74 protein-coding genes and 2 pseudogenes are annotated in these 86,577 nt (G+C 40.5%); 33 read left to right on the forward strand and 43 right to left on the reverse strand.

Annotated features, from left to right (window positions below):
- Positions 1–703: 703 nt before the first annotated feature.
- Together F7734_RS17400 and F7734_RS17405 are read left to right on the forward strand one after the other, a co-directional pair.
- Entirely contained in the window at positions 704–3,712 is a 3,009-nt protein-coding gene (locus tag F7734_RS17400) for a peptidase domain-containing ABC transporter (RefSeq protein WP_155745868.1), read from the forward strand.
- A 119-nt stretch (positions 3,713–3,831) separates the two neighbouring features.
- On the forward strand, positions 3,832–5,424 hold the full coding sequence (locus tag F7734_RS17405; RefSeq protein WP_155745869.1) for an HlyD family efflux transporter periplasmic adaptor subunit: 1,593 nt from the start codon (positions 3,832–3,834) through the stop codon (positions 5,422–5,424).
- Between the two features lie 220 nt (positions 5,425–5,644).
- Here F7734_RS17405 and F7734_RS17410 read toward each other — a convergent pair whose 3' ends face one another.
- Positions 5,645–6,082 carry a PIN domain-containing protein gene (locus tag F7734_RS17410; RefSeq protein ID WP_243146936.1) on the reverse strand — a complete coding sequence of 146 codons (438 nt, stop codon included), beginning with the start codon at positions 6,080–6,082 and terminating at the stop codon, positions 5,645–5,647.
- Positions 6,083–6,090: 8 nt separating this feature from the next.
- Positions 6,091–6,417, reverse strand: coding sequence for a hypothetical protein (locus F7734_RS17415; RefSeq protein WP_155745871.1), 327 nt, complete (start codon positions 6,415–6,417; stop codon positions 6,091–6,093).
- Between the two features lie 522 nt (positions 6,418–6,939).
- On the opposite strand from F7734_RS17415, the gene F7734_RS17420 reads away from it, so the two are divergent.
- The 3 genes from F7734_RS17420 to F7734_RS63560 all read left to right on the forward strand — a co-directional run bounded on the left by F7734_RS17420 (position 6,940) and on the right by F7734_RS63560 (position 8,228).
- A complete protein-coding gene (locus tag F7734_RS17420; protein ID WP_155745872.1) occupies positions 6,940–7,182 on the forward strand; it encodes a hypothetical protein in 243 nt (80 codons plus the stop codon).
- A gap of 151 nt (positions 7,183–7,333) precedes the next feature.
- Entirely contained in the window at positions 7,334–7,903 is a 570-nt protein-coding gene (locus F7734_RS17425; RefSeq protein WP_155745873.1) for a Uma2 family endonuclease, read from the forward strand.
- Positions 7,904–7,991: 88 nt separating this feature from the next.
- The gene (locus tag F7734_RS63560) at positions 7,992–8,228 is read left to right on the forward strand and encodes a hypothetical protein (RefSeq protein ID WP_155745874.1); all 237 of its coding nucleotides are present in this window, start codon (positions 7,992–7,994) and stop codon (positions 8,226–8,228) included.
- Between the two features lie 15 nt (positions 8,229–8,243).
- Here F7734_RS63560 and F7734_RS17435 read toward each other — a convergent pair whose 3' ends face one another.
- Positions 8,244–8,963: a class I SAM-dependent methyltransferase gene (locus tag F7734_RS17435; protein ID WP_155745933.1), complete on the reverse strand. Its 720-nt coding sequence runs from the start codon at positions 8,961–8,963 to the stop codon at positions 8,244–8,246.
- A gap of 238 nt (positions 8,964–9,201) precedes the next feature.
- Positions 9,202–9,909 carry a pentapeptide repeat-containing protein gene (locus F7734_RS17440; RefSeq protein ID WP_155745875.1) on the reverse strand — a complete coding sequence of 236 codons (708 nt, stop codon included), beginning with the start codon at positions 9,907–9,909 and terminating at the stop codon, positions 9,202–9,204.
- A 207-nt stretch (positions 9,910–10,116) separates the two neighbouring features.
- Between F7734_RS17440 and F7734_RS17445 the strand changes: the two genes are divergently transcribed.
- Positions 10,117–10,614 (forward strand): DUF427 domain-containing protein, encoded by a 498-nt coding sequence (locus F7734_RS17445; RefSeq protein WP_155745876.1) that lies wholly within the window; start codon positions 10,117–10,119, stop codon positions 10,612–10,614.
- 46 nt (positions 10,615–10,660) lie between these two features.
- Here the strand turns inward: F7734_RS17445 and F7734_RS17450 are convergent, their stop codons facing one another.
- Positions 10,661–10,843, reverse strand: a complete 183-nt coding sequence (locus F7734_RS17450; RefSeq protein ID WP_155745877.1) for a hypothetical protein — start codon at positions 10,841–10,843, stop codon at positions 10,661–10,663.
- Positions 10,844–10,882: 39 nt separating this feature from the next.
- Positions 10,883–13,252, reverse strand: coding sequence for a GAF domain-containing protein (locus tag F7734_RS17455; RefSeq protein ID WP_155745878.1), 2,370 nt, complete (start codon positions 13,250–13,252; stop codon positions 10,883–10,885).
- Positions 13,253–13,575: 323 nt separating this feature from the next.
- On the opposite strand from F7734_RS17455, the gene F7734_RS17460 reads away from it, so the two are divergent.
- Positions 13,576–13,920 carry a hypothetical protein gene (locus tag F7734_RS17460; RefSeq protein ID WP_155745879.1) on the forward strand — a complete coding sequence of 115 codons (345 nt, stop codon included), beginning with the start codon at positions 13,576–13,578 and terminating at the stop codon, positions 13,918–13,920.
- 83 nt (positions 13,921–14,003) lie between these two features.
- On the opposite strand, the gene F7734_RS17465 is transcribed toward F7734_RS17460, so the two are convergent.
- From F7734_RS17465 to F7734_RS17495, 7 genes and pseudogenes are all read right to left on the reverse strand, one after another.
- Positions 14,004–14,546, reverse strand: coding sequence for a hypothetical protein (locus tag F7734_RS17465; protein WP_155745880.1), 543 nt, complete (start codon positions 14,544–14,546; stop codon positions 14,004–14,006).
- Positions 14,543–15,004, reverse strand: a complete 462-nt coding sequence (locus F7734_RS17470) for a DUF4365 domain-containing protein (protein WP_347566224.1) — start codon at positions 15,002–15,004, stop codon at positions 14,543–14,545. The genes F7734_RS17465 and F7734_RS17470 overlap by 4 nt, the downstream gene beginning before the upstream one ends.
- Before the next feature lie 371 nt (positions 15,005–15,375).
- Complete coding sequence (gene phnE / locus F7734_RS17475) at positions 15,376–16,170, reverse strand: phosphonate ABC transporter, permease protein PhnE (RefSeq protein ID WP_155745881.1); 795 nt, start codon at positions 16,168–16,170, stop codon at positions 15,376–15,378.
- A gap of 81 nt (positions 16,171–16,251) precedes the next feature.
- Complete coding sequence (locus F7734_RS17480) at positions 16,252–16,995, reverse strand: phosphonate ABC transporter ATP-binding protein (RefSeq protein ID WP_155745882.1); 744 nt, start codon at positions 16,993–16,995, stop codon at positions 16,252–16,254.
- Positions 16,996–17,100: 105 nt separating this feature from the next.
- A complete protein-coding gene (locus tag F7734_RS17485; RefSeq protein WP_155745883.1) occupies positions 17,101–18,075 on the reverse strand; it encodes a phosphate/phosphite/phosphonate ABC transporter substrate-binding protein in 975 nt (324 codons plus the stop codon).
- A 266-nt stretch (positions 18,076–18,341) separates the two neighbouring features.
- Positions 18,342–18,737: pseudogene (locus F7734_RS17490) on the reverse strand (Rid family detoxifying hydrolase); the annotation flags it as partial.
- A gap of 79 nt (positions 18,738–18,816) precedes the next feature.
- A complete protein-coding gene (locus tag F7734_RS17495; RefSeq protein ID WP_155745885.1) occupies positions 18,817–18,960 on the reverse strand; it encodes a hypothetical protein in 144 nt (47 codons plus the stop codon).
- Between the two features lie 386 nt (positions 18,961–19,346).
- On the opposite strand from F7734_RS17495, the gene F7734_RS17500 reads away from it, so the two are divergent.
- Both F7734_RS17500 and F7734_RS17505 read left to right on the forward strand, forming a co-directional pair.
- Positions 19,347–19,559 (forward strand): hypothetical protein, encoded by a 213-nt coding sequence (locus F7734_RS17500; RefSeq protein ID WP_155745886.1) that lies wholly within the window; start codon positions 19,347–19,349, stop codon positions 19,557–19,559.
- Positions 19,556–19,822 carry a type II toxin-antitoxin system RelE/ParE family toxin gene (locus tag F7734_RS17505; protein WP_155745887.1) on the forward strand — a complete coding sequence of 89 codons (267 nt, stop codon included), beginning with the start codon at positions 19,556–19,558 and terminating at the stop codon, positions 19,820–19,822. The genes F7734_RS17500 and F7734_RS17505 overlap by 4 nt, the downstream gene beginning before the upstream one ends.
- A 282-nt stretch (positions 19,823–20,104) precedes the next feature.
- Here the strand turns inward: F7734_RS17505 and F7734_RS62060 are convergent, their stop codons facing one another.
- The gene (locus F7734_RS62060) at positions 20,105–20,257 is read right to left on the reverse strand and encodes a hypothetical protein (RefSeq protein WP_207714129.1); all 153 of its coding nucleotides are present in this window, start codon (positions 20,255–20,257) and stop codon (positions 20,105–20,107) included.
- Between the two features lie 71 nt (positions 20,258–20,328).
- Here F7734_RS62060 and F7734_RS17510 point away from each other — a divergent pair, with 71 nt between their 5' ends.
- On the forward strand, positions 20,329–21,855 hold the full coding sequence (locus F7734_RS17510) for a transposase (protein WP_155745888.1): 1,527 nt from the start codon (positions 20,329–20,331) through the stop codon (positions 21,853–21,855).
- A 56-nt stretch (positions 21,856–21,911) separates the two neighbouring features.
- Here the strand turns inward: F7734_RS17510 and F7734_RS17515 are convergent, their stop codons facing one another.
- Positions 21,912–22,343, reverse strand: a complete 432-nt coding sequence (locus tag F7734_RS17515; protein WP_155745889.1) for an NUDIX hydrolase — start codon at positions 22,341–22,343, stop codon at positions 21,912–21,914.
- A 122-nt stretch (positions 22,344–22,465) separates the two neighbouring features.
- On the opposite strand from F7734_RS17515, the gene malQ reads away from it, so the two are divergent.
- Positions 22,466–23,977, forward strand: coding sequence for a 4-alpha-glucanotransferase (gene malQ, locus F7734_RS17520; protein WP_155745890.1), 1,512 nt, complete (start codon positions 22,466–22,468; stop codon positions 23,975–23,977).
- A gap of 110 nt (positions 23,978–24,087) precedes the next feature.
- Here malQ and F7734_RS17525 read toward each other — a convergent pair whose 3' ends face one another.
- The gene (locus F7734_RS17525) at positions 24,088–24,885 is read right to left on the reverse strand and encodes a RodZ domain-containing protein (protein ID WP_155745891.1); all 798 of its coding nucleotides are present in this window, start codon (positions 24,883–24,885) and stop codon (positions 24,088–24,090) included.
- A 48-nt stretch (positions 24,886–24,933) separates the two neighbouring features.
- On the reverse strand, positions 24,934–25,722 hold the full coding sequence (locus F7734_RS17530) for a pseudouridine synthase (protein ID WP_155745892.1): 789 nt from the start codon (positions 25,720–25,722) through the stop codon (positions 24,934–24,936).
- A gap of 142 nt (positions 25,723–25,864) precedes the next feature.
- Here F7734_RS17530 and F7734_RS17535 point away from each other — a divergent pair, with 142 nt between their 5' ends.
- Positions 25,865–26,581, forward strand: a complete 717-nt coding sequence (locus F7734_RS17535; RefSeq protein WP_155745893.1) for a DUF2993 domain-containing protein — start codon at positions 25,865–25,867, stop codon at positions 26,579–26,581.
- 291 nt (positions 26,582–26,872) lie between these two features.
- Here F7734_RS17535 and F7734_RS17540 read toward each other — a convergent pair whose 3' ends face one another.
- The 5 genes from F7734_RS17540 to cbiT all read right to left on the reverse strand — a co-directional run bounded on the left by F7734_RS17540 (position 26,873) and on the right by cbiT (position 30,622).
- Positions 26,873–28,207 (reverse strand): GTPase, encoded by a 1,335-nt coding sequence (locus F7734_RS17540; protein WP_155745894.1) that lies wholly within the window; start codon positions 28,205–28,207, stop codon positions 26,873–26,875.
- Between the two features lie 61 nt (positions 28,208–28,268).
- Positions 28,269–28,565, reverse strand: coding sequence for a hypothetical protein (locus F7734_RS17545; protein ID WP_155745895.1), 297 nt, complete (start codon positions 28,563–28,565; stop codon positions 28,269–28,271).
- Positions 28,562–28,768 (reverse strand): ATP-binding cassette domain-containing protein, encoded by a 207-nt coding sequence (locus tag F7734_RS17550; protein WP_155745896.1) that lies wholly within the window; start codon positions 28,766–28,768, stop codon positions 28,562–28,564. The genes F7734_RS17545 and F7734_RS17550 overlap by 4 nt, the downstream gene beginning before the upstream one ends.
- Positions 28,769–29,051: 283 nt before the next feature.
- A complete protein-coding gene (locus F7734_RS17555; protein WP_155745897.1) occupies positions 29,052–29,939 on the reverse strand; it encodes a phosphatidate cytidylyltransferase in 888 nt (295 codons plus the stop codon).
- An 80-nt stretch (positions 29,940–30,019) separates the two neighbouring features.
- Positions 30,020–30,622, reverse strand: a complete 603-nt coding sequence (cbiT, locus tag F7734_RS17560) for a precorrin-6Y C5,15-methyltransferase subunit CbiT (RefSeq protein WP_155745898.1) — start codon at positions 30,620–30,622, stop codon at positions 30,020–30,022.
- Positions 30,623–30,722: 100 nt separating this feature from the next.
- Here cbiT and F7734_RS17565 point away from each other — a divergent pair, with 100 nt between their 5' ends.
- Entirely contained in the window at positions 30,723–32,267 is a 1,545-nt protein-coding gene (locus F7734_RS17565) for a serine/threonine-protein kinase (protein ID WP_155745899.1), read from the forward strand.
- Positions 32,264–34,477, forward strand: coding sequence for a GAF domain-containing protein (locus tag F7734_RS17570; RefSeq protein ID WP_155745900.1), 2,214 nt, complete (start codon positions 32,264–32,266; stop codon positions 34,475–34,477). The genes F7734_RS17565 and F7734_RS17570 overlap by 4 nt, the downstream gene beginning before the upstream one ends.
- 18 nt (positions 34,478–34,495) lie before the next feature.
- Here F7734_RS17570 and F7734_RS17575 read toward each other — a convergent pair whose 3' ends face one another.
- Positions 34,496–35,449 carry a DUF1822 family protein gene (locus F7734_RS17575; protein ID WP_155745901.1) on the reverse strand — a complete coding sequence of 318 codons (954 nt, stop codon included), beginning with the start codon at positions 35,447–35,449 and terminating at the stop codon, positions 34,496–34,498.
- Between the two features lie 25 nt (positions 35,450–35,474).
- Complete coding sequence (locus F7734_RS17580) at positions 35,475–36,356, reverse strand: sigma factor (protein WP_347566223.1); 882 nt, start codon at positions 36,354–36,356, stop codon at positions 35,475–35,477.
- Between the two features lie 270 nt (positions 36,357–36,626).
- On the opposite strand from F7734_RS17580, the gene F7734_RS17585 reads away from it, so the two are divergent.
- Positions 36,627–38,918, forward strand: a complete 2,292-nt coding sequence (locus tag F7734_RS17585; protein ID WP_243146937.1) for an NB-ARC domain-containing protein — start codon at positions 36,627–36,629, stop codon at positions 38,916–38,918.
- A 21-nt stretch (positions 38,919–38,939) separates the two neighbouring features.
- Here the strand turns inward: F7734_RS17585 and F7734_RS17590 are convergent, their stop codons facing one another.
- A complete protein-coding gene (locus F7734_RS17590) occupies positions 38,940–39,503 on the reverse strand; it encodes a hypothetical protein (RefSeq protein WP_155745903.1) in 564 nt (187 codons plus the stop codon).
- A 565-nt stretch (positions 39,504–40,068) separates the two neighbouring features.
- On the opposite strand from F7734_RS17590, the gene F7734_RS17595 reads away from it, so the two are divergent.
- Positions 40,069–40,968 (forward strand): M48 family metallopeptidase, encoded by a 900-nt coding sequence (locus tag F7734_RS17595; RefSeq protein WP_155745904.1) that lies wholly within the window; start codon positions 40,069–40,071, stop codon positions 40,966–40,968.
- Positions 40,969–40,984: 16 nt separating this feature from the next.
- Here the strand turns inward: F7734_RS17595 and F7734_RS17600 are convergent, their stop codons facing one another.
- The 3 genes from F7734_RS17600 to F7734_RS17610 form a co-directional block, all read right to left on the reverse strand.
- Positions 40,985–42,196 carry a hypothetical protein gene (locus F7734_RS17600; protein WP_207714130.1) on the reverse strand — a complete coding sequence of 404 codons (1,212 nt, stop codon included), beginning with the start codon at positions 42,194–42,196 and terminating at the stop codon, positions 40,985–40,987.
- 128 nt (positions 42,197–42,324) lie between these two features.
- Complete coding sequence (locus tag F7734_RS17605) at positions 42,325–42,648, reverse strand: addiction module antidote protein (protein WP_155745905.1); 324 nt, start codon at positions 42,646–42,648, stop codon at positions 42,325–42,327.
- Complete coding sequence (locus tag F7734_RS17610; RefSeq protein ID WP_155745906.1) at positions 42,623–42,985, reverse strand: type II toxin-antitoxin system RelE/ParE family toxin; 363 nt, start codon at positions 42,983–42,985, stop codon at positions 42,623–42,625. The genes F7734_RS17605 and F7734_RS17610 overlap by 26 nt, the downstream gene beginning before the upstream one ends.
- Positions 42,986–43,048: 63 nt before the next feature.
- Between F7734_RS17610 and F7734_RS17615 the strand changes: the two genes are divergently transcribed.
- The gene (locus F7734_RS17615) at positions 43,049–43,216 is read left to right on the forward strand and encodes a hypothetical protein (RefSeq protein WP_155745907.1); all 168 of its coding nucleotides are present in this window, start codon (positions 43,049–43,051) and stop codon (positions 43,214–43,216) included.
- Positions 43,217–44,551: 1,335 nt separating this feature from the next.
- Here F7734_RS17615 and F7734_RS17625 read toward each other — a convergent pair.
- Positions 44,552–44,797, reverse strand: coding sequence for a hypothetical protein (locus F7734_RS17625; RefSeq protein WP_155745908.1), 246 nt, complete (start codon positions 44,795–44,797; stop codon positions 44,552–44,554).
- Between the two features lie 134 nt (positions 44,798–44,931).
- Here F7734_RS17625 and F7734_RS17630 point away from each other — a divergent pair, with 134 nt between their 5' ends.
- Positions 44,932–45,765: a CHAT domain-containing protein gene (locus F7734_RS17630; RefSeq protein ID WP_155745909.1), complete on the forward strand. Its 834-nt coding sequence runs from the start codon at positions 44,932–44,934 to the stop codon at positions 45,763–45,765.
- A gap of 19 nt (positions 45,766–45,784) precedes the next feature.
- Positions 45,785–47,398 (forward strand): hypothetical protein, encoded by a 1,614-nt coding sequence (locus tag F7734_RS17635; protein ID WP_155745910.1) that lies wholly within the window; start codon positions 45,785–45,787, stop codon positions 47,396–47,398.
- A gap of 66 nt (positions 47,399–47,464) precedes the next feature.
- Here the strand turns inward: F7734_RS17635 and F7734_RS17640 are convergent, their stop codons facing one another.
- The 3 genes and pseudogenes from F7734_RS17640 to F7734_RS17650 all read right to left on the reverse strand — a co-directional run.
- Positions 47,465–48,925: an extracellular solute-binding protein gene (locus F7734_RS17640; RefSeq protein ID WP_155745911.1), complete on the reverse strand. Its 1,461-nt coding sequence runs from the start codon at positions 48,923–48,925 to the stop codon at positions 47,465–47,467.
- 343 nt (positions 48,926–49,268) lie between these two features.
- Positions 49,269–49,502 (reverse strand): hypothetical protein, encoded by a 234-nt coding sequence (locus tag F7734_RS17645; RefSeq protein ID WP_155745912.1) that lies wholly within the window; start codon positions 49,500–49,502, stop codon positions 49,269–49,271.
- Positions 49,499–49,675, reverse strand: a pseudogene (locus F7734_RS17650) (PriCT-2 domain-containing protein); the annotation flags it as partial. The pseudogene F7734_RS17650 and the gene F7734_RS17645, both read right to left, overlap by 4 nt.
- On the opposite strand from F7734_RS17650, the gene F7734_RS17655 reads away from it, so the two are divergent.
- Positions 49,672–50,136 (forward strand): hypothetical protein, encoded by a 465-nt coding sequence (locus F7734_RS17655; protein ID WP_166481967.1) that lies wholly within the window; start codon positions 49,672–49,674, stop codon positions 50,134–50,136. The pseudogene F7734_RS17650 and the gene F7734_RS17655 overlap by 4 nt on opposite strands.
- Positions 50,137–50,248: 112 nt before the next feature.
- Here the strand turns inward: F7734_RS17655 and F7734_RS17660 are convergent, their stop codons facing one another.
- Positions 50,249–50,731 carry a helix-turn-helix domain-containing protein gene (locus tag F7734_RS17660; RefSeq protein WP_155745914.1) on the reverse strand — a complete coding sequence of 161 codons (483 nt, stop codon included), beginning with the start codon at positions 50,729–50,731 and terminating at the stop codon, positions 50,249–50,251.
- Between the two features lie 497 nt (positions 50,732–51,228).
- Between F7734_RS17660 and F7734_RS17665 the strand changes: the two genes are divergently transcribed.
- Together F7734_RS17665 and F7734_RS17670 are read left to right on the forward strand one after the other, a co-directional pair.
- On the forward strand, positions 51,229–52,413 hold the full coding sequence (locus F7734_RS17665) for a hypothetical protein (protein WP_155745915.1): 1,185 nt from the start codon (positions 51,229–51,231) through the stop codon (positions 52,411–52,413).
- 75 nt (positions 52,414–52,488) lie between these two features.
- Positions 52,489–55,575 carry a hypothetical protein gene (locus F7734_RS17670; protein ID WP_207714131.1) on the forward strand — a complete coding sequence of 1,029 codons (3,087 nt, stop codon included), beginning with the start codon at positions 52,489–52,491 and terminating at the stop codon, positions 55,573–55,575.
- Between the two features lie 317 nt (positions 55,576–55,892).
- Here F7734_RS17670 and F7734_RS17675 read toward each other — a convergent pair whose 3' ends face one another.
- The 3 genes from F7734_RS17675 to F7734_RS17685 all read right to left on the reverse strand — a co-directional run bounded on the left by F7734_RS17675 (position 55,893) and on the right by F7734_RS17685 (position 58,692).
- The gene (locus F7734_RS17675) at positions 55,893–57,599 is read right to left on the reverse strand and encodes an IS1634 family transposase (RefSeq protein WP_166481969.1); all 1,707 of its coding nucleotides are present in this window, start codon (positions 57,597–57,599) and stop codon (positions 55,893–55,895) included.
- Positions 57,600–57,635: 36 nt separating this feature from the next.
- Positions 57,636–58,007, reverse strand: a complete 372-nt coding sequence (locus F7734_RS17680; protein WP_155745916.1) for a hypothetical protein — start codon at positions 58,005–58,007, stop codon at positions 57,636–57,638.
- Positions 58,008–58,551: 544 nt separating this feature from the next.
- Entirely contained in the window at positions 58,552–58,692 is a 141-nt protein-coding gene (locus tag F7734_RS17685) for a hypothetical protein (protein WP_155745917.1), read from the reverse strand.
- A 184-nt stretch (positions 58,693–58,876) separates the two neighbouring features.
- On the opposite strand from F7734_RS17685, the gene F7734_RS17690 reads away from it, so the two are divergent.
- The 7 genes from F7734_RS17690 to F7734_RS17725 all read left to right on the forward strand — a co-directional run bounded on the left by F7734_RS17690 (position 58,877) and on the right by F7734_RS17725 (position 69,372).
- Positions 58,877–59,146 carry a hypothetical protein gene (locus tag F7734_RS17690; RefSeq protein WP_243146938.1) on the forward strand — a complete coding sequence of 90 codons (270 nt, stop codon included), beginning with the start codon at positions 58,877–58,879 and terminating at the stop codon, positions 59,144–59,146.
- An 883-nt stretch (positions 59,147–60,029) separates the two neighbouring features.
- Positions 60,030–60,707: a CAP domain-containing protein gene (locus F7734_RS17700; protein ID WP_155745918.1), complete on the forward strand. Its 678-nt coding sequence runs from the start codon at positions 60,030–60,032 to the stop codon at positions 60,705–60,707.
- A 127-nt stretch (positions 60,708–60,834) separates the two neighbouring features.
- Positions 60,835–62,967, forward strand: a complete 2,133-nt coding sequence (locus F7734_RS17705) for a caspase family protein (protein WP_155745919.1) — start codon at positions 60,835–60,837, stop codon at positions 62,965–62,967.
- Positions 62,968–63,002: 35 nt separating this feature from the next.
- Positions 63,003–63,257 carry a hypothetical protein gene (locus F7734_RS63565; RefSeq protein WP_155745920.1) on the forward strand — a complete coding sequence of 85 codons (255 nt, stop codon included), beginning with the start codon at positions 63,003–63,005 and terminating at the stop codon, positions 63,255–63,257.
- A 36-nt stretch (positions 63,258–63,293) separates the two neighbouring features.
- Positions 63,294–64,313: a beta/gamma crystallin-related protein gene (locus tag F7734_RS17715; RefSeq protein ID WP_166481970.1), complete on the forward strand. Its 1,020-nt coding sequence runs from the start codon at positions 63,294–63,296 to the stop codon at positions 64,311–64,313.
- A 716-nt stretch (positions 64,314–65,029) separates the two neighbouring features.
- The gene (locus F7734_RS17720) at positions 65,030–65,512 is read left to right on the forward strand and encodes a hypothetical protein (RefSeq protein WP_155745921.1); all 483 of its coding nucleotides are present in this window, start codon (positions 65,030–65,032) and stop codon (positions 65,510–65,512) included.
- An 8-nt stretch (positions 65,513–65,520) separates the two neighbouring features.
- On the forward strand, positions 65,521–69,372 hold the full coding sequence (locus F7734_RS17725; RefSeq protein ID WP_155745922.1) for an NACHT domain-containing protein: 3,852 nt from the start codon (positions 65,521–65,523) through the stop codon (positions 69,370–69,372).
- 355 nt (positions 69,373–69,727) lie between these two features.
- Here the strand turns inward: F7734_RS17725 and F7734_RS17730 are convergent, their stop codons facing one another.
- From F7734_RS17730 to F7734_RS17760, 7 genes are all read right to left on the reverse strand, one after another.
- Complete coding sequence (locus F7734_RS17730) at positions 69,728–70,195, reverse strand: hypothetical protein (protein ID WP_155745923.1); 468 nt, start codon at positions 70,193–70,195, stop codon at positions 69,728–69,730.
- A 249-nt stretch (positions 70,196–70,444) separates the two neighbouring features.
- Positions 70,445–71,866: a CHAT domain-containing protein gene (locus F7734_RS17735; protein ID WP_155745924.1), complete on the reverse strand. Its 1,422-nt coding sequence runs from the start codon at positions 71,864–71,866 to the stop codon at positions 70,445–70,447.
- Between the two features lie 153 nt (positions 71,867–72,019).
- Positions 72,020–73,471, reverse strand: coding sequence for a WD40 repeat domain-containing protein (locus F7734_RS17740; RefSeq protein WP_155745925.1), 1,452 nt, complete (start codon positions 73,469–73,471; stop codon positions 72,020–72,022).
- 41 nt (positions 73,472–73,512) lie between these two features.
- Positions 73,513–74,688, reverse strand: a complete 1,176-nt coding sequence (locus F7734_RS17745) for a hypothetical protein (protein WP_155745926.1) — start codon at positions 74,686–74,688, stop codon at positions 73,513–73,515.
- On the reverse strand, positions 74,685–75,797 hold the full coding sequence (locus F7734_RS17750) for a hypothetical protein (protein ID WP_155745927.1): 1,113 nt from the start codon (positions 75,795–75,797) through the stop codon (positions 74,685–74,687). The genes F7734_RS17745 and F7734_RS17750 overlap by 4 nt, the downstream gene beginning before the upstream one ends.
- Before the next feature lie 81 nt (positions 75,798–75,878).
- Positions 75,879–77,129: a GTPase domain-containing protein gene (locus F7734_RS17755; protein WP_155745928.1), complete on the reverse strand. Its 1,251-nt coding sequence runs from the start codon at positions 77,127–77,129 to the stop codon at positions 75,879–75,881.
- Positions 77,130–77,253: 124 nt separating this feature from the next.
- Positions 77,254–77,460 carry a hypothetical protein gene (locus F7734_RS17760; protein WP_155745929.1) on the reverse strand — a complete coding sequence of 69 codons (207 nt, stop codon included), beginning with the start codon at positions 77,458–77,460 and terminating at the stop codon, positions 77,254–77,256.
- 474 nt (positions 77,461–77,934) lie between these two features.
- Here F7734_RS17760 and F7734_RS17765 point away from each other — a divergent pair, with 474 nt between their 5' ends.
- The 4 genes from F7734_RS17765 (at position 77,935) to F7734_RS63570 (ending at position 86,333) form a co-directional block, all read left to right on the forward strand.
- Positions 77,935–78,576: a sigma factor gene (locus tag F7734_RS17765; RefSeq protein ID WP_155745930.1), complete on the forward strand. Its 642-nt coding sequence runs from the start codon at positions 77,935–77,937 to the stop codon at positions 78,574–78,576.
- 20 nt (positions 78,577–78,596) lie between these two features.
- Complete coding sequence (locus tag F7734_RS17770) at positions 78,597–79,538, forward strand: DUF1822 family protein (RefSeq protein ID WP_155745931.1); 942 nt, start codon at positions 78,597–78,599, stop codon at positions 79,536–79,538.
- A 193-nt stretch (positions 79,539–79,731) separates the two neighbouring features.
- A complete protein-coding gene (locus F7734_RS17775; protein ID WP_155745932.1) occupies positions 79,732–84,315 on the forward strand; it encodes a CHAT domain-containing protein in 4,584 nt (1,527 codons plus the stop codon).
- A gap of 386 nt (positions 84,316–84,701) precedes the next feature.
- Positions 84,702–86,333 carry a M28 family peptidase gene (locus F7734_RS63570; RefSeq protein WP_243146939.1) on the forward strand — a complete coding sequence of 544 codons (1,632 nt, stop codon included), beginning with the start codon at positions 84,702–84,704 and terminating at the stop codon, positions 86,331–86,333.
- Positions 86,334–86,577 lie beyond the last annotated feature (244 nt).

Genomic DNA, 86,577 nt, shown 5'->3' on the forward strand with positions numbered 1-86,577 from the left:
GGGTTAGGGTGGGGTAAAACTAACACTCAAATCTCAGTCTATTAGTAATTTCAGACTTGTATGTACACCGTAGCTCCCAAAGGGAGAGGGTAAGGTTACGGAGATTTTCTATTCACCAATGTAAAAAATTCAGTGCTTTTACGTATTTAATTGTATGGGGTTCTGGATCTAAACTTGAATTATGAGCAAATCTTACTCAGGAATTATCAGTGAACTTACTGTTACTATTATTCTCTTATCAAAGTATTAAGAAAAGTTAAAACCTCTACTATTTTTTGGTTTCTTGAATAGTATAAAGTGTCGTTTTCCCATTTCTCCTACCAACACTCCTGTGATAATTTATTTGCAAAAAGCAGGGTTTTGTCACTAAATTCTTTGTGCAAGCTTTACAAATTTTGCAGGCTTCAGAGTTAAAAATGTGATTACTAATACATAGTAAGAAGAAATGACTTTTGTTAAATAAGTATTAAGGAACTCAGTGTTGTGTTTCAGATCCCGTAATTGACTACAATGTTTATGGAACAAAAAAATCAGTATAATGGGCTAATTTATATAATACCTGTTTCCTTTGCTACTACCACAACCTTCTATAATTATTCAATTGAAAAGCTTTTGTCAATAGGGGATGGCGATCTAACGAAAAAAAAGTCACAGTCAACAAAAAGAAAATCAAATACCTAACCTTAACTGCACTCTATTAAGTATGACTTATATAAAGAACACTGCATTTTTAGAATTTCTTACGAAGATAGAAGGGGTTGACCAATTACCACAAGAGGTCATAACTGCGATCGCACAAAAAATCCAAGCCTTACGCTATCGTATAGGTCAGAAAATAGTCGGGAAAGAGAAAATACCCGATCGCATCGCCATTCTTTACGAAGGGAAAGCACGATTGTTGGGATACGACCCCCGCACGCAAATGCCAAACACCTTAAAATTGCTAGAACCGGGAACAATTTTAGGGGAAATCAGTTTGTTTCGTAATCTCGCTTGCGAAACAGCGATCGCATCCAATGAGGTTATTTGCTTAACAATAGAAGTAGCAGAGTATCTAAAATTACTTGCCAATTATCCAGCTTTTGCCCAGATTCGCCAACAAAAATCTCATCTCATTGAGATATTTGATGTCATAGGTGCTCAACCAGAAGTCCAAGCCCAAGGAGGGCTGAGTCTCAAAGAACTAGCACTCAACGCGTACAGTCGTGCCACAGTGCATTATCTCTCACCAGGAAGAAATTCATTCAATCGATTAGAAAGCGAAAAAATTTGGTTTGTCAGTGGTGGTGGGCTACTTAAAGACTATACACCAACAAACCGATTGGACGAGAGCGATGGGGACAGACTAGAGGTGCAGGGAAACAACGCCGTGCGGTTGATTGGTTTGCAATCGGAAGATTTGTTCTTCTTAAGTGAAGAACCAACAATACAAGCGCAACCAATACCCAGCGAATCTGTAGATACCGAGCTAGATATTCCCTACGCAGCCAACGAAGATTTACCCCCAGCACAAACCCCAACTTCACAGACCTCATCTAAAAGTAACAAAAAATACCCGTTTTATGGTGGAAAAGGACAATTAAATTCTGCCATTGCCTGTTTCCAAATGGTCTCGAAACATTTGGAAATGCCATTTCGTAAAGAAGTGGTTCGCCGGATTCTTTCCGATCAAATGAAACGCGGGGGGGCAATTTCCTTTCAACTTTGTGCATACCTTTCAGAACTGATTGGACTGAGAGCGCAGCTAGTGGATATCCCTACCGCTTCGGCGACACGCATTCCAACACCAGCAATGATTCGCTATGAAGACAGTTATGCCATTTTGTATGAAATTAGCGATCGCATAGCAGTTTTAGGTGTCCCCACCAAAGGAATTGTACGCCTCAAACCAGCCGAACTCATAGAGCGATTAGAAACAGAGGAAAGCAGTTACCCGCCACAAGTGAGAGTCTTGTTACTCTCACGCACCACAGCTACACCCCAACAAAGGTTCGGCATCAGTTGGTTTACCCCCTACCTAACACGCTACCGCCGAGTCCTCATAGAAGTTTTCCTAGCGTCCTTTTTCGTGCAATTGGCAGCGCTAGCAAACCCATTGGTCATTCAATTAATTATCGATAAAGTCATCGCCCAAAATAGCATGAGTACCTTACACGTTTTAGGTGCTTTGCTGTTAGTCGTCGGTTTGTTTGAAGCCGTACTGGGGACACTGCGGACTTACCTGTTTGTCGATACAACCAACCGTATAGACATGGGGTTAGGCTCAGAAATTATCGACCATATGCTGCGTTTGCCCCTGCGGTATTTTGAACGCCGACCGGTTGGAGAACTTTCCACCCGCATCAACGAGTTAGAGAATATTCGACAATTCCTAACAGGAACAGCATTAACAGTAGGGTTAGATGCTTTGTTCTCAGTGGTTTATATCGTCGTGATGTTGTTCTACAGTTGGCAACTTACAATAGTTGGCTTGGGAACAATCCCCGTGTTTGTCGTAATTACATTAATAGCATCACCCACAGTCAGCAAACAACTCCGTACCAAAGCCGAACGAAATTCCGATACCCAATCTTACTTAGTAGAGGTCATGTCAGGAATTCAAACGGTGAAAGCGCAAAACATAGAGTTACGCGCTCGTTTTTCCTGGCAAGAACGGTATGCGCGATACGTAGCAGCCGGATTTAAAACTGTCGTAACCTCAACCCTGGCAAGTTCTACAAGTAACTTCCTCAACAAACTCAGCAGCTTGCTTGTGTTGTGGGTAGGATCTTATTTAGTCCTGGAAGGAGAATTAACCTTAGGGGAATTAATTGCCTTCCGAATTATTTCAGGTTACGTAACCAGCCCCATATTGCGTTTGGCACAACTGTGGCAAAACTTCCAAGAAACAGCTTTGTCACTCGAACGCTTGAGCGATATTGTAGATACACCACAAGAAGCAGAACAAGACCGCGATAACATTCCTTTACCACAAATAGTAGGCTCAGTCAAGTACGACAATGTGTCCTTCCGGTTTGCCAGCAGCGGTCCACTGCAACTCAGCAACGTCAATATCGATATTCCAGATGGGAAATTCGTTGGGATTGTGGGACAAAGCGGTTCGGGAAAAAGTACGATGATGAAGTTACTTCTGCGACTCTACGAACCCGAAGCAGGCAGAATCTTAGTTGATGGCTACGATATTTCCAAGGTAGAATTGTACTCCTTGCGGAGACAAGTAGGCGTTGTGCCGCAAGAAACACTGTTATTTGATGGTACGGTGCAAGAAAATATTGCCCTAACCAATCCTGAAGCCACAACCGAAGAAATTATTGAAGCAGCAAGAGTCGCAGTCGCCCACGACTTTATTATGAACTTACCCAACGGCTACAACACGCGAGTGGGTGAGAGAGGTGCAGGGCTATCCGGGGGACAAAGACAAAGGATTGCCATTGCGCGTTCTGTTTTACAAAGACCCAAATTACTCGTTCTTGACGAAGCCACAAGTGCGCTAGATTACCCTACAGAACGCCAAGTTTGTCTCAATTTGGCAGAAGAATTTTCAGGAAGTACTGTGTTCTTTATTACACACCGGTTGAACACAGTTAGGAATGCAGACATTATTATTGTGATGGATAGTGCTAAAGTCATCGAAATGGGTACCCATGACGAGCTAATGGCTGCACGGGGTCATTATTTCTACCTTTATAATCAGCAAGACGTGAAACTTTAATTGGTTGGTTGTTGGTTGTTAGTAGTTGGTTGTTAGTTGTTCTACCAACCACCAACCACCAACCACCAACTACTAACCACTAACCACTAACTACTAACCACTAACCATTAACAAATACTATGACTCAACTCAATGAAAATTATCTAAACGGCAATGGCCGTAACGATCGCTCAAAGAATGGAACTAACTCACGAAAGCGAGTAACAACAGCTGACCGCAACACACCAAAAACATCTGAGACGGATGCTAGAAGATACATTAATGAAGAATTTGACCAATCCGTCGTTTTGCGCCAATCGCCATTTTGGTCGCGTACCATTATGGTGACGTTGATGGCACTAGCTGGTTTTGGAATTGCTTGGGCTTGTGTTGCTAAAATTGAGCAAGTCGTACCTGCAACGGGTCAATTAAAACCAGAAGGGACTGTCAAAGAAATTCAAGCCCCTATCAGTGGTGTGGTCAAGGCAGTTTATGTGAAAAACGGACAAAAAGTCAATCCTGGGGATTTGTTACTGCTGTTTGATTCTGTGACTTCTAATGGTGAGTTAAATTCATTAAGGAAAATTAAAGCTTCGTTAACTCAAGAAAACCAGATTTACCGCCGCTTGATAGCAATAGGTTCTGGAGTGGCTGCGGAAATGGAATTTTTGAGAGGGAATTTGCCCAAAGAAGCTGCATTTCTACTGAAAAATCGGGCAAATTTAATGGCAGAAAATGAACTGCTACGACAAGAGTTGAAAAATACGGGTGGCGTTGCGGGGATGACAACGGAAGAACAGCAACGTTTAGATATTGCTAAAAGGGAATTAGAATCTCGTGCGGCTGCAGCGTTATTAAAGGTTGAGCAAAGCCGGAGAAAATTAGCTCAAAATCAAGTTCAATTGGCAGATGCTAAAGGGAATTTGGCGATTGAACAGCAGATTTATCAAAGAATCAAGATTTTGGCAGAAGAAGGTGCGATCGCACAGCTACAATATCTCCAACAAGAAAGAAAAGTCCAAAATACACAAGCACAAATAGCAGAAATTGTCCAGGAACAACAACGACTGCAATATGAAATTGCTCAAGGGCAACAAGAAACAAAAAATACAGTTGCTGTTTCTAACAAAACAGTTCTAGAAAAGATAGCAGAAAACAAAAAGCGGATTGCAGAAATTGATAGTCAATTATCAAGAGTGTTGCTAGAAAATGAGAAGCAATTGGCAGAGATTAATAGTAAAATTCTGCAAGCTCAGACCAATATAAAATATCAAGAGTTACGTGCGCCCGTGTCGGGAGTTATTTTTGACTTACAAGCAAAAAATCCCGGATTTGTAGCCAATACAACCCAAAAATTACTCACAATTGTACCAAACGATAGCTTTGTAGCAGAGGCGTTTATTACCAACAAAGATATTGGTTTTGTTAAAGAAGGGATGAAAGTTGATGTTAGACTTGATTCCTTCCCATACAACGAGTTTGGCGATATTAAGGGAGAATTAGTTTGGGTTGGTTCAGATGCATTACCGCCCGATCAAACACATCAATACTATCGTTTTCCCGTCAAAGTTCGTTTGGCAAAACAAAGTTTAGATGTCAAAGGTAGAAGCATTTCCTTACAATCCGGTATGTCTGTAACTGCCAATATCAAAGTACGAGAAGAACGAACTGTCATGAGTTTGTTGACAGATATGTTCACTAATGAGGTGGAAAGTTTAAAACAGGTTCGTTAAGGATATTTGGTCTGACCCCCCATCTCGTTCCCAGGCTCAGCCTGGGAATGCCTTTTTGGGAGGCTCCGCCTCCTGTGGCGAGCTGCAACGCTCCGCAGAGCCTCGCAGCCTGCATTCTGTGGTAGAACCACCGGAACAAGAGAGTACAGATGAGGGGTCTCACCCCCCATTGACCAGCTGTATCCTTGGAGAAGTCGGGGATTTGACCCAACAGCAAATTTCACAATACTATAGCACTGGGGTGATAAGCTGTAATTTCAGTGTAACGAGTAAAGTCATTGGTATTGAAAGTAATAATATCGGTGACGCCATGAATACACATAGCAGCTACAAGGCGTGCATCATGCACCTTAACCCCGGATACCTTGTAGTGTACAATTAACCGTCGCCATTCAGCATGAACGGCTGCACTATCTGGCTTAAACGTGAAGTAGCGTTCTATAACTTGCGCCCTGACATCAGTTTCCTCAATTGATAGACCAAAACCGCTTCGTGTCGTTAGGGGACGGGTACATACATTCCAAAATTCTGCCAAGTTTTGCGAGGTGTAACAGATTTCCTCTCCCCGATTCAGCAAAGAGTATATAAGATTGCGAACAAGAAGGTGATTGGGATCGGAAGGAGCAATGAAGCGTAACAGGATGTTAGTATCTGCCATGTACGACATCAGTCATGGTTCCCGTAGATGCTTTCACGCGTAAACGCGAATGGTGGTAAAACAGGTATTTCTGATGCACCGGTTGTTAAGAGTTTTAAATCGTCTTCCCATTGTTGAGGATCGAAAGGACGCTTTTTCTCTTGAGGAGTCAATAAATGTTTTTGTTCTTTTGATATACCAAGCGAGGAGTGGGGTACGGATGAACCATAAATATCCCGTTCAATCAAATCGCGGATATAGGCATCTCTGTCACCACCTTTCTGACGAACCCGCTCATCAATAAGGTGTAGTAGGGGTTCGCTTATTCCCGTCACCGAAATGATGTTATTGTCCATGCTGTTTTTCCTTTCATGATGCAATGACCAAATGACATTAGAGCATTCGGTTCACTTTACCATATTTTCTCCTTCTTTAATGTAATATATTTCTGTTAAGTAGCCAACGAGTAACACAACCTGGTTCTTTTGGCTGTTTCAGCCCACTTTCTTACGATTTCACCCAAAACAGTAGAAGAAAGTGAGGATGATGACGAAATTGAGGAAGAGGCTGAATAACTGCCAATGTTTAATTTATATTTATCACAACATTATTGATGTGATTGGGCGACCTAGCATCCAGCGAAAACCCCAATCCTCCCACCCGTGCTTTCCCAATAGTGAAAGATGCTGATGATGAAAGAACATGCGATCGCGTCAGGTAATAAGCAAGTAGCTACGAGAGATTTAGGGCAACTAGTTTGGTAATTTCCAACGACTTTGGGGATTTTTGAGCGCTAAACGAGATTTTAAGGACTACACTTAAATACTATTGCAGCAGGGTCTAATGCATCTGTACTTTTAAAGAAAAGCAATCAATTGATGACAACATCAAATTATACTTTAATACGGCTACAAGAAAGGAATTCCAGAGACTCAACTAACTTTGCTGCATTTCAACTGCCACAAATGATTTTAAAACTAAGTTGGCAGAAAAATAACGGCAGATTTCGCTCAGTCATTATTCAAGCCAATGATACGCAAGATTTGTTTGGCAGGGTTACGATCTACTCGTTACTGAGTTTCTATCACAAATTAACTGTAGTGGAACTGAGGAGCATTTAGAAAGGAGTATTACTCAATCTCTTGAACGGTTCATATATAATAAGTTTAGGTTGAACAAAAATAACGCAGATAGTGATTCCCTACAGCTAGTTAGTGTCAATATCTGGTACAAAAATGCTTATTTACATAAAACAAGTTAAGGTAAGAGCGTATGACGACAACCACAACAACCGAAAAAATTCGGTGGACAACTGCCGATCTAGAGTTATTTCCAGATGACGGCAAACGTTATGAAGTTATTGACGGAGAATTATTTGTGAGTAGAGCGCCTCACTGGAAACATCAAGAAGTTTGTGTAAAAATAGGTACACAATTAGAAATTTGGTCAACTCAGACAGGATTGGGAAAAGTTGCCTTTGCACCAGGTATCATTTTTACCGATGCTGACAACGTAATTCCTGATGTGGTTTGGGCAAGTCATCAACGCTTAACAGAATTATTGGATGAAGCAGGACATTTGACAGGTGCGCCAGAATTGGTAATTGAGGTATTATCTCCCGGAGAAAAGCAGGAAAAGCGAGACCGTGAGTTAAAGTTAAAACTGTACTCAATTCAAGGAGTGCATGAATACTGGATTTTTGACCGCGAAAGGCAAAAGGTGGAAATTTACCGTAGAGAAAATGCTATTTTGAAACTAGCTGCAACTTTGTATAAAGATGATAATTTAACTAGTCCTCTTTTGCCAGGATTTAGTTGTGCTGTTGAACGTTTGTTTGGATGATAATTACAAACGCTGAATAAATTGCTTAGATTTGCTAACATCAAATCAAGGTTTCATTATACAACATCAAAGATGTATTTAAGCTATTATGAACACACAACTGGTAAACTCTTTAGTGCAAATTATCCATTCTCTCTCTCAAGAAGAACGGACGCTTTTAAATGAGCAACATGATAGACTTACACCTCAAGTTATGTCACCACCTACCTCTGATGCAGAAAATAAACAAAATTTCTTAAAGTCATTGATTGAGCGGATGCAACAAAATTCAATTCCACTCAATGCTCCTCGCTTTACACGAGATATGTTGTATGAACGCAGTTGATACCAACATTTTGTGCTACAGAAAATGCACTTTATACAGGTCAAACAACTCACCCTCTAACTTTTTATCTACCTTAGCACCTACAGATGCGATCGCACCTTTCCAACCTTCCATTGATTCTAGAAAAACCTCTGCACCCAAATATGTTTCTAGAACAGCCCAATCCAAAGATAAAGGTTTGTCCGGATTGAGGACATCAAAAACAAAATATCCCCCCTGTTTTAGTACTCTCTTTACTTCTGTCATCACGGCTACCCAGTAATCAAGGGGATAGTAGCAACTCCAACCTGTCGCGATCGCAAGATCGAATTGAGCATTATCGTATTGTAATTGGAGAGCACTCCCCAACGCCACACCTTTAAACAGCTTAGAATTTAATTGAGGACCGCGACTGTTCAAAACATCTCGTGCTACCGTGCTAATTTCTTGACCCGAAAAAAGAGCTTCCCACTCCCGCCAAGGATAAATTAAAAAGCTAACGCCACAACCAATATCCAAACAGCGCTGATTCTTGCGAGGAAGCTGTATTTCCCAAAAAGGAGAAGCAATTTTTGCGTTCAAAAGTCCCGTTACCCATTCTTGATAAATCGGCATAGATTTTACTTCTTCTGGGAGTTCTGAATCTTCATTTTTATACTGTCGATTGAAGCGAGTAGCAACAATTGTTTCGATTTCAGTATAGTCTTGATGTTTTGTAAGGGAAAGCTCAGAAAATTTAGACGGTTTCTTTTCCATAGGTTCTAGATTACAAGTAGTGATGCTCGGTTTTACAGCAATTGTCCGATTCATAGATTACATCTTTTGTCTAGTACGGGTGTCCTCGCCCGTACCACAAGAGCATAATATGGCTCATTCACTTGACAACTGCTGTAATTCAAAAGCTGACAGAGCGATCGCTTTATGATATCATAACCTTTGCGACAAAAAGCTTACAATCACAACTTTTGCGCCTTCTGCCCTCTGACGAATTATATTACTCACTTTCATCTGTGTTTAATATTGTTTTATCCACATTAGCCCTCTCTAAATTAGCTCCACTGAGGTTAGCGTTATGAAGATCTGCCTCACTTAAAGAAGCGTTAGTAAGATTTGCTACAACAAGCTCCGCCCCAGACAAATCTGCCTCATTCAGATCCGCACCACTTAAGTTGGCTTCCTTCAGAGTTGCATCACTTAAAGAAGCTTGGTTTAACTCTGCTACAACTAAGTCAGCTTGGCTGAGATTTGCGTCATTCAAGATAGCCCCATCTAAAACTGCGCCATCCAAAATTGCTTCACTCAAATCGGCTCCACTTAAATCTACATCTGTTAAAGAAGCTCGATTTAAGTCCGCGTGACTGAGACTAGCTTGACTGAGTATTGCCCTGTCTAAGATTGCTCCCTCCAGAATTGCTCCATCAAGAACGGCTGCACTCAAATCTGCTTCAATAAGGTTAGCGTCACACAAGATAGCTCCATTCAAATAAACTCCTTGCATATTGGCACGATTTAAGTTGGCTTGGCTCAAATCGGCTCGACTGAAATCTGTATCGCTGAAGTTAACCCCACTCAAATTAGCTTTTCGCAATTGAATACCTTGTAAACTTTTTCCACTCAAGTCCACGCCACTTAAGTCAACTTCACGAAAATTGCGTTCTCCAGAAGCATAGCGTTCGAGAACTTCATCAGCATTTATTGGCATACTTTTTGTTAACCTCTATATGAAGCTTGTATAGTGATTACTATCCATCTTGCTTGTTAAAACTAATAACCGTGTGAGCTAGAAGGTGTATCTGTGAGAGAGAAAATTTTCTTTTGCTTTCTCTACCGTTAGAATGATACTTGTCTCCCAAATCTAAAATCCCAAATCTAAAATCCAAAATCTAAAATCCAAAATCTAAAATCCAAAATGCTTAGACCTCAACGTATTGAACCCAACCCCGGACAAGAATCCGTTTGGGATTATCCGCGTCCACCTCGCCTTGAGGACGTAGACAAACACATCCAGATCGTTTTCAACGATGTCACCATAGTAGATACTCACAGTGCCAAACGCGTTTTAGAAACCAGCCACCCTCCTGTCTACTACATCCCACCTGCGGATATTAAAATGGAATATTTAATTCCCTTACAGCAATCGAGCTTTTGTGAGTGGAAAGGAAATGCAAGTTATTATACAGTTCGTGTTGGTGATAAAGAAGCTCGGAGTGCTGCATGGTTCTATCCCAACCCCACACCCGCCTTTGCATCAATCAAAGACTATGTAGCTTTTTACGCACACCCTATGGATGGTTGTTACGTTAATGGAGAGAAAGTACAGCCTCAACCAGGCAATTTCTACGGCGGTTGGATTACAAGTGATATCGTTGGACCATTTAAAGGTAGCCCTGGTTCTTGGGGTTGGTAATAGGAGCCCCCACTTCTCACTGATGCTTTACCAGATTAAAGGAATGCTAGTAAGTGGGGAAACCGCCCCACATTTGCTGTCTTATTTCTGCAATATCCGCATCCGTAATATCAACTCCTCGCCACAACCCCCGTAAAGATTTACGCTGTTTAGCTTGAGATGCAGTTATCTCTCGCTTAATTTCAGGAGCCACTTTCTCTACCAAACGCTTAGCTCTAGCTAACTGCATTATGACACGTTTAAAAATTATAAAAAATTACTTCCCGTCTCAACTATTGCCATAAATATTTTTAAAATCATTAACGATACCTGCAATTTCTAGAATCATTTGCTCGGCGTCTCTAAAAGCTTGTATTTGCTCGTATGTAGCCTGAGTCATTTCCTCTAAAAGTAAGTTCATTTGAGTATCAATATTTGTAAGCCCATCAAATTTTTCTTGAATTGCCTCTACCAATTGAGTTCCTGCTGTTACTTGCTCTGCTCCCATCCCAATAGCCTCAAATGCCTCTTGGATCTCTACCTGAATTTTTGCCACAAAGCATTCAGTTTCTTCTATATTCCATTTCAACTGCCGCATCGAACATAAAACTTTATCTGCTAGTGCAATACGCTCTTGATCGGTGCTGTTTCGAGTTGCTTTCAGTGCAACATTCATGGCTTGAAGATTCAGTTCGGAAATTGTATTACTGACAAGCATCACGGTTGAAGAGAGGTTTTGCGATATCTCATCTATAAGTTCAATTTTTTCGGCAGCTTTCACGATCGCTTGTTGGATCGTAATGACACTACTTGTCACTCCATCGATAGTTTCTTGCCCAGTTTGTATAACACGCTCAACTTCCTGTCTTTCAAGTTTCAACTGTTGAACAGTTGCATCGACTGCAGGAACTAAATTAGCCACAACCTGAATGCGATCGCAAGCACCTTGGACAAAGCCCATTTGTTTTGATGCTTCCTCTGCTATGTTCTGGATCGCCATTTGTCGCTCTCTGAGCAGTTCTGATACCTGATACTGAAGCGCTTCATTTTGGTGATACTGCTGAATAGAGGTTGTTTCAGCTGCTTGGTAAGCCTGTTCTATCTGATGAATCAGTCGAGCATGGTCGAGAGCAAACCCGGCTTGTGCAGCTACTTGAGCAAATAAATCAATTTCTACCTGTTGCCAATTCCGGGGTTCAGAGCATTGATGGGCAATCAATAAACCTAATAACTTATCATCTTTAAGAATAGGAGCCACTAAATTTGCCTTCACCGCAAATGGTTCTAGTTGACCGATGTGACAAGGACTCAAACCTGCTTCATAAATGTTGTTGGTTGCTTGAACCCGTCCTGCTTGATACTGTTCTACGTAGCCCTCTGCAAAACAAGGGTCTTTGATATTAGCTCGCAATGCTTTTGGAAACCCTGGAAGCACTGATTCTGCAAGCACAGTTCCGTACCAGTTTTCATCAAAGCCAAATACAATGACTCGGTCAGTTCTTAGTTCCTTGCGCGTTTCTTCTACGGTAGCTTTAAGAATATCCTCTTCATGCAGGGATGCACGAATGCTTCGGGTAATGTCGATAAAAACCTGACGCCGATCTGCTTTTTCATCCACCTGCTCTAACAACTTAGCATGCTCGAGCGCAAATCCAACCTGGGACGCTAACTGAGAAAACAAATCAATCTCAGGCTGTTGCCACAAGCGAGGACCGGAACACTGATGGGCAATGAATAAACCGTATAGCTGGTTGTTTGTGATAATTGGAGCAATTAGATTTGCCTTCACAGCAAATCGTTCTAATAGACCAATGTGACAATCATTTAGACCAGCTTGGTAAATGTTGTCTATTGCACGAACGCGACCTTGAAGATATTTTTTTACATAACCTGTAGTGAAACAGTCGTCGTGTATTGTTGACCACAAAGCTTTTGGCAAACCAGATGCTACTGATTCTGCAACAAAGGTTCCATCCCAGTTTGCATCAAAGCGAAAGACACTGACACGATCGGTTTTAAAAACTTGACGAACTTCCTCAACAGCAGTTCTCAGAACATCTTCTTCAGAACGCGCTCCCCAAATCTGGTGGCTAATGCTAATTAACAGTTGTGAGAGTTCGGTGGCTGCTTCCTGTTTCCACAGTAATTCTGGAAGTTGGTCTTCTATTAATCTTAGATTTGCTTCTAATGCCACCAGTTCATCTTTTCCATCGGCGCGATCGCGAATACTCATCTCTTCTCGACACAGCCGATTCACAACAGTCGTAGAGCTTGCCGCAGCATTGAGAACTTGACGTAGGGCGCGATTCATGAAAAGAGTAGCGATCGCACCTGCCCATAATGCTGTTACAAGAGTGCTAATCAGCAAGACTTGTCTTTGGCGATCCAGTTCGGATTTTACGGCATTTTGAGCTTGTGCTACTTGAGAGCCTTGCTGCTGAGCCACCAAACCGCCCAAATAGGTAGCTGTACCAACTGCCAGTACGGGAAACACACTCACACTGAGTGCTAAAGCCATTGCTTTGTGCTTCAAACTCCATTGTTGCCCTTTTTTTCCCGAAAGAAACCCTGATGGCTTGCCATTATCAGTAGCATTGCCACGAGAATTTTTGGAAATAGTTTCACTGGTACGAGGTTGAGGAGATGGGGTTTGAGTCATGAATGATATTCCATTATCTCATAGGCTAGGTAGATAGTAGATGCTGACGGTGGAGAGTTTTGAGAATTAAAGAATTATATACCGAAGTAAAATAATTGATGCTCCGTTAAGATATACACGGTATTTACCGAGGCATCAGGATAAAAATAATTGGTCAATAATTGCCGGAAGATAATTAATATCGTTATTGAGTTCTATAAAATTGTGTCTGCTCGATCGTGCTGCGAGACTTGCTGGAGATACAGTCTCATGTAGACTTAGGGTTATAGCTGCGATTTCCGAGAGCGCTTGTTTTGCCCCATCTCACTTCTGTTTTTTAAAATTTGATTTTTAATATCAAATTAAGTATTATTACTGGTAATATTATATTAAAAAGCCTAAGGAATAACAAAAATGCCGAACAGTTTTATGATGAAGGTATTACAGAAGAGCAGAAAAGCGCTGCTCAGGAAGTAAGGAAACTAATTAAGGAGAAAATAGGTTCGTATAAGGATTATCAATCATTAGCACAGCATAGAGAACGAGTAGATCCAAAACTTATTGAGAGAGCAAGAAACTTAGGTGCTCTAGCTATCCAACTTCAGTGGGTTGAAGGTAATGCAACCAAAGCAGAAGCTTCTTTTTTTAAGATTAAACATTCAAAAATTAATCCGCGATCGTTGAGGTGAAGGAATTTCCCAAATGTATGTGGGAGCTACTCTAACAAGTCTAGGCAAATACTCTTGTTCTAACAAACGTTCTAAACTGAGAGTTAGACATTGCCAATTTGAAAATTTCGAGGATTTTTGAGAACAAAATGATTGTCAACTTTTACTAAATCACCTATACAGTGAATTGGTAAACGTTCCTGATACGCTTTAATAGCTAATATATAATCATGGTCTGCTAGTTCGGTTTTTATTTCCTGTAATTTCTCAAAAACTGCACATAAGAAAGTAATTTCTCCACTCAGTTTATCAATTATTGGAGTGGTAATTTGCACGATCGCACCCTGTACGGTGAAGTTGGGATAATTGGTAATAAATTCGCCTAAGATCTCAACTTGAGAACGATTTTCTACTATCTCTAAGGTTTTCAAAATATCGCTAATTCTTTCGGCATAATCTCCTAAATTATGTTGAAGAGGTAGCAAAATTTCATATTCATCAGCAGTCTCTTTTTTCAATCGCCAAATTGCCCCAGCATCATTGTAGATACGTCCAGTTTCATGCCAACCTGTTGCTTGTAAGTGTGCTTGTACCAGGTCAGGGTTAACAGTTTTAAGTATTTGACTATCTTTAATAGTAACTTTCATGGCAAACTTCCAAAACTAATGCGTTGAATGATAGCTTGGAGCGCATCTGATATCAACTGATTACTGCGGGGTATTTCAATAGTAACATTGGTTGTATTTTCCGTGTCTGGCATTTCGCGTAAAGATATCCAGTAAGCACAATGTTTAAGACACAGTTCGTCTTCTGTCTGTTTGAGCCAGTCTGTTATTTTTTCTGGAACTAAAACGACAACTAAAATCCGAGGAACAAGGGCATTTATTTTTAAATCGTTATAATTTTTAAGATTGAGGGTATATTTAATAGAGTTGTCATCAAGAATATCTCTAGCTGTACACTTTAGTTGTAGTTCTAGTCTAGGCGAAAGGATTTTACCTGTACCGCCTCTGCTGACTATGCCTAAATCTATGCTGTCATTATCCACTTCTGGTCTATATAAAGAATAACCTGCAACGGCGGTGATTGCTCTGATATAAGCGATGCTAAATTGTTCTTTTTGTTAGTTAATATCCATTCAATTATTATTAATTTTTAATTCTTTACAGTATACAACAACTAATAGGGGTTGGGGGGAGTATAGATAGATTTGCAACTACTTTACAAATTTTCCTAACAAATGCACCCATACTTGTGAAGTTACATTCGCTCTGACTCTTAATTTATAAAAATTTACTAATATAATGTGTAATGACTTAATATTAAGAAGCAAATTTATGGCAATTACTGTTACTCTTAGTCCAGAAGTAGAGGCAAAGCTTTTTGAACAAGCTGCCTTACAAGGGAAAGATGTTGTAGTCTTAGTTACTGAACTCTGATATTAACGTACTACGCGAACGAGAACTACAGCAATGGCTACATCGAATCTAATCGCTGACGTAATTTGCTACTAAGAGCATCAATTATAGTAACGACCACTGACAATATTAATATCATGGTGGTCGCCTTGGTATACTCAAAACCGTCGATATAACTCTTTAATTCAAAACCAAAACCACCTGCACCAACTGCACCCAGAACTGATGCTGCTCGGATATTATACTCAAACATCCATAAGGTATAACCTAACATTAAAGGCAGCACTTGAGGTAATAAACCATATTGAGCAACTTGTAACCGAGACGCACCTACAACTTGCAAAGATTCTATAGAACGGGGATCGACAGCTTCTATTGCTTGTTGATAAAATTTGGCTAGATAACCAATAGTATAAATTCCCAAAGCTAGAGTTCCTGCGAGTGGTCCTAGCCCGGTTGCGGCTACAAATAACAAACCAAGAATAATAGAGGGAACAGAACGAACAGCATTTTGCAGAAAATTAGCCAACCATCGCAGCCATACTGGAGCTACATTACGAGCACTTGCAACAGCGATGGGCAAAGAAAGTAATGCTCCAATAGTGGTTCCCAAAACAGACATTTGTACGGTTTCTACGAGTGCTTTGGCTGTTTTGTACAAAATATCCCAACTGGTATTTGGGGGAAATAACCGCGAAATAAAGTCAATGATGTGGAACCAGCTATCTTTTAGTAGTTGAAAATCTACTTTCAGACCTTTCAATGCCCAACCATAAATTATAATAACAATACATATAATAACTAACCGACTTAGCCAAGAAAAGCGTTTCCAAAGACGAGAAAGATTTTTCATAAAAGTTAGCGATTGGGTACTGGGTACTGGGGATTGGGATTGGGGATGAGAATTGAAAATCCAATCCCCAGTTACCAGTCCCTAGTTCCTGATATTTCCTCGAGCAAATGTAGCCTGCAAACTGTTATCGCAACACCCGTCATAAACTACACGTCCAGCATCCAAAATAATCGCTCGTTGTGCGTATTCTGCAGCGACTCCCAAATCGTGTAAAACTGTCACAATTGTCATACCCTGCTCGGAGTTGAGTTGAGCTAGCGTGTCCATCACTTGTTTGGACGCCATAATATCCAAGCCCGTGATTGGTTCATCTGCTAGGAGAATCTCTGGCGATTGAATTAAAGCTCTGGCAATTGCTACCCGTTGCTGCTGTCCACCGCTTAAGTTACCAGTTTTTTGATAAGCCTTTTCTCTCAAACCTAACTGTTCTAGCAGTTCTAACGCTTGACGACGATCGCTTTTCGGAAACCCAAACAGTGTTTGCCAAGTTTTCCTCACGCCAAGACGTCCACACAGTACATTTTCAATTGCTGATAACTGCCGAATCAATCCCCCACCTTGAAACAACATTCCCACTTGCCGTCGAATAGACGGCAAAGTGCGAGAATTTAATGGCACGCCATTGATATGAATTGTTCCCCGTGAAATTGGAACTAACCCAACTAGCGATCGCAACAAAGTAGACTTCCCCGCACCATTCAGCCCCAACAGCACAACAAATTCACCGCGATTAATTTCAAAATTAACCCGGTTCAAAATGGGACGGTTCAACGTAGTGGAATAAGCTGTTTCTATGTTTTGACAATGAATTACTGATTGGGTCATAAATTGGTTAGTAGTTAGTAGTTAGTAGTTAGTGGTTAGTCGTTAGTAGGTTAACAAGAACAACTAACTACTAACTACTAACTACTAACTACTAACAATTAACTATTATGGTTCAACTCCTGCATTTGTTAGGGCTTCACGAATTGGTTTTAAGTGAGCTTCGTGATCGACTTTGACTAATTCTGTGGAGTTGTAGAGGTTGCGTAGCATCTGATTGTTTTGTGGCTCGTTCAGTTTGAGCATAGCGGTGATAATTTTGTCTCTTGTCGGTGTGGGAACATCATCATCAATAGCTACGCCATGTGCTGGAACTCCAGGAATTTTGTAAAGAACTCGTAGTTGATTTTTTTCAGCCTCTGTAATATACGGTGGATTCAAAGCATATTCTGATACTGCAGCTACATCTGCTTGACCGCGTAAAACAGCCTGTAGGGCTTTGCTGTAATTGCCACCATAACTGACTTGACTGAAGAAACCGTCAAGGCGATCGCGATTTGGCACTAGTTTTTGCTTAACCATCTCACCCACAGGGAAAATAAACCCCGAACCAGAGGTGGGCGAGGTAAAAGCCATTTTCTTACCGCGCAGTTGTTCTAAAGTATCTTTCCCTGAAGTCAAAGTTTTCAGAGAGCTATCTTTGGGAACAACAAACACTGAGTTATAAGTGTATTTTCCAGAATAAGTCGGGCGTACCTCAGCCAGATATAAGCGAGCATTTGCTAATTGTTCGGCTTTTAAAGCAGGACGGCTACTTAAAAAAGCTACATCTGCCTTGTCCCCTCTCAAAGCTTCTACTGCTGCGGTATCATCGCCAACTAGAGCCTCAACAGGCATTCCTACTTCTTTAGACAGAAACGCTGCTACAGCATTCGCTTTTGTTTGCAAGTCTGTAGAATCAGACCTACTGGGAAAAACAATTGTTAAAGATTTTTGTGTCGTCTGAGCAAGTAGAGTTGTTTGTTTGCCATTAGGCTTTGAGTTAGCAACTGCTTGCCAACTTCCAAAGCTACCTGCAACTAGACCAGTTAGAGCTAGGAATGCTGAACAAGCTCCTAGAAGACCCTTTTGCCTCACACTCATTTGCTGCTCCCCATCAAAAAACTTTCTTATTAATTTTGAAATTCTATCTCAATAACGTTTTTATTAAGAAAGACTATTGTTAAGATTCAAGCTTTTTGCCAAAAAAGTCAATAGATTTTTCTAATACCTTTCTTTAAAGAATCAGTTATATGAGTTGCTTGACTAAATACTTTGTTTGTGTATTTTGATTGATAATCTTTTTTAATAAAGATTTTGCTTAAGCTCCCCAACTTCTTTCAAGAAGTCGGGGATCTGGCAATTCAGCCCTAAATTATCGCAATGCACTCAATCTCTACCAAAACATCCTTAGGCAAACGCGACACTTCAACACAAGCACGGGCTGGAGCTGAGTCTTCTGAGAAATATTTGGCATAAACTGCATTCATCGCGGCAAAATTATTCAAATTTGACAGAAAAACAGTTGTTTTCACCACATTTTGAAAATTAGCGCCTGCGGCTGTGAGGATAGCTTCAATATTAGCCATAACCTGTTCAGTTTGCTTTGCCACGTCATCGGTGTAGAGAACATCACCAAGCCGGGGATCGATAGGAATTTGCCCAGCAACAAAAATCATTTGACCAGAGGCAATAATTGCTTGATTGTAAGGTCCTACTGGTGCGGGTGCTTTATCGGTACGAATTACTTGACGAGTCATAGATATTTTGGATTATGGATGCGTGAATTTTGGATTGGATTTTTTTCCATTTGGCATTATCGCATCAGTTAGCACAATCCCGTTTTCATTCTTTTAGTAGTAAATAATACAGTTCTCCATTGCCGCCTGTCACACCAGCACGATCGCCTGCCATCTTACCAGTTCCCATAAAATAATCTTCCTCAAGTTTTTTGGCTTCGAGTTCTAGCTGTTCGGTAAAATCCTGCAATCCATTGGGAAAAGAAGCAAGTAACTGCCGGAAAATTTAGCACGCTATGTCCGAAAGAACCCATCTTTCTTGATAAATTCTAACTAGTTGATGTAATTTTTCCACTTCGTTTGGTAGTAGTGATAAATTTATGTTTTCAACTAACCTGCTTAATTCTTCTGCCCATTCCTGATAGGATGAACTGCCGATAATCCCCTCACTTGACTGGATGTAATTAACTAGAACACCGATTCAGTAACAGGCGATTGGAGTGGTATCCGTTATCTGCAATTCTCTTTTGTTCCGATGGTTCTACCTAGGAATGCCTACTGTGAGGGAGAGCCTCGCGCTTTTTGTCATAATTTACTAAGATTGAGTTAATTGCCTTATATCGTAAAGCTGTACTTATGCAAGTCAAGGACCTTACAACTGATGAACTGAAAACTCTGATTAGGGAAACAGTTTTGGAAGTACTAGAAGACTTTTTACCCGATCCAGATGCAGGCATGACGATTAAGGAGGAATTCAAGCAAGAGCTTGTGGAAATTCAAAGACGTAGAAAGTCAGGAACTCGTGGTATTTCAGCACAAGAGGCTGCGAGCAGGCTTGGCTTAGGTTGATAATAAGTTACATCATTGAGTATGAACCAGAAGCTCTCGCTGATTTGGAAAAGTTGACTCAAGCTGTCCGGGAGCGAGTTGTTAACAAGATTAATTGGTTGGCAGAGAATTTCGAGCAAGTTAACCCGCAACCTTTAACATCCGATCTATCGGGTTTCTTCAAGTTGCGAGTTGGTGATTACCGAGTGATTTATGAATTTAATAGTGAAGAAAAAATAATTTTTATCGACCGAATCGGGCATCGTCGAGAGATTTACAAATGACAATGAGAGGCTCCGCCTCTAATCATGTATTCCCTGGTTCTACCAGGGAACGAGAAACGAGAAAGTAAGTTTGGCAGGGGTTACCGGAAAAAGCTGGGCAATGATACCAATATTTGCCCAGACATACACCTAAATAATGCGGGAAGCAGGTAGCCCCGAAGAATGAATATCAAGGAATTAAAGGAATTGATATTCATTCGTTATTTATATCGGGGTGGAATGCTGACCCGTGCGAACGGCAGACGCTACAACGGGGGGAACCCCCGCAACGCGCTGCCTCATTCATTCGCCGTGAGATTTTGTTTTCGGTTCCGGTAATGAATCTATCCATTCATCTATCAAACTAGACATGGTTCTATCTAGTTCTGTGGATAATAAGAGTAACTTATGATATCTACGCTCTGTCAGTCGAAAACTTAATCTTTTGTTTTTCATAAATGTCGAACAATGAACATACATTTATGCTATTATAAATTCCGTTAAATAAAACAAGGAGGTGATTGTAAATGGCTCGGAAAAAGACTCCATCTTTCATTACAGAGATTCCATTGATAGTAGACAGTTCTCAAGAAAAAGAGTTGTTGTCTAAATTTGAAGCGTCCAGAGAACTATATAATGCTTGTCTAAATGAAGCGATGGTTAGGATGGAGTTAGTACGCAATTCCGAGACATTTAAAACAGCTAAAAAAATCTCAAAATCGAATAAGAAAGAACGAACTGAAGCATTTAGTGTTGCACGTCAAGCTTATCGTTATTCCGATTACGATATACAGGCGTATGCAACAATTGTCGCCAATTCATCACAATGGATTGCTGACAAGATTGACTCTAATACTCAACAAACAATTGCTAAACGAGCATTCAAAGCGTCGGAACGAGTCATATTTGGAAGAGCAAAGAAAGTTCGCTTCAAAGTATCAAGTCGTTTCCATTCTGTCGAAGGGAAAACCAATAAACAAGGACTACGTTGGAAAAACAATGAATTAGTTTGGGGAAGTCTCAAATTACGTGCCATTATTGATGAGAGCAATCCTGTGATTATGCATGGATTGCAATCTCCAGTGAAGTATGTTCGTATATTATGGAGGAATTTAAACGGTAAACGTCGTTGGTACGCGCAACTTATCAATGAGGGAAATTCTTACCAAAAAGAAAAGAATTATGTTAGTGACGGTTTAATTGGACTTGACTTAAACATCTCTAACATTGCTTTCGTTGGAGACGAGAAAGCAGGTTTGTTACCATTTGCGGAAAAAGTACCAACTTACGAGCGTGAAATTACTGCATTACAAAGAAAAATGCAGCGTTCCCAACGGGTCAATAATCCAGACAATTACGAGCCTGATTTTGAAATCAAGAAAGGGCATCGTACTGTTAAGAAAAAAGGAAAAGTCAAAAAAGGCAAACGTGAATGGAAGCGTTCGAGAAATTATAAGAAGGTTGCCCAAAAGAAACGGGAATTACAACGTAAAAAGACAGCATATGCTAAATCCCAAAACCGCAAAATAGTTAACGAAATCTTGCGGAATGGTAAAGATATTAAGACTGAAAATGTCAGTGTAAAAGGTTGGCAGAAACGCTATGGTAAAGCCATTTCTGCTAAATCCCCAGGATTTGTACAATCAGAACTCATTCGCAAAGCTGAAAAAGCTGGTGGAAGTGTTCACAAGTTCTCTACTCAAAAAACGGCGCTATCTCAGACTCATTTAGACGGTAGTCGTACCAAGAAATCCCTGTCTGAACGGGTTCATCACGATGTAACTGGTATTAAAATGCATCGCGATCTCATGAGTGCGTACTTGAGTAGATATGTTAATCAAGACGATAGACTGTCATTGCAAGATGCCCGTAATGGGTATCGTGGGGCGGAGTCGCTCCTATTGGAGGCATGGCGGGAGTCTTTAAACTGCGAACCTGTAGGCTCGTCCGAAAGTGGGTTGATTGCCCTAGAGCAGTTCTCCAACAAGGCAGGAAAAATTGACCAGATAGCTGTCTCCTTGGAGTCCGGGCGAAAAGTTAATTCTAATTCCTAGCCAGAATCCACGAGCTAGAAGCTCGTGGTGTGGCTCAAAAAATTTATTGCTTGCAGTCAACCTAACCTCGGACGTATTCCATAATGTCGGAAGCGCCAATAGTCGAGCAAAATCTTATCATGGTCAAAACATAAGTTTTCGGGTACTCGCCAAGACTCAAAAATGCCTATATCCTTGGCATCATCCCCCGCTTGCGGTTCGCCAGTTGCCGTGGCCAAAAACACAATACTGAGAGTGTGCTTTCGCCGATCGCGATTGGGCTCGGAATATACCTGAAATTGTTCGATTAACTCCACCCGCAAACCCGTCTCTTCCAAAGCCTCGCGTTGCGCCGCCGTTTCAACAGATTCGCCGTAATCTACAAAACCACCAGGTATCGCCCAGCCAAAAGGTGGATTATGTCGCTCAATTAACACTATTGGTCGATGAGGACGGTCAATCAATTCAATGATGATATCAACTGTAGGAACAGGATTTCGGTAATTCATGTGAGTGGTTAGTAGTTAGTGGTTAGTGGTTAATGGTATCAACTAACAACTAACAACTAACACCAATATCTGTTCCATGGTAAATTCAATGCGATCGCTTTCTTGTTAATAACAGGTTAAGTATGCCTTTTCCCAGATCAAGTGGTATTTTATTACACCCTACCTCGTTTCCCGGTCGATTCGGCATTGGGGATTTAGGCTTAGAAGCCTATCAATTCATTGATTTTCTCAGAGACAGCTGCCAGCAATTTTGGCAAGTGTTGCCTCTAGGACCGACTGGTTACGGTAATTCTCCCTATGCTTGTTACTCAGCATTAGCTGGTAACCCTTTCCTCATTAGCTTAGAAAAAATGGTACAGCAGGGCTTACTCTCTGAAGAGGACTTTGCTCATCTACCTGGATTTGAGGCATCTAAGGTAGACTACGAAAAGGTCATACCAATTAAGCTCGAGCTGTTAAGGAAAGCCTGTGAGAATTTTAAGAACAGAGCAACTCCCTTACAGCAAACAGAATTTGCTGGTTTTTGCGACAGCAAAGCTTACTGGTTGGATGATTATGCCCTATTTATGGCACTTAAAGGTGCTAATGGTGGAGTAAGCTGGCATAAGTGGGAGCCAGAACTTGCCAAACGCGGACTAGAAGCATTAAATCGGGCTGGGCGAGAACTCACTGGAGAAATTTTCTTCCACAAATTCACCCAGTATGAATTTTTCCGCCAATGGTCTGAATTAAAAACCTACGCCAATATGAGCGGAATTCAAATTATTGGCGATATTCCCATTTATGTAGCTCACGATAGTGCTGATGTCTGGTCTCATCCCGACATTTTTTGCCTGGATGAAGAGACAGGAGAAGCGGCGTTGATGGCGGGAGTTCCACCCGATTATTTCAGCGCAACCGGACAGTTATGGGGTAATCCAGTCTATAACTGGGAGGAATTAAAAAAACAAGATTATAAGTGGTGGGTTGGGCGCTTTCAGGCGTTGCTTGACTATGTTGATGTGATTCGGATCGATCATTTCCGAGGGTTTGAGGCTTACTGGGCTGTACCAAAAGGGCAAGAAACCGCTGTCAACGGAGAGTGGATCAAAGCACCTGGAGAAGAGTTGTTTGAAACCATCAAACAGAAGTTGGGTAAACTCCCCATTATGGCAGAAGATTTGGGGTTAATTACGCCAGAAGTGGAAGCCCTGCGAGACAAGTATGAATTTCCTGGAATGAAGATTTTGCAGTTTGCCTTTAGTGCTGACGCGGGTAATCCATTTTTACCATTCAACTACTCGCGCAATTGCATTGTCTATACCGGAACTCATGACAATGACACAACCATTAGCTGGTTCGACCAAGCATCAGAGTACGAAAAGCAGTACGTTTTGAATTACTTGGGTTGTCTCAGCCCTGAGGGTATTCACTGGGATTTTATTCGACTGGCTATGAATTCTGTAGCAAATCAAGCCATTATTCCATTACAGGATGTTTTGGGATTGGGTGGTGAAGCGCGGATGAATTTCCCAAGTAAAGCCGAAGGAAATTGGGACTGGCGTTATACGTCAGATAGTTTAACTAAAGAAGTCACGCAGCGCTTGCAAACTCTCACTCGGTTGTCCGGACGCAGCCCGCAAAGGAAATCTTGAGGAGGGACGAGGAGGACATGGGGGACATGGGGGACAAGGAGGACAAGGTAGAATTTGCTTCCTTGTCTACCCCCTCTCCCTTGTCTGCCTTGTCTACCCCCCTCTCTTTTTCAAGAACGATTCGCAGCAGCGATGGTAACTTCCTTAGCTGTTCCGGGTTCTCCCAATTGCTTGGCTTCCTCTTTGTTCACGCTCACAAGTACCCCACCAGCATTTCCGGCTTTGACAGTGAGTTGTGCTTGGGCTTTCCAAATGCGGTGAGTTCCCTCTGGTAGCTCACCCTCGTACTGAATTTTGCCATCAGCAACTACTCTGATCCAAGATTTCTCTTTCAAAGTTACACCAATTTGTACTTGCTGAGCGTCATTAGAAGACTGGTTGAAAGTTTGGAGTTGTACGTTTTTATTTTGTGCCAGTTGCGAGCCTACGACAGGAGCTCTTTGTACCTTTTGATTATTTTGAACGTTACTGGCTTGCAAAGTCGCTGTATTTAAAAATTGCGACAAGCCACTGATGGAACCAAAAATGACAAATATATAAAGTATGTAGAGATGAACGGGACGTAATTGATCTGATGTTGTTTTCCAAATGGGCTTGAAATTTACTCGATTTGTACCGATTGGGTAACTGCTGGAGAATTGCACTCCATGAAAACCAAGGGCATCGGCATATTGCCGGATTAAACCTTGGGTATATACTGGTTCTGGCAGTTCTGATAAGTTACCTTCTTCGATCGCTTGGAGTAATCTTCGGGAGATCTTTGTGACAACAACCATTTCCTCTAGGGATAAACCCTTTTCCAAGCGTCGCGTCCAAAGCTGAGCACCCATTTCTGCCAAGACTTCGGCTCGTTGCTGCTCTGGTGAAGGTGCTAATTCTCGCTTATTTTTTCTTTTTAACCACATCATAATCCTGTTACACTCCTTACCCCACTGAAATCATTAATAGGTATCTTCCTAAAACTTTGATTGATGGTTTCCACCGCTCAAATTTTTTACTTGTTCCACTGCTTTTTTCAAAAAGCGGATTTCAAAATCTTCTAGGTAACGATACTTACCCACACCCAGTAAACCTTGTCCGGGTGTTTGTAATTGAATCGAACCTATGGCGGTGCGATGCAGTCGGATCGCCGGGTGTCCCAATTGTTGGGCTACGCGGCGAATCTGACGATTTCTCCCCTCCTTTAACACAACTTCTAACCAAGTAGAGTATGCAAGACCTTTTATCTTTTTGACTTCTGCTGGCCGTGTTTTTCTTCCCTCTAGCAGCACACCCTGACGCCACATTTTTAACACTTCTTCCGGTGGATGTCCCTCCACTAAAACACGGTATGTTTTAGAAACATTGTGCCGTGGGTGAGTTAGCCCAAATGTTAAATCTCCATCGTTTGTGAGTATTAATGCTCCTGTTGTGTCGGCATCTAAACGACCAACCGGATGAATACCTTTACCGGAACTTAATTCTTTGGGTAGCAAATCTAGGACTGTCCTTCTCCTCTGGGGGTCATCGCAAGTCGAGACCACACCAAGTGGTTTGTGCAACAACAGATACACCAGTACTGGACGTTCTATCACAGACACAAGCTCATCATCAACAGTGATAATATCCTTTTCTGGATCTGCTTTTTGACCCAGACGTGCCAACTCACCATTGATCCGCACTCGTGACTGCTCGATCATCTCTTCAGCTTCACGGCGGGAGGCTATACCCCATTGAGCCAGAATTTTTTGTAACCGTGCCTCCATGTGGAAATTACGTATGTTTCATTTAGTTCCTATAAATAGATAATATATTTGCATTTTGTAGTAACCTGCCACAGATGTTAAAGTTAAGACTTGTTTCAGCACTGGTTTTTTTTGACAAAATACCCATAAGTAAAACGGTTAGATGCAACACAACAGTTCCCAAATTCGAAATCCAATCCATACCCGCATAGTCACTAACGTACTAACAACCGCGCTCAAGCTTTGGTTAAAAGCACAAGTGAGCCAAGTTGCTCAACTTGAAGTAGAAATTAAAGCCAGCGATCGCCAACTCCTTTCCGGAACCATCCCTCTTGTATCTATTTTTGCCCGTCATGCTGTTTACCAAGGTCTCCATCTTACAAAGATTCACATAGTCGCAGAAAATATTCGCGTCAACATTGGCTCAGTACTCAAGGGACAACCTCTGAAACTGTTAGAAACAGTACCAGTGGTAGGCGAGCTGATCCAGACAGAGGAAGACTTGAATGCTTCTCTTTCGTCTACTTTATTATTGAGTGCTTTGAATGATGCTCTGGTTCAACTATTACCAGAACAGAAGCGAAAATCCAAGTCAGTTTTTTGGCAAAAAATTAACCTGGATAACAGTACGCTTGTGCTTTCTGCTACATTACCAGAAGAAAATCAACCCACTCACTTAGATATCAGTATGAGTTTGGAATTACTAAGTTCCCATGAGTTGCAGCTGAAACACATTCAAGTTCAAAGTAATACAGCATCCTCACTTGAGGGGATCGAACGCGAACTATATTTCAATTTGGGATCGGATGTTGACATCCAAGAATTAACTGTACACTCAGGTAAGCTAGTGTGTCGCGGGCGAATTAACGTCAATCCGTAATCATAAGAAATACAAAACTCAGAACAAAATGTCTTTACTTTTAATTATAGTCCAAAGGCAGGTTGCCAAAGCCAACTTAAGTTGATTGTTTTCGTCTAGACATGATGTCAAAGGAAGTTTTAGTAATAAATACTTATAATTCTACCTCTTTTTAGCATACAGGAAGGGGCTTTAAACCTACAACGCGCATTTTCTTTTACGGAGAACAAAGAACTCTTAACCCTGTTCCCTGTTCTTTGTAAGAAGCCTGAAAATACAAATGTGCTGCAATTTCTTACTTTTCAGACATTTTTATAATAAAAATCTTATGATTTTTTCTATCAAACTTAGGCTTTCGTTCTTTACCAAATCCTGTTTTTCTTCTTCCAAATCCTGTTTTTCTTCTTCCAACCCCTGTTTTTCTTGCAAAGAGTCGCGTTGCACATCTTTGGTAACAGGTTGAGGTACATCCTTTAGATCGGTTTCGTCATCAATTTCAGATATAAAAGTATGACCAACTTCTTGTAAAGCTTTGACTGAAAAAATTTTGAGACCAGCGTACTTTTTAATTTCTTCTCTAAACGCTTTCCTTAAAAAGTCTTCAACTGCCTCTCTACCCTTTCCATAGATATGTGATTTAGCCAGTTTTTCAAAAACTGATGTGTATGTTAGTCCTATGACTGTAACATATGTTGCTGCTACTGCCCCTGAAATAGTATTCGAGGGAGGAAAAAAAACACTCAATAAATCTATTGTACTAGTCAGCAAGATGCCACTTAGTGATGAGATTGTGAGAGTTCCGACAGACTCTAGAAATTGTCTTAAATCAGCATATCCATATATGGCAGCAATTCTACGAGACAGAGTACTCAGCGATGCTATAGCTGCTACTGGAGTTGAGAATGGAATTGGAATAAATCCCGAAGCAAAGCAAGCTCCTGCTGAAGCTGCAACGTACTTCCAGGCAAGTTCTCTTTTCGCTTTGAGGTCAACAACCTGCGCTATAGTTATTGCCTCTGAATATATTTCTGGCAGCAACGCTATTGTTTTATCCACTAGCTCTCTCAAACCAAAAGGTTGGACGATAGGCTTACCATTAATTCGTAGAGGGTATGCTGCTGTTTTGATGACAAAGTAAACTTTCTTCAGTTCAAAACTCTCAAGAAAGCGTTCAATACCTTCAATTTCACTTCGTCTTGCTCGGTCACATTGCGAGAGAACAATTATAACAGGGACTTGTTGCTCCGTCAGCTTGGTGATGATCTCCCTTTCAAAGTACTCAACCCGTGCTGATGCAGCATTAATCACGTACCAGACAAGATGAATCTGTTTTTCGAGTCCCTGCGCCTTTTTTTGTTCTAAGAACTGAAATACACGATTAACCCACTCACGTTCCTTAGTTGCTTCATACCCTGGAGAATCATACAGTACAACAGGAAAATACTCCTCGCTGTTTGCTGGATATCGAGCAAAACTTTGAGTGACAGGTAAGCCTGCACCAGTTGGAGCTAAAGCAGTGCCAAAAACCGCATTAATTAATGAACTTTTACCTACTCCAGTTCTGCCGATAATAGCAATGTTGGGAACTGCCACACTGCGAACTACTTCTTTAAGTTCCTCCTCTATTGTAGGTTCTTGAATTGACATATTTTTTTTACAAAAATAAAATTTCCAATGGCAATCTTAAGAATGTTTCAATATCAAATTTTTACTCCTCAATGAAACTTTCTCCTATTACAGCCAGAGCTTCTCGAGAGGGAATACTCTTGGAGGCATGTCTAGCGAATTCCTTTTTGAAATTTTCTTTGAGGAAATTTTCTACTGCTTCTTTTCCATCCCCATGTATATTGACTTTAACCAAATTTTCAAAAACAGAAGCATATGTTAGGCCTATTGCTGTGACGTAACTAGCTGCGATCGTTCCTGTTAGCGGAGCAGCAGGTGGGAAGAAAGTACCCACCAAGTCTAAAATTCCACTAAGAACAATATTATTTAATGTTGTCACAGTGAAATTACTAAGTCTTGAGTTATTGGTAACCCACTGCCAGTTTGAGGTGCTCCATCTTGCTCATCCTCTATTCCAAAAATTTTTTTTATTAAAGTACTTTTTCCCGTTCCTGTTCTACCTAATACAGCAATATTAGGACTTTCCAGTTCTTTAATTTTTTCTTTTAACTCTTCAGTAATTTTCTTTTCTTGATTAGACATTTGACTATTTTGTAAAATGTTATATATTATAACATTAAAATTATATCACAAATATTTTAGTTGCCAAAGTCTTAGTAGTCTGCTACTTTAATTCTTTTGGGTTAAGTTCGTCAGAATCCTGACTTTGCAAAAAGTGTCGGGGAGGTTGCATTATACCAAAATTAATGTGGTAGTCTAATAGACCAACAAAACCTGTTTTTCTAAAAATATAGATCGAGAGACAACAAGGGGAGTAATAACTTTAGAACCTTGATAATCAAGGTTCTAAATGATTCATGGTAACTTAATGATTTGTTAACAATGGCAACAGAAGTGTCACGAAATAATACACTAGAGGAGCCGTAAAAATATAACTATCGGTACGATCCAAAATACCTCCGTGACCGGGAATTAACTGCCCGGAATCTTTAACTCCAGCATCGCGCTTCAGCATAGATTCCGTGAGATCCCCTAAAAGTCCGGCTATCCCAATTAACAAACCTATGGCTACACCTGTGAAAGGAAACTTCGTCCACTTCAGGTAGTAAGATCCTAAAAGGGCAATGACAACGCTAGCAAACACACCAAAAACTGCACCTTCAACAGTTTTTCTGGGGCTAATCTCAGATAAAGGGGTTTTTCCAAAAAATTTACCCACAACATAAGCACCAATGTCAGATGCCCAAATACATAAAAAAGTGAGTAATGTTGCTGTCAAACCTTGCGGAAGTAAGCTGAAATCTCCCTGATGCACAATATCTAATAATTCCGATAAGTAATCACTTGTCGGTAGATTGGTAGTGCCCGTGTTGTCAAGCGATCGCAATCGCACCCAGTAACTTGGTAAATACCCAGTATAAAATAAACCCAAAATAGAAGCTGAAATGTCCGCAATTGTCGCCATTTTAGGCTGAAACAGCAAGTAAAAACAAATAAAAGTTCCCGCTACGGGCATGACGGCATCTGCTAAATTACCATCTATAGTACAAATGACCAACAAGACTTGACTAACAACGATGGTGGTTTTGGCAGCAGGAGCCATTCCTTTGGCTAGCACTAGATCGAAATATTCCCGTTGACCTAAAAAAATGATGACCGCAAACAAGACGGTGAAGTACCATCCACCTAAAAGGGTGGCACTCATCGCCAAAGCTATTGCAATAATTCCGCTAATAATACGAGACCAAGGCATAGATAAAAAATTATGAATTATGAATTATGAATGCTGAATCATGAATTCATAATTTATAATTCATCATTCATCATTCAGTTCTAATCTAGTTTCTCACCACTTAGGATAAAAATGGGGTTGACAGCAGTAAAAGTCTGTGAAGAACCTCTCGTTTCCAATCGGGTCACAGAGGATTGAACAACTTCGACATTTCTCGCTTGTAATTGAGAAAGGCTTTGAGAAATAGAATACAGGCTTTCTAGATTGGCTGCTGTGGCAACAACTCGGCCTGATGGTAGCAAATGTTGCCATGCAGTTTGCATGATTTCTTGGATGGGACGACCTCCTTCAATACAGACGCGGTCAGGAGCAACATTGATATCGTGCAAGCACTCCGGAGCATTGCCTTCAATGACTTTGACATTCTTAACTTCAAAGCGATCGCAGTTGTGTCGAATCAGATTTGCTACATCTTCATCGCGTTCTACAGCAATAATTTGCCCGTTAGGAGAGAGCAAGCCTGCTTCTACTGGAATCGTACCCGTGCCCGCACCAATATCCCATAAAACTGTATCCGGTTTGAGTCTTAATTGGGAAAGTAATAGCAGCCGAATTTCTCGCTTGCTTAAAGGAATACCCGGCAAACGCTCAAACAATTCATCTGGAATACCAGGAGTGATGTAAGGCCAAAGTTGGGAGGGCATTTTTCAAGTCAAAGTATCGCTATAGTAAGGATAGTCAGTTTGCCTAACTCAGGTAAAGAAAATTAATACAAAAAATTTCTTTAAACTATAAGTCACCATAATGAACGGTCAGGTATTGGGCGATCGATATGAAGTACAGCAGCTTATGGGTAAAAAAGCTGGGCGGCGAACGCTGTTGGCTAGAGATTTACTGACAGGAGAGTTAGTCATCGTTAAACTGCTGTCTTTTAACAGTGATTTTGAGTGGGACGATCTCAAGCTGTTTGAGCGGGAAGCCGAAACCCTAAAAACCTTATCACATCCCTCAATTCCTTGCTATTTAGATTATTTTGAGGTAGATTTACCCACTATAAAAGGGTTTGCTCTCGTCCAAACCTATATCCCAGCACAATCTTTGGAGAAGTATATAAAAGCTGGTCGTACTTTTACGGAAAACGAAGTTAAACAAATAGCTAAAGCTCTATTAGAAATTCTTATTTATCTACACGCTCGCAAGCCTCCTACCATTCATCGCGATATTAAGCCCAGTAACATTTTGTTGACAAATCGTTCGGGAAACAGTGTAGGACAGTTATATGTAGTTGATTTTGGCTCGGTGCAAACGGCGGCGGTAGGAGAAGAGGGAACAAGAACTGTTGTCGGTACTTACGGCTATATGCCTCCAGAACAGTTTGGCGGACGCACGGTTCCTGCTTCCGATCTCTACAGTTTGGGAGCTACCTTAATTTACTTAGTCACAGGGTCTCATCCAGCAGATTTACCTCAAAAAGACTTGCGAATTCAATTTGAACAAGCAGCAACCCTCAGTCCAAGTTTAACAAAATGGTTGGCGCTTCTGATTCAACCAAGTTTAGACAAACGCTTGAGTTCCGCACCAGAAGCACTTGCTGCTTTAGAACATCCACAGCTTTTACATCAGTCACAACCAACAGAAGTATCCTTTATAGAGTGGATTAAAGAGCATTGGTATTGGGATGGCAATAATTGGGTCAGCAAAACACAACAACAAGCAACAAAAACAGATCGGCTAAAGTTAAATAAAAGTGATGACAGCGAATACAGTATTTCTCCACTCGGACAAATTTCTCAACCAGCAAATAGCAAAATTAACTTGAAGAAAGATGAGAATTGTTTGGAAATTCTTGTCCCTCCAATCGGGTTTCAGCCATCAATGATTTTCATGGCTTTGTTTGCGATCGCCTGGAATTCATTTATTCTTTTTTGGACAATTGCCGCCCTGTTTCTTCCTTTCCCCATTAATATACCTTCTGTTGTGTTCTCACTTCCTTTCTGGGGTGCTGGGCTTCAGATGATGTCGTCTGTTCTATTTCCTTTATTAAGACGCAGCAGCCTGAAGTTAAATCGGTTTTCAATCTGCTTTACCTGGGAATTGTTAGGATTTAAATACAATCGCATACCTCCTGCAGCAACACGAGATATTACCAAAGTAGTGTATACTCCAAAAACCTATACAAACGACTTTCAAGGTAATAGAATAGAAATCCCACCAAAACTGACTATTTGGGCAGGAGTGCATGAGTATCAACTTGGTGGAAGAAAAGGTTTGATTCATTCCGAACCTGAAATTGAATGGTTAGCATATGAATTAAGTAATTGGTTGGATTTGCCTCTAACTCGCGAATGACGAACTACGAACAACTTCATATTCCTGGTTCAATTCAACCTCATGGTGTTTTGCTGGCATTAAGTCCTCAGCTAGAAATTTTACAAGTTAGCAATAATACTCAAGAACACTTAGGTCAAAAGCCAGAAGATTTACTCAGTCAACCCCTGAGCACTTTACTTAACGCAACACAACTCGAAAGTATCAAAAAATTCCTGCAACAACAGGAAGGTACGGTGAATTCCTTTAAACTGTCAATTCTCACAGATGAAGGAGAAAAGTACTTTGACGGCATTATTAACTTTACGGAACAGATGTGGATTCTTGAGCTAGAACCCACTGACTCTCTCACGCAAATGAGTTTTTTGAGCTTCCATGCTTTGACAAGTGGGGCGATTTCCAAGATGCAAAAAACATCGAACCTCATAGATTTTGTGCAATTAGTAGCATCAGAAATCCGAAAAATTACAGAGTTTGACCGAGTGATGGTCTATCAGTTTGACTCATCGGGAGCGGGGATCGTTATCGCCGAAGATAAACGAGAGGATTTATTACCTCTCATCGGGCTGCGTTATCCCGCAACAGATATTCCTACCGAGGCAAAAGCATTATACACGCGCAATTCGCTCCGATTTATTCCCAATTTTGGTGCTCAACCCGTCAGTCTTATCCCGGTTAACAACCCCCAAACACAACAGCCATTGGATTTAAGCTGCGCTGTACTGAGAAGCGTACACCCTTGTTGTGTTGAATACCATCAAAATATGCGTGTATCAGCCATGCTTGTTGTACCGCTTATTCGCGAACAAACACTTTGGGGGTTAATCTCCTGTCATCACCAAACTGTAAAATATTTGACTTGGGAAGTCAGGAAAATTTGTGAGTTTTTAGGACAAATTGTGTCATCAGAGTTAGTCCATAAAGTAAGCCAGTCAGAGTTTGACTATGAGGTAAAGCTTAAATCATTACAAACTGAATTTATAGAATCCATTTCCCAAGCAGATAATTTTAGAGAAGCACTTATCTCTCCCGAACCTCGCTTGCTAGATTTAGTTGATGCAAAAGGCTCTGCAGTTTGTTTGGATAATGACATCACTCTTGTGGGAACAACTCCCAGTATTGAGGACGTTCGCACTCTCATTGAATGGTCAGATACTCAAATTAGCGACAATTTGTTTTCCACCAATTCTCTACCACAGCTTTGTCCAGAGGCGCGTGCCTTTAAAGAGACTGCTAGTGGTTTGCTGCTCTTACGGATTTCCAAAGTGCGGCGCTATTACATTCTTTGGTTTCGTCCAGAGGTGATTCAAACAGTGACTTGGGCGGGTAATCCAAATGGATCGGTCAAGCTCGATCCTAATGGCGGCGTGACTCTTTCGCCTCGAAAATCTTTTGAAAAATGGCTTGAAACAGTTCGATTGACTTCCTTACCTTGGAAATCATGCGAACTTGATAGCGCTCTTGCTCTCAGAAATGCGATAGTGGGGATCGTGATTTCCAAAGCAGATGAATTAGCTAAAATCAACCGTGAGTTGGAGCAAAGTAATCGAGAGCTAGCATCTTTTGCCTATGCTGCATCCCACGATTTAAAAGAACCTCTGCGGGGGATTTATAACTACTCAAATGTTTTACTGGAAGATTACGCTCACATCCTTGATGAGGATGGAATTGACTATTTGCAAACAGTGGTCTTTTTATCTCAGAGGATGGAAAGTCTAATTAATGCTTTGTTACGTCTGTCTCTGTTAGGTCAAGCGGAACTTCAGCGACAACCAACAAATCTCAACGAATTGCTCGAGCAAGCGATCGGTGTTTTTTATGCAAGCTATCCCCAAGCTAAACTTGAGATTCGCACAACTAAAGATTTGCCGACAATTGAATGCGATCCGGTTCTTGTTGGTGAAGTTTTTAGTAACTTGATTGTTAATGCTTTCAAATATAATGATAAAGCAGAAAAATGGCTTGAAATTGGTTTTGTGGTAGACAAGGTAGACAAGGTAGACAAGGTAGACAAGGTAGACAAGGTAGACAAGGTAGACAAGGTAGACAAGGTAGACAAGGTAGACAAGGTAGACAAGGTAGACAAGGTAGACAAGGTAGACAAGGTAGACAAGGTAGACAAGGTAGACAAGGTAGACAAGGTAGACAAGGGAGACAAGGGAGACAAGGAAGACAAGGAAGACAAGGAAGACAAGGGAGAGGTGTTTGTAAATCATTTAGGACTGCTATAGAATCACAAGAATTATGAACTAAATCACAAATTTTTCTGTAACGCTATCGTCTTCGTAACTGATTCTCAAACTAAATTTATCTCCCACATTTCCCCGAAATCTAAGTTGCAACCAGTTACTTGCTTTTGCTTGTTTCACAAGTTGAGGAACTGGGTTATCTTCATCATCTAGTAATTCCATCTTGACTCCATTTAGTAAAAATATTGATTCGCTAGCTGGATAAAGTCGTAAGAGAATTTCAACTTCATCCTGACTTAATCGAATTTGATGAATAATGAGAAGCACTGGTTCAGAAAGATGCATTAAGCGAATGATTTTTGCACCACCGACTTCTTCTTGTCCTGTGACATTCACCGGAGAAATATCTCTTGCTGTTGCAACAGATAATTCCCATTCATTATTGAATAAACCTTCAAACCATTGACTCAATTTAATTAAGCGATCGCTAACCTTAGTGACAGTGTCTTTAACCAAATTTGCTGAGGCTCTTGAAGAAACTTCAACAGGTAATTTTTGTAGATAACCTAAAAAATATTGTAGGGGCTTTAAGCGAGTGAGAGGTAATTTTTCGTTTTGAACAGATTCAACAAAACCTAATATTCTTGCTTGTCTATCATCCTCATCAATTTCTATGACCATGTAACCAATGCGTTCCGATAAAACTTCTGCTGGAATGTCACAATATTCTTGTTTGGGAAGTACGGGACGACACTCTAGTAAACCCTTACCTTTAATATATAGGCTGGCGGTATTCATTAATGATGCTAGAACGCTATCCAACCCATAACTTTTTTCTAATTCTGTGTCTATTTCCATACACTGAAAGTAAAAATCAACTGCCAATATAGCCAAAGTATTAAGATAAATTTCACGACTTTTTTGTAAATTTCGCTGTCCTTGGCTTGATTTTTCTGAGATTTTAATCATTTTTCCGTTTAGAGGAATTGTAAAAGCCAATTGATTGGAATTCATCGCTCGTTTTCTCCCTATGTCTCATTTATTCACAAAGATGCTTTTTAAAGTAAGGAGCAAACTTTTCACAACACCTTCTATAAAATGTGTAAACAGGTCCGTGGGTTGCTCCTAAATCTAATTCTTGAACAATTTCCTTCCAAGATTTATCTTCTTCACCTCTTTTCAGTAAAATGGTTTGAAAACTTGCTTTCGGATTATTTTTGAACAACGTATTTGCTAATAATCCTTCTGGATCTTCTTTAATAAAAGCTATCAATTTTTCAGATGGTAGAGGATTGTTTAGATTTGGAGGACAATAACCATCGAGAATGTTCTTATCAGATTCAGTACTCTCTTTATACTCTCTGTCTTTATATATAGACGTCACCTGTCCTTTCCAATTTAACCAGTGAAAGCTATTGATTTTTTTTCTCTTTAAAATAAAGACGACCCAACTCATAACAGAACCTTTTTCTGGATCGTATTTCTCAATATTTTTACATATATATAACAACACATCTTGAAGCGCTTCTTCATAAATATATGATGAATTTATACTACTAGGTTTAGGCAGATATGTTTTTATCCGCTCCATTAACACAGTTATTAGTTCTGTAAGTGCATTTTGTTTTTCTAATAATGCTTGTTGTTTTTGTTCGCTGCTTAGTGAATCATTCTTAGCTTGAAGTGCTGCTGTTTGAACTCTCACAGCTAATTCTTCTAAAGAAGGCTGTGGTAGATTTTGAACCATCGCAAGATCCCCCTTATTTGTGTGTTTGCCATTGATTTTTAGTTTTTCATTTAACATTAATTTACAAAAATTTGCATAGCTATAAGTGTCGTCAAGACAATAGCTGGTAATCAACCGTTCAAAACCATGTAACCAAGCTGATTCCTCCTCTACTTCACTAGCTATGTTTTCCACCCGTCTTTTTTGGGTTCCTATATCACCTTCCGAAATCAGGGGGTAGTTTTATGCATCTTGGATAAAAATTTGAATAAATCGTTCTAATCGTCTGTATCCTCCTTAATCCTCGGATAGCTAGAGAATATAGCTTTTTTTAGATGAAGTTGATAATATTTACAATACTTAACCTTATATATCCTTATAATAGCCTCCGAAAGCAGAGTAAGCTGGAGGATGAACAGCCAAATTATTTCTTGATGAATGTTGTCGCGTAATTTTCTTTCTCAAATGGCTCACGAGCATGAACTATCTCCAGAGCAGCAGCAAGTTTTCTTGATGCGGATGGGGGATGGTCTGAGTTACGAGCAGATAGCCGCTCAATTGAGTACGTCTGCAGATGCTTGCTTGAAACGGATGGGTCAGGTATACAGGAAGTTCAACATCAGTGGTGCTAGCCGGGGTAAAGAAAGTAAACTCAGATTTTTCTTGGAGAACAAGTTGGAACAATTACAACGGTTAGAGGAAAATGTAGAGGAGTCTTCAGCACGTAAAGCATCAGCTAATCTACCTCACCAAGAAGCCGAACCTAATTTGGTAACTATCAGCCAAAAACATCTCGTTTATCAAAACTTACCAGCAAGAGAATATACAGCCTTTGTCGGTCGCATTCAAGAAATCACGCGGCTGTTGGAACTTCTAGATTTTCAGCATCCCGCTCATTTAATTAGTGTGGACGGTATTGGTGGTGTAGGTAAAACAACTCTAGTCGTGGAAGTGGCTTATCGTTGCTTGGAAGCCAGCAATAATGAATATCTCGTTAAGAGCCTTCCAACTTTTGAAGCCATTGTCTTCACCTCAGCTAAACAGAATTATCTCACCTCTATTGGTATCCTGCCTCGATTAACCAGAGAGCGCACTCTGCGGGATATTTGTCGGGAAATCGCTCGTGTCCTAGACCTGAGTGAAATTACTTCTTTACCTCTAGAGGAACAATTCAACCCACTTCGAGAGAAATTATCTCAAACAAGAACCCTATTGATTGTTGATAATTTGGAGACCATTGAAGATCAGCAGGAAGTTCTTTCCTTCCTCTACGATTTACCACCAACGGTAAAAGTTATTATTACTACCCGCGAACAAGCTTTGTTTGTACCCATTCGTCTCGGTTGTTTGCCTCAAGAACATGGTTTGCACCTCATTCAACATCAAGCCAAAGAAAAAGGTATAAATCTTAGCGCTAAAGAACAAGAGCAACTTTTTTCTGGAGTGAGCGGAATACCTGCGGCAATTATTTATGCCGTTGGTCAAATAGCGACGGGTTATTTACTAGAAGATGTGTTGGCACAAATTAAGGAACCATTAGGTGATGTTGCCCGTTTTTGTTTTGCAGGCTCGGTAATTCCGTTAAGAGGTACACCCCCTCACTGTCTGTTAATGGCGCTTTCGCTCGGCGTGCAACCTGTTACCCGAGAAACTGCTGCTAGTGTCGCTTTTGAGCAAGCCGATCCAATTGTTACAGCCCAAGGATTGGCTAAATTACAGCAACTTTCCTTGGTTTCCCAATACCAAGGACGCTACAGTATGCTGGAATTAACCCGCGAATATGCCGCTTCTGAGTTAGCCTTCCATAGCGAATTGGCTCAAAAGTTGCAACAGCGATGGGTAGATTGGTATATTCGGTTTTCGGAGGCTTACGGAGGCACCAATTGGAAGGAATGGCATCTTGGCTACAGTTATTTAGAAGCTGAATGGGAAAATCTGAGAGCCGTACTTGAATGGTGTATTAGTCAAGCACGGTATTCTGATGTGCGAACAATTTGGCAACATATTAAGGGTTATATTCATGTCCGTGGATATTGGGACGAGCGTTTAGACTGGACAGCTTGGTTAATTGAAGCTGCCAAACAAGCGGGTGATTGGGTTTTTGCAGTTGAAGTCATGAGCGATCGCGCTGGAACATTAATTAGGATGCGACAAAACAGCCAACTGAAAGAAGCAGAAGCTCTATTGCAAGAGGCTTGGAATTTACGCCACCACCAAACGATCGCGTTCCAGTTAGAGCTAGCGACAAACATTGTTATTTTGTATATTAATCAGCAACAGTTCGAGCTAGCTCAGGAGTGGCTTCAAGAAGAGCAAAAACTTTTAGAACAGGCTGACTTGCCAGAGTTGAAAAAAAAGGAACAACTTGTTCATATTATTTATTATCAGGGACAAATACATTTTAAAGGTGGAGATTACCAGCAGGCGCAGAACTTTTTCCAACGAGCATTAGTGACTGCTCAACAAGCAGGATGGCAAAGAGCCGCCGTAGCTATCCAGAATTGGTTAGCAGATGTTGCTCTTCAACTAGGAAATTTAGAAGAAGCAAGGCGATTGTTAGAGTTAAGCTTCCCAGTAGCAGAGAGACATAAAGATAAACGTTCTATTGCTTATCATAAAGCATCATTTGCCAAGCTTGAAAAACTATCGGGGAGTTTAGCTCAAGCTAAACGCTTTGCAAAAGAAGCAATAGAGGGTTTTGAAAGTTTGAAAATGACGGTAGAAGCTCAAGAAATGCGTACTTTATTCTCGGACTGACAGAAAGTTGCATCTCCCAAATTAAATTTTAGGGATAGTTAGACAGGCGCTCTCCTGTAATGATGACAAAGATAATATCAAGCAGGATGGCGACTGAGGTTCTTGATTTTCTAAAACGCTAACTCCAAACAATTTTTCAAACAGGGTTTTAGTAACTGCTCTAGCCGTTGCATAATGTTGGTGTTGAACTTCCAAATTCTCATTAACAGGAGAATAATGATGCAAAATATAGCCATATAGCTCTTGACAATCTTGAATGTATCTATCAGTATTTAATAGAATATGGGTGTGCCACACTTCGTCAATTTCTTTAGTGGGAATCAGTTCTGTATCTGGAAACAGGAAGTGAAGACACAGAAACATCTTGTAAAGACTAATAGCTAATTCTGTTTGTTGTGCTGTCCACCCATGTCCGCGATCGCAACACATCAGTTTTTTAGCGACGGGCTGCAAGTCCAATTTATACAATTTTTCGGAAAAAGTAGAAATCTTTTCGTACAAAAGGTTAACGACTTGCAGGCGATCGAGCGAATTTATATTTAATCTCTGTTCCTCCAACTCGATGAAAACAAGGTTTTTTGCCATTTTTCTGTTCCTCTAAAAGAAATATCAATTGAATTGTTTGGTTTTATTGTAAAAATTGGCGATGGTCTGGCGATCCAATACTACTCGGTTAAGGGAAATAGTAGGTTGGGTTGAGCGACAGCGAAACCCAACAAATGCTGATAAATGTTGGGTTTTGTTCCTCACCCCAACCTACGTAATTTCGTATTTTTATGCAAAACCTACGCAGTATTGAGACATCATCCATCCTAGGATGCGTCTAGTAGCATTTATGGCACCCCCTATATAAATATCCAAAGCTCGGGAGTTATTTTATGCATCTTCAGAAAAAATCTGAATACTAGTCAAGTCAAGCTTGCTTATTGCTGAGTTATCTAATGTTGCGTTAATTGTCAGTTTCAGTTTTCAATTTAAAAAAAGAAAAATATGACGCCAACAAAGTCAGAATATTCGCGAACCACTCTTTCTTTTCCAAATTCCATGAAAGTCAGTTATTTATAAAGTTTTCAAAAATGCATAAAAATATAGTTGTTATCAGGATAATTAATCAAAGGCGTTCAAATGAAGCAAATTGATGTTTACGATTATGGCATCCTCATACCTTCGCAAAATCATTTTCACCACATTAGGTTTTAGCAGCAGCGTTTTACTAAACTTCAACACATCAAGTTTCGTGCAAGCTATTACATTACCATCGCTTTCAACCACTACAAATTCATCAACTTATACCCCACCAGTTCAACAGAAAAAAAGTAACTCGCAATGGGTTTATAGGGTAGCGGAAAGAGTGATTCGAGCCAATGGACTTGATGACTATCCCTGGCGCTTTCAAATCACTAATGAATATAATTTCAATGCCTATGCTGGGGAATTAAACAAAATTATAATTTACCAAGGCTTACTAGACCAAATACATGGCGATGATGCAGCTTTAGCATTTATTATCAGTCATGAATTAGCCCACCATACACACCGCCACTCCGCACAGCAAGAAGAAGCAGAAACTAGTTTAAAAGAAAAATTACTCAAAGAAGCAGAAGCAGAGTATAACAATTGGATTGTACAAGAACGGAGAAAATCTCAAAAACCCATATCAACCGCTACAAAAGATGTCATCAAACAACGAATTATTCTCCAGAAAAAACAAGAGTTTGATAGAACAATGCTTGCATTAAATCGCCAGCATGAATTTCAAGCAGACGAAATCGGTTACATCTATATGATAAAAGCAGGTTATGATATAAATGGAGGTTTGCGAGTCTTTAACCTGTTTTCGCGTTTCCCTTCAGACTACACAGAAAATAGCAGCCATCCTCCGACACAACAAAGAATTAATACTTTAAAGCAAGTCATGAATAAATATTTGTGGTTTCCTTTATGGACAGATGGTAATGAGCGGTTAAAAAATAATCCTCAACCACTAAAATTAGATTTGTCAGAGGATGGAGTTTCTTTGCGAATCAACTCCAGATTTATCTCTCGATAATTCCTCTATAGCAATCCTATTTGAGATCCAAACAAGGGAGACAAGGAGGACAAGGAGGACAAGGAGGACAAGGAAGACAAGGAGGACAAGGAGGACAAGGAGGACAAGGAGGACAAGGAGGACAAGGGAGACAAGGGAGACAAGGAAGACAAGGAAGAGGTGTTTGTAAATCATTTAGGACTGCTATATCAGCGTTGCCCATAAAGGAAGCAGACTCAGTACGGGATTGCGACCAGTGCAAGGCTTTCTTAAATTCCCCTGTCACCAGTGCTTGTACGGCGCTTTGTAAAATAGCGGTTTCTTCCCACTGGAAAGTTTCAAATTGTCCCAAGTCTTCGGGGCTAATTTGATTGAGTTCTTGTTCTAGATGGGATTCTACAATTGCTGCTTTGGCTGCATAAATATCTGGATGGCGTTTTCGCAAATATTCCACAAGTTGCTTACAAGTCTTTCGCAAAGGGAGAGAAAGTTGGGTCAGGGGTTGAAGTGCATCAAGATGAGGTGGACGACTGAGGTCATGGACATACTCAACGCACATCAGCCAAGCAGCGAATATTTCCCCCAGGTCGAGGAAAGATAGGGGTGTATCACCGTGAAAAAACCGTACAAAAGCTGCGTTCATCCCCGTGTGACGGTAGAGATGTTCTGTTAAAGTGTTGAGAGCAGTTTGGTCGCTGATTCTCGATAGCAGTACTTTTTCCTCACCCAGGATACCATCCACAATCCACTCCAAACTGAGATTTGTTAAATAAGCTGCCAGTCCGTCCTGGGGTTGGGAAAGGTTATTTTGCAGCCACATCTCAGCAGATGGTAAGTCAGTAATGCCATTGTTAAGGTAATTTTCGATACCCTCATGGTTAATGTGCCCCGTGACTGCTTCCCGAATCAAGGTGTCAAAAGCTTTGCGGAAACGGTAGCCAGCGCGGTAAAGTTCCAGAATAGGAGTTTTGCGGATAGTTTCTTCCGTATGACCGGGCATGTGAATTAACAACGGTTCGGGGTCAAGCCCATTGCCATAGGGTTCGAGAGCAAGTACCATCTCTAAGTAACTGCCGCGAAAAGCAACAACTGGGGCAAAAAAGTCACCACGGTGATAGCGGGCGATTAACTCATCAACATAACTGTTATAGTACCCGTCTTTATCTAGCCAAATAACAATACCGCGTTGGCGCAGTTCCCGCTTCAGTTCTGCTTCTAAAACTGCGGTGATTGGACTTAATTGATTCATGCAGCCTCCTTGCCTCCTCTAACTTGAGGTCAGCAAAGACGTTACCACTGCTTTCCTCAAGAACAATCTCTTATATGGTTGTACCTCAAGCCGTCGTTACCTTGCCAAGAACTCCATGTTTTGCTACTTTAATGCTCTGACGAAGCATGAATTGGTTGCACACTCAGGCGATAGCCGAGATGGTGCAGGATAAGGCTGATGGTTCGCAGTTCCGGATTACCTTCAGAGGACAACACCCGGTAAAGATTCTGACGGTTCAACCCCGTTTTTTCCGCAAGGCTAGTCATTCCCTCCCGTGCTTCTACCACGTTCCGCAGTGCTTCCAGAAAAAATGCCAAATCGCCATCCTGTTCGTACTCTTCAAGAGCAACGTCCAGATAAGACTTTGCCATTTCCGGGTTCTGTAGCTGCTCGAGCACAACTTCCTCATGGCTTCTCAGTTTCTTGCTCATCCTGTTCCTCCTGATAGGTCTGCCAATATCCTTTAGCCTTTTCTATATCTTTATCCTGGCTGTCCTTGTCGCCGCCGCACAGAAGAATTACCAAATCGTTTGCAGATTCTCCAAAGTAAACACGGTAACCACTGCCAAAGAAAAACCTCAGTTCTTGAACGCCTTCACCAACTGACTTGCAATCCCCGTAATTGCCTTGCTTGAGCCGCTCTATGCGCCGGATTATTCTTGAACGGATTGTATAATCTTTCAAGCTTTCCAGCCATTCGGTATACGGCTCTTTCCCGTCTTCGGTTGCATAGACTTTTAGGGTTTTCTTACGGACGATATCAGTCATATTTTAATTATAAACTGTAGCTTAAAAGCGACAACATATCAAGAGTGTACTCCGATGTTTTGATTGTGGAAGAAAAAAAACACCTCATGCAGTTTTGAGGAACTGCGTTTGTCGGAGTGCGATCGCCCTTGGCGCAAGCCGTACCCGGCTTATCGCGAAGCGCAAGCTGTACCCAGCTTATCGCGATCGGCACAGCCGCATATTCCGCAAATAAAGATTATTATGTATTAAATATATCGCGCTAGACTGTATATCGCGCTAGGCGGTAAGAATTGCGAATGCGGAATCTAGTTCATAATCTTCCTCTTGAGTTTCTTCTTTTTTGCGTTTGCGTTCCCGTCGCTTCTCTTCTTTTTCGATAATTTCCCGCACGAGATGGAGATTTTCTCTAGCAAAAGCTAGGCGCAGACTATCAGAATTTGTTTCCTCAAGAGTAAAATCTTCAGAAATTTCATCTTGTAACCGCAGTTCCCACTCATAAGCTTTAGCCGGATGATATTTCCAAAAGCAGCCGTGAGCAACAGCGGCTCCTCTTGCGTACTTAGCGTGCTAAACTTGTCTAAAAATAAGCTTAAAACTATTGCTGGACTTACCCTACAGCCATTATTAGTTTCAAAACGGTATTCCTTGCTCAAATTGAATCCGTGAGTGCCTGTAAGCCTTGTAAATAAAGCATAATTATAGATTTTAATGAAAATTTAGCACGCTATGTACGAAAGAACCGCAATTTCATGAGATTCAACTTTCCCACCCCCATTGAGTTTTGCATCTAGAGCGCCGGTCGAGTAGAAGGTATTGACAAATGAAGCATAGTATGAAGCAAGGGTAATGTAGATGACTCAAAGCTTTATACAACCCTGTCGGTTTGATAGCTTAAAAAAAGCAAGCATTTAAGAAAAGCGCCTGAAGAGTTTTTAGGAAAGCGCTTTGAGGAAACCAACACGGACAACTCCCAACACGGCCATCAAAATCAATACAAGTATGTATTGATTATTTACCTAAATTGCGCGATTGTCATAAATTTTCAACTCAATACTCGCTCTAAAAGTTCCCAAAAATCACACATAAACACTATCAAAAATCTACTATGAAAGCGCCGGAAGCGTTATGAAATTGGCAGCGATAAAGAAAGACACCTGTGGTTGATTAGGTTTTTTTAATCAGCGCTTTACAGTCTTAACGAATATTTTTCATATATGTATTTTTCATAGTATTTATGTCGGGAATTTTTGAACTTTTAGAGCGAGTATTGAGTTGAAAATTTATGACAATCGTGCAATTTAGGTAAATAATCAATACATACTTGTATTGATTTTGATGGCCGTGTTGGGAGTTGCCCTTGTTGGTTTCCTCAAAGCGCTTTCCTAAAAACTCTTCAGTAGCCTTTCTTAAGTGCTTGCTTTTTTTAAGCTATCAAACCGACCAGGGTTGTATAAAGCTTTGAGTCATCTACACTCCCCTTGCTTCATACTATGCTTCATTTGTCAATACCTTCTACTCGACCGGCGCTCTAGCTTTTATCGCAAAAACAAGGGTTTTTATTTAGTACTGTGTGATAAATTTCCATCAAATTTTCTTGGTGCAAGATGTGAGCAAAGCAACTTCATCATCATTACGCGAAGAAGCAATTTTTAGCCGATGCCAATAAAACTCCTCAAGTTCAAGTAAATCAACAAACGGACGCGGTACACCGAAGATCTGCCACCAGTAGAGATAGCGAAAGCCATCTTGACCTTGGCGATCGCCAAATTCGCGTTTCATATGATAAAATTCAATTTCTTTGCTGCTACCATCAGGGTCAGACAAATGCATCCTTAAATAGCGTATATATATCTGTCTAAACATCTCAAGCAATTCACTCCTGAATTCATTAGTTCCCTGTGTGGATGGACTTTCATTTTAGAGGCTTTATCTGTAGCGAACATTTAGGTAATCAATATTACTATATGAGTGACAACACAACCGTAAAAAAAATCCTGATTCTGGTAGCAAATCCAAAAGAAACATCACCCCTGCGCTTAGATGAAGAGGTGCGTAACATTCAAGAGGCAATACGTTTAGCCAAAAAACGCGATCGCTTTATCGTAGAACAGCGTTGGGCAGTACGTCCCAAAGATGTTCAGCAAGCCATGTTAGATGTAGAACCGCAGATTGTTCACTTTTCTGGACATGGTGTTGCGGATAAGGAACTTGTGCTGGAAGATTTAACCGGGAACCCAAAGCTAGTGGATGCACAAGCACTGGCGGAATTATTTCGTTTGTTTAAAGAGAAACTTGAATGTGTAATTCTCAATGCTTGTTATTCAGAGGTTCAGGCTGAGGCTATCGTTCAACACGTTAGCTGTGTGATTGGCACGAACCAAGCAATTGGAGATAAAGCAGCAATTACATTTGCCGAGGGTTTTTATCGTGCGATAGGTGCTGGTAGCTCTGTTGAACGTGCCTACGAATTTGGTCGCAATGCTATTCAATTGGAGGGGTTTTCAGAAGAAACAACCTTAGTAATTAAGAAAAATCCTAATTTATCCTCTTCCTCCAAGCCTTCACTTAATAAAGTCGGGTTAACAGACGGACAACGTCGTCGAGCAGAGGAGAAATTGAAGACACTTGAAAAAGATTGGAATTTACGGAACAACAAAATAAGGCGATTGCGTACTGCTTTGGCAATTGAAGTGAGTGAAGCAATTAAGTTTCAGTTAGAGGAACAAATTGAAAATGAAAAAAGTCATTTGGGACATCTTGAAGAGGACATATTCAAGATTGAGCATGAGCTGCAATAGATTTAGGACGAGGAACTGAATGATGACTTTTAATCAGGAACCGCCTAATAGCACTAAGAGGGTAAGAAAAGAAAACGAAGAGCTTCAAAAACTATGGGATCTGTACCATGAAAAATTCTCTAAGTTGCGTCACGCTTTAGCAACTGAGACTGATGCAGCTAAGAAGTTTCAATTGGAGCAGCAAATTAAAGAGGTGCAAACTCAATTGCAGGATATTGAAAAGCAATTAGACGAGAGGGAGGCGACGCCCCAGCAACCTGGGTTAAGGCACAGCCAGAATAACGAAACTCAACAGGAGTTGCCCAACAGGGAAATACCTGAAATTGATCGGGAGATTAAGCAGGTTGAAGCAAAATTACGCAGGTTTAAGAAACCCGCAATAATAAGTTCCTTTTTCTCGTTTCTGAGAGCTTTAAGAATCAAACTTTATACTTGCAAAAAGAGGCTAGTTATTTTTACTGTATTTATTTTATGTGGTGTAAGTGTAGTATTTATGTTTTACATCTTGAGACTCTCTAATTCAGATGTCTGTAAATCGCCCGCTGCTGATGTGAGCAGCATAGACTTTAGTCCTAATGGGGAGTATCTCGCAACAGCAAGTTTGGACAAAACAGTACGAATATTAAAAGTAACAGAAACCACCGACCAGAAGAATGGCAGCGATATCCCTTGTCAGCTAGAGACAGAGGGTGTAGTGGCTGTTAAATTCAGTCCTGACGGAAAATATTTAGCCACAGCTACTTTGAATTCAGCAAACTTATGGAATGTGAATCATAGTATCATTAGCTCGAAGCACCAAGATTTAAGCCACAATCTTACAAAGCCTAATAATGAACCGCCGTACAAGAACTCTGTAGTTACAATTGACTTTAGTCAGGATGGAAACTACGTGGCTACGGCTAGTGCTGACGGCGAGATAAAAGTGTGGAACATGAAGAATTTGAAAGAAGTAAAGGTTTTAACACCACCTCAAACACAACGAAAAGCTTATATAGTGTCTGTTAGCTTTAGTCATGATGGAAATTACATAGCTACAACCGATGTCAACGATACAGCAAATGTATGGGAGTTGAAAGCAAATGATAGCACCTTTACCCCTCAACTGCTGAAAAGTATCAGTAACGTTACAGCCATTGCATTTTTGAAAGATGGAAATAAGATAAATCTCGTTACAGGTAGTGCTGATGGAACTATACAGGTAAGGGATATCTCTGACCTTGAAAATCCTGCTTCTTTGCCTAAGGATAATAGTCTTACTTATGTTATGGATGTTAGTGTCAGTCCGGGTGGGAAATTTATAACCGCGCTCAGCTTAGATCAAAAAGTATACATCTGGGATTGGAAGAATAAGAAGAAGTTTACTCTGGTCGAAGATCAGAATAAAAATACTCATGTAACAGCCATTGCCTTTAGTTCAGATGACAAGTATTTGGCTATAGCTAACATAGATGATACTAGAACAGATGTAACAGTATTGAACACAGAGAAAGGAAGCACAACAGTTAGCCCGTTTACACCGGAAGGGAATGGCTTAGTGATGGCCGTCGCCTTTAGCCCAACACACAAAGATGAAGTGTACCTTGCTACGGCTAGAGCCGATGGCAGTATAAATATGAGAAAGTTACCTGAATAGGCAAGACTTTGACCTTCTTTGGTCTGAGCAAATTGTTTCAGTTTCAAATAAGCTGCATCCACAGGTCTAATTTTTGCTTGCTGTTTCGCACTTGAGTGTTTCTGTATCTAGTGATTCCTGCGTTTTTTTACTAAGTAATTCCCGTGTTTCCTGAGCTGCTGTACCCATCATCTTTTTAATTACCTCTTCATCATCAGAGCGTAATGCCTCTTTGAGATACTTCTGTAAAATACAGCTTGCTTGTGTGTATTGCGGAATACGTGGACGTGGAATCCATTCTGTTGTTGCACCTTTTTTTATATCACTATCCATCCAATTTAGCAACTGTGGATAGTGTCTATATCTAGTAATAATTTTAGGATCAAAAAATAGTCTTCGACGACTTGGTACAGAGCCATAATTCAAGGTGAATTGGCGTTGAATTGGGGCACTAGTAAAGAATTTGATAGCTTTTATAGCTTCATTTCGATGTTTTGTATGTTTGGCAACTCCAAAGCCCCAGCCCCCTTTGCATAAACCACTAGTAATCTGATTTACATGAACCATAGGAATAATACCAATCTTGCCACTCACTTTAGATCCAGTTTCATGACCCTTAGCCCAGACGAATGGCCAATTACGCATAAAAACAGCTTTACCAGCTATGAATTTCTCAAGGAGATCTTCTTCGAGGAAATTGGCATAATTAGGGGGAGAGATGTTATTATCAATCGTGTTTCTTAAGAATTTGACCGCATCTAATGCTTGTTGTTGATCGAGTCCTACTAATGTTTGTTGTTGATCGAGTTCTACTTTTTGGTTTTTGATCCAGTAGCCACCATGACCATGTAGTACTTCAGTAAACATAGCTACAAGTGATTCATCCTTCCCAGGCCAGAGATATCCCCAAAAATCAGAATCTTTTTGGGTTTTCCGCAACTTATCCTGCAATTCTTTGGAGATAGTTTTCAACTCGTCAAACGTTTTCGGTATTTTATTAGCCTGTACCAAGTCTTTTCGGTAGTAGAGCAAGCCTATATCAGTGCGGAAGGGAACGCGATATAGTTTGCCTTCCTCGCAATTTTTACCTCCATAGCAGCCATTTTCGACCTCATTAACTAGAAAATCCTTCTTTAATTCTTGGGGTGGAAACTCTCGAGTGAGATCCATGAGCCAATCTCGTGCGGCAAATTCAGGAACCCAGATGATGTCTAAATAAAGCAGCAGATCGGTAGGCTTTCTTTTTGTGAAAGCATCAACCAAGAATTTTTTTAATTTATCGCTACCATCTAGTCGATCTCCTTCAATATTTTCGAGTTTTATCTCAATATTATTTTGATACTTATCATTAAACTGTTTAATCAGTGGTGTCCAATGTTGTACTTCGTCTTGAGTCACTGCAAGAGAAAGAATGACTGCTTGCTGAGCAGAACAAGCTGAAATTAACTGAAAGCCTATAAATAAGGCAATCAGAAACCACACAACTTGTAAGACCCCAAGTTTCTGCAACAACTTTCGGAGTGTGCAAAATTGATACTTTTTCTCCATAGTAAAGATACTGAGGTTTTATATTACTAAAGTGTTCTACCGCCACTGGAGATATCTTTTCATTGTATTGCAATAAAAATTCAAATGAATTAGGACTTATACCAATTCGATATGAAGCTGTATAAAACTGTACGTTCGCTTATTTTATGAGGGAGAGAGGAATTAATGCCTGATTGGGTAAGGAAAAAACTGGCGCTCTTGGATCTGATTGTACTCATACCATGTAATACGAAGGCTGAAGGAGAGTAACGGTGTAATATATGGAAAGAGAAATCGGGGTTTTCGAACCTGACACGAGTGTATAAAAACAATAAAGTTCTACACTGGAACCATTTATAGTTTGCTATGCTTGCGACTGGATTTTGTATGATGGGCTTTTATTCTCAAGCATTTTCACAAACTTAGTGTCAAACTTTATTCGTATTGAAACCTTACCCACGTCCGGTATTAATTCCTCTCTCTCTTCAATCAAGAGCGAACGTACTGTCTTCAAGTTTATTTGTGCGATCGCTGGGGTGAAGTCGAAATGTGCCCAATGAGCTTGCATTGGATGAAAATGACCCATTTGACTGTTCATACTAAGAAAGATTGGGCGAATCTAAATAAGATACGGATAGTGATGCCCGATTTGCGAAACGACTGCCATTTATAAGCACATTCGCCTATTGTATACTTTGGTGATAGCTGGCTCCAGGAGTCCCATGCTTTAAGTAAGATTGGGCTAACACTTTTAAGAACTCTAATTTTTGAGCAAAGACTATTCACCAAATAATTCTTTTACTTTTTTCTTTGCTTTCTCCTTTGTTAGTATCATCTCTCTAGAACCGTCTGGGTTCTCTTCAAATCCAATGCTTAAAGCAGATGATGCAAATAATTCTCAAGAAACCGAGCGGATAAATGTACGGGCTATTGTTGCTGAGAATTTGCAAATTAGTACTGGAAGCTATTCTAAGGGCAAAAAAGTATTTGAGTTTATCTCTCAATTAAGAGAAGAAGGCAAATTACGTTCAGCTTCAGCATTACAAAAAGAATTCAACCGTAGCAATGATGCAGCGTATAAGTTTATTTGCGACGAGCATCGGGGGGAAGTGTTGAAGGTCAAGGATTTCGCAATCCTTTTAGGGGGTTTGAAGTTGGGCAAGTATACCAATTTCAGAAGGAACAACCAAGGAAATAACGAAGTGTTCAAATTTGAATACTTCGTTATTTGAAAGTTCTTCTCAAATTTTCTAAAGATTACCACGAGTGCCTAGAGGTTTTGATGTTGGACAGGTAGCGTTGCTCGCCGCGCCACAAGTCTCGCTGAAGGTAAGCGTTTTTTTGCTAACTTGAAGCTGCTATTTCTTTTTGGTACTGTTCCAGCAAGCGCCCTATGCTTCTAGGCGATATATCTGAAACGATTCCTCTACGTACTGCTTCAGATGCAATAAGCTCGTTCTTGGCGTGTTGCGATCGATAGCTTCTCTCGTTCCATTTACTAATTTCAATAATTTTTGCAACTTCGACTTGTTTGCACTTTCTGGGTCTTCCGTCCTTTGATTCAAGAAACTGTTTGATTAATTCCCTTAGCTCTTCTTCCGTTTGAGCTATAAATGTTGCATTCAGCCACTTTTTACGCCAAGTCGATACGTGATGGAAACTAGTTCCTGTCTTTTTGCATATGTTTGTATTACTCTCCCCCTTAGCAGCTTCCAGTATGACAAGCGCCCGCTTGCTGATATACTCTTCTTCTGTCTCAGCAATTGATTCCAGTAGTTTTTTTTCTACCTCGTCTAGTTCTACAGGAGGCGCTTTTGGAACTGGCATTCCTTGTTTACTCCTTTTTTCACTAAATTAGTTTTGCCAAAATGCATATTAGCTGATATACTCTTCAAGTATAAGTATTATTCCAAATAAATCAAGACTTTGAACTACCAAAGTCTTGAGGGAAAAGCAATCCAACCTGTTGTAACAGGCTGGACAAATGCTCTTTATCTATCATTGAGTCCATAATACCATGAATCTACTGCTCTGTGTACGCCTTCCCTTTGACAGGTGTTTCCTTTCTCCGTATTGGCCTTCGGTAAACTGCTTAAGTATACCTTACATTTTTGCAAAAATTCGCTTGTTTTTAGAGCGAAGGTATGACCATTTTCTTATTTCAGAAAACTTAATACTGTCTAGATATTTTATGCCTTTGGGTTGATTCAGTTCCCCAAATACTTTCCTAGTAAAAGTTTGAGCATTTGGAGAACAACAAGAGCGCTTATATCGCAAGTTTAGTTTTGTTCCACCTATGCCTTTGAATATTTTAGGGTATAAATATGTACAATTTAGACCATCAGCAGGTTATTCATCTTCCTCCAGATGAACTAGTTGTTCACCCAAGATTAATAGAAATTTACGGTGAAGATGAAGATCGCCCCTTGTTGTCAGCAAGTATTCAGCGAGAGATGAGGATTCTTGTTCCGATAGAAGTTTCAGCACGCACAGGTGTAAATGTCGTAATTGCGGGTAAGTGTCGGTTACAAATAGCTAAAAAACTCGGTTTTGCAACTGTTCCAGTCTTTTTTGGTGAATACTCTGGCGAGGAAGAAGAGTTGAAAGCTCTATACGACTTCAATATTCACCGAGAAGAAAAAACCCATTTCCAAAGGTTTATTGAGGGTGCTTACTGGGAACCTCAGCTAAAAGAACAAGCCAAAGAGCGACAGAGGGAGAATGCCCGACGGCTAAACGATCGCAAACAATTAACGAAGTGTTCAAATTTGAATACTTCGTCAGATGACATTAGTTCTCAAGAATCTAGAGAATTGCCAGTCCTTAAAGAGGTTGCCAAAAAAGTAAAGCTTAGTGTTGGTAGCTACCACAAAGGAAAAAAAGTTTATGAGTTCATTTCTCAATTAAAAGATGAGGGCAAATTACGCTCGGTGGCGGCGTTACAACAAGAACTCAATCGCAGTATTGATACAGCTTACAAGTTTGTGCGTGATGAGCGTCGAGAAAAAGTATTAGATGCGATCGAGAGAGGCGAGGTAAATACCATCCGTGAGGGTAACACTCTTGTACGTACAGGTTCTCGCAATCCATGGCGGAAGATTGAAGTTGGGCAGGTTTATCTGTTTAAAAAGGAGCCGCGACCAGATTTTTTTCAGCAAGCTCGTGTCATTAAAATTACAAATGAATTTGTGATATTTGCTTTTCGGAATTCTAAAACTAACGATTTAGAGACCATAAGTTTGAGACCATCAAGTATTGATGCCACGTTACAGGAGGAACCATCAGTGAAGGAAAGAGCGCGAATATTGCGGTTGTTAGAGAAATTTGGTTCCATTTATCCCTTAAGGGTAGCACTGACTGAAATGCTAAAAATTACGAATTTAACGATGGAGGAGGAACGATTCTTGGCGTATCTTGAGACTGGCAAGTACGAGGAGATGATTAGGGAGCGTGAGATTGAATTTGAAATAGCTAGAAATGAAAATACTAAAGATTGTTGTGCTGCATGAAATTTTGACCTACGGGGCTTCTGACTGGCTCTCTAAAGACACATACAAATACAACTGGTGGCGTGGGGGTGCGCGGTGAGCAAGTTTATCCGCACCAACCTTGTTAATCCCTGCCCTGTATGTGGAGATACTCGCGGGCGCTGCCGTCATCTGCCGAATAGCCCCGATACTGTGTTGTGCATGACGGCGACAGATGCATATTCAGCACCCATGGGCTGGAAATTTGTCAAACTCACCCGTGATGGGTTGTGGGGAATAGTACGGCGCGATACTAGTGATACTAATGAAGATTCGAGACGCGAGTGGGCTCTACGTTGGCGTTTGTTACGAAGCGAGCGCTTGCGACAAGAAAAAGCTCATCGTGCTGCCAGTCTTACCGAAGAAGAGCGCGATCGCCACATTCGAGATGTTCTCGGACAACTGCAGTTATGTCAAAAGCATGAATTCGATTTAAAACGCCGGGGACTCAGTGAAGAGTTAATCGTTGCAGGACAATTTAAATCGGTAAAGCAATGGCAAAAACTTGACAGGGAAGTTTCTCACCGTTTGGCAGGTGTTTCCCTTGGGGGACGTTCTTTGATAACCCCTCAATCTGGCTATCTTTGTCCTATATGGAACCCTATGGGACAAATTATTAGCTGGCAGTTGCGGGTTGGCAATATTGAAGTTGATGTCCCTAAATATTTTTGGGCATCCTCTCGGACAAAAAAACGCCCCACCGGACCAACGGCTCACTTGCCTAATGGCGAGTTACCTCTGACTTTTTGTACTCCTGTGATTCAGAATGAGTACACTCTCAACGAAAACGCTCCTATATCCTTTGCTTACATTGGATTGGCTGAAGGTATCCTCAAACCTTGGATTATTGCCCAAAAAAGAAATCAAATTACCATTGGTGCTGCCGGTGGTCACTTTGCCTCAAGCCCTGAAACTTTCAAGCGGTATCTAACTGCTGCAACCGAAAAGTTGGGCGGTACAAAAGATTTGCTCTTGTGGGCTGATGCAGGTGCCGTTCTCAATAAAAATGTGATGCGCCAATACCGAAGGACTCACGAGTTAATCAGGAGTTGGGGGTACACTCTGCTCGTGGCTTGGTGGGGTCAAGTTGATAAATATTGCGCTGATGGGGATGAGTACACAGGTGAATTTGAAATTTTGAGTTGGATGGAGTTTGAAAGTTTATCGCGCCATCCCCAACGCGTTTGGGATGATGTGAAAATTCAGTTAGCCCAAATCGAAAAGCTTTTACGCCCAAAGAGAGGTTTTCAGCGACGGGTCAAGAAATCGATTAGCAAGAAAGCTCCACAAGAAATATTAGTATACACGCACTCGGATTTACCAACTCCCGAAGAATACAAAAGATTGTTTTGCCCCAAGATTGTATATCTGGGAGATGAACGGGTCAGCCTTTGGCTGGAAGCTGTTGCAAAAGGTTGGCAACACATCTTAGATAAATCAACTCCAGGGTTGGGGAAATCTCATACAGCCGGAAGCATGACGCCACAGGAGTTTGGCAGCCGTCAACTTTGGTATCTTGCCATCGATCATCGCAATCCAACGACCATCGCGGTTGAAGCTAATTTTGTCGATTTACCCCCTCGCCATAGTGGTTTGAAGAGCGATCCGACTCGACTAACTCCCCTTGGACAGCCCTTTTTAGTCCACCCAAATGGAACTGAAAATGTGACTGCCCCTGGTAATTGTCATCGAGCAGGTACCTTCCGCGCATTGGCTGCAAAAAATCTTAACCATATTGAAGAATCTAACAACCCAATTTGTCTCTCGTGTCACCTGCTGAATGCCTGTCGTCACAGTACCGGTGAGGGGTTTGGCTATCGCTTTCGACGGCATTCTGTTCTTCAACAGAGCCAAGTTAGAGCGCATCCAGATAGTCTCCCGAACCCAGATGATTACCAATTTTCTGATTGTGGCATGATTTGGGATGAGGCTTCTGTTATAATGCGATCGCGTAAAAAAATTGAAGTTCGTCTGGGCGATTTCAATCGAACAGTGGGTGAGTTAGCTCTGAAAGCACCGGAGTTGTTTGCCAAACTCCACCCTCTTTTTGAGCGATTGAAGTTTCTTTTTTGTGGAGGGAAGTCTAAGTCAGAGACTAATTGGGAAACGTCAGGTATTCAACTACCAAAAAATGGTCGTTATGGCTATGATGATACTGCTATTCGTCAACTCCTCGGTCAACCGTTTGATGATATTGCCCTACTTATTGATGAACTGACTCGTCAGCTTGCTCCCGATCTGAAGTTTTTAGCTCAAAGTGCAGACAGTATAGATATGAGTACTGGAACTAAGAGCGAGCGTTCAACTTTTAGGCGAATCAATAAACTCTTGCGATCGACTGCTTACCAAGAGTCTCAGCAAGCTCTCGAAGCGGTAGCTCTGAATTGGTTGATTCCACTTTTGTCAGTTTGGGGGGGATATATCCGTGGCGCATTAAATTTTCATAAAGGCACACTGACGGTACATTTAGAAGAGACTCGTCATCAGGATGTAGCGAACGCGGCTCAGTTTAATATCTACTTGGACGGTACGTTAGATGTCAGGTATCTTGCTCTGAAGTTAGGAGCATCCGTTGAGGATATACTCGTTGTCGAGCAAGTCACCCCAAGCCATGACAACTTGAAGGTGGTGCAAATCACAAATATGGGTGTTTTGGGACGCGATCGCCGCTCTTCGATGCACCAACGCCTGGAGTTTTTGCGTCTTGAGATTGAAAAATTATCACCGGGAGTCGCGTTTATTGAGCGCAAGAGCTATGCCCAGTCTGGTGATGGTTATCATTTTAGAGATAGTAGGGGAGTCAACCGTTTTGCTCAAGCTACTGCTGTTGCAAGTGTAGGGATACCGTACCCGAACATTGGTGAGTTAGCTGCTGAATATCAAATTTTGACGGGTAAGCCAGTTGTTTCTGATTTATCTCTGGTGTTAGACAGCAGTCGTGTCAATGCTTCATGTGACGCGATCGCAATGGACGTTTTTGGAGAGCCTACTTTCATATCCTCTGGTTCCTTGGACATAGCTTTTGAAGAGTTTGTTGATATTTGCGTCTCTGCAGAAATTATTCAGGAGTGTGGACGTTTGCGATCGCATTTACGTCCACTTGAACTGTACGTTCGCTCATTTTGTGAGGGGGGGACGAATTAAAACCTTAGTGTGTAAGGTTTTAACGTGATTCTGGATCTGACGATCGTGATACCGTGTAATACTTGGAAAAAGATTTGTCAGCTTAACGGTGTATCACACGGAACAAAGGAAGCAGATTATCCGTGTAATATATGGAGAGCGGAGAATGCACAAAAAAGATTTTAAGAGTACAGGCTCTTCGGTGTAATACATGGAAGAAGAGCGCTATTCAAATAGGACTTACGGTGTAATACACGGTGGGGGCTGATGTTGAAATGGGACATTCAATTCCGTGTCTTATTGTCAAGGAGTGCTGATTTTATAGGGGGAAGACGTAATTATGTAGGGCTTTGCACTTGTTCTAGCTGATAAAGGGACTCAGGCATTTTTATTAAGGAGAGAATTTGTTTTTGCAGATCGGACAGAGGCGTGATGAAGATGGTAGAATCAGGGAGAAAATAGAGAGTTAAATTGCAAAAAGCCTTAAGCATTCGCTCCGCAGATGGGCGATTGGTTTTTCGCTTTGGATTGCCATCATAAAGACCAGCTAAAGATTGTTGAGTTTGCTCAAGAGCCAGCCGTACCACAAACTCCATTACTGTAAATACGCGCAAAGCTATGTTCAAAATGAACATTAAGCCAGTAATTCGGTCTTCGTTTTGGAAGTAAATGGGTAAGGCTGGCAAAGAACCTCTTTTAAAACGGTGAAACCCACGCTCCAAAAGCCATTCATCCCGGTAATACATTACAGCTTGTGGTAGGGTCAGTCGAGTGGTCGGGGCATTGGTGACATACAATCGCCATCCTGCCAAGGTTTCTGCTTCCTTAATCGCAGTATCAATCGGATGTATATGAAGTTGAAGACATATCTTAGTCACGCACTCAGTTGGAGAGTTTTTTGATGGTCGTCCCCGTCCGACATGGCGAGTTTGGTGAGTGATTTCTTCTGTAATTGTGGTTGAGAAAAAATCGTTGACACGATAGCGCGTGAGAATGTTTTCTACTTTCTGGGTGAGTTGAAAGCGATCCTCTCCTGGTTTGGCTGCTAATTTATCCAGAGCAGTTTGTGCATTGTTAATGCGTTGCTGTTGACCACGGATAATAGATGCTGCAAGGCTTTGGGAATAAACTACTAAGTAGCGTTCATGCCAACGTACCCACTTGTTAGTTTCTTCGTTGAACCAAAACTTGCCTAACTCTACTTCAAAGCCTTTTCCCACAGCAGGTTCTTCTTCATCAAGTCGCGGTAAACGAATCTCCACAGTTTCTGCTGGCGGGGAGAGTACCCATTGCTTCAGATATTGGGGGTGTTGCCCACTCATGGGTACAGGAACGCAGTAAATCCCTCGGTTTGCTGCAATGGTGGCGCGGGTTGCAATCGAGCCTGCTTTACAATCAGCGATGAAGACAAAATTTTTGTGTCCAATCACCTTTACCATTTGTTGCCAGGTAGGAAAATATAATGGATCATCAGCTCCATTCCCTTCTAGGGTGGCACTGACCAAAGGCATTCCCATTGGGTCAAGGGTTGCTAGTAATTGACGGTATTGCAGCAAGTCTGGGCGAAAATCTTTGGAGTACCCATGACGCAGTAGACTTTCTTCTGGCGATTCTCCCTGTTGATGATTCACACTAAAACTAGTTGTATCAGCTCGTGCCACAACAGTCGGCAATTCGTAGGCACGAATTAGATGCCGTCCTAGCTTTACTTCTATTTCCAACCTGGCTTGTGACTGCAACCCTAACTCTTCGACTACCCTTGCTAATCGGTCATCACTGGCATCTTTTTCCCCTATCGACCACCCCGTACTTAACTCTAAAATCGTTCGATGTGTTTGCACCCAAGGTTCCACAGCAGACAACCTATGGTCTGACTCGGTGATGATATATGTTAATAACAATACACTCAATTGTCCGTAGCTCAGTCCTTTGTGGTTTCCGTGGGGTTCCCTCAGTTTTTGGTCAATACATTTGGCTAGATCCATCTGTTTGAGCCATTCCACGATTAACGGAATATCGTCTATCCGCTCGGAACTTATTTCCACTGTTTTTCCTCTAATCTATTCGGATTCTTGTGTATACTAGCTAATTAGTGCTGCAATAAAATGATTCAGGGCTTTAAGTGCTGCTTTGTAGCCTGGAGCTTGCTTACCTAACTTCAATTGTAGTAAAACTTGGTCACGTAAGGTTTCAAGTGTTGCCACCAACAGTGGCGTAGTCGCAAGTTCAACAACAGTAGTTTTGGCTTGATTTATCGGCTCTTTTTCCCATGTAATACTTGGACTAGCATTGTCCCTAAGCACCTGTTCCAAGTAATCAGATCTAGTCATACCAAAACATTCAGCTGCGATCCCCAAAGCTTTCCAGGTATCATCAGTTAATCTTAGTGAGCGCACTTGACGATAATCATCGTCCTTGAGCGCGAACTTCCCTTGAATGTCCCGCTTCAACATTACTCTACTCTTCTCCCGTGTATTACACCGTAATTTTAACCCTTAATCGGTATCTTTCGGACGTAATATGAAGAATTACACCCAGGGCATATTTCTGCGCGATACGGCTTGAGCCGTTAAGCTTCGCTTATCGCCTCCTTCGATGTATTACACGGAAAGACCTGACCCCTCTTACCGTGTAATACACCGTTGGGCTGACAAACCCTTCCCCAAGTATTACACGGTATCACCACTATCAGATCCACAATCACGTTGAAACCTTACACAGTAAGGCATTAATTCCTCTCACCCTTTCAACCAGGAGCAAACGCACAGCAATAAAGTCTGACACTGAAACCCTACTAAAAAAGACACTGCTCCGCTGCTTTTGGGTAGAAAACCCTTTGTTAAAGGGCAATTCCGGTAAATCTAGGTGATAACTTTATTGTCATTGGCATCCCCCTAAAAAAGGTGTGAGTTCAGTTCAGGGTAAAACTTTATTGTCAATTCAGGTTGTACAGCGCACGTAAAATCAAGGTTTCTGGGTAATACCACTCTTAGAACATTATTGTTTCTCTACACCGTGTATTACACCGAAAGTCAGTGCGATAAGCACCATGAGCGGCTTGCGCCGAAGCGATAAGCCGGGGGAGGCTTGCGCGATCGAGCGATCGCAGTCTTTTTTGTGAATTCTCTGTATTTCCATGTATTACACGGAACGTTTGATTTCCCTCGTACCGCGTAATACACCGTTAAGCTGACAAATCTTTTTCCAAGTATTACACGGTATCACGATCGTCAGATCCAGAATCACGTTAAAACCTTAGTGTGTAAGGTTTTAATTCGTCCCCCCCCTCACAAAATGAGCGAACGTACAGTTTAATCTCAACTTGCGACGTATTAACGATGCGCTTGGAGCGCAAGGACAGTCTCTCAACAATTACCTCGGTCAGCAAAAGACATATAACGATAGAGGAGTGCCAAAAACAGTTACTCTTACCCTTTCCGGTATTCTAGCTGGAGCACATTTGAGAGGTCCTTTTGGAGTCGCTAACCTTTTATTGAAAAATGAAGTTTCTCAGGATGAATTTGGAACTTCTATACTCCGGTATGTGGAAGAATATGGCGGTTACAATGTTTCGCCTGTAGATTTCTCTTAAGTTGAAAGTCTTGGTAGGGGCGCGGCGGCCTTGCGCCCTTACATCTTTATCGGAGATGTCTTTTGGGTATCCACTTCAGGTATCAGTATACGTGCGAGAGGTGAAATAGCATAACCGAATAATTCGTAATTGTACGAACAAATTTTGTCCGGACTGTACACCAAGTTTGTCCTACTGCTTATAGCTATGCTTACGACGACGTAAACGGTTTGCACGACTGTCCAACGCAAAAAAGCTTTGATGTAACGCTGTGTCCGGTAGGACGTTAACGATGTCAAAAACTGGAATGAATAACAATATTAGTTGGTATTGACAATTATCATCCTGGCTCAAGTCCAAGCTTGCGATCGCTCATCACTGGTAACTCATGATTGTTGTTAAATATTCTGACTTTTCACGGGATGTGAAAAGTCAGAATTATTGTTTAATAGACATAAAAAAAATATTTACATCCTTACTTAAAATAATTCATTTTTTTCTTGATTGCAATCTAAAAATAATTAATTGTAGATCGTATTAAAAAGACTATTATTGTTATTAGAAAATAACAAAGCATTTTAGCAAGTAAATTATGTTTTGTATTTTCATAAATCTGCATACAAGATATTTTGTAAAGTCAATATTAAGAAAAATGTATGTTGGGTTGAGGAACGAAACCCAACATTGCGTTGAATTATTGGATGTCAATTTGTTCTATTACACAGGACATTTGGCGTTTAAGATTTACTTTATAAATAACCTCTTAAGCAGATAAAAATTAGAAGATAAGCAAAGAAAATATTCCTTAGAAAATCAAGCTTTCACTGTGGAATATTTAAGGAAATTAAAACTTAGATTCTCTTCTTGTATAGAAACCAATTAACAAATTTTTCGAGGTGTTATCATGGCTCAAATTGAATTTTTTTCGGATGCAAATTTCGCTGGAGCGACTTCAGGTGTACTTACAGATTTAACAAGTGCCTTCGTTGGAGATTTTTGGAATGACAAAATCTCATCAATTAAAGTCTACTCCGGTACTTGGCAGTTCTTTGAGAACGCTAACTTCGAGGGAAGAAATTTTCAACTTCAACCTGGTGAGTACTCCTTTATAGATGCTGCATTTAATGATACTATTTCGTCTTTCAAACCGACTACTGAAACTTCGACTTTTGCTGAAGAGATTTTAAATGCTCATAACAAGTACAGAGCCGAAGTAGGAGTTCAACCATTGCAATGGTCAAACGATTTAGCAGCAAGTGCTCAACAGTGGGCAAATCATCTAGCTCAAACTGGGAAGTTTGAACATAGCAGATCTGGAGAAAACCTTGCTCTTGGTACTACTGGTGCTTTTTCTGTCACTCAGCTAGTAGATATATGGGGTAATGAAAAGCAACACTTTAGAAACGATATTTTCCCCAATGTCTCTAATACTGGAAATTGGCAAGATGTAGGTCATTACACTCAAGTTGTTTGGAGAAATACAACTTTTGTTGGGGGTGGTTTAGCCCGTGGCAATGGCAACGATATTTTGGTTTGTCACTACAATCCGGTAGGTAACTTTTCGGGACAACCTGTTTTCTAATGATATTCAGCAAATGCTTCCCTTGGTCATTTATAAAGTAAATCTTAAATGGCCAAATATATTGTGTAGGTTGGGTAGAGTTCCTCAATCCAACCTGCACTCCCGAACAAATTCAAATGCAATACTCATGACTAAGAACCTTTATGCACTATTAGTTGGCATTGACAACTATCATCCTGACTCAAGTCCAAGCGTGCGATCGCTTACAGGTTGTCTCAATGACATTAAAGCAATAGAATCATACTTGCGCGATAGAATTTCCTCTGGAAGTGAATGGAAACTTGTAGAATCTACAGATGTTCCCTGGATTCTTACCAACGAAAAAGCCACCCGTCAAGCAATTATTAATGGTTTTGAACAACATTTGTGCAAGGCAGATAGCGATGATGTCGTACTATTTTACTATGCAGGTCATGGTTCCCAACAAAAAGTACCAGAAGCTTTTTCTCATTTAGAAGCAGACAATTATAATGAAACGTTAATTTGCTATGATAGCCGCACAAAAGGTAGTTGGGACATAGCAGATAAGGAATTGGCATATTTGATTTCTCAAGTGTCAAAGAACAATCCACATACTGTTGTGATTTTGGATTGCTGTCACTCCGGGACTGGGACAAGAGACTCAGAAATCGTTCGTCAGGCTCCTGGCGATGAACGTCAACGCCCCTGGGATAGCTTTATTTTTGCCAATGACTCGGTTGCATTAGAGGAATTAGCTTCTGCGAATAACCAAGACAAGAAGATGAAATGGCGGGGATTTCAGGGGAAACATATTGCGATCGCCGCCTGTCGTTCTGATGAAACAGCGAAGGAGTATACGGGAGATGACGGTCAACGGCGAGGCGCTTTTTCCTATTTCCTCACGGAAACCTTGAAAAAAACCAATAGTGGTATATCCTATCGAGATTTGGTGAGGAATGTGAATGCTTTGGCTATCGGTCAAGTCAAGGAGCAGTCCCCGCAAATTGAAGCCACCGACGCAGAGGAACTCAACCAGCTTTTCCTGGGTGGTGCTATTGACGAACGCTCTCAATACTTTACTTTAAGCTATAACACCAAGCAGAAAAGTTGGGTCATTGACAGTGGTGCTTTGCACGGTATTCCAAATTCATCCAAAGGTGGAGATACCTTGCTAGCGATTTTTCCCGTAGGAAGCAACGCAGAGGAATTGCACCAACTGCAAAACGCGATCGCTGAAGCTAAAGTGACGAATGTGCTACCACAGATGAGCCAAGTGGAAATTACCCGTGACAGTGGCTTGTCTCAAAACCAAGCTTATTGGGCAGTTATTACAAGTTTACCATTGGCTCCCTTAAAAGTTTACATTCAGGATGATACGGGAGAAAAAACAGGGATAGAACTGGCTCGCCAAGCTCATAAAGAAGCGGGTCTCAATCAAAATCCTTCATTGTATGTAGAGCTAGTAGACTCTCCTAAGGATGCATACTGCACCCTATCAGCCGACAACGGTCAATACTGGATTAAAAAAGACAATCGAGCGTTAGTTGCTCCCATTCCAGAACAGTCAGATAGGGTAGGTTATACAAGCGATCGCGCATTAAAAGCGATTCAACGGTTAGAACATATTGCTCGGTGGAACAACATTCTCACACTGGAAAGTCCACCTAAAAGTCTCATTAAACCAGACCAAATAGAGATGTCCGTTCAAATCCTTTCCGGACAAGATGTCTCTGCTTCTCCTAACGGGGTAGAAAAACGGGTGCAATACACGTATGAAGACGCTGAATGGAAAGCGCCAGTCATACAAATCAAACTCACTAACAACAGTTCGAGAACCCTCTATTGCAACGTACTGGAACTCTCAGAAAGCTACGGTGTTTACTTACCCTTTTTTGATGAAAGAAGTAGTATAAGTATCCCAGCCTACGCAAGCATCGAAAGTGAGTGTGAATTTTACATACCAGATGATTTCTTAGAACGAGGAGTCACTGAGTATAAAGAGATATTTAAGCTGATTGTCAGCACTGCAGAATTCGACGCCGGGGTGTTAGAACAAGATGGGCTAAATCCACCACCACAAACTCGTTCGTTGGGACTACCTGACAGTACTTTCAATCTTTTATTGGATCGCGTTAACACCCGCGAACCGGGTAACTCAAGCAGAAAGCTGGATGATTGGATGACAAAGAGCATTGCAGTCACAATTGTGCATCCGCAAGATGCTGTTCAAATTCAGCCCAATAAAAGTACCACTTTACTGGATGGAGCCGTTCAACTGCAACAGCATGCCAGGTTATAAGCAAAAGCAAAAAGGCTAATTATGACAACAAGACAGTGAAACTATGGAGACAAGATAGAAAATTATACAAAACTTTACACGGGTATAGCGATCGCGTTTATGCACTGGCTTTTAGTTCTGATGGTAAAACCATTGCCTCAGCCAGTACTGACAAGACTGCGATTCTCTGGAATTTAGATCTCGCTTTAGATTTAGATGAATTGCTGTCCTATGGTTGCCATTGGGTGCGCGATTATCTCGATCGCAATCCCAATGGTCAGAAAGAGCAAGCGGTGTGTCTCCCTGAATGAAAAACATTATCCACCAAACAATCAAGAGGTAAACAAATGAACGCACTTATCAACGACACCACTTTTGAAGACATTAAAGTTTGTATAGAAATCCCACCAGATATGTCTGAAGAAGCGCAAAAACTAGCGTTTGAAGAGAACCCACTCAACGCAGAAGCGATCGATAATTCATCAGACAGAATGGCGCTCATTACCGGGAAAAAATGGCAACCCGGTCGCACTCTGCGCGTTCGTTTTTTAGATGGAGACCCTGTCGTTCAGACGAAAATTGCAGCCATAGCCCAACAGTGGACTCAATACGCTAACATCAAGTTAGTTTTTGGAAATGACCCCGATGCTGAAATTCGCATCTCATTGGAACCAGGAGGCTCCTGGTCATATCTTGGTACCGATGCTTTAAATATTTCAAAAAACCAACCCACAATGAACTATGGATGGTTAAAACCAGATTCATCCGACCAAGAATATATGCGAGTTGTACTCCATGAATTTGGTCATGCTCTCGGTTGCATCCACGAACACCAGCACCCACAAGCTGGAATTCCTTGGAATCGGGATGCTGTTTACCGTTACTATAAAGAGACTAATAATTGGGATAAAGAACAAGTAGACCACAATATTTTCCGACGCCTCGGTACTGACATCACGCAATTTTCCCAGTACGATAGAGAGTCCATTATGCATTATGCAATTCCCAAAGAGTTGACAATTGGAGGTTTTGAAGTCCCTTGGAATACCCAACTCTCAGCCACAGATAAAAATTTCATGCGTCAAATGTACCCAGAAGGAACGGTAGGGTCAAATAGAGTCGTGATTTACTCAGACCGTGACTTTCAAGGAAGAAGCCAAGAGTTAGAGCCAGGTAAATATGATGTCAATCAACTCGCTATTGGAAATGACCATTTAAGTTCGTTAAAAGTGCCGTCAGGGCTTCAAGTCATCCTCTACGAACACGCTGGATTTCAAGGCAGAACTAAGGTGTTTGCATCTGACACGCCCTATGTTGGCGATGACTTTAACGATTTTGCCTCTTCCCTTGAGATACAAGCTGCATGAATTGGGTTGAAGTAAGGGCGCAAGGTCTTGCGCCCCTACCAAAGGTGGTCTATCTACCTGAAAATGGCTGTAATATCATGTTCTGCTAATGACTTATAAATTACAGCAGTTTCCAGATAAATGAACTAAACTATGCTCTTGTGGTACCTCATATGTTGCACCTGTAAGGGGAACCCGCAAATCAGCAAATAAAGAGGCAAAAGTGTTACAAGGAGAAATGAAATCTGCTTAAGTATTGCTTAGTTACTAAATTAACTCAAAGTATGAATACTATTCCTGAAAAATACTGAGAGAATTATCATCAAGCTTTTTTAAAAAATGATAATCATGGACTGGAGGTAGAGGTGGCTCCCGACGGGAGCCACCTCTACCTTTGCGATAGCGACTTTACCCGACACCCATCCTTACCGAGCACGGGCTTTGTTTATTGAGAGTATGCGTAAAATTTGACTCCTCAAAACTTTTCAAACACTCTTTTAACTTTTAACGATTATATTTCTAATAATTTACAAAAATCTCACCAGTTCCTCACGTTTTATAGATATTTTAGTAAAACAAGAGTGTAAAAGGAAAAATATGAGTTTAATTGATGCTCCCAATTTAACAACCATTGGCAGCCAGCAATGTATTAGTTAATAATAGAAAGCGAGGTGCGGAATGTGGGTTAATAGCAATGAATAAAAACTTCTAACAATTATAAAATCAGAAAAATTATCATGAAGAAGGTAATTTTTGAGCAAATTGTTGAATCAGTAAAATCCATCTTGAGTTCAAAGAACTTTAAAAGCAATTTTGTTGGTAATCTCATCAAATCTAAGCCTTATTTGTTTTTATTGCTGACTATTACCACTGGAGGAATTTCTATAGGGAATATTATGATTTCTGGGCAAATTCTTCCCGCTCATGCTAGAGTATCTAGGGTGGTGGAAGTTGTTATCCAGAATATACCTCAAAATTTCCAATTATACCCTGGACAAGCTCTTAGACTTATTTGTCGTGGTGTTGGATATGGTTCACCAGGAGACCACACTGCTTATTTTTATCGACGACTTTCTCAAAATAGTTGGCAAGATTTGGGATACCGAAGAATACCATTCGGTAGACAAATAACTACAGGTCCTTTTAGCGCAGGCACTTACTACTACAAAATTGTTAGCCAAGCAGAAGTGACAAAAAAAGGTTACTTTACAGTTAGATAGACCAAAAAATGATGACCGAAACTGTTGCAACTGAATTAAAACCGATCCCCTTTAAACATGATATAGAAAGGTTTACCGAAGGCTTTACAGGTCGTAAGTGGGTCTTTGAGAAAATTGACCTATGGTTGCAACACAAAAAACAAAGGTTCTTCATTTTGACTGGAGAACCAGGGGTGGGCAAAAGCGCGATCGCAGCTTATCTTACACAAACTCGCAAAGACGTTGGTGCCCATCACTTCTGTATTGCTCGACAAATTAGCACCATTGAGCCAAACAATGTGCTGTTGTCTCTGGCTGCTCAACTAATCAAATACTTCCCCGACTATGGAGCAGCTCTAATTAATACGGTTAAGCCCTTATTCTTGCAAGTCAATGTGGAAATTAAGATTGAGAATATTAAGGACAGTCATGTTCAGGGTGTGGTGATTAATAACCTGCACATTCACTATCCGAAGCAAGCTCTTGATATTATACTGCGTCAAGCACTTGCAGCATTGCCCAAGCCGCCAAAAGACCCTATCTTAATTTTGATCGACTCTCTGGACGAAGCAGTCACCTACAGCAATGAGAATAATCTAGTAACATTGCTTTCTAATGTTGATGACTTACCTGAATGGGTACGTTTTATTCTAACTTCGCGCTCAGATCAACAACGGGTACTCAGTTACTTTCAGACTCTCAATTCCTACCACTACCATTTGAACGAACTCTCAGAAGAAAACAAAAGGGATATTTATCAATATGTAGAGCAGAGAGTGTTAAGTGAGCGAATACAGGAGCAAATCTATACATTTAATGTACAGACTGAAACTTTTATCAATCAGATCACTGAACTATCAAAAGGCAATTTTCTTTATACAAAAGTATTGTTAGATGATATTGAACTGGGTGGACAACCCATTAATAATCTAGCTGTCCTACCAAAAAGCCTGGATGAATTGTATCACAACTTTCTGTTACGCCTTAAAGATAAATGGGAAGGTAAGTATCAACCCCTTTTCGGAATCTTAACTGTCACAAAAGCACCTGTAACTGAAGAAGAGTTAGCTAATTTGCTCAATGAACAGCTAAATGAGACTGAATTGAGACAGCATTTAGGAGTTGTACAGCAGTTTCTTGATGTTTTTCAAAATGAGCGTGCGGAAAAAACTTATAGCTTGTTTCACCAATCGTTGCCAGAATATTTGAGCAATAAGGAAAAGAGTGGGGTTTTTTACTGCTCACCTAAGGATGGACATCGGCAAATTATCAACTACTGCTGGCAGTATCATCCCAATGACTGGCGGGAGTGCGATCGCTATGGTTTGCAATATCTAACTATTCACCTAGAGGATATGGCTGCTCTAGAAAATCCACCAATTAAAGCCAAAAAGTATATTGAACAACTGCATCAACTACTAGCAACTGAATTTAATGGAAGTAATGCCTGGTTTGATGCCAAAAATTCAATAGGAGATACATTGGGCTTTGTGGCAGATGTGGCACGTGCTTGGCGAATAGCTGAAAAAGAATTTACTACTTCCCAATCCTCCCAATCAATAGTTTTGCAATGCCGTTATGCCTTAATAACCTCATCCATCAACAGTTGGTCTGGCAATCTTCCAACTGAATTGGTTATAGAATTGGTAAAGAAAGACTTAGCTAAGGGCTTGCCTTATTTCCGACAACTACTATCCAATCAACAAATAGATTTACAGATTCTCAGTCAACTCAAACCTCAAGCATTAGAACTTAAATTAGTAGAAAAACTCTTACAGGTAGTAGAGCAAATTTCAACTAAGAGTTACCAAGCTGAGATTAAATCTGCCCTGGCAAAATACTTACCCCAAGAAGAGTTATTAGAGATTTTAGAAACAATAAAATCAATTGAGAATGAGGAAAACAGAAACCAAGCTCTAAGAATGTTACTTCCCTACTTGTCTTTGGAGCAATTCTCAAAGGCTTTAGAGGTAGCAAAAGGAATCTCTAATCAATTCGATCAATCTCAAACTTTAACTATGCTGCCACAATATTTCCAACAGTCCAGGGAATTGTTAGTAAATGTTTTAGAAAGGTCAAAAACATTTCATGGACAGTATCGAGCTGATATTGTGATGGGACTAGCACGCTATTTACCAGAGGATTTACTACCACAAGCTTTGGAAATAGCGCTGGATGTGCACGATCCGGTTGCAAATGAGTATTCTCGATCTCGCGCTCTGAGTGGATTAGCTACTGCTCCTTCGTTAAGTATAGACCTTGTAGAGAAAATTCAGAGAGCGACCGCAGCCTTTCAACAGAATCATCAGACTCTAGTGCTGAGTGCATTATTACCACACTTACCCTCAGACCAACTAGACAAGATTTTAGAAAAAGTACACGCACTTAAAGATGAGTCTTACAAATGTGAAGTTCTGTGTACACTAGCGTCATGCTTACCCTCAGAGCAATTACATCAAATTTTGCAAGAGGTACAGGCGTTTCAAGATGAGTTCTACAAATGTGAAGTTCTGTGTACACTAGCATCATGCTTACCCTCAGAGCAATTACATCAAATTTTGCAAGAAGCACAAACATTTAATTATGAATCTCATAAATCTCAACTTTTCAGTGCAATAGCACCTCACTTGCCCTCAAATCAGCTATATGAAATTCTACAAGAGGTACAGGATCTGAAAAATGAGTTTGACAGAGTTTTGGCTTTGAAAGGAATAGCTACTACTCCCAACTTAACAGTAAACCTGATAAGAAATATCCAGCAACAGGCAGAAGCATTTCAAAATCAAGACAATAAATATCAAGTTCTGAGTTCTATAGCAACATCCTTGTCCTCAGAACAAATATCAAAAATTCTGCAAGAAGCGCAAGCAATTGAGGATGATTATTACCAAACTAAAACTATTAGATATTTGTTAGCTCAGTTGCCATCAGAGCAACTACTTAAGGTTATACAAGAAGTAGAGCTATTAAAAGAGATACAGGCCATTGACTATGAGTATTACCAACATTTAACTTTGGACGAATTCACAAGTTGTTTGCCTTCCAATCAAGTATACGAAATTCTACAAAGGGTAAAGGATCTGGAAAATGAATTTGACAAAGTTTTGGCTTTGAAAGGAATAGCTACTACTCCCAACTTAACAGTAGACCTGATAGAAAATATTCAGCAACAGGCAGAAGCATTTCAAGCTCAAGACAACAGAATTAAAGTTTTAAGTGCTTTAGCAACGTACTTGTCCTCAGATCAAATATCTAACATTTTGCAAGATGTGCAGGCAAGTGACAATAAGGATAAAGCTGAGGTACTCAGTACACTCGCATTACGTTTGCGCTCAGATCAGCTAGACAAGATTCTACAAGAGATACAGGCACTTGACGATAAGTATTTTCAAGTTCAGGTTCTTAGTAAACTAGCATTCCGCTTACCCTCAAACCAACTACATAATCAACTACATAAAAAGCATAAAGCTCAAGTTGTCAGCATTCTGAAACCGCATTTACCTCCAGAGCAACCACATCAGCTTCTACAAGAGATACTGGCATTTGAAGATGATTCTTTTAAAGCTTTGGCTTTAAGTGCGCTAGTACCTCACTTACCCTCAGACAAACTACCAGATGTGCTGAAGATAACACTATCAATTGAGAATGATTTTTATCGTGCCAACGCTTTGAGAGTAATAGCAATCATATTAGCAAAGCTTTCTCACGCTGACATTTACAAAATTTGGTGTGAGATGCTTCACACCTTAGCTACTAACAACCGTAGAAGTTTGTTATCTGATTTTCGGGAATTAGCCCCCGTCATTTCTTGTTTAGGCAAGGATGAAGCAATAGTGAAAATATGTCATTCCATAAAAGATATAGGGAGGCAGTGGCCATGAACATATGGGTGTAGTCAAAAGTAGTTGGTAAGTAAGCGTTAAGCGTAGCTCTGCCGTAGGCAATCGCTTAATATCTGCCAGACAAATATAATATAATCGCCTTAGGTGGGATGGGGAGGTGGAGCAATGCTCCACCTCCCCATCCTCAATTTTTCTTGGTGCAAGATGTGAGCGCCCCACGAGGGGGAAGTCAAAAGTCAAAAGTCAAAAGTCAAAAGTATAAACCCCCTCGCAACAAATGAAAGAAGCACATTTTTATTAGCTTTGGCGAAAGCCTTACTGGATAAGGGTTACAAAATGTGCATCTTAGGAGTAGACCGGAAAGGGGTTGAACCGAGGGTGTCCCTTTTTGACTTCAGTAAACTATCAAATCACTTGTTTTTCTACCTCCCGATTGGCTCTTAACTACTAATCTGTAATGCCCTCGATTAAGGCGTAGCTGTCTGGTTCTGTCACCATATGGTACATTTGTTCTATGTACCAATCTCCAACCATCGGTAAATCTTTGATATAGTTCAGCAACGTGGTCTACTTTTCTACCATATCCTCCACCTTGACAGACAATTTGAATAGCATCACTAGAGTACATCTGGAGCTTCGCGGGTAGATTCTGGACAAACAATTGATAGAATCTTGAATTAGCCTGGACTGGAGGAATTTGATCGGGAATGATACTACTTCCGATAAAAAATCCTCCAGTACTAACAGTAAGCAATATCAACAAATAAAGCTTAGATTTGATAAACTTACTAACTAAAAAACTTTTCAAATGCTTTAAATAGAAGCTAGATTTTACTATTTTATATGGTTGTTGGTTCAGCATTTTCTTACCTCTAAGTAATCTTATTCTTGTTAGAATCATTGGCAAATAAGGCGAAAAATTTCTAAATTTCAATTATGGCAAGTATTTTAGTGATTTTTAACGTTATTTACCAATAAGTCCATTAACTTATACAACGGCTAATTTGGAAATTACGGATTTTTCCACCTGAATTTTCACATTAGAGACAAGTTAAAAACAAGGGTATTTTGTTTTTAACTTGTCTCCAATAACCAGAATCAGAAATAACGCCTATGCTTTTTCGATCGCAACTACTTGAACGTCAGAATTTTCTATATCGTCAGCTACTAACTTTCCCCCAATGTAAGTAGCTTTAACAACTTCTTCAATTTTTATAACACTAAACTTTCCTCCCTTAATATTCTTAATCTGCGCTTCACCCTCTACTCGCAAATCATTTGCTGTTGGTAATTCTCTTTTGGTAATTTCTGGGAAAACAATTCCATCAGAGGAACGCATATAAAGCACGGGTATAGCCCATTCATATCCTTGCTTTGCCTGATTATACATTTCTCGTCGTCCCAGAGATACAGCTTCATCAAGGGTTAGTCCAGCTGCTAAAGCAGTGTAAAATCGCTTACTAAAGGCGATCGCTTCATTATCAAACACCTTATACTGCATCGCTAGCACTGCTGGTATACCCTGTTTCATCAAAGCAGGTGCAATTCCAGTCCAAGGAGAAAAATCATCACTTCGTCCAGTTTCACAAGCGCCCAATACTGCTACTCTGACACCAGCTTGCCGTAAATGTATTGCTAGTTCATTAGCGGGAAATAATTCATAGGCATCTTCTGTTTCCTTGCTAAGCAAAAGTAGATTCCCTATGCCTCTAAAGTCTTCTATTTCCAATGAAGCTGAAAGAAAACTAGCTTGTTTTTTTTGCAATATATTCAACTCTAATTCACTGATTACAAACCTCGTTTTTTCAGGAGAATTAGAAATCTTTTCTTCTGTAAATACACCATGACCAGCAAAGTGAAAGAAATCTGCCCCTTTATGTAATTCAGAAATCAAATTATCAACCGTTGGATTATTGAGAAAAGGTTGCCAACTTAAGTTAATTCCCTTAACATCAAATCCTTTTAATGCTTTCTCTATAGCTTTCTGTTCCATTTTCAATTGCAGGTTTCCTATTGGGTCTGCTGTCACTGCTAAAAGACGCAGACTTGCTTGATTCTCTTTCTGAATCTCCAATGGAGAAGAATCTACCGACTCATAGCGTACCATCGAATATTTAGGATTTAGAACTAAGAAATTATCATAGCTATCTTCATCTTCAGGCTGAGGCAAATAGCAGAATTCCCAAGGGATTTGAGCTAGTTTTGAATGCTTAATCACTAGCCGTATGCGAATGCAACCGTCTTGACCTGCTTTTTCAATTGCTCTTTGAAATAAATTGGTAATCTCTGATGATGGAAATAATCGTGCTGTTATTTGTTTCCCAAACTTTACTAATTCTGAAAGTGGAAGATTATTTTTTCTTTCTAGCCTTATCAAATGCTCTTCCATTTCTTCAGAAAGATAAGGAGCTAGAAATGCTTCGCGAGTTTCACCAACATCTGAGATAGGGACAGAAACGTTGAATGTGTTGTTTGATATATCTAGGTCTCGCAACTCTAGATTGAAATCGACATATTGACGATTTTTAGCCATGATTTACTCCTTTGAATCAACTAGTCTTGAAAATAAATTTTGCTTTTGTTCCTCGCTGTTCAAAACCTTATCAACGGAAATTGTGATATTAGCTCCCAGTGTTGGCTTAATTGTATTGAGCAGACCTAGCCGTAAATAGCTAGATGACCTCGCTTAGTATCGCCAGACTTTAACAGTTTTATCTTTGCTCCCACTAGCAAAAAATTGACCATTAGGACTAAACGCTACAGATGTAATCTCTTCACTATGTTGTTCAGAAATACTATCAATTTCTTTTCCCAAGGTGACATCCCAGAGTTTAATTTTCTTATCTTTACCTCCACTTACTAGAATTTCGCTATTGGGACTGTAGGCGATAGAATTAACAGCATCACCATGTCCGGAAAGTGTGTGAAGAACTTTTCCTGTTATCACATCCCATATGTAAAGGTAATTTGCATCAACATAATTACCTTGACTGGCTCCACCGCTTGCTAAAGTTTTACCGTCAGGGCTAAAAGCGATCGATTTAATTAAATCTAGTTTTTTTTCTATAAGTATATTATTGATTGGTTTCTGAGTTTTTAAATCCCAAAGCTTGATATTTCCTTTCATATCCCCACTTGCAAGAACACGATTATCAGGGCTAATAGCCAAAGTATTAACTGGATTGGGATGTGGTAGAGTACTTAATTCTTTCTCTGTGTCTACAACCCAAAGTTTAATAGTATTATCCTGACTAGCACTAGCAATAAGTTTGCTATCAGGGCTAAAAGCGATCGCATGAATTCTTCCCTTTTGAAACTGACTATGTCCTTGAAAAACTTTCTCTAAATGCAAATGCTTTGTAAACCACAACTTAATACAATTATAATCACCTAATTTAATCAGGCTACTAGCAAGAAATTCTCCATTAGGGCTGAAAGCCACCGATCTATCACTATCAAAATCCAATTCAGGGAGAAGGGGAAGTCCTTTATCAATGGATTCGGGACATTCAGGCTTACTTAAGGTCGCTATTTCAACTAGGTAGTTATAGCTTTTAATAGCAATTGTTTGTCCATCTGGGCTAAAAGTAATAGAAGTTACCTTGCGCTTGGTAGGGATATTAAGTAATAATGAAACTTTAGATTTAACCTGAAATGGCTTTAATTCTTCAAGTTTTAAAGTGCTAATTTCATCTGTATCTAACAAGAAAGCTTCAGAAGGAATGGCAGGTGAAGGAGTGCTGTCATGCCAAAATTTGCTATAATTTATCTTCAGACGTTCATGAACTTGTTCCAGATTAGCGTTGCTTACAGTGAGCTTGCCAAGTTTTTGATAAACAATGCCCTCTAATAAATAAATTTCTCTCCCAAATGAGTCTTTAAGTATTTGATTCCCACCTTCAGGATTGATATCTCTTTCTGTCGCCTCGATCACTCGAAAAATAATGGTGAAGTCCCCAGCATCAGAACCTTGAACTTTACGAACAAAAGCAGATCCGGGCTGAGTTAAATCACCATCAGCAACCTTAGCCAACAATTTGGAAACACCAGCTTGACAAATAAAATCAGGAGCTACTACAGTTCTATAGTCAAGGTATCGATTGCGGCTTATAAGAAAAGCCCAAGCCTTGATGCTCATATTCCTATTCCTCCCTAATTCAATGTGGAAAAATCGATAAGCTAAAACTTTGGTCTAGGTTCAATGATTGTTGCTTTAATTGTTCCAGTAAGAACTTGATTACCTAATTGAGCGATCGCTTGCTCGACAGGGTAATAATTCATCTGTAACTTAGAGCTAGAACAACTAATAGTTTGGTACTGATTAGATTGAAGCCTAATAACTTTTTTACAATTGTCTGACGAATCTACTTTCACAGAACCAATAAGGAATATTACAGCATTTTGATTGTCATTTTGTAACTTTTTCAAAGTCTTTATAGTATCTCGGTCCAAAGTGATAGATTTATCTTCCATTCTACTAATTGAATTACCAGGTTTAAGTACTAGCTGACTAGTAGTAATCTGCTTACCAATTTTGTAAAAAGATTTTCCATCTTTAGTAAGAATAAAGTCCGCTCCTTCCTTGCTAACAATCCAATAACGTCCAGAGGCATCGGAATTATCAAAAAATTTCCCTTTGATTTCTGCATACATATGTTTAGTTTTAGCTTGCTGATTATACACAGCTATAACTTCATCTTTTGATTTTGGCGGTTGACTGACCCCTGGAGGAGCAAAACTAGCTCTAATGATAATCCCCACAATAATTACAGCCATAATGGCAGCAACTAAAAAACCGACGGAAGTCAACTTTAGTTGAAACTGTGGTTCTTTTACAATTTGTGTTTCTGGAGCTTTAGACTTAACCTGAAATGGATCTAATTCTTCAAATTTTAAGGGACTATTCGTCTCAGTCGTTAAAAAGAAAGCTGTAGAAGGAATAGCAGAATTAGGAACAGTCCAGTTCCAAAACTGTTTGTAGCTTTCTACTACCAAATTGTGAACCCGTTGAATATCACTTTGAATAATATTCCTCTTACCGATTCCTTGAAAAACAATTCCTTCTATTAGATAAATTTCTCTGCCAAACGAGTCTTTAAGTATCTGATTTTCATCTTGAGAATTGATATCTTTTTCTGTCGCCTCGATCGCTCGAAAAATAATGGTAAAGTCTCCAACTTTTGAACCTTGAACTTGACGAACAAAGACGTGTTCTGGTTGAGTTAAATCACCATCAGCGACTCTAGCCAATAAGTTAGAAATACCAGCCTGACAAATAAAATCAGGAGCGACTACAGTTCTATAGTCAAGAGACCGATTTCGACTTACAAGAAAGGGCCATACCTTTATACTCATATTCCTACTCCTTTTAAATCTGATGCAGGGAAATCGTTGATCAGTTTAGTTTGAATGTAACGAAAGCTATTAATTGAGTGACTGAGCGCAGTTTTCTCGTCCTTTACTTTCTTGAGAGACTCTGCTTTCAAATTTTGCCACTTTTCAACTTTTTGTACACTCCTTTCAGTTAGATCGACAAGCCTTTGGAGAACGTGATTTTCAAGATTGTACTTTTCAGGCAAATTTTGTTTAATTAAGTCAGTTGAAGGAGCAATAATGTTATTAGAAAAAAAATGAAATAATTGCTCAGAGAATTTGTCTAAACCTGTTTTTTGTAATCTATTAATCTGCCTTTCTAAACCGTCTGTTAATACATAAGCAAGAGGGGCTTCTACTTGAAATGGGCGCAGTTCGCAAAAATTTTTTTTCATACTACCATCTGGCTGAGGAGTAGCAAATTTCATACCTACAGAACTGACAGGTATTAGACGTACTGGGCAGTTAGCTTGGTTTATATTATGAACAACATTCCTAAATTCAAAAATTGCTTCTAGTAAACGATTTCTCACTTCTAACAACTCATATTTCTTGTCAATCAAATCCCATTTACTAATAATAAAGTGAATGGGAATTGGTCCACATTTGTTTATCAGTTGCATAAGATTTGGCAAGTGTTGATACACCCAGATTCGGACATCTCTGTTAGTGATTTCTTTATCTTGCATGAAAGCCAGAACTTTCTGCCCATCTAAAATTGCTAGAACTGCATCAGCATCGCATACTTTTGATTCAAAATCGTCATCATCTTCTTCTGCTGTATCTGTCAGTCTACCTCCTGCATAGTCAATATAGGTAAATTGACAAACTGGATAAATAGATGAACTCGGAGTCTTTACGCAACAAGTAAAAACCCAATCAGTGATTTCTCCCTTTGTTCCTTTAGGCCATTTATCACCCGTGATTATTTCTGTGTAAATATTATTTAATATATTTCGTTTGTTAGCATCTTCAACCTGAAGAAAAAATCCATGTTCTCCTTGAATTGACAGTTGTTTAAACAAACTGGCTAGAAATACAGTTTTCCCTGCGCCAGACGGACCTAGAGTCACAATGTTGTAGTTATTCATAGCACTATACAAGGATGAATACAAAGGAAAAACCAAAATTGCTGTAATATAGTGAAGCACTCGTAAATATCAACCTTTAGCTTATGCAAGAAGCAAGTCAGATTCAGGAAAGTCCCGATCTAACTTTTGTTCGATGTATAAAAAACTATCAAATGCATGATTAAGAGCAGTTTCTTCATCTTTCACTAAATTCAAAGATTTTTCTCTTTCTGCTCCAAGTACTTCTAGCTTATTTTTATGATTTTTATTGATGCTAGAAAATATACCATTATCTACTTTATCAAAGATGTGTTTTGTAAACTGAAACTCGGGAGGTAAGAAAGGAAATAAGGCATCTAACGCAAAACCTAGCGCTGTATCAACAAAAAATTGACCAGCTAAGCCTAAGAAATTAGAAAAGATATTTGTTTTCCCTATTTGTTGGGTTTCAAGTTGTTTTTTTTGCTGTGCAAGTTCAACAAGTTTAGCTTTTAGCCCATCTGGTAAAACGCAAGCAAGGGGTACCTCTACTTGAAAGGGTTGAAAAGCCGCACCAGAAATTTTTCTCATACTCCCATCTGGTTGTAAGGTGGCAAAACCTGAACCAACAGAACTCACTGGAATAAGTCTTATAGGAGATCCGGCTTTATTTCGGCTTTGAACGACTTGCTCAAATTTGGGAATACTAAAAAGGCGATCGCGTATCTGTTTGAGAGAATATTTATCTTGTAGCAGATCCCATTTACTAATCACAAAGTGGATTGGCACCGTACAACTTTGCATCCAGTTTAGAATACATAGTAATTCTTGATTGTCAAAAGAATTGATTGCCAATCTATTATCACCATTCATCCAAGCAAGGATTTTTTGACCGTCTAAAAGACCTAAGATAGTATCAGCTTGTTTAACTAAATTTTTAAACTCGGTGTCTTCTTCATTTATATCCGTCACTCGACCTCCAGCATAGTCAAAGTAGGTAAACTGACATGCGGGATAGTCGTTACGAGTCGGTGTTTTAACACGGCAAATGTAAGTCCACTCAGACACCTCACTATATTTCGTGCCTTTAGGCCAACTCTCATCCTTAGTAATTATCTTGCTATAAATTTCATTAAGCTTTTTTCGCTTTTCTCGATCCTCAACTTCAAGGTAGAAACTATGCTCTCCTTGGGTTGACAGAGCTTTAAACATACTTGCCAAAAATACCGTCTTACCTGAACCCGATGCTCCTAAAGTTATAATTTTGTAGGTCTTCATATTTGTATCCCCAAAAAATGTGTCTATAGGAATCCTATTTAATGTTTTTGTTGCGGTTTTATTTTTATATAGGCTCAATCCAGCTAACTTATGCACTTAGCTGTTTTACAGTCTTCAACATGGAAAGCTAAAAATTTTGGGGGAGCTAGGCAATATGCTCCCGTGAGAACTATTCTTGAACTCTACTAGTGACTTTTGCATTCAAGCTCCTTACTGGAGTTTAGCTGCGGTTTAAAGGTGTTCTACTTATGACTCTGGTGCTTGCAACCTCACTTATCCAAATGACCTGAATTTTGTTACAAAAATTCATAATCCGATAAATCTGCAAGCGATCGCTGAGGAATGCAATGGCGCGAAGTTTCCACCGCAAGTGATTTGCATCACAGTCGCTGTAGCATAAACTATGCCATAAAAAAGTAACTAGCATTCCTAGCACTTACCATCATGAATCCCTATACATCGATTTTGCTCCTGATAACGTCGTGTTTGTGTAGGAAACTGTAAAACCGAATTTCAACAAAGTTATCGGTTCGACATCCGTTACTACCAACAATAAAGACAATTGCTAGGGAGCACACTAACCATTTGTGCTGGCTTAGACACCAATTTTGATATCTCAGAATACACTTTTGTGCATAGACCGCTAGACTTGCTCCCAATAAGATCGATAACAGCAGTGTTATGACAGACCTGCATAAGAGCGCTGTTACAACACCTATATACTTAAGAAGCACCTCTGGTAAAGATGTGGCTTCTTAAAACCTCTTATTCCACTTCCTTGTCCGGAATCCCTCCTTAAAACCCTCAAACGCCTAATTGTAAAGTTTTGTAACTTTTACCAGCTGATTTGGATAAAAGCCGTGCTTGTCTTGCGAAAAATTTTTATAGGAGTGCTTTTTACATGAAGGAGCCCGAATTTAAACAACTTGCCCTAGAAGCCCAAAAACACCCCCTAAATTCAACAGCTAGACGAGTCGCGTTATCAAAGCTAATCGAGGGTCTTTATAAATCACGTAAACTTTGCTACCCATACAAGGGTAGATTTTCTCAAGTGTATCAACATATATACGAGGAGGCAGTGCAAGACCTATTCTTATACATTTGTAAAAATATAGACAAATACGATCCCGAACGGGCTGAATTTACAACCTGGGCAAATATGTTACTCAGCAAGCGTTTCTTTAAAGAAGCCGTTTCCAAAGTCGTTGGGAAAACCAACGAAATCAAGGTAGAAGCTTCTTTTCTAGAAAACCTAGAAGATTTGGCACCACAAAACAACGAGGAGGATTGTACATGTGATTTTTTAAAAATCAGAGGATATATCGAAAAAGATCCACAAGGAGTGTTTCGACAAACCTGTATCAAAAGCTACCCCAGGGTAAACTTTCAAGAAATAGCGATCAAAAAATGGTCGGGTCTATCTTGGAAAGACATTTCAGAAGAGTTTAACGTTCCCATTCCAACGTTAAGCAACTTTTATCAAAGGAGTTTAGATAAGTTTCGCCATGAATTCAAGGAATTGTGCGATCGCTATGTATTGTAAAATCAAAAAAAACGAGTAGTATGACAACTCTTTCAACATTTACTGGTCTGATATCTCCAGTCTCCCGGAGATTGGCAGAAAAATGGTCAAAGCAGCAAGCCACACCCCAAAAAGGTCAGCAGGTATTGCTGAATACCTTGTCTGTATCCTTTGTGAATTTTTACTTAGAATGTATGGGATTTGAAACGGAACTGGAAACTAGTGACAGTTGGAATCCGGTACAGCAAACTCTTATGGATGTCGCTGATTTGTGCATAAAAGATTTGGGTAAATTGGAATGCCGTCCCGTGTTAGAAAATTCCCAGACTGTCTGCATACCGCCAGAAGTTACATCAGACCGGATTGGCTATGTAGCCGTACAAATCAGCGAAACATTACAAGAAGCCAAGTTATTAGGCTTTGTTAAAGAGACATCAATGAATAATTTACCTATAGATCGCTTAGAACCTCTAGAAAACTTGCTAGAGTATCTAGAAGAATGTACACAACTACAAAAAGCCAAACCATCCACCCAAAAATTTGTGAATTTACAAAAATGGTTGGAAAACTCTTTTGAAGCAGTTTGGCAACCCATTGAATCCATTTTCCAGAATGAACCAGCTTTACAATTTAGAAGCCCTAAAGAAGGATTTAGCACCATTGTAGAAAGGGCTAAATTGATTGACTTTGGGATACAAGCCAACAGTACATCAGTAGGAATAGTTGTTAAGGTCAGTCAGGAGCAAGACAACAAAAATGAAATAAAAATTACTGTAGAGTTACATCCAAACAACGGTCAAGAATACTTACCCCCCTTACTTCATGTCATGGTTTTAGATGAAGAAGAAACCGCTATTATGGAAGCTAAAGCCAAAAATGATAATAAAAAAATTCAATTACAACTGAGTGCTTCTCCTGGAGATAACTTCAGCGTAAAAATAACCATGGGAGATGTCAGCGTTATAGAAAATTTTGTCATTTAAACTGAACCCTGTATCTCCTGCTGAAAGGTTGCAACCATCTATGTACTCTTAAAATATCCCCATTGTGAATTTATACTAAGTCGCGTTTATACATTGAACTCTCTCCCTTATCTTTCTTGTCCCATAAACAAGTCATATTTTTAACGCAACTTCTACACAAATCATTAACAGGCTTAAAGTAGATTGGCAGCCCATGAAAAAGTTAATCGTTTTAAAGCTAGATGGGGATTTAGAAAATGGCGTACAAGTAACGTTAGAAATTAGTCAAGAAAATGAACGACCCTTTCGAGAACTCACAGGTCATTTACCAAAAGCACCAAAATTAGCTCTGGCTGTTCATAAATGGCAGTCAACCTATCGCAATTTAGGGACCTCCAATCGTGCAGTCAAAGCAGTAAAAGTTACCTACGTTAGTTCCGCAACAAATGAAGTAGAAAAGTGCAATGATGCCGCTCAAAAACTAAAAAAATCTTTAAATAATTGGTTGCTAGCCGATCCCTTTCGACTTGTACGAGAGGCTTGGATAAAATATGTATCCCCGAATGCTGAAGCACGGATATTAATTCGTACATCTTGTTCTCAGTTGCATCAAATTCCTTGGCATTTATGGGATTTAATTGAAGATTACCCTAAAGCTGAGATGGCGTTAAGTACATCAGAATATCAACAAACGGCAAGAGTCAAAGCACCAACTTATAGAGACAAGGTAAAAATTTTAGCAATATTGGGAAACAGTACTGGTATTGATACTCAAAAAGATAAACTCTTTTTAAAAGAATTATTAGATACCGATACGACTTTTTTGATAGAACCACAACGCCAAGACATTAACGAACAGTTGTGGAACCAAAACTGGGATATCCTATTTTTTGCCGGTCACAGTCAAACCGAGAACGACAGCGGTCGAATCTATATCAATCAAACAGATAGTTTAACAATAGAAGAACTCAAGTATGCATTAAGAAATGCTGTCACTCACGGTCTGCAACTGGCAATTTTCAATTCTTGCGATGGCTTGGGATTAGCCTATGAGTTAGAAGCACTCCACATTCCCCAAACCATTGTTATGCGGGAACCAGTACCAGATAAAGTCGCACAGACCTTTTTAAAATATTTTCTCACAGCTTTTGCTTTTGATGGTAAACCTTTATACCAAGCAGAGAAAGAAGCAAGATTAAAACTACACGGTCTTGAAGATAAATATCCCTGTGCGTCTTGGCTACCAGTCATTTTCCAAAATCCTACGACAGCACAGCCAACTTGGGACAATCTAGGGCGTCGCTTCACAAACATCTGTCCCTATCGCGGTTTGTTCGCCTTCCGGGAAAAAGATGCCCAATTCTTCTTTGGGCGGGAAAGTTTTACTGACATCTTAGCAGACGCGGTACAAAATCAATCCTTTGTTGCTGTCATCGGTCCTAGCGGTAGTGGAAAATCGAGTGTCGTTTTTGCTGGTTTGGTAAAACGCTTGCGAGATGAAGGGAACTGGCATATTATTGACTTTCGACCAAGTTCAAGACCCTTGTTTTCTTTAGCCTCTGCAATTGTTTCTCAGACAGAACCCAATAGAGCTCGCATTCATCGTCTGAACTCCATTCAAAACCTTGTCACTCACTTACAGTTATTTGAAGATGCTTTGCGGAATGTGGTGGAAGATATCATTCGAGAAAATCCTCACAAGCGCTTGTTGCTCGTTGCTGACCAGTTTGAAGAACTTTACACTCTTTGCAGAGACCCACAAGAGCGCAAAACTTTTTTAGATAGATTGTTAGAAGCGATCGCTCGCTGCCACAATTTTACTCTTGTTATCACCCTAAGAGCTGATTTTCTCGGACAAGCCCTATCTTACCGTCCCTTAAGCGATGCCTTGCAGTATGCCGACTTAAAACTAGGTCCAATGACGGACAGCGAACTGCAAGATGCAGTAGAAAAACCTGCAGCGTTACTGGGAGTGACAATCGAGGAAGGACTTGTAGAACGCATTCTTTCCACAGTCAATGCAGAACCGGGGAATTTACCCTTACTAGAGTTTGCCCTCACCCAACTTTGGGCAAAACAACTTGATGCAAAACTAACACACACTGCGTACAACGAAATTGGGGGAGTAGAAGCAGCATTGGCTTGTTATGCAGAAGAAGCATACAACCAGCTCAACTTTGAAGAAAAGGAAAGGACGCAACGAATTTTCGTACAACTCGTGCATCCAGGGGAAGGAACCGCAGATACCCGCCGGATTGCCACAAGGGTTGAAGTGGGCGAAGAAAATTGGGATTTAGTCACCCGTTTGGCATCATTTCGTTTAGTCGTTACGGGACGCGATGAGAAAACTGGCTCGGAAACTGTAGAAATTGTCCATGAAGTCCTCATCCGGAATTGGAACCGACTGAATTTGTGGATGCAACTGGACAGGGACTTTCGCTGCTGGCAAGAACAGTTGCGAGTTACAATGCGAACTTGGGAGAGTAGCAATTTTGACGAAGGGGCACTGTTGAGAGGAAAACCTCTTTCTGACGCTGAAGATTGGTATACCCAACGCTTTACGGAATTGGGCAATCAAGAGAGAAGTTTTATTAGACACAGTCTGGAACTGCGGAAGCGAGAGAAGAACAAACACAAGCGCAGACGGCGACTGATGACCTTAGGACTCACCATGGGTTTGGTGGCAGCCTTAGGTTTAGCGGTGGAATCTTGGTGGCACGAGCAGAATGCTATCAAGAACGAAATCAAAGCTATCAATGCAACTTCAGAAGCGCTGTTGACATCCAATCAAGAATTCGATGCGCTGATAGCAAGTTTGAGGGCATCAAAAAAACTCAATAGCTTTCTAGATCCCATAGCATTTTATTCTGGGGAAAAAGCCGATCTTCAGAAAGAAGTGAGCGCTTTATTACTTGAAGCTATATATAAAGTCAAAGAGCGCAATCGATTGTCAGGGCATGAAGATGAGGTCATAGATGTAAGTTTCAGCCCGGATGGTCAAATCATTGCCACTGCCAGTAAGGATAAAACTGTCAAACTGTGGAATTTAGATGGAAGTCAAAGACAAACCCTTCAAGGGCATAAAGCACTTATTCACGATATCAGTTTTAGCCCAGATGGTCAAACAATTGCCACAGCAAGTTGGGATGGGACTGTCAAACTGTGGAAGCCTTCGGGTCAACTCATTATGACTCTTGTAGAGGATAAAGACGCAATTTACAGTGTTAGTTTCAGCCCAGATGGTAAAATTATTGCAACTGCGGATTTTATCGGGAATATTAAACTTTGGACTTCTGAAGGAAAACAGATCGCAACCTTTAAGGCGCATCAGGGAGCAGTCTATTGTGTGACGTTTAGCCCGGATGGCAAAACAATTGCTACCGCCAGCGCCGATCGCACTGCCAAAGTCTGGAGCCTTGATGGAAAAAAACTTCAAACCCTAAAGGGACATAAAGATTGGGTTTGGAGCGTTAATTTTAGCCCCGATGGTCAGATGATTGCGACTGCAAGTAGCGATGGTACGGTCAAACTTTGGAATCTTAACGGTCAGGAAATTAAAACCTTGGACGACCATAAAGATTCAGTCATTAGTGTCAGTTTTAGCCCTGATGGTAAAACGATTGCTACGGCTAGTGCTGACAAAACCGTCATTCTCTGGAACCAAAACGGCGAGAAACTCCAAACCCTAACCGGACACAACAATTGGATCTGGCGCGTCAATTTCAGCCCTGATGGTCAGATGCTTGCCACTGCCAGTAAGGACAAAACCGTCAAATTTTGGCAGATCCTTGGTAAAGAACTCATAGTTCTTCCAGCCCATAACGTAGCAATTTATAGTGTGAGTTTTAGCCGTGATGGCAAGACAATTGCTACCGCCAGTTGGGACGGGACTGTCAAGCTTTGGGCTCGTTCCGGTCAATTACTCACTGTCCTTAAAGGGAATGGTAGTCCGGTTACTGCGATCGCCCTTTGGGCGGCTCCCTCTAGGAGCATCGCCCTCCATCCAACCGCACAGACAATGGTGACCACAACTTCTGATGGCACTGTCACTCTTTGGAGTCGTAAAGGAGAGAAAATTACCACTTTCAAGGGACATGAAGATTGGATTTGGAGTGTAAATTTTAGCCCCAACGGTCAGACTTTTGCCACTACAAGTAAAGATAAAACCGTCAAACTCTGGAGTTTTGATGGCAAATTATTGCGTACTATAAAGGCACATGACGATACAGTCAACAGTGTCAGTTTCAGTCCCGACGGCAAAACTCTTGCCACTGCCAGTTGGGACACAACTGCCAAACTGTGGACAACAAAAGGTCAATTAATCAGAATTTTCACAGGACATCTTGATGGAGTCCATAGTATCAGTTTCAGTCCCGACGGCAAAATAATTGCAACCGCCAGCGAAGATAAAACCGTCAAACTGTGGACAACAGAAGGTAAACTCCTCAAAACCCTCACCGGGCATAACGCTGGAGTGTTCCGAGTTCAATTTAGCCCCGATGGCAAAACAATTGCAACCGCCAGTTTAGACCATACCGTAAAACTCTGGAATCTTGACGGCAAAGAATTAAAAACATACATTGGGCATGATGATTCCGTGTGGAGCCTCAATTTCAGCCCCGACGGTCATACCCTAGCCTCTGGTGACAACGCCGGAAGATTGATTTTGTGGAATTTAGGCTTAGAGTCAGACGGGCTACTCGCCCACGCTTGCGATTGGGCGCGAGATTATTTAGAGAATAACCCCAATCTCAGTAAGAGCGATCGACATCTTTGTACAACGAGAATAGTTAGCTGAACTTAAGATGCTCCCAAAGCGCGAATTTTACGTCCCTAGTTCAGGACACACTCAAAAATAATTACCTAGACTCGGCAGTTTTATTCTACATACATAAGTTTGAGCTAGGAGAATAAAAACTTGAACTGGTGTTACAGCAAAACTTTGTGGATTGTGGCTGTAGCAAACACAACCGTCATATTGTAGCGCGAGCGCGTACCTCTGCTCTCGTTCAGCTAATTATTCTCTAGTTCAACTAATTATTCTCCAGTTCAGCTAATCATTTTCTTTGTACAATCTTTGTAGTGGAATTAGTCAGAAAATGAATAGGCGCTGCGAGTCTAAAACTTTATTTCTTTTATACATCTGCAAAGCTCAAAATCCCAGTTAAGGATGTATCCCCTCTGTTGCACCGCATTCAAAACCAACTTCGAGATAAACTCTCCACCAATAACGTTATTGGTGAAGAGATAATTACTGTTGTACAAGAGGTTCTCACAACTCTCGGCAACATCAAACTCGACTCCTTTATTAGCAATCGCCTCCCTTTGCTCAATCTCCCCCCGGAAATTTTAGATGTCTTACGCTCTGGTCAGTTGGAAACCAGTAAAGCGAAGGTCATAGCACGGGTATTGGATGAAGACCACAGAAAAGAGTTGATTGAGATTGCGATCGCAAACCATCTCTCATTGAGTCAAATTAAAGAAGAAATTAAGATTCTCCAGCAATCTGCCAAAACCGAGACTTCAGAGAAAACAGAAACGTCATCTCTTAAATACTATAATTTGGTGAGATGTTCAAAGCTCTTTTTGATAAATGCAAGTACCACTGTCTCCACGTCCACCCTTAATCCCAGCCTAGATGCCGTCAAACGTAGTGGGCAATGTAATATATTTGACCGCATATGCGTTATCGTAACAATGCGAGATTTAGGCTATACTTTACAGGCTCATTGGTTGTTAGAGATAAAATATATTGATGTAATGGCTAAGGCAAAGAGAAACCATTGGTTTGCAATTCAACTACTCTCACGAGCCGCCCTGGTTCGGCTAACGGTTTTAGCGATCGTTCTAGGCACTCTCATAAGTTGGGCTTACTTTACAATGATTCAAATGCCAGGAGAAAGTTTCAGTGGTGAGTTACCACCGCTGACGCAAAAAGAAACCATACTACGCGATGCCCTCAAGCAGGATGTATCCAAGCTAGCTGGTGATATTGGACAACGTAACTACTTGTACTACTTTGGTTTGATGGCTGCGGCTGATTTCCTGAATGCCTCCTTGACAGATGCTGGGTTAATGGTAGTACGGCATCCCTACACCATCGACAACCAAACCTACTACAACTTAGAAGTGGAAATTCCAGGAACTTCACTTGCAGATGAGGTTGTCATCGTTGGCGGTCATTATGATTCAGTGTTTGGTAGCCCTGGAGCAAATGACAATGGCACAGGCGCTGCTAGCACTCTGGAACTGGCACGTCTGTTTGCTGATAAAAAACCTGCTCGCACGCTGCGTTTTGTTGAGTTTGTCAATGAAGAACCGCCCTTCTTCCAAACAGAAAATATGGGCAGTTTGGTATATGCCAAAGCTTGCAAGCAGCGCAATGAAAAAGTTGTTGCCATGCTTAGTTTAGAAACAATGGGTTACTACTCCGATAAAATCGGTAGTCAAAAATATCCCATTTCTCTTGGTGCTATTTACCCGTTACAAGGAAACTTTATCAGTTTTGTGGGCAACATTGCTTCTGGGTCTTTGGTTAAAAATGTCATCGCCTCTTTCCGCCACCATACTCAATTTCCATCCCAAGGTACTGCTCTGCCCAATCAGATTCCTGGCGTTGGTTGGTCAGACCAATGGTCATTTTGGCAGATGGGATATCCAGCAGTGATGGTTACAGACACCGCACCCTTTCGTTATCCTTATTACCACACCCAAGAAGATACCCCCGACAAAGTTGACTACGATCGCTTGGCGCGGGTTGTTACTGGTTTGGAGCGTGCGATCGCAGACCTATCAGGACTTTCTTGGGTAAAGTAGCTTACGCTTATTCAGAAATAGAGTCCATTAGCCCCGTCTACCGCACGGGAATCCACGAGTTGGATAAGTTAATCGTGGGGTTTTGTCCAGTTGAAATTTAGTAATAGAAAAATTCTCAAGAATTTTTATAATATAAAAAATGTGCAAAAATTTGCATTTTACTTGTAACTAGACCCAAAATTTGTCTGGGTCTGGAAGCATAACTGAGTCTTTAAATGTCTAAAACCCTTATCATTACGTTGCT

The organism is Scytonema sp. UIC 10036, from assembly GCF_009725235.1.

Bases quoted from the DNA above. Each gene is read 5' to 3' on its own strand.
- F7734_RS17555 (WP_155745897.1), bottom strand. From the start codon at position 29,939: ATGCCTTGGTCTCGTATTATTAGCGGAATTATTGCAATAGCTTTGGCG.
- F7734_RS17665 (WP_155745915.1), top strand. From the start codon at position 51,229: ATGTACAATTTAGACCATCAGCAGGTTATTCATCTTCCTCCAGATGAA.
- F7734_RS17775 (WP_155745932.1), top strand. From the start codon at position 79,732: ATGAAAAAGTTAATCGTTTTAAAGCTAGATGGGGATTTAGAAAATGGC.
- F7734_RS17610 (WP_155745906.1), bottom strand. From the start codon at position 42,985: ATGACTGATATCGTCCGTAAGAAAACCCTAAAAGTCTATGCAACCGAA.
- F7734_RS17440 (WP_155745875.1), bottom strand. From the start codon at position 9,909: ATGCCAATAAATGCTGATGAAGTTCTCGAACGCTATGCTTCTGGAGAA.
- F7734_RS17500 (WP_155745886.1), top strand. From the start codon at position 19,347: ATGCAAGTCAAGGACCTTACAACTGATGAACTGAAAACTCTGATTAGG.
- F7734_RS17660 (WP_155745914.1), bottom strand. From the start codon at position 50,731: ATGCCAGTTCCAAAAGCGCCTCCTGTAGAACTAGACGAGGTAGAAAAA.
- F7734_RS63560 (WP_155745874.1), top strand. From the start codon at position 7,992: ATGAACACACAACTGGTAAACTCTTTAGTGCAAATTATCCATTCTCTC.
- F7734_RS17510 (WP_155745888.1), top strand. From the start codon at position 20,329: ATGGCTCGGAAAAAGACTCCATCTTTCATTACAGAGATTCCATTGATA.
- F7734_RS17765 (WP_155745930.1), top strand. From the start codon at position 77,935: ATGAAGGAGCCCGAATTTAAACAACTTGCCCTAGAAGCCCAAAAACAC.
- F7734_RS17700 (WP_155745918.1), top strand. From the start codon at position 60,030: ATGGCTCAAATTGAATTTTTTTCGGATGCAAATTTCGCTGGAGCGACT.
- F7734_RS17590 (WP_155745903.1), bottom strand. From the start codon at position 39,503: ATGGCAAAAAACCTTGTTTTCATCGAGTTGGAGGAACAGAGATTAAAT.
- F7734_RS17680 (WP_155745916.1), bottom strand. From the start codon at position 58,007: ATGTTGAAGCGGGACATTCAAGGGAAGTTCGCGCTCAAGGACGATGAT.
- F7734_RS17600 (WP_207714130.1), bottom strand. From the start codon at position 42,196: ATGAATCAATTAAGTCCAATCACCGCAGTTTTAGAAGCAGAACTGAAG.
- F7734_RS17515 (WP_155745889.1), bottom strand. From the start codon at position 22,343: ATGAATTACCGAAATCCTGTTCCTACAGTTGATATCATCATTGAATTG.
- F7734_RS17720 (WP_155745921.1), top strand. From the start codon at position 65,030: ATGAAGAAGGTAATTTTTGAGCAAATTGTTGAATCAGTAAAATCCATC.
- F7734_RS17625 (WP_155745908.1), bottom strand. From the start codon at position 44,797: ATGCATTTGTCTGACCCTGATGGTAGCAGCAAAGAAATTGAATTTTAT.
- phnE (WP_155745881.1), bottom strand. From the start codon at position 16,170: ATGAAAAATCTTTCTCGTCTTTGGAAACGCTTTTCTTGGCTAAGTCGG.
- F7734_RS17550 (WP_155745896.1), bottom strand. From the start codon at position 28,768: ATGTCTAATCAAGAAAAGAAAATTACTGAAGAGTTAAAAGAAAAAATT.
- F7734_RS17535 (WP_155745893.1), top strand. From the start codon at position 25,865: ATGCAACACAACAGTTCCCAAATTCGAAATCCAATCCATACCCGCATA.
- F7734_RS17595 (WP_155745904.1), top strand. From the start codon at position 40,069: ATGGCATCCTCATACCTTCGCAAAATCATTTTCACCACATTAGGTTTT.
- F7734_RS17735 (WP_155745924.1), bottom strand. From the start codon at position 71,866: ATGGCTAAAAATCGTCAATATGTCGATTTCAATCTAGAGTTGCGAGAC.
- F7734_RS17740 (WP_155745925.1), bottom strand. From the start codon at position 73,471: ATGAGCATCAAGGCTTGGGCTTTTCTTATAAGCCGCAATCGATACCTT.
- F7734_RS17435 (WP_155745933.1), bottom strand. From the start codon at position 8,963: ATGGAAAAGAAACCGTCTAAATTTTCTGAGCTTTCCCTTACAAAACAT.
- F7734_RS17405 (WP_155745869.1), top strand. From the start codon at position 3,832: ATGACTCAACTCAATGAAAATTATCTAAACGGCAATGGCCGTAACGAT.
- F7734_RS17760 (WP_155745929.1), bottom strand. From the start codon at position 77,460: ATGCTAGTTACTTTTTTATGGCATAGTTTATGCTACAGCGACTGTGAT.
- F7734_RS17525 (WP_155745891.1), bottom strand. From the start codon at position 24,885: ATGATGTGGTTAAAAAGAAAAAATAAGCGAGAATTAGCACCTTCACCA.
- F7734_RS17530 (WP_155745892.1), bottom strand. From the start codon at position 25,722: ATGGAGGCACGGTTACAAAAAATTCTGGCTCAATGGGGTATAGCCTCC.
- F7734_RS17725 (WP_155745922.1), top strand. From the start codon at position 65,521: ATGATGACCGAAACTGTTGCAACTGAATTAAAACCGATCCCCTTTAAA.
- F7734_RS17415 (WP_155745871.1), bottom strand. From the start codon at position 6,417: ATGGACAATAACATCATTTCGGTGACGGGAATAAGCGAACCCCTACTA.
- F7734_RS17465 (WP_155745880.1), bottom strand. From the start codon at position 14,546: ATGAAAGTTACTATTAAAGATAGTCAAATACTTAAAACTGTTAACCCT.
- F7734_RS17685 (WP_155745917.1), bottom strand. From the start codon at position 58,692: ATGGAAATACAGAGAATTCACAAAAAAGACTGCGATCGCTCGATCGCG.
- F7734_RS17640 (WP_155745911.1), bottom strand. From the start codon at position 48,925: ATGGAGAAAAAGTATCAATTTTGCACACTCCGAAAGTTGTTGCAGAAA.
- F7734_RS17770 (WP_155745931.1), top strand. From the start codon at position 78,597: ATGACAACTCTTTCAACATTTACTGGTCTGATATCTCCAGTCTCCCGG.
- F7734_RS17455 (WP_155745878.1), bottom strand. From the start codon at position 13,252: ATGACTCAAACCCCATCTCCTCAACCTCGTACCAGTGAAACTATTTCC.
- F7734_RS17400 (WP_155745868.1), top strand. From the start codon at position 704: ATGACTTATATAAAGAACACTGCATTTTTAGAATTTCTTACGAAGATA.
- F7734_RS17745 (WP_155745926.1), bottom strand. From the start codon at position 74,688: ATGAGTATAAAGGTATGGCCCTTTCTTGTAAGTCGAAATCGGTCTCTT.
- F7734_RS17410 (WP_243146936.1), bottom strand. From the start codon at position 6,082: ATGGCAGATACTAACATCCTGTTACGCTTCATTGCTCCTTCCGATCCC.
- F7734_RS17715 (WP_166481970.1), top strand. From the start codon at position 63,294: ATGAACGCACTTATCAACGACACCACTTTTGAAGACATTAAAGTTTGT.
- F7734_RS17635 (WP_155745910.1), top strand. From the start codon at position 45,785: ATGATGACTTTTAATCAGGAACCGCCTAATAGCACTAAGAGGGTAAGA.
- F7734_RS17705 (WP_155745919.1), top strand. From the start codon at position 60,835: ATGACTAAGAACCTTTATGCACTATTAGTTGGCATTGACAACTATCAT.
- malQ (WP_155745890.1), top strand. From the start codon at position 22,466: ATGCCTTTTCCCAGATCAAGTGGTATTTTATTACACCCTACCTCGTTT.
- F7734_RS17570 (WP_155745900.1), top strand. From the start codon at position 32,264: ATGACGAACTACGAACAACTTCATATTCCTGGTTCAATTCAACCTCAT.
- F7734_RS17730 (WP_155745923.1), bottom strand. From the start codon at position 70,195: ATGCTGAACCAACAACCATATAAAATAGTAAAATCTAGCTTCTATTTA.
- F7734_RS17425 (WP_155745873.1), top strand. From the start codon at position 7,334: ATGACGACAACCACAACAACCGAAAAAATTCGGTGGACAACTGCCGAT.
- cbiT (WP_155745898.1), bottom strand. From the start codon at position 30,622: ATGCCCTCCCAACTTTGGCCTTACATCACTCCTGGTATTCCAGATGAA.
- F7734_RS17585 (WP_243146937.1), top strand. From the start codon at position 36,627: ATGGCTCACGAGCATGAACTATCTCCAGAGCAGCAGCAAGTTTTCTTG.
- F7734_RS17445 (WP_155745876.1), top strand. From the start codon at position 10,117: ATGCTTAGACCTCAACGTATTGAACCCAACCCCGGACAAGAATCCGTT.
- F7734_RS17575 (WP_155745901.1), bottom strand. From the start codon at position 35,449: ATGAATTCCAATCAATTGGCTTTTACAATTCCTCTAAACGGAAAAATG.
- F7734_RS17605 (WP_155745905.1), bottom strand. From the start codon at position 42,648: ATGAGCAAGAAACTGAGAAGCCATGAGGAAGTTGTGCTCGAGCAGCTA.
- F7734_RS17645 (WP_155745912.1), bottom strand. From the start codon at position 49,502: ATGAACAGTCAAATGGGTCATTTTCATCCAATGCAAGCTCATTGGGCA.
- F7734_RS17565 (WP_155745899.1), top strand. From the start codon at position 30,723: ATGAACGGTCAGGTATTGGGCGATCGATATGAAGTACAGCAGCTTATG.
- F7734_RS17485 (WP_155745883.1), bottom strand. From the start codon at position 18,075: ATGAGTGTGAGGCAAAAGGGTCTTCTAGGAGCTTGTTCAGCATTCCTA.
- F7734_RS17420 (WP_155745872.1), top strand. From the start codon at position 6,940: ATGACAACATCAAATTATACTTTAATACGGCTACAAGAAAGGAATTCC.
- F7734_RS17450 (WP_155745877.1), bottom strand. From the start codon at position 10,843: ATGCAGTTAGCTAGAGCTAAGCGTTTGGTAGAGAAAGTGGCTCCTGAA.
- F7734_RS17480 (WP_155745882.1), bottom strand. From the start codon at position 16,995: ATGACCCAATCAGTAATTCATTGTCAAAACATAGAAACAGCTTATTCC.
- F7734_RS17540 (WP_155745894.1), bottom strand. From the start codon at position 28,207: ATGTCAATTCAAGAACCTACAATAGAGGAGGAACTTAAAGAAGTAGTT.
- F7734_RS17630 (WP_155745909.1), top strand. From the start codon at position 44,932: ATGAGTGACAACACAACCGTAAAAAAAATCCTGATTCTGGTAGCAAAT.
- F7734_RS62060 (WP_207714129.1), bottom strand. From the start codon at position 20,257: ATGAAAAACAAAAGATTAAGTTTTCGACTGACAGAGCGTAGATATCAT.
- F7734_RS17750 (WP_155745927.1), bottom strand. From the start codon at position 75,797: ATGAATAACTACAACATTGTGACTCTAGGTCCGTCTGGCGCAGGGAAA.